This window comes from Rhizomicrobium sp. (assembly GCA_037200385.1).
Taxonomy (GTDB): Bacteria; Pseudomonadota; Alphaproteobacteria; order Micropepsales; family Micropepsaceae; genus Rhizomicrobium.
The window spans coordinates 4,522,151-4,637,493 of sequence record JBBCGL010000001.1 but is presented as its reverse complement, the minus strand read 5'-3'; the positions used below and the strand labels follow the sequence as shown (position 1 = coordinate 4,637,493).

Genomic DNA, 115,343 nt, shown 5'->3' with positions numbered 1-115,343 from the left:
ACCGCGCAGATTTACCATTCGCTCCTGCAGGGACGAATAGACACTGTCAAAAACGTAGAAGACATCTTGAAACGCACGCGCGCCAGGATTCCATCTGCGACTCTTCTTGACCACCGTCACGTCCTGCCAGCGAATGAATCTGAGGTTTCGTCCGAAGTTGTGGGCCGCAATTCCATCGTCTCCGGAGACGATAGAGGAACACATCAGAGTGCCGAATGCGCTTAGAAAAAGAAAAGCTGCGCCAAATAGGATCAGCAGAAATCCAACGAACGTGCTAGCGGAATCAATCAGAAATATGCCCATACTTAGACTGGCTAACGACATCATCGGCATCACCAGATACGTCCCTACCTTCTGAGATAAGGAATATCTGTGTCCGAACACGGCTGGGGCGTGAGGCATTGTCACTTACCTAGCTTAGAGCCACAATCACCAAATAAGCAGGTTCCCAGGATATTGAAAATCGCGCTCTGGGAACTCAGTGCCGCATCGCCCGTCAGGCCATAGCCAAGGGCCGCACTGCCGCCAGCCGCCGAGAACGGCGCTTCTAGGAACCCAGACACCGCTCCAATTGCCGCGCCGTTTCTTATGTCCTTGCCAAAATCACTCAAGCTTCCTCCTGCGAACTGATAATTTAGGAGGTCGCTCGCTGCGGCACCGCTCGCACCTCCAAAGGCGTTGACTGCCGTGAACGCCACTCCACCAGCCGCGTAACTAGCAAATCCCGACCCGGCTCCCCCCGCAGCCTCAATTGCGTATTGTACGGCCAGCGGATTGATACCTCCTATCAAGCCACCTACTACCGCACCTCCGAAACCACCGAGAACGGCTCCCTTCCATGTTCCTGTCGCATGATACCCTGCGAGTGCACCACTAATCCCCCCACCAAAGGCTCCAATCCCAGCTCCTACGACATTGTCCCAGCCCAAAAACCGTCCACTCGGATCCGTCGCGTTGAGCGGATCATTTCCGACATAAGCATAGAGAGATTGACTGCACTGCGTCGGTTCAGAGCGGGATTCGTGTCGGTTTAGGGATCAGTTCTCACGCGGATTTGCTGCCGTCGAAGTGCCGGCTCGGAGCGATTCAGCGCGTGCAATCGAGGTCTCTCACTTCCGCAGCCATGTAACTTCTTTATCCGTCCGTTTCAGCTTCTCGCGGCCCAACTCGCCATATTCTGCCGATTTGACGTACTCATCTATCGATAGCCCCGAGGAGCGCGCTGCGCGTGAGGCTTTCTGATAAGCGTCAATTGCACTCATAACTATTACAAACAAGGCGAACGCCGCTGCCCAAAATAGAGCAGCTAAAATGCCAAGGGTAACTAAAGAAGCGTGATATTCCGATCTCCTCTGCACCATTACGAGCAACGTCCCAGCCAAAAAGAGGAGATACATCGTGAAAAACTCTCTCCTGATCCTGGGTGCGTTCACAGAGAAGTAGTCTCGAAAAATTCGTCCCATCTGTTTGCCTTACAAGTCTCCGTTGTGGACCGTCGAGGTTCTATTTCTTTTGAGGGTTTGAACCGCTCGAAGTGCTGGGAAGAGCGTTCGGCAAAGCATCGGTTCCGATATTGGAGAGAACATCTATCATAAAATCAGCGGCCGATCCCGCCTTATCGAGATTTTTCAGTACGAACGCCGCAGCATTTGCGTTGACCGTTGGGTTCGTAAAAACAATAGCGCCAAAGTCGTTAGCCAAGCTCTCGACAACAGGAGCGGCAAATCTTCCCACTTTTGCGCCGCCTGCTGAAAAAACGGCACCTACACCGAAATCCTCGGCAACGGTCAGAGCATTGGAAGAAATCGTATTGCCATAACGCCCCAAGTTATTGCTTGAGGCCGAGTTAACGAACTGCGAAACGACATGTGCGCCGCCGCCGACAGCCCCGATTTCCAATAGGCCAGCACCTGTTCCTGCATATCCTCCCACCACGGCACCCTCTCCGGTGCTCGCCAGAAAGCCGGCGAGCGTGGGATGGGGTGTGCTGTAAAGGTAGTAGCCGCCACCAGCGACGCCTCCGATGGCTGCTCCCGCGATGATTGTACACGCCGGATAGCAGTGGCCGTCCGGATCGGTGAGGTTAAGGGGGTCATTATCAACATAGGCATAGAGATTCACCGCGCTGCCGGCCGGTCCCGCCGGGTCGGTCTGCAGGAACCGTCCCAGCGCCGGCGAGTACATCCGGGCGCGGTAGTAATAGAGCCCGCTCGGCTGCGATGCGCTGCCCGCGGTCTCGCCGTCATGGCGCTGCGCCGTGTAACGGAAACTGCCGGTCGTCACTGCCGCGTTCTCGCCATACGGGCTGTAGCCCGCGGCCGAGAACGCCGCTCCGGTGCCTGAGTCCAGTGCCGCAACGATCGAGCCCAGGCTGTCCGGGATCAGCGTCTGCCGCGTTCCCGCCGCCACGTTCATCTGGTTCAACGGCGCGTTCGAGCCCAGCCCATAGGCGTACCAGTTCCGCACCGCGCCCGTCGTGCCGTCATATTCCAGCACCTCGCGGTTGTCCGCGTCGGTGACATAGATGGTCTTGCCGCCCGCCAGCGTCTTGCCGCGACGCCGCCCCTGTGCGTCATAGCTGTAGCGCGCATCGAGGCCGGACGCCCAACCGCTCAACGAAGCTGCATAAGTTCACAGTTCCAAGTTCTCAATCTGCCGCACCTTTGGCTGAGGTGAAACGTTGAACCGCTCGCCGGGCGTTGATGGCTTTCGCCGAGTGTCTCGCAATAGAATTGTTATACCGTGCTTCTTCGCATAGGAACTCACTTCCATAATCAGAATCGAAATATCCGAGATATCGTCACTAAACCTCATTTTCTTTGAGGCTCCCCAAAATATGAGATAGGTAGAACTATCGCGTGAATAGAGCGGATCGAAAAACCGAACCTGAACGATTTGAGTTATACTCTTCCATGGGATGCAGTCCCACTTTGTTCCTAGCCCCAAAGCAAATATCCCCTCGGCGGAAATACATATCGGGCGAGATCCTTTATAGATCGATCTCATCGCCAAGAGACAGCCCACAAGGCCGAAACCAAAGACCAACTCAAAAAAGAACGGGTTGCCGACGACGGCCCTTTCTGCATTCAGATGCTGAAGTAAGAAGATCCCGGCTGACAGCATCAAGGCGATGGCGAGCGTAAGCCCATAGGACACCATCGTTCGCGCCCTTCGATAGCCATGAACTCGCGGACCGTTATTTGCCATACGCTAAAGCTTATTTCGCATGCGACTGGCCACCAAGTAATTTATCCAGCCCGAATCCACCAAGCAGCGAACCCGTGCCCGTTATCGTATCGATAATAGCTCCAGCACCGCCGGGGACTTCAATAGCGGCGCCAGCAAGAGCGCCTTCGCCGAACCCTGTGAATGCGGCCGTTGTGACCACACCCGCTCTTAGCGACTGTTCAAGGTCGACCTGTGAAGAATATCCTGCGCGAACGTCACCATACTGGCCAGCAATGTTGCTACTGCTGCCGCCAACAAAACTTCCCGCAGCACCAATGCCAAAAGTCGCCCAGCCAGCATATCCGGCCCTGGCGGCCGTCTGAATGAGTGAGCTCGTTCCGGGGACCGCAAATGCGCCTACAACACCCGATGCCACTTGTCCCTCGGTGCTTTGCACTCCACCGATCTTCGCACCGTAATATCCCAACCCAAATCCAACAACGGCCTTTGTGACTACTGGTACCCATATTGGAGCAGTATCGACAATCGTTTCACCTATCCAAATACACACCGGGAGTAACGGCCCGCATTTTCCACTCGGATCCGTCGCGTTGAGCGGATCATTATCAACATAAGCATAGAGATTGACCGCGCTGCCGTCCGGTCCCGCCGGGTCGGTCTGCAGGAATCGTCCCAGCGCCGGCGAGTACATCCGGGCACGGTCGTAATAGAGCCCGCTCGGCTGCGATGCGCTGCCCGCGGTCTCGCCGTCATGGCGCTGCGCCGTGTAACGGAAGCTGCCCGTCGTCACTGCCGTGTTCTCGCCATACGGGCTGTAGCCCGCGGCCGAGAACGCCGCTCCGGTGCCTGAGTCCAGTGCCGCAACGATCGAGCCCAGGCTGTCCGGGATCGGGGGCCCAAGCCATTCGAGACCCGAGGCGATCAGAACCACTTTAGATCGGGGTCTGTACGCCGACGCGCTCGGCGACCCTTATCGCCGTATTCATTTGATTGCACATAATCGCCTATCGAGAGGCTGACCGCTTTGGCTAGCAGGCTGGTGAAAACGATTTGGATTCAGCCGCGGACAACTTTGATTCACCGCGGGCTGCAAAACCGCAAGAACGATTCAAAGCAGCTCGCCGCCAGATTCGATCCCTGTTGTTCAGTACAAAGAGCATGTACTTTTCGACAGCCTGCTAGCTTTCTACCTCTTGAGTAAGTATCGACTACGCCGACTATCGCCATGAAGAATATGATTACCGAAGCTAAGAATATTTCGGCGACGATACCAAGAATCAGCAGTGACAAAATACTCGCGCCGCGACGCCCTCCCGGTCATCGCCAAGTATGCCAATGAGAAGATGTCATTCATTTGACACCCTCTCCCGCTCCGCTTTTCGAATTCTAACATAATACACAACGAAAGTCCTGCATGCTTGGACCGATCCCACAACTGTCATCACAATCAGCGGCAGGACGCTTATCAAACGCAATACCTCACCGCGCTTGCCACCGTAGAACAATGACACGATCAGCATCGCGGCACACAAAGCCACACCCACCGCAAGGAAACCCAGGGCTTCTCTCAGACATAAGCGCAGTAGGAACCGTCGCTTAGGTTCGTGAAACCAAGGGGAGACGAATTTATTCATTATTTCGCCGGTTTGGTAGAACTGTTGGAAGGCGCAAAGGCCGAAAAATTAGATATGATGTTATTAATTTGTCCGCCGAAAATAGTGCCTTGCACTGTTGATTGTATTTGTGTCGACCAAATAGTGGCTTGGATATTGTCTATGACATTTTGATCACCCAAGTTGAGCCTATAAAAATCGCATTTATCTTTGCAAGATTGAACAAATCGACTCCTTCACCCGCGCTCGCCCCGATGAATGAAAAGCCAGCGCCAAACGCCGCGGCAGACGACAACAGGATGGCGCCCAGGTGGCACCATTCCTTTTATCTTGCCCTACCGCCGATTTCCTCGACCAGGGTCAAATTCCCCGCGCACACCGTCACCAAAAACGTCCGCGCCGGGCCCGCCGCGAGGACAAAATCGCGCGCAAAAACGTGCCGCCGGAGCGCCAATTCCGGTGCGATTCGCGACCGGATTCGGGTGGCCCAATGCACAGATCGCGCTCAAATTCCGGCACCATCGATGACAAAATCTGCGTCGGAATCGCGCGCGGGAATGTGCAAAAATTGAGCAATGGCAGGTTGTGGAGATCGTTATTTTGCAGCCGTCGTGATCCTTGCCCGAACCAGTTTCACAAAGCTTTCGGCATTCGGCGGTGTGAGAAGCACTAACTTAAAACACCCACGCCGCCTGCGCAGCAGGACGTACGGACCAAACGGGCGAGACATCAGATTGAGACCGATGACAATAAACGTGCCGAAGAAAGAGACCCTCTTTATGTCCAAGATGTCGTCGAACGGACACGTCCAAAAGCGCAAACCAAACAAAAAATACTGCAGAGAGTCGTCGGCAATTCGATATTCAATTACATATTTTGCAGCAAGCTGGGTGCCGCCAAAAACGATCACAACTAAAACCAGCAACGCCACTGCGGGGACTATGATGTCCATCGCTCTATTTTTTCGGTGATGTTATCTTTGACAACCTAGCCAAACATGGCTCCCAGCGTCGCGGCGAACGCGGCGCACCCGGCTAGCGCAAAGAGCGCAACGAGCACCCAAAACAAAATCGGATGACGTTCCTGTCTGATAATTGTCGGACCGGCCAATCGCATTTCATGCCGCCTGATCGCCAGAACAGGGATCGTCAGGACGATCACAGTGATTACTAAGCCTACAAGCCACATGTTATTTGCTGTTCTTAGGTTAGTCCGATAGCGCACACGTTCTGAGGGTCATTTTTTCGGGCTCTGTGCGGCAGGAACCGACTGTTGTGCGACAGGAGGCGATTGTGGCGGCTGCCCGCTCGCATTTCCGCAAGAGAACCAGCACGTCGGGCTCGTATAACTCTTCGAAATAGTAAAATCGAACGGAAGTCCGACACCTACGCTAAATGATCCGCCAGTTGGCGGTTGAGTTAAGTTGGGCGCATTTGCCTGTCCAGTAAACGGACCAGCGCCCGTTCGAACCTGCGAGGTCTCGCCCTGAAAAGTCTGCATCGACTGCGAAAGACCAAAAGTTATCCCTGCGCTCAGGCCGATACCGGTACCTGCTTCGCCGGTCAAATAGGTTCCAAACTGATGAGTGACCGTGTCGTAATAAACGCCGGCGCCACCCCCTCCACCTAAAATGTAGTACGCCTCGCCCGAGCCGCCGAGGGACAGTACGACCAGCCCGCTAGGATCAACATTATTGAGCGGATCATTTCCAACGTAGGCATAGAGATTCACCGCGCTGCCGGCCGGTCCCGCCGGGTCGGTCTGCAGGAACCGGCCCAGCGCCGGCGAGTACATCCGGGCACGGTAGTAATAGAGCCCGCTCGGCTGCGATGCGCTGCCCGCGGTCTCGCCGTCATGGCGCTGCGCCGTGTAACGGAAGCTGCCGGTCGTCACCGCCGTGTTCTCGCCATACGGGCTGTAGCCCGCGGCCGAGAACGCCGCTCCGGTGCCTGAGTCCAGTGCCGCAACGATCGAGCCCAGGCTGTCCGGGATCAGCGTCTGCCGCGTTCCCGCCGCCACGTTCATCTGGTTCAACGGCGCGTTCGAGCCCAGCCCATAGGCGTACCAGTTCCGCACCGCGCCCGTCGTGCCGTCATATTCCAGCACCTCGCGGTTGTCCGCGTCGGTCACATAGATGGTCTTGCCGCCCGCCAGCGTCTTGCCGCGACGCCGCCCCTGTGCGTCATAGCTGTAGCGCGCGACTGCGCTCGCGCCCTGAGCGATCCCGGTCAGGCGGTTCTCGGCGTCGTAGCTGTAGGCGAAGGTGCCATCGAAGGTGATATTGCCGTTGGCGTCATAGGTCGGCAGGACGGGCCCCACGGCGACATACTGATTCAGTGCATTCGACGCATAGCCCACCGATGAAGGCGTCGCCGCCGGGTAGGCGAACCAGTTGTTGTCGGTGGAGGTCTGCCGGTTGCGCCGGCTGTTGCCATCATAGCCGTTCGTCAGCGTCACGCTGGCCGCCGTCGGCGTGGTCTGCACCGGCGCGGGGTTCCAGCTGATGTTCGATGGATTGTTGAGGGCGTTGTAGGCGATGCTCGCCGCATAGCTCGCCGAGGGACCGGAGGGCGCCACGATCGCGGCGCTGTTGTCCGCAACACCGGTCATCCGGCTCAGGCGGTCATAGCTGTACCAGGTTGCCGGATTGACCGACGTCGTCGCCGAGCATGCCGTCGCCGTCGCCGCGATCGTCTTGGTGCAGCGCCGGTTGAGCGTGTCATAGGCATAGGCAAGCATATCGTTCTTGCGCGTCTTGCCAACCAGCACATTGCCGTCGGCGTCGTAGCTGAACGTCTCGGTCGTGGCGCTGCCGCCTATCGGGGCGGGGTAGGTCGTGGTGGCGATGCGATTGAAGCCGTCATAGGCGTAGGTCACCGAATGGAGGTTGGCGTCGGTCAGGCTGGAGACAGCGCCGTCGGGCGTATAGGCCATCTGCATCAGCGGGCCGGCCTGGATCGCAGGATTGAGTACCTGGTTCTTCCGGCTCATCGCGTCATAGGTGAAAACCGTCTGCACGCCGAGCGGATTGGTGATGCTCGCGAGCCGGTCGTCGGCATCGTAATATCGGAACGAAACGTTCCCGTTGAAGTCGGTCGTGCTCTCGACGTCGAAGTTGTATCAGTGCGCGAAAAATCTGCGCGCCGGCGAGCAGGTCATCCTGTCGCTCAGCAGGCGCGCGTTTTGCTGTTGCGAATGCGGACAAGTGCATGCACGAATTTCATGCCCTCACTGTCGATGTTAGGCGCGGCCTTAGGAAGGGATGGCGGCGCCGTCAACGGCCGCATTGAGATACTTTCGTATCTCAGCAGGTCTTCAAAAAAGTAAGCGACAAGCACCTTCAGTTCGACCGCCAGGGCAAACAAGCGACCAGTGCCGATGCGGCTCTCAAAGCTCGAGCAACTGGCGTTGCGATACGGACTTTGGCGGCGCCCAAGGCTAGAAGAACCCCAACCATCAATACTTAGACAGCCTATTGCCGAAGCCCTGAGCCGGGCGCACGACGAATTTGGGACGCCCGGCACAATGGGAAGCCAAGTTCGAGACGAATTTTCGTGGCGATCCTGCTGTCAATTGTTATGCCGTTCAGCACGGCGTGATCGTTGCTTTCGATCGAATTCATGTCCCAATCCGGACATAGGACAAGCGATGGACAGAGAAAATTTGCTCAAAACCATCACGAAGACGGGCCACAACGTCGGCTTCGGCGCGTGCAGAAGGCACCGGGATTTACAGGCTTTGTCGGAATTGCTGTTGGCACTGCGGATAGTGTTCAATGTGAATGAGGCAGTGACCCCTACGTATCAAAGACCGACCACTTCGGATATTGACTTTCCATTGTACGTTCTCGTGATAAACTTGGTTCTTGTTTAGCTATCCTAAGTCTAGAGGGCGTCGTGGGCGGATGGGGTTTTTGGGAATGGCTAGCGTATACGTTTATCGCTATCGCCGCGGTCGTTCCTGCCGTCTCAATGGCATTGAAGAACGAGGCCGAGCTAAACGCACGCCTGCGCTATTTTCTTCAAAGCAAATTCTGGACGTATGTTCCCGCCACTTTTCTGGTACTTAGCGCCGCAATTGTCGTTGCAAATCAGTTGGGATGGACCGCCTCAACCCCACCAAAACCTTATACGGATCGCGTCAGACAAATCGCAGCAGGCGACAGTGCAAAGTATCTCGCTCAGATACGTGACCTAGAACAGAATTGGCTGCGGCGCGACTGAACGCGCAACCCACAGCCGCAGGAAATGCGCAACTACACGAGCTGGCGGAAAAACTGGCTGCGGCGCAATCGAACGTGACCGCCCTGACATCCGAAAATTTGCGACTGTCCGCCCAATTGCGGGTCCAGAAGCATCAGGCGCAAATGCCTCCGCGCCAAGGAAAGGGAGACGACACCCAAAACATAACGGATACTGCGGAGACCCCGTTTCCAACCGCCGGCACGAAAGACAAATTCGTCTCCGCATTGCGGGAATCGAAACCACCAAAGGAATTTCATATATACTGCTTTCCGCAGTACCCGAAAAGTTGTGAGTACGCGCGCAATCTCCTCGATGCCATCCGGCTCGCAGGTTGGCCCAATAGTGGTGTGGTGGAAAACGGGCCATATTACGCGTATTCGAGCGGTTCAGCCATCACGGCTTTTTCAATCGACTATCCTGGCGTCGCGAGCCTTCAGCAAGCCATGACATTGCTTGGAATGCCCATTCCGCCATTCAATTCGGTTATGTATGACAGCGGAATTGTCAGCCTCTACATCGGTCCTCGCCAATGACGGACAAAGCGGCCGATGAACTCTCCAGCCCCTCGGCGATGCCGTTTCGGATTCCGGCCTCCGGCGGTTCGATTGTTCCCGATGGACTGTTCGGTCTCTGGATTGCGCATAACGACTTGTGGCATACCATCGCCTGCCGACACGCATGACCCCGTAGCTCAGTAGGATAGAGCACAAATTTCCTAAATTTGGGGCCGCTGGTTCGAATCCAGCCGGGGTCACGCGTCGGAGATGATGTCGAGATAAGCTTCTATCGACATCAGATTTGGTCCTCTGCTACCAATGTTTTAGACGATGCGCGACAACGGTTTCCTGAGCGCGGGGCCGCTGGTTCGAATCCAGCCGGGATCGCGTGTCGCCGGCGTCGAGCCCTGCTTCTCTCGATAGCAAGTGGTGCGAAAGGGCGACAGGCGATGCTTTCGAATTTCATGCGCAGGATTGTGCGCAGGATTAGGAAGGTCTTTTTTCGGCCCCGCATCGCCGTGAGGCGCGTTCCGTTGACCCGGATGGGAAAAGCCTATGGCGGCTGGGAATTCATCGACCATCCGGCGCTTCACGGTGCAACCATCATCTCCGCCGGTCTCGGCGAGGACGCAAGTTTCGATGTCGAATTCGCCTCCCGGTATCGCGGGAAAAATTCTCATCGTCGATCCGACCCCGCGCGCGATCTCGCATTTCGGCGCGCTGCTGCAAAGGCTCGGGAAGAAGGCCGAAATGGCATACGCTTCGACCGGAAAAGAACCGGCCGCAGCCTATGATCTGGCTGGGCTTGGAGCCGACAATTTCGAACTCATCCCCAAGGCGCTCCGGTCGTCGGAGACGACGGTCAAGTTTTTCCGCCCCGGAACCCGGCTCATGTCAGCCACTCCATCACGAACTTCCAGGGCGGTTATTCCCAGGAAGCGCCGCACATCGAAGTTCCGACGATCACCCTTCCCGATATGCTCAAGCAGCGCCGGATCGCCCATTTGGAGCTCATCAAGCTCGACATCGAGGGCGCCGAAATCCCCGTCCTCTACAACATGCTCGAGAACGGCATATTCCCCAGCCAGATCCTGGTCGAATTCGACGAACTGCTCATGCTGACGCGGCATTCGAAAGAGGCCTGCGAGGCCTGCGATGCCGCCCTGCGCAAGAACGGATATGCCTGCGTCTATTGGAACGGCGGGTCAAATTTCGCCTATGCGCGCAAGGCGCTGCTGGACCCGGCAGGCGGCTGACCCGATCGGGCCGTCCCGCCGCGAAGGCCCCCGCTTGCCATCCGGTCGGCGTCCGGCGCCTCGCGCTACCGCCAGTCCAGCATCCAATAAGGCCGCCGCGGATCGCCCGTCAGAAGCACCACCGCCTCGCGGGAGAACCGCACCGGACCGCGCGTCACGGTGGCGACGATCGTGAAGGCATGACCGCGCGCCGCGACGCTCGCGACGCGGTGCGCGATCATCTGGTCGGCGGCTTGCGGCGTGACGCCGGGAATTGCGGCGATCACCAGGCGCGATGCGTAGCGCATGTCGAAGCTCGCCCGGTGCGAATAGACCGTCAGGCCCGGCGCGAGGCGCGCGACCAGCGCCGGAGTCATACCCGGCACCAGGGCGAGTTCGGCGACGGACTGGAACGGCCGCCCCGCGCCTTCGTCGCCGCCGCTCTTCGGCGTGCGCCAGGCGATCACGCGGTCCACCACGGCGTCGGCATCGGCGATGCCCGATATCCGGAAATAATTCCGCAGCAGCTCCGACCCAGCGGCGTTGAGATCGATCCGCCCCGCTTCGTCCTGCACCGACAGGGTCGTCGTCGTATCGCCGGTGGTGGAGCTCCGCGCGTTGCCGTCGAGCGGCGGCAGGCCTTTCGGGTCGGGATCGAACAGCGACAGCACTGCGCCCTGAACCGCCGAATCCGCCGCGCTCTGCACCACAAGCTGCGCCCACGCATTGCGCGTGACATGGGCCCGCGTCATCGACGTGGCGAGCATCGCGCCGGCGATCAGCGACAGCGCCGCGATGCCCCACAGCACCACGATCAGGGCCAGGCCGCGTTCGCCCTGCCGGCCCGTCATCGGGCGGCGCGCAGCAGCGGCTCGATCGAAGGGAACTTCTGCCGCAATTCTTCCGTCACCGCGCGCGCCGCTTCGAGATTCTCCACCACATGCGGCGTGATGAGGATCATCAGCTCGGTGCGGTCGGTGTTGTCCTGCTTGGTGCCGAACAGGCCGCCCAGCACGGGGATCGCCGAGAGGAACGGGATGCCGCTGCTGCCCTTGGTGCGGCTGTTGCTGATCAGCCCGCCCAGCGCCACGGTCTCATTGTCGTGCACCGCGACCGTGCTGGTCACCCGCCGCTGCGCGAAGGTCGGCGAGCCCAACGTGCCGGTCTGGTCTGCGGCCGGCGCGACATTGCTCACCTCCTGGATCACGTCGAGCGTCACCAGCCCGCTCTTGTTCACGCTCGGCGTCACTTTGAGGATCACGCCGGTCGCACGGTACTCGATGCTGTTGACGATCGGCGCACCGGCCGAGCTCACGCTCACCGCCTGCCCGGTCGAAACCGGCACCTGGTTGCCGACCTGCAGCGACGCCGTGCCGTTGTTCAGCACCATCACGTTCGGCGACGACACCACCTCGACCCGCGTCACCTGCGACAGCGCGCTGAGGATGACCTGAATGTTGGTGCCCTGGGTGAAGATATACGAGAAGCCTGGCAGCGCCGGCGTGATGTTCGCGCTGTTGCCGTTCGACAGCACGAACTCATGCTTGTTGCTGGGCTTGTAGAAATACTGCACGCCATATTCCAGGCCGTCGTTCAGCGTCACTTCCGCGATCACCGCCTCGAGCTGGATCTGCACCGGCGCGACGTCCATGTGATGCAGCGCGTCGGCGATCACCGCATATTGTTGCGGCGTACCGTAAATCAGCAGCGCATTGTTCGCCTTGTCGACCGTGATCGTCGCCGAGGCCGCGGACGCGTCGGGCGAGGTCGAGATGTCGGTGTCCGATGCCGCCGCATTGGCCGGCGCCGGCGTCTCCGTTCCGGCGGCCGGGGGACCGGTCGGCGCCGCCGGATCCATCGGGTTGTCGCCGAGACCGACACTGCGGTCGCTCGCCGGGCTGGGCGATTTGTATTTCGCGCCATAGATCGAGCGGTTCAGCGCATCGGCAAGATCCGCGGCACGGCTGTTCTGCACCGCATAGAAGAATAGACGGCGGTCGTATCCCCTGCCCGGCTGGTCCAGCCGCTCGACCCATTGCTGGAGCTGCGCGAGATAGCGCGGCTGCGACGAGATCGCGAGCACCGCGTTCAGCCGCTGGATCGGGACCAGCCGGACGAAATCCTTGAGCACCGCATGCTCGCCGCCGAGGATCTCGTTCATCTCCCGCGTCAGCGACATGACGTCGGTATATTTCGGCGTCAGCAGCGCGAAGGACATCTTGGAGAGCCAGTCGACGTCGAACAGGCCGATCTCCTCGACCATCGCGGCCCGCTCGGCCTCCGAGCCCTGGATCACCAGCACATTGCGCGTGCCGTCGGCATAGACCACGGCCTGGCTCGGGACCAGCGGCTCCAGCAGATGCTGCATCTGCGCCGCGCCGATATATTTCAGCGGCACGATCTGTACGCCGAAACCGGGCTCGCCGCTCGGCTGGCGCGCGGTGATGATCGCCCCGCCCTGCTTGCGCGCATCGGCCAGCGGAATGATGTTGTAGACGCTCGCCTGCTTGACCAGCGCCAGGCCGTTGAGCTGCAGCGCCTGTTCCAGCACGGCGAGTGCGTCGGCTTTCGCCACCGGACGGCTGGTCTGGATCGTCACCGTGCCCGTGACGTTCGCGCCGACCGCGTAATTGAGCCCGAGGAAATCGCCGAGCACCGCGCGCGCGACGTCGCGCACATCCGCATCGACGAAATTGAGCGTGATGCCGCCATCGTCCGCGACCCCCGACGACGACTGGTGACGATCCAGCGGGGCCAGCGAGGTCGGCGGCGGCGGCAGGACCGGGGCGACGGCCGCAGGACCGGCGGCAGGATTGGGGATCACCTTGCCGTCGGGGCTGATCAGGCGCGGCACCGGGCGCGGCACGATCTTGCCGTCCGGGCCGACATAGTCGCCGGGCCGCGGCAGCGTCTGGCCGGCCGCGCCCGCGGCCGTGCCCAGGCACAGCAGCAGGCACAGCAATGGCCGCCTCAATCTCAACGCCCCGAACATCTCGCTACCCTTCCGAAGCCATTATATCTAATTGTCCGGCTTTCCGTCCGGCCTGCCGGCCGCGTCCGGTGCCGCCGCGCGGCGCAGCGGCGGCTGCGGCAGTCCGGCCGCCGCCCGCATCTTCACCGTGAATTCGCGCCCGCCACCCCGCAATACCACAAGTCCGCTCTCGATCCGCACCAGCTGCCAGCCGTCGATCGCCTGCCCGATATGGGCGCTGATCGCCGGTCCGCCTTCGGCTCTTTTGAGCAGCGCAATCGCATTCCCGCCGCCGACCGCCACCCCGATCAGCGTCAGCGCCGGCGGTGCGTCGCCGGGCGCCCCCGCCTGGGCCGGTTCGGCGACGGGCTGGCGCGCCGGATCGAACAGGGTACGGTCGTTTGTGATCGCGAATTGATCCTCCGCAGGCGGAACGAAAGCCGTCAGCGTCACCGGCGCGACCGGGGCAAGGGCGACGGGCAGCTCCGCGACCGGCGTCACCGGCGCCACCGCCTGATAGAAGACGGCGCCGCCGAGGCCCAGGGCGGTCACCGCCAGGCCCGCAGGAAGCCAGGCCCTCATGACGCCTCCAGCCGGCGATAGCCGTGCACGGTCCACTGCACATGGACATTGCCGGGCGCTCCGGCACCGACGCCGCCATAGAGCTCCGGCCGGACATCGATGTCGTCGACGAAAAGATAGGGCGCCTGCGTCTCGAGCGCATAGGTGACCGCCTTCAGGCTGCCGAGCGGCAGCGACAGCTCGTATTGGACGACGATCTTCTCGACGCCGTCGGCTGTCGTGGACTTCAGCGTCTGGGCGCTGCGCATCTGCCCGCCATGCTGTTCGATCAGCGCCTTCACCACGCTCTGCATGCCGGCCGCGGCGAGAGCCGAATTGCTTCCGGGCAACAGCGCGCCGATCTCCGCCTCCTGCCGCCTGACCGCCTCGAAGGTCGCCTTCAGCCGTGGCCGCGACGCGATCCGGGCGCGATAGACCGCGAGGTCCTCCTGCGCCTGTGCCGTCTCGTCGTCCTGCGCGGCGAACATCTCGGCCACCGGCATCAGCACCGCGAAGCCCAGCAGCACGACGATGGCGGCGAGGATGACGAGCGCCCAACCCCGGCCTTGGTGCGGCGACGGCGCGCTCATCTCGCCCCCCTACGCAGCCGGACGGCGAGATCGAACTGATCGAGACCGGAGCCCTGTGCCTGGGTCAGCGGCGCGCGGAATTCCGCGCCGGTGAACAGCGGCGAAGCGTCGAACAGCGCGATCAGCGACGATGCGGCGTTGGAAAAACCCTGGATGCGCACTTCGCCGTCGCGATAGGCGAAGACGGTAAGCCAGCTGCCATCGGGCAGCAGCTGCGTCGTCTCCGCCAGCATGCGACTCACGCTTGGCCGCTGCTTTTCCTGCAGCAGGAGCGCAGCGCGCCGGCGGGCCGCGGCGATCTGATGCTCCAGCAGCAGCGAGCCTCGCGCCGCACTCCGCGCCTCATCGCGCTGCATGGAAAAATCGTCGAGCGCCGCCTGGTTGCGGCCATAGGCGCCGGCCGCCACCGCCAGCAGCAGCACCGCGATCAGCAGCAGCAGGCCCGGCACCAGCCGGCGGCGCAGGCGCAGCGCCAGCGAGGCGCGCGGCACCACCGGAAAATCCCCGCCATCGGGCGGCGCGGCATCGCCGATGAAGGCGATCACCGCAAGCTCGACCCCGGCTTGGCGGCAGATTTCGAGCGCCGCTTCGACGCTGCGCCGCCGCACGATCCGCCACTCGATGTCGATCCGCGCCGCGCGGCGGTCCGTCCGCAGCACGCGATAGTCGTGATAGACCTCGCCCGGCTCCAGTGGGCTCTGCCGTTCCAGCTCGATGTCCAACAGGCTCGCGAGATTGCCGCGTGCCGCCAGCGGCAGCGAGAGATTGCGCCGCAGCGCCGTCCCATCCGGCAGGCGCAGCGCGAAGGAGTCCCGCAGCAGGCGCGGCCCCGCAAGATAGGGCGCCAGCGCAGCCCGGAGGCTTGCGGCGCCGAATTGCGGGCGCGGGATGCGGGCGATCTCCGAGACGTCGTCGGCCGCGAAGCGCCGCAGCACGACGGCCTCGCTTTCCAGATCGATCGCGACGATCGCCACGCCGCTCGCCATCTGTCGGCGCAGACCGTCCGGCAACAGCGCCGCGATCTCGTCGCGCCACCACTGCCATCCGGCCCGCAGCATGCCCAGCCATTGCGCGGCGCGCGCCCCCTCCGCGCTCATGGGCGGCCCTCACAGCGTTGCGCGGCATAATCGTAGACACAGGCGGAATCCACGTCGATCCGGGGCGCCACGACGAGATCCGGCCACACGCGGCGATCGCCCTTGCGGAACGCCACCTGGAGACGCACCAGGCGCGGCAACGTCTTCGCATCGCGCCAGCTCGCACTCCAGCGCACGCCGTCGAAATAGGAGAAGCGGAGCGCCGCGACGTTGCGCAACAGCGGCGCCGACCATGCAGCGCCGTCAGGCGCCGCATGCAGCACGAGCTGCAACATCCCGCCGTCGGGTTCGCCGGCGATGGTCACGAGAACGCGCGCCGCGCTGTCGCCCGCCGCCTGCGGCACGGGCCCGATGAACGCGACGCGGCTTTCGTCGCCCTCGAAATCGAGCACGGGATGCAGCGGATCGGCAGCGTCGTAGCGCGGATAGGCCTGCTCGATCTCGCGCCGCAGGATGTCTTGCACCAGCCGCAGCTCGTCCATCCCCTCGCCATGCGCCTGCGCCCCATCCCAGGCCCGCACCCCGAATTGCAGGCCGCCGAACAGCACCAGCACCAGCAGCGACAGCAGGGTGATCGTCACCAGCAATTCGATCAGCGTGAACCCTGCCTCGCTCCGCCTCATTGGGCGCCCGCTTTCGGAATCACCCGCAGGGTGGCGAGCGTGCGGTGCTCGGTCTCGCCCGCCTCGCGCCACGACACCGTCGCCGCGATCGTCACCGCCTGCACCGGCCAGTTCGCGCCGACGACGTAAGGCTCGACCTGCACCCGCCACGAAAACCCGTCGGCGAAACGTCCGTCCGAGACGCCCGGCGCCGGCGTGCCGGCCTGCGCCTGGGTCAGCAGCGACTGCACCCGCGCCATCGCAAGCGTCTCGTCGCGCGCCCGATGGGCGCGGTCGAGATTGTCGGAGATCACCTTGAACAGCACCGCGGTCGACAGCCCGACGATCGCCAGCGCCACCAGCGCCTCGATCAGCGTAAAGCCGGCCTCGCCATCCCGTCTCATTCGACACCGACTTGGCCGGCGGGCCAGCGCACGGTGACGCGATGCTTCGCCGTGCCGCTCGATACCGTGACGATCCCGCCACTGCTGCTGCCGTCGGGATAGAACACGATCTCGTCAGGCCGCGGCCCGCGGAATGCCAGCGCGATCCCCTTGGGCAGCGCGCGCGGGGCACCGCCCGGCAACGCATAGCGTCCCGTCGCCGGGTCGAGCACGACATGCTCCTCGGCGCCGCGATCGATCGCCTGCTCGCGTGCCGCGACGAGATCCAGCGCCAGGCGTCGCGCCGCGGCCTTGCTCTCCAGGCCGGGCCGCGACGCGGGCAGCAGCGGCACCGCGATGGCCGCAAGCAATCCCATGATCGCGAGCACGACCAGCAACTCCACCAGCGTGTAGCCCGCCTGTCTCATGTCGCCAGATCGTTGATGCTGAGGATGGCAAGCAGGATCGAGGCGATCAGCCCCGCCACCACGAGGCCCATCACCACGGTGAGCACCGGAACGAGCAGCGCCAGCAGGCGGTCGACCGCATGCTTGACCTCATGCTCGTAGAGCTCCGCCTGCTTGAGCAGCATGTCCTCCAGCGTGCCCGTCTCCTCGCCCACCCGCACCAGATCGAGCATCAGCGGCGGAAAGACACCGGTCTGGCGCAGCCGCGCCGCCAGGGGATCGCCTTCCTTGAGCCGTGCCGCCGTCTCGCCCACCGCCGCGGCGATGACGGAATTGGTCAGCGTGTCGCGCGCCAGCAGAAGCGCCTGCGGCAGCGCCACCCCGCTGGTCAGCAGGGTGCCGAGCATCCGGCTGAAACGCTCCACCTGCGTTTTCAGCGCGAGGTCGCCGATCACGGGCAGTCGCAGCAGCATCCGGTCGCGCGCGCGGCGGAAGTCCGGCGCCGCCGCGGCGCGCCGCAGCAGCAGGACCAGCAGCGCCGCCGCGATCGCGATCAGCCACCAATAGGCCGAAAGGAACGCCCCGATCGCGAGCGCCACCGCCGTCGGCCAGGGCAGCGGCTTGCCCGATTGCTGGAACAGCGGCGCGAATTCCGGCAGCACATAGGTCATCACGAACACGGCAGACAGCATTCCGGTGCACAGCAGCACCAGCGGATAGATCAGCGCCGAGACCACCGCTTCGCGCACCGCATTGGCGCGCGCGAGATAGTCGCTGAGCCGCTTGAGCGTGACCTCGAGGTTGCCGCCATGCTCGCCGGCCCGCACCATCGTGACATAGGATTTCGCGAATACGCCCGTCGCCTCGAACGCCTCGGCAAGGCTCGCGCCGTCGCGCACCGAGGCCATCACCGCCTTCAGCGGCGCGCGCAGCACCCGCGTCTCCTCGAGCTCCGCCAGGATCGCCAGCGCCCGGTCGAGCGGCAGCCGCGCACCGAGCAGCGCCGCCAGCTCCTGCGTCGCGAAGGAGATCGCGGTCGCGGAAGGCTTCGGAATCCGCGCCGATGGCAGCAGCGCGCGCCAGCCTCCCGCGCCCGCCCGTGCCGCGGTCAACGGCAGATGGCCCAGGCCGCGGATCTGCGCGATGGCCTCGGCCTCCGAGGCCGCGTCCAGCGTTCCGGTCGTGAGCGTCCCCGCCGCCGTCACCGCCCTGTACCGGAAGCTCGCCATCGTCAACCCAGGCGCGTCGCGCGCAGGACTTCTTCGACGCTGGTCACGCCCTCCAGCGCCTTCTTCATGCCGTGCTGGTACATGCTGCGCATCCCGCCCTGCGCCGCCGCCCGCGCGATGGCGCCGGTGTCGGCGTGGCCGAGGATGAGCTGGCGCAGCGTGTTGTCCATCGCCAGCACCTCGACGATCGAGCTGCGACCGAAATAGCCCGTGCCGCCGCATTGTGCACAGCCACTGGCGCGGTACAGGACGTGCGGCCGTCCGTCGGCGCGGGGTGCGATCTCCATCCGCGCGGTGAACTCCGGCAGCGCGTCGTAAGGCTCGCGGCAGTGCACGCACAGCACGCGCACCAGGCGCTGCGCCACCACGCCGTTGATCGTCGAGCTCAGCAGGAAGTCCTCCACACCCATGTCGAGCAGCCGCGTGATGGCGCTGGCCGCGTCGTTGGTGTGCAGGGTCGAGAGGATGACATGGCCGGTCAGCGCCGCCTGCACCGCGACCTGCGCGGTCTCGAGGTCGCGGATCTCGCCCACCATCATCACATCGGGATCCTGGCGCAGGAAGGAACGCAGTGCATTGGCGAAGGTCAGGCCGATCTGCGGCTTGACCTGGGTCTGGTTGACGCCGCCGAGCTGGTATTCGACCGGATCCTCGATGGTGAGGATCTTGCGCTGCCGCGTGTTGAGCTCCAGCAGGCCGGTATAGAGCGTCGTCGTCTTGCCGCTGCCGGTCGGCCCGGTGACCAGGAGGATGCCGAAGGGCCGCCCCAGAAGATCGCGGATCGCCGGGATGACGTCGTCGTCGAAGCCCAGCGCCTCGAAGTCGAGCTTGAGGCTGCCGCGGTCCAGGATGCGCAGCACCACGCTTTCGCCATGGATGGTCGGCACCACCGAGACGCGGAAGTCGACGTCCTTGCCGCGCACCGCGAAGCGGATGCGGCCGTCCTGTGCCAGCCGCCGCTCGGCAATGTTGAGCGACGCCATGATCTTCAGCCGCGAGACGATGGCGGCCGACAGCCGCGCCGGCGGCGGCTCGACGTCCAGCAGCACGCCGTCGATGCGGTAGCGCACCAGCAGCTCGCCGTTCATCGGCTCGATATGGATGTCCGAGGCGCGCGCTTCGACCGCGCGCCCGATCAGGAGGTTCACCAGCCGGATCACCGGCGCTTCGCTGGCGCTGTCCTTGATGCGCTCGACGTCCTCTTCCGCCGCGGCCTCGCCGCCGGCCTGGGCGCCGTCCGCGATATGGGCGATCTCGGAACGGCCGCCACCATAGAGCCGCTCGAACGCCGCCTCGAAATCCGCGGGATAGGCGACGAACCGCAGGACCGGCTTGTCCGCCGCGAACGCCGCCGCTTCCGCCGCATAGTCGTTGAGCGGATCGACCATCGCGATCACCAGCCCTTCCTCGCGATCGGCCAGCGGCAGGACCTGAGCCTCCTTGAGGAATTTCACGCTCAGGCGGTCGTCGAGCACCGGCAGTTCGGGATAATCCTCGACCGCCGCCAGCGGCAGGTCGAGCAGCGCGCCGAACGCCTCGGCGATGTCGCGCTCCGATACCAGGCCGAGCTGCGCCAGGACGCGCTCGAAGCGCTCTCCGCTCTCGGCGCACATCCGCGTCGCACGGTCGAGCCCGCCCTGGCTGAGCTTGCCCCCTTCCAGCAGGCGGCGCGCCAGCGCTTCGCGGGCGGGATGCTCCGCCGCAAATGTCTCAAGCTGCGCGACCATGGCCTCTTCCCAACTCGACGCCCTTGTTCCGGACATTTCAAACCCGGCGCCCGTCGGGACGCCGGCTTCGACTCTATCCGAATTTCTGCGCGGCGCCGAAACGGCGCGGCGGTCAGGCGCGCTCCCAGACCGCCGTATAGAACGGCCGTCCGGCGGCGACATAGCCGCTCGCATCCTTGAGGCTGAAGCCTGCCGCGAGCAGAGCGCGCGACTGCGCCGGGAACTTTGCGGCGGGGACGGCGTGCTGCGCGTCGAAGGCGGCGCCGTCCCGGACGAACACCGCCGCGAACCGCGCCTGGCCCCCCGGGGCATAGCCCGCGATCTGCCGCGGCCGATAGCCCTCCGCGCCCAGCGCCATGCGCTGTGCCTTGTATCCGGCGGCCGTAAGACCTGCGAATACGCGCTGTGGCGCCCGGCTCTTGTCCCAGATGGCCGCGAAGCGAGGCCCGTCCACCGTCGCGCAAGCGTCGACATGGGCGACCGTCAGCCCAGCTGCGGCGTGGATGGCCATGGCGCTTTCAAATTCGCCTAGCGTCATGCCGTTTTCCACCTGCGCGGGCGCCTGGTGGCCCGATTGCCAGATCGCCGTGTGGCGTACGCCCTGCGCCGTCTGGAACGCGTTGATCCGGCGCAGGCCGAAACCGCTCGCTTGATAGGTCTGCGTCGCGGCGCGGAGGCGCTCTCCGTCCATTCCGCCGGTTGCGAACCAGGCCCCGGACGTGCTCGCGAAGGTCAGCGCGACACTGTGGCTTTGATCGCCCGACTCGTCCTGATGGATCAGCAAGGTCTGGACACGCTGCGTCGCACCCGCGCCTCGAGGTTCATAGGCCAGGGCGCCGGCGGCGGACGTCGTCGCGAGTGCCGCCGTGGCGGCTGCGGTGGCCAGGGTCGACCGGCGCGAAATCAGCATGGGATCCCCCTTTTATCGTACGAACGGGTTGAACACTTCAATTGCGTGACGGGAAGATGCCGAACAGCGCGATGCAGAAATTGGTGCCCGAATAGGGCTGCAGATTGCTATGCGCCTGCGACCCGCCCGCCGTGCCCAGCGCCGTCAGCGCCATGGAATAGCTGTCGGGCTGGTCGGAATAGATGCGGCCGGGCGGCGCGTTCTTGCCCAGCCAGCCATTGGCCGTCGGCGTCTTGGTCGCCGGATTGCCCGTGATCGCGTTGGCCTGATGGGTATGGGTCGGGATCTGGTCGATGCTCAGCGTCACGCTAGCCGCGCCGCCGGTTTGACCCAGCGTGTAATTCGTCAAGCCCGGCGCCTGCCCCCAGTTGATTGCGACGTTGTCGCGCATGTCAGGCAGCGCATAGGTCGTCACGCCGTTGCCGCCATAGGTCGTGCCCAGGATCGAGAAGAGCGCCTCGTTCTGCGAGATCGGCAGGACCGCGCCGTTGGCGAAGGCGTAGTTGATCGGCGCGAAGTTGAAGCCGAATATGTAGAGCTGACCGATATAAGGCGACGTCATGCAAGCCTCCGTACGGGAGAGAATGGTTCAGTTACGGCTCGGGAAGACGCCGACCAGCGCAACGATATAAGTGATCGCCAGGAAGGGCTGGCGGTTCTCGTGCGGCAGGTTCGAGCCGCGCACCTTGACCATCGCGGTCGACAACTCGATCGGCTGGCCGCTCTTGTTGGCGTCGTCAACCCAGTACTTCGTCCAGGGCGCCGCGAGCGCTGCCGGAACGCGGCCCGCCGGCACCGAGGTCGTCGCGGGATTGTTGGTCACCGACATCAGATGGGTGTGCAACGGCATGGTCGTCGAACTGATCGTCACCGTCTCGGCGCCGTCCAGCTCGCCGATCACGCGCGGCGTCAGGCCCGGCCCGTTGCCCTGCCCGATCGGCACGCGACTGCGCAGGTCGGGCAGCGCGAAGGTCGAGGTGCCGTTGCCGCCGTAGAAGGTGCCGAGCAGCGAGAACAGCGCGGTGTTCTGCGCGATCGCGAGAAGCTGGCCGTTGGCCTGCGCATTGTTGCGCGGCGCGAAATTGCCGCCGAACATGCGGATCTCGCCGAGATAGGGTGTACTCATCGAGGGACTCCTTCGAACGGATCCGAAATCAGTTGCGGCTCGGGAAGATACCGACCAGCGCAATGCTGAAATTGATGGTCAGCGACGGCATCATGTTGTCGTGCGGCAGCCCGCTCCCCGAGACACCGATGGTCAGCGGGTTGAGGGTGACGTTGCCCGGTCCCACCTCATAGAAATTCGCCGCCACGCCCGGCAACGGTCCGGTATTGCCGACCGCGAACAGGCTGTTCGCCTGCGCCGCGATCTCGTCGCCATATTCCTTGGCCGCCCGGACGGTGTGGGTGTGGGTCGGCATCTCGGTGGCGAGCAGCGTGACCTGTTCCTCGCCGGCAATTTCGCCTTGAACATAGCTGCTGCCGAAGCCGATCGGGACCCGGCCGCGATAGTCCGGCAGCCCGAAGGTCGACTGCCCGTTGCCGCCATAGGTCGTCCCCAGGAGCGAGAATAAGGCCGTATTCTGGGCAATCGGCAGGATCTGATTGTCGCATGTCGCCCAGCCGCGCGGCGCGAAATTGAAGCCGTACAGGCTGATCTGGCCCAGGTAATAACCACTCATCTGGATCCCCCCGCGGAATACGGTAAACGCCGGTCTCGAGGCCTGCGTGTTGCATTCGTAACAGATGTTACCACGAGGATTCGGATTTTCTCAATCGGGCGTGCCGGTTAAGCTTCCCGTTTACGCTTTTGTGGGGTAGAAAGTTGCCATCAGCCGCGGTTGTATGCAGGGGGATAGGAATGACGAACACAACTCAGGGTCCGAAGGCCGTTGGCGGTTCCGTTGACGATACGGGAGTTGAGCCCGGACGTAAGACCTGGGTCGCGCCGGAAGTCATCGTCAGCGTGATCGCGCGCGATACCGCCGCGAAGACGAGCAGCGGCTTCGGCTTTGAGACCCACTCTCCGGGTTCCTTGAACGGCAGCTAGGCGACGGAAGTTTATAGGATATCCCGTCCGGTCTCCCTGACAGGAGGCCGGACGTTTCGTTTCCGGCGGTCCGGTTTCATGACCCACGCTTTCGGCCCTTGAGCGCGATTCACGGCCTTCTGCGATTCAACGGCACATCCGTCGCCGGGCGCGATCTGCTGCGGCAGGCGAATGCCATGTCCCGCCGCGGTCCGGACCGCCGGGGCCAGTGGAGCGATGGCTCGGTCGGCCTCGGCCATCTGCTGCTGAGAATCACCCGGGAAGACGCGTTCGACGCACAGCCCGTGCAGGCCGGTCCGCTTGCGCTGGTTGCCGATCTCCGCCTCGACAATCGCGAGGCGCTGGCACCGGCGTTGGGCATCCCGCCCGCGGCGCTGGCCGAACTGCCGGACAGCGCGATCCTGCTCAAGGCCTATGACCGCTGGGGCGAGGCCTGCGTCGAGCATCTGGTCGGCGACTTTGCCTTCGCCCTATGGAATGGGGCCACGCGCGTCCTGCTGCTCGCGCGCGACCCCATGGGGCAACGCCATCTGCACTATTATCTCGCCCCGGATTTCTTTGTCTTCGCAAGCGAGCCCGCAGGCTTGCTCGCCCTGCCGGACGTTCCGCAGACGCTGGACCTGTCGACGCTCGCGCGCCGGCTGGCCATCGACCGCGCCCCCTCGCACGGCATGACGACCTTCAAGGGCGTTCTCGGCCTCGAAGGCGGCACGGTCATGCGCGTCACAGCGGCCGGCGACGTCGCCACCAGGCGCTATTGGGAGCCACATGCCGATCCCCGGCACCTGAACCGCGACGAGGCCTATTACGTCAAAGCCTATCGCGAGGTCCTGGGCGAGGCGGTCGCCTGCCGCGTGGGCCGGGCGCGCCGGCCCGCCGCGCTGCTGCTGGGCGGCGGCTTCGACAGCGGCGCCATCGCCGGCCTCGCCGGTGCCGCGCTGGCCGGTCAGGACCGGAAATTCGTCTGCGTCGCCTCCGTCGCGCCAGACGATGCGCCGGCCCGCGGGGTGCGCCGCTGGGCCCACATCCTGGGCCGCCACATGCCGCATCTCGATCTGCGCTTCGTCACGCGCGAGGGTCTGGACGTGCTGCAAAATCTCGACCGGGACTTCTTCCGGACGGGGGAGCCGGGCAGTCCCAACCGCTATGTCTCCGACGCCCTCTATGCCGCGGCCGCCTCCGCTGGCGCGCGCGTCGTGATGGACGGCCATGGCGGCGACTATACGCTCAATCCGCGCGGCGCGGGCTGGTTGGCCCGGCGCCTGTTGCGCGGAGAGCTGCGCAGCTTCCTGCGCGAGTTTCGCGCCTATCGTCGGCACAGCGGCGCATCGCTGGCGCAGGCACTCAAGAGCGAGGTCGCCGCGCAGCTCCTGCCCCTCGCCGTCCTGCGTCGCTGGCGGCGCGTCGCCGCCGGCCTGTCGCCGTTCGGACCGGCCGCACCGGTAACGCCGGCGTTCCTTGCCGCCGCCTCCGGCAGCGCGATCGAGACCGGCGAACTCGCACGCCGCGGCGAGCCGGCGCCGCAGATGGCGCGCATCCTGCGGCGGCAGCAATCGGCGCATGCCATCGGCGGCGCGCTGCTCGCCGCCGCGCATGGGCTCGAATTCACCCAGCCCTATCACGACAAGCGGGTCGTCGAGCTGGCCCTCGCGATCCCTGAGACGCTGCATGTACGGAACGGCCGCGACCGGTATCTGGCGCGCCGCGCGCTCGCCGACATCTACCCGCCGGAATTCCAGGCGCGCGGCCGTGCCAATGACGAGCTGACGCCGGATTTCGCCGCAATGGCCGAGCGCATCAAGCCGGCCCTGTTCGCCGAGATCGCCCGGCTGCAGGGCGATGAGAGCCTCGCGGGCCTGTTCGACTTCGCGAAGATGCGCCGCATGCTGGAGCGGCGCGTCACCCGCCGCAGCGACACCGCGGCGCGGCACGCCATCCGCACCCTGCTCTATGCCCGCTTCATCGAATGGCAGCGACGCGGCAATTAGCGGGCGTCCCCCGGCGGGCCATAGCCAAGCCGCCGCATCATCGGCGCATGTGCCTGTTCGAGCCGCGCCGCCTGCTCCGCCGTCAACTCGTCGCGCCAGCCGCCCACCTCGCCGCGACGGAAGAATTTCGCCCGCAAATGCGGCCGCGGCACTTCGCGAAAGCCCTTCTCGTCTTCCTGCCGGCGAAGCTGCGCGAAATCGGCGGCCGCGACAGCGCGCGCAATGTCCGCGTCGCTCGCATCGCGCCCGGCGAACGCCAGGGCGCCGCGCAGCACCGCGGCGGTATCCGCCATGAGGTCCTCGTAGCGGACCAAGTGCACCGGGATATCGGTCTGCGACAGCCAGCTTTCGACATGGCCGCTCCAGCCCGTCAGCCTCTGCCGCAGCTGGGCGTCTTCCCGACCCGGCTTGGCGCAGAACGCCGCATTGGCGTCGTTCATGAAGCTGATCGCCACATCGAGACTCGAACGGTTGTGATGCGCCAGCGATGGCGCCACGTCGCGCGGATCGCGCACGATGACGATCGCCCCCGCCGCACCGCGCGCCCCTGCCAGCAGCGGTTCGCCCTTCGCCGTCAGGGTATAGGCGTCATGGACCTTCACGAACCGCACAGGCGCCGCCGGCGCTCCGTCATCTTCGACATCCCCGCCTTGCATCATCTCTTCATAGACCAGCGGCCGTAGACAGTCCGCCTCGTCGAAGGTCAGCAGGCCGGAATCGATGAGGGTCATCTGGTCGAACAGACCGCGGGCGCTCGCGATCCCGCCGCGCTCGGGCAGGTCGTTGATGTCCACCGCGTCCTGGACCGAGAGGTTCGCGATCAGCATGCGCAGCCAGGTATTGCCGGACTTCGGATAGGAGGCGAGCCACACCGTCCGCGTCACGCCGCGGTCTCCTTCAGCCCGAGCCGCGCCCAATGCGCCTCCAGCCGCGCAATCAGCTTGGGCATCGCAGTGAAGTCCAGCGGCCGGTTGAGGAAGAATATCCCCGCCTTGGCGGCGATAAGCGCGGCGAATTGCAGGTAGTGCTGCCGTTGCTCCATGGCGACCACCAGCCGCGGGCGATAGGCGTTCATCCGCATCAGCAGCGCCGCGTCGACGACATTCGGCTGCTCGATCCCGTCCGTCTGCGGCGGCCGCGTCTCGCGCAGTGCATAGATCGCCCCCAGCGGCAGCGCCGCGCCCGCCGTCTCGGAGGGCTCGACGTAGAACTTCTCGATCCGTCCACGCACCGGAGCGCCGGCGCTCGCGCCCAGGTCGAGCTTCTCGATCGCCTGCGCCCACAACTTGAATTGCCGCCCGTCCGGCTGCACCAGCGGCGTCTGGTCCGGCCCCATCGCAATGGCGCAGACGTCGTCGGTGACCATCGCGTAGCCCCGCTGCCCCAGCGCCGCCGCGAGCGTCGACTTGCCGGCGCCGGAGGGGCCGCAGAACAGTACCGCGCGTCCGCCGACCCGTACCGCGCTGGCATGCAGCACGATCTGCTCGCGCTGATGCAGCAGGATGCCGAACACGGTGCCGATCAGGAAGATCGCGACATCCGCCGCCGCCGTACCGTTCTCGCACGCAAAGACGATCTCGCGTCCGCCGGTCAGAAGAAAGCGCGCCACGCCGGCGATACGTAGCAGGAAATGCTCGCCTGCGATCTGGAAGGTCGGCCGGACCATGCTGGCGCCCTCCAGGACATCGGGCACGGCGGCGCGGCGGATGATCACCGCGGCCGGCTCCCCGCCGGCCGGCCGCACAATGAGGCCCGGCAGGGCGATCTCGCTGACGACCGCCAGTCCGGCGACACGATAGAAATACACGTCCGCTCCACTCAATGCAGCGCGCCCACCGCCTCGAGCCGCTTGCACAGCTCGACCGCGTAATCGTGCGCCATGACCTTGCCGGCGGTTGTCGCCTCCCGCTCGCGCTGGGCGACGCAATCGCGCACTTTCGGATCCAGGCGGTCGGCCAGCCCCGCCACCAGCGAATAGCCCGCCAGCACGATCAGCCCGACCAGGACCAGAACCCCCAGATTGATCTCCAGCCGTGCCAGCGTGCCCTTGCGCATCCGTCCCGCGTCTCCCGTGCGCAATCTTCTAGCACAGGTCGGATTTCACATTCTCCTTGACGTAATCTGCAGATTGCGCCTAAGCCAGATAGGAAATCGCGGGTAGGTTGCATGCTGTCTCAGAAAGCGCGTTACGCGTTGCACGCGCTGATCGTGCTCGCCGAGCATTCGGGCGACGAGCCCATGCAGATCGCACAGGTTGCAGAAGAAGCGCGCGTCCCGCGCAAATTTCTCGAACAGATTCTCGTCGACCTCAAGAAGCGCGGCATCGTGCGCAGCCAGCGCGGCCGCGCCGGAGGCTATTTCATCGGCAAGGCGCCCAAGGACATCAGCTTCGCCGACGTCATCCGCGTGATCGACGGACCGCTGGCGCTGGCGCCCTGCGTCTCGGTCATCGCCTACCACAAATGCGAGGATTGCGTGGACGAGGCAACCTGCTCGATCCGCAAGGTCCTGCTGGCGGCGCGCGACGCGACCGCCCAGGTGCTGGAGACCCGCACCATCGCGCAAGCCGTTGTCACCGCCCGCAAGGCCGGCTGGGCTTAGCTTTCGTCAGGCGGCCTCGTCTTTCCCTGTCCCACGCGGAAATGGCCCGGATTCTTTCCCACCTGCGCCACTATAGTTGCGCTAAATCCCTATTGACTAGCTAGGCATTACGAACAATATACGCGCCACAACGGGGCGCGGGCAGCGCCCCATCAAAAGGGGCCACTTGCCATGCAGAACCGTCTTCGCGCCCTGGGCGCGCTTCTTCTTGCCGGAACCGCCGTTCTCGGCGCCACGCAGGCCGCATCGGCCGCGGCCTCGCCTTCGGCGCCGGTCGACAGCACCGAGGAACGCCTGCGCGCCCTCCAGGATCAGCTCGACAGCGTCAACGCCCAGCTCGCCGACCTCAAACGTGGCCAGAGCAAGCAATACGAGGACGTCAACCGCCAGTTCGGCGATCTGGTGATCATCAAGTTCGACAATGGCCGGCCGACCTTCGCGACCTCCGACGGCAATTTCACCCTCGCGATCCGCGCCCTGCTGCAATATGACAGCGCCTATTACGCGCAGGGTACCGTGCCCGCGGGCACCGACCTCTCCAGCGGCAACGATTTCCGCCGCGCGCGCCTCGGCATCAGCGGCACGCTGTTCAAGGACTGGTCCTACGAATTCCTCTACGACATGGGCGGCTCGGGCCTCGAAGGCTCCTCGATCGCGTCCGCCTATATCCAGTATGACGGCCTCGGCCCCGTGCACGTGAAAGCCGGCGCCTTCCCACCGCCCGAAAGCTTCGACGATTCCACCTCGGCCGCGGACCTCGTCTTCCTCGAGCGGGCCCAGCCGACCGACCTCGCGCGCGGCATCGCCGGTTCCGACGGCCGCGACGCCGCCACCGTCTTCGCCTATGACGACGACTATTTCGCCGCCGTTTCCTATACCGGCAATCTCGTCACCGACACCGCCGTGTTCGACGAGCAGCAAGCGGTGGTCGGCCGCTTCGCCTATCGCCTCCTCCACACCGCCGACGTGAACTTCGCGGTCGGCGCGGATGCGACCTATGTCCTGAAGCTCGCCGATACCGCCGCCGGTCCGAACTCGCCCACCTCCTTCCGGCTGCGCGAGCGTCCCGAGCTCAACGTCGACGACAACAACATCCGCCTGATCGACACCAACGTCATCGATGCGTCCGATGTGCTGGAATGGGGCACGGAAGCCACCGGCAACTGGCACAATTTCTATGCCCAGGGCGGCTATTTCGGCTTCAACGTCACGCGCCGCACCGGCGCGCTGGCCGATCCGAGCTTCGAGGGCTGGTATCTCCAGGGCAGCTGGATCCTCACCGGCGAGTCCAAGCCGTATATCGCGAGCCGCGGCGCCTATGGCTCGCCCAAGCCGCTCGAGCCCTTCTCCTTCTCCAAGCCCGGCATCGGTGCCTGGGAAATCGCGGCGCGCTATTCCGATCTCGACCTCGACTTCCACGCCGGCGCTCCCGGCACGGCCAAGACGGCGGACGCCATCCGCGGCGGCGATCAGAAGATCTGGACCGTGGGCATCAACTGGTATCCGAACAGCGCCCTGCGCTTCCTGCTCGACTTCCAGCACACCGATGTCGATCGCCTGAACAATGCCGGCGCGAGCATCGGCGCCAAGCTCGACGACGTTTCGTTGCGCGCCCAATTCGCGCTTTGAGCGTTTAATCTCTTAGGATGGGAGTTCCCGATATGAAACGCCTGATTTCCGCTCTTGGTGCGGCTGCCTTCTTTCTGTGCAGCACGGCCCAGGCCGCCGACTACACCCTGCTGAACGTCAGCTACGACCCGACCCGCGAGCTGTACAAGCAGATCAACGCCGCCTTCATCGCCGACTGGAAGAAGACCCATGGCGGCGACAACGTCACGATCAACCAGAGCCATGGCGGCTCCGGCGCCCAGTCGCGGGCGGTGATCGACGGCCTGGAGGCCGACGTCGTGACCCTCGCTCTCGCCTATGACATCGACGCGATCGCCCAGAAGGGCCTCGTCGCCAAGAACTGGGCCTCGCGCCTGCCGCAGGCGTCGACGCCCTACACCTCGACCATCGTGTTCCTGGTGCGCAAGGGCAATCCCTGGAAGATCAAGGACTGGCCCGACCTGGTGAAGGGTGGCGTGCAGGTCATCACGCCGAACCCGAAGACCTCCGGCGGCGCCCGCTGGTCGTTCCTCGGTGCTTGGGCCTATGCGCTCAACGCGCCGGGCGGCAATGCCGACAGGGCGAAGGCCTTCGTCGCGTCGCTTTATCACCACGTGCCCGTGCTCGACACCGGCGCGCGCGGCTCGACGACCACCTTCGTCCAGCGCGGCATCGGCGACGTGCTGCTGTCCTGGGAAAACGAAGCCCATCTCGCGCTCAAGGAGGAGGGCGGCGACCAGTTCGAGATCGTCTATCCGCCGTCCTCGATCCAGGCCGAGCCGCCCGTCTCGGTGGTCGACAAGAACGTCGACAAGCATAAGACGCGCGAGATCGCGACCGCCTATCTGAACTTCCTCTACACCAAGCAAGCCCAGGAGATCGAGGCGAGGAACTTCTACCGTCCGCGCGACCCCGGCATCTTGGCCGCGCACGCCGCCGACTTCCCGAAGATCAAGCTGTACGACTTCTCGGACACGTTCGGCGACTGGAACAAGGCGCAGACGACCTTCTTCGCCGACAAGGGCGTCTTCGACCAGATCTACAAGCCGGGCCCGTAGCGATGGCAAGTCTCGCGGCGACACTCCCCCCGCAGGCGAGATGGCGTAACCCGAGCGCGCTGCCCGGTTTCGGGCTGTCGCTCGGGTTTACGCTTTTCTACCTCTCGGCCATCGTCCTGGTCCCGCTGGCCGCGCTCATCATCCGCCCCTGGGAGATCGGCTGGAGCGGATTCTGGGAGGTCTTGAGCGACGCCCGCGTGCTGCACGCGCTCGAGCTCTCCTTCGGCGGCTCCGCCATTGCGGCGGCGATCAACACCGTGTTCGGCCTGATCGTCGCCTGGGTGCTGGTGCGCTATCGTTTCCCGGGCAAGCGCATCGTTGACGCCGTGGTCGACCTACCCTTCGCGCTGCCGACGGCCGTCGCCGGCATCGCGCTGTCCGCGCTCTATGCCCGCAATGGCTGGCTGGGCGCGCCGCTGGAGGCGCATGGCATCAAGGTCGCTTATACGCCGACCGGCGTGATCCTCGCCCTCACCTTCATCGGCTTGCCCTTCGTGGTGCGCACGATCCAGCCAATCCTCTCCGAGCTCAGCGCCGAGTCGGAGGAAGCCGCCGCCACGCTGGGCGCCACCCGCTGGCAGACCATGCGCCGCGTGATCCTGCCGATGCTGTCGCCCGCCCTGCTCACCGGCACCGCCATGGCCTTCGCCCGCGCCGTCGGCGAATACGGCTCGGTGATCTTCATCGCCGGCAACCTGCCCGGCATCTCGGAGATCGCGCCGCTGCTGATCGTCATCAAGCTCAACGAGAACGACTATGCCGGCGCCGCCGCCATCGGCGTGATCATGCTGGCCGCGTCCTTCGTCATGCTGCTGGCGCTGAACCTCCTGCAGGGCTGGGCGGCCTCGCGGCGATGAAACCGCTCTTCAGGCCCCGCCGCCCGACCCAGGACCATCCGCTGGTCCGCTGGACGCTGACGCTCGTGGCGCTCGGCTTCATAGGACTCTTCCTCGTCCTGCCGCTCGCCATCGTGTTCCGCGAAGCCTTGGGCGACGGCTGGCAATCCGCCGTCGCCGCGATCAAGGATCCCGAGGCACAGGCCGCGATCCGCCTCACCCTGATCGCCGCCGCCATCGCGGTGCCGCTCAACGCCCTGTTCGGCATCGCCGCCTCCTGGGCGGTCGCCAAGTTCGACTTCTGGGGCAAGGGCTTTCTGGTCACCTTGATCGACTTGCCCTTTTCCGTCTCGCCCGTCGTCTCGGGCCTTGTCTATGTCCTGATCTTCGGCCTGCAGGGCTGGTTCGGGCAGTGGCTCTCCGACCACGACATCCGGATCATCTTCGCCTTGCCCGGCATCGTGCTGGCCACCATCTTCGTCACCTTCCCCTTCGTGGCGCGCGAACTTATCCCGCTGATGACCGACCAGGGCCGAGACGAGGAAGAGGCGGCGGTCTCGCTCGGCGCCTCGGGCTGGGCGACCTTCCGGCGCGTGACGCTGCCCAACATCAAATGGGGCCTGCTCTACGGCGTGCTGCTGTGCAACGCGCGCGCCATGGGCGAGTTCGGCGCGGTGTCCGTCGTCTCCGGCCATATCCGCGGCCTCACCGACACCATGCCGCTGCAGATCGAGGCGCTCTACAACGACTACCAATATTCCGCGGCTTTCGCGGTCGCCGCCCTGCTGGCGCTCCTGGCGCTGGTCACGCTGACGCTGAAATCCCTTCTCGAATGGCGCTTCGCGGACGAGATCGCCGCGACCCACCATCACTGACGGAGTCCCCATGTCGCTCGTCGTCGAAAAGATCCAGAAGCGGTTCGGCAGCTTCGAAGCGCTGCGCGGCGTGAGCCTCACCGCGCCCGACGGCGCCTTCCTCGCGCTGCTCGGCCCCTCCGGCTCGGGCAAGACGACGCTGCTGCGCATCCTGGGCGGGCTGGAGCATGCCGATCTCGGCCATGTGAGCTTCGCCGGCCTCGACTGGCTCACGCTCCCCGCGCGCGAGCGCCGCGCCGGCTTCGTCTTCCAGCAATACGCGCTCTTCAAGCACATGACCGTTGCTAAGAACATCGCCTTCGGCCTCGAAGTGCGTCCCGCGAAGAACCGTCCCACCCGCGCCGAGATCAAGCGCCGCGTCGAGGAGCTCCTGGCGCTGGTGCAGCTGGAGACTCTCGGCGGCCGCTATCCCAGCCAGCTTTCCGGCGGCCAGCGCCAGCGTGTTGCGCTCGCCCGCGCCCTCGCGATCGAGCCGCGCATGCTGCTGCTCGATGAGCCCTTCGGCGCGCTCGACGCCAAGGTGCGCAAGGACCTGCGCGGCTGGCTCAAGGGCCTGCACACCCGCCTCGGCCTCACCACGGTGTTCGTGACCCACGATCAGGAGGAGGCGCTGGAGCTCGGCGACCTCGTCGCGGTGATGAACGAGGGCCGCATCGAGCAGATCGGCGCGCCCGCCGTGCTGCGCGCCGCGCCGGCGACGCCCTTCGTCGCCGAATTCCTCGAGGCGGCGGCGCCGCCGAGCCCGCCCCGCCCGCTCAACGTCGTCAAGCTCCACTGACAGCGCCGTCGCATCGTCTGTCGGGCGCACCACGTCGCGAAATCTCGCGACGGATTTGCGCGAGTTTCTCCGTAGACTGACAAATAAGTAAGCTCTGTCAGCCGATTTCCTGGCCGGAACATTAAAAAACTTTTGGCATCGGGCGCATGCCGTGCACAATCGCGGCGGGTCGAAGCCGGCGCTTGGGATGCAGAAGCGCGCCGTTCTTCGCCGGAAGGAGCGCACAACTTGCAACAAGCCAAAGGATGACCTTCATGCGTATTCTTCGAGTGACCCTCGCTTCCGCCCTGCTGTGCGGCGGCATCGCGATCGCCACGCCGGCCTTCGCCGACGATGCCAGCACGCCGGCGCAGCCGACCACCACGCCGGCCCCGGCGCCCACGCCGGCCCCGACCGACAAGGACGGCAAGCCGGCCTCGGGCGACCAGACCGCGCCATCGGGCGGCAACTCCTCGACCGGCCACTAAAGGCGGGCAAGGGGACGGCCGGCGCGACCGCGCCGGCCGTTTTCATTTCGCGATCCGCCCCGCTTCGCTTGCTTCGACGCTCCATTCGAACAGCACGTCGCGGTCGGCGCGGGTCAGCGCCTTGTCCTTGTGCGGATAGTCGAAGCTGCCGAGCAGGTCGCGGATCAGCTCCAGCCGCGCGATCTTCTTCACGTCGCTGCCCACGATCCGCCACGGCGCGGCCGGGTGGCTGGTCCGTGCGAACATCGCGTCGCGCGCCTTCGAATAGTCGTGCCATTTCTTGCTCGCCACCGCGTCGATCGGCGAGATCTTCCAGCGCTTGAGAGGATCCTTCTGCCGCGCGGCCAGCCGCTTCTTCTGCTCGCCGCGCGAGATGTCGAGATAGTATTTGCGGAAGAGGATGCCGTCGCGCGCCAGCATCTGCTCGAACGGCACCACGTCCTCGAAGAACGCCTCGACCTGCTTCTCGGTCGCGAAGCCCATCACCCGCTCGACGCCGGCGCGGTTGTACCAGGAGCGGTTGAAGACCACGAACTCCTCGGCGCTCGGCAGGTAGCGCACGAAGCGCTCGAAATACCATTGCGATTCTTCGCGGTTCGACGGCTTGCCCGGCGCGTGCACGCGGGTGTCGCGCGGGCTCATATGCTCGATCAGCCGCTTGATCGTGCCGTCCTTGCCCGCGCCGTCGCGGCCCTCGACGATGATCAGTACGCGGCTGTTCCTCTTCAGCAGATGCCGCTGCAGCTTGACGAGCTCCATCTGCAGCTTGTGCAGCTCGCGCTTGTAGTCGCGCTTGTCGATCTCTTCCTTGTCCATGGGGCGATATTGACGCATCCGGGCCGGCGCCGCCATGCCCGCGATGGTCGAGACCACCGATGGCCGCTGCCGGCTCGAAGGACAGCGCAGCAATATGTCCGCGCCCTGCCGGGCGAAGGACATATTCGTCCGTGCAGAGAAAGGTCGGTACGATGCACTGCAGTGCGGCGGCGCTACTGGAAAAAAATAATAGCGCGCAAGCGAACGTGAACTGCGCCGATCACGCAACCCCGCTATTGCGGAGGCGGGCGCGCCGCCCTATCTGCCGTCCAGTCTTCGAGGGATCCGCCATGCGTACCGCTCTTGCCGCCTTCACGCTCGCCCTGCTCGGCAGCCCGGCGCTCGCCGCGACACCCGACGAGATTCTCGCCGCCAACCGCGCCGCCAGCGGTGGCAACGCGCCGGCGGGCAAGGCGGCCGTGGTGTTGGAATTCGGCTATGTCGGCAATGGCCTGACCGGCACCGCCGCCGGCATCACCGACCTGACCGATGGCCGCTTCGAGCAGGATTTCGTCATCGGGCCGCAGAAGGGCGCCAATGGCTACGACGGCACGCATGTCTGGTCCAAGGACAATGCGGGCATCGTCACCCTGCAGGAAGGCGGTGACACCGTGCCCCTCGCGATAAACAGCGCCTATCGCAATGCCAATCTGTGGTGGCGCCCCGACCATGGCGGCGCGACCATCGCCGATGACGGCCAAAAGAGCGAGGGCGGCGCCGCCTACGATGTGCTGACCGTCACGCCGAAGGGCGGCAAGCCGTTCGACGCCTGGTTCGACGCCAGATCCCATCTGCTCTTCCGCATCGTGGAGGCGCAGGCCAATGTGACCTTTACCACCACCACGACCGGCTACCGCGCCTTCGACGGCGTGCAGGAGCCGGTCGACACGCTGGTCAGCACCGGCGGCGACGGCAAATACGACCAGCACCTGACGCTGACCAAGGTGACCTTCCTGGCCAAATCCGACCCTGCCGTCTACGTCCCGCCGGCTTCCGCCGCGGCGGACTTCGCCATCGCCGGCGGCGTCCACAAAGTGACCTTCCCATTCCAGCTCATCGCCAACCACATCCACGCCAATGTGATGGTCAACGGCAAGGGCCCCTATCTCTTCATCTTCGACACTGGCGGGGTGAACATCGTGACGCCCGACCTCGCCAAATCGCTCGGCCTCACCGTCGTCGGCCACACCGAGGGTCGCGGCGCCGGCAACGCCACGGTCGACATGAGCCTGACCCATGTCGACCGGCTCGACGTCGGCGGCGCGGTGGTGGACAACCAGCTCTTCATCGCCTTCGACCTCGACGCGATGTATCCGGCCAACGGCACGCACATGGCCGGCATGGTAGGCTACGAAGTGTTCCGCCGCTTCATCACCACGATCGACTATGGCGCCCGCACCATCACCCTCACCGATCCGAAATTCTTCGACCCGAAGGACGCCGGCACGCCGGTCCGTATCGCCTTCAACGGCAATGCCGCGATCGTCGACGGCTCCTATGACGGCATCCCGGGCAAGTTCCAGATCGACACCGGCGCGCGCAGCGCGCTGACGCTCGATGCGCCCTTCGCCGCCGCCAACCATATCGGCGCCAATGTCGCGCGCAGCGTCGACGCGGTCGACGGCTGGGGCGTCGGCGGCCCGTCACGCAGCCATGTCGTCCGCGGCGGTGTGCTGAAGATCGGCGACGCGGCGACCGTCGACCGCATCGTCGTCGGCCTGGGCACCGACACCGGCGGTGCCTTCGCCGATCCGTCGATCTCCGGCAATATCGGCGGCGGGGTGCTCAAGCGCTTCGTCGTGACCTTCGACTACGGCCATAACACGATGTACCTGAAGCCCACCGCCGCGCCGGTCGACGACCTCGACACCTATGACCGCGCCGGCGCCTGGTTCAACATCGATGGCGCGAACTACAAGGTCATCGACGTCACCAAAGGGGGCCCGGCCGACGTGGCGGGTCTGAAGGAAGGCGATGTGATCACCGCCATCGACGGCAAGTCGGTCTCGGGCCTCGTCCTGCCCGAGGTCCGCCAGCGCTTCCGCGACGATGCGCCCGGCACGGCAGTGACACTGACGGTCCTGCGCGATGGCAAGCCGACCCGTCTCGTGGTTACGTTGCGCGACCTGATCTGAACGGAGCATCATGCGGGCACCGCTGGCCGGACTTTTCGTCCTTCTCCTGTCGGCGCCCGCCTCCGCGGCGGCGCCGATCACCGTGCCGTTCGACATGATCGGCAACCAGCTTTTCGTCGCCGCCACTGTCGATGGCAAAGGCCCGTTCCGCTTTCTGCTCGACACCGGCGCGGTCGACGTCGTCGCCCAGCGGCTGACCGTACAGCTCGGCCTCGCCTTGGGCGGTGCCCTCCCCGTGCACGGCGCCGGCGACAGTGCGGTGCAGGGCGCCGTAGTGACCGTGCCGTCGGTGGATGTCGGCGGCGCCATCCTGACCGGCGAGAGGTTCTATGTGCTGTCTCTCGACCCGATCGAGGCGCTGGGCGGCGTCCATGTCGACGGCATACTGGGCTACGAATTCTTCCGCCGTTACGTCACGCGCTTCGACTTCGCGGCCCACACGATCACGCTGACCGATCCGGGCGCGTTCAAGCCCGACGGCGCCGGCACCGCGATTCCCATGACCTCCACCCACAACACGCCGGAGATCGCTGGCTCCTATGACGGCATCCCCGCGACCTTCGACATCGATACCGGCGACAATGGCGGCCTCACCCTCACCACGCCCTTCGTGACGACGCATGGCTTGAGGGACCGCCCGGGCAAGCATGTCGACGTGGTCGCCGGCTATGGCGTCGGCGGCGAGACCTATGCGCGGATCGTGCGCGGCGGCGAATTGGTGCTCGGAACCGTGCCGGCCGGCCATCCGGTGACCGACCTGTCCGCCAACGCCGGCGGCGTGTTCGGTGCCGGCGCCTTCAGCGGCAATATCGGCATCGAGGTGGTCAGGCGTTTCGCGATGACGCTCGACTACGTCCACGGCACGCTCTACTTGGAGCCGCGCGCCGACCCGGTCGGCGACCTCGACTCCTACGACCGCGCCGGCATGGCGATCATCCCCAACCCCGCCGGCTTCGAAATCTATGCCGTCACCTCCGGCGGCCCCGCCGAGGCCGCGGGCATCGTGAAGGGCGACATCATCACCGCCGTCGACGGCGTCCCCGCCACCGCCATCACCCTCTCCGCCATCCATCAACGCCAACGCAGCGACCCGCCCGGCACGGTGCTGCATCTGACGCTGGCGAGCGGCAAGAGGGTCGATGTGACGCTAAGAGATCAGATTTAACACCACACTTGTCATCCCCGGCCGAACGCCGCGAAGCGGCGTGAGGGGAAGGGGACCCCGGTGGAAGAAACCGTGACGGTGGTTGGCGCCTGGGTCCCCTTCCCTTCGCATTGCTGACGCAATGCTCAGCCGGGGATGACAACGGTGCTTTGCCCTCCCCCTTCCGCCGTCGTACAACCCGCTCAGAACCAGCCTCCAAGGACACCCCATGCCCGTCTACCGCGCGCCGCTCGACGACTACCGCTTCGTCCTCAACGACCTGCTCGAGATCGACAAGCAGCGCGACCTGCCCGGCTTCGCCGACCTTTCCCCCGATTTGGTCGAGGACATCCTGACCAACGCCGGCAAGTTCTGCGAGGAGGTGCTCCACCCCCTCAACCAATCCGGCGACGAAGAGGGCGCGCATTTCGAGAACGGCGTGGTGCGCACGCCCAAAGGCTTCAAGGAAGCCTACAAGGCCTATAGCGAGGCCGGCTGGGGCGGGCTGATGGCACCGGCCGAATATGGCGGCGCCGGCATGCCGACCACCATCACCATGGCGGTCGCCGAGATGGCGATGAGCGCCAACCAGTCCTTCGCGATGTATCCCGGCCTCACCGGCGCCGCCTATGGCGCGCTGCTCGCGACCGGCCTGCCCTGGCAGAAGGAGCATGTCGCCAAACGCATGATCAGCGGCGAATGGTGCGGCACGATGTGCCTGACCGAGCCGAACTGCGGCACCGATTTGCGCCTGATGAAGACCAGGGCGGTCGAGCAGCCCGACGGCACCTACAAGCTCACCGGCACCAAGATCTTCATCTCCGGCGGCGACCACGACCTGACCGACAACATCATCCACATGGTGATCGCCAAGATTCCGGACGAGAACGGCCAGATCCACGACGACCTCTCGACCGTCAATTTCTTCATGGTGCCGAAGTTCATCGTCGCCGAGGACGGCACGGTCGGCGCGCGCAACGGCGTCACCACCGGCGGCATCGAAAAGAAGATGGGCATCAAGGCGCAGGCGACCTGCGTGCTCAATTTCGACGAAGCGACGGCCTGGCGCCTCGGTCCCAAGCCCCTGCCCACCAAGCCCGGTGAAAAGCGCTCGGCGTCCGCCGGCATGGCCGGCATGTTCGGCATGATGAACGGCGCGCGCCTCGGCGTCGGCATCCAGGGCATCGCGATCGGCGAGATCGCCTACCAGAACGGCTACCAATACGCCCATGAGCGCCGCGTCGGCCACGCGCTGACCGGCCCGAAGGAGCCCGACAAGTCCGCCGATCTGGAGATCGTCCATCCCGACGTCAAGCGCATGCTGCTGCACAGTCGTTCCTTCGTCGAAGGCGCCCGCGCGCTCGCGATGTGGACCACTCTCAACATGGCGGTGGCACGCTCCAGCCGGCCCGACGCCGAACAGGCCGGCCTCCTCGCCGATCTGATGACGCCGGTCCTCAAGGCCTTCTGCACCGACATGGGCTTCGAGGCCGCGAATCTCGGCATGCAGGTCTATGGCGGTCACGGCTATATCCGCGACAACGGCGTCGAGCAGTTCGTGCGCGATGGCCGCATCAATCAGACCTATGAAGGCGCCAACGGCGTCCAAGCGATGGACCTGGTGGGCCGCAAGCTCGGCCGCAAGGGCGGCGCCGCGCCTTTCGCGCTGTTTGGTCAGATCAATGCCTGGCTCACCGAGAACGAAGCCGACGCCGCGATGGCGCAATACGTCAAAGCCATCAAGCGCGGCCTCGAGAATCTGCAGAACGCCACGCTATGGCTGGCGCAGAACGGCCTAGCCAACCCCAACAACGCCGGCGCGGGCGCCGCCGACTATCTTCGCATGATGGGCATCGTGGTGACCGGCTGGATGTGGGGGCGGATGGCGAAGGTCGCGCAAGCCAAGCTGGCGGGCGGCCAGGGCGACGCCGCGTTCTACAAGGCCAAGCTCACGAGCGCGAAATACTGGATGGAACGGCTCATCCCGGAATGCCCGATGCTGCTGGAGCGCATCCAGGCGGGGGCAGAGACGGTGATGGAGTTCGAGTAACGCCGAAAAGCGTCCGCACCGCAAACACCGTTGTCATCCCCGGCGAGCCGTGCGCAGCGCGGCGAGGGAAGGGGACCCAGGCGCCCACCACCGTCACAATATTTGCCGCCTGTATCCCCTTCCCGCGCACCGCCACGCGGTGCTCGCCGGGGACGACAACGGGTTTTGATTTCGACAGCGGAAATGTCCTCACCCCATCCCCCAGCGATGCGCCGCCTCCGCCCGCGCGACATGCGCCTCGCCCACTCGCGCGCCCAGCATCGAGGCCAGGGCGCCCTCCAGCCGGGGGTGCTGAAACGCGAAACCGCTCGCCAGCGCCGCCACCGGCAGCACGCGCTGGCCACCCAATAACAGTTCTTTCGCAAAATCCCCGCCGACCATCCGCAGCGGCCAGGCGGGCAGCGGCATCACGGCGGGCCGGCCCAGCGCGGCGCCCAGGGCGCGGCCGAAGTCGCGGTTGCGCACCGGCTCCGGCGCCGTCGCGTTCACCGGACCCGCGAGCCCGGGCGTCGCCACGGCGTGCGCGATCAGCCGCACCAGATCGTCGCGCGCGATCCAGCTCATCCATTGCGCCCCCGAGCCCACCGGCCCGCCCGCCCCGAATTCGAACGGCAGCAGCAGCCGCGCCAGCAAGCCGCCCTCGGTCCCCAGCACCAGCCCGATGCGCAAAGCCACCACCCGCACGCCCAGCGCGCCGATGCGCGCCGCCTCGCGCTCCACCGCGGCGCAGCTCGCATGGCTGAAGCAGTCCGCCGGCGCGGCGTCCTCGCCCAACATCTCGTCGCCGCGGAGGCCATACCAGCCCACCGCCGAGGCCGCGACGAACACCTCCGGTCGCGTCTCCAGCCGCGCGATCAGCCTGGCGAGCGCGCCTGTCATCGCCGTCCGCGACTCGATGATCGCGTGCCGCCGGCGCGCCGTCCAAAGCCCGCCGCTCACCGCCTCGCCCGCGAGGTTGACGATCGCGTCGATCCGCGTGCCGCCGTCGATCTGCTCGAGATCGGTGATCAGGCGGAAGGGCGGGCGCAGCGCTGTCGCCTTGGCCGCATCGCGCGTCAGCACGATCACGTCATGCCCCGCCGCACTCAATCCTTCCACCAGCCGCGAGCCGACGAAGCCCGTCGCTCCCGTAACCAGAATTGTGCGGTGCCGCGGCAGTGCCATCACCAGCGCGCCCGCCGGCTTGGGCGCCAGCCGCGCCACGCGTGCCGACGCGAACAGGTCGCGCATCCCGAACAGCGCCACGCCCAGCGCCGCGCCCGCCGCGAGCCAGCTCCACCATCCGTGATAGGCCGCCACGACCTCGGTGTCTGCCGCCGCCCAGCCAAGCAGCACCGGAACGAGCAGCATCAGGATCGCTCCGTAATTGAGCGCCAGCAGCGTATGCGTCACCCGCTCCGTCGCCGGCAGCTTGCGCGTCAAATCCTCCTCGACGAAATCCCACAGCGTGATGACGAGCTCGACGCCCAGCACCGCGATCGCCGCCGCCGCCACCGCGCCATGCACCTCCGCCCAACCCAGCGCCACGAACAGCGCCGCGTACAAAAGGTTGCGCACGCCATGCAGCTTGAGCTCGCGCCGCTGCGACGGCCGCCACGCCAGCCGCTCCGTCATCTCGTGATGATAAAGCGTGTCGAACGCGCCCAGCGCGATCTGCATGGCGATCAGGCTCCAGAGGAGATTGGTGATCATGGCGTTGCCTCGTTGAAAATGGCGGCCTGATGGATGATGGCGCCGAACAGCGGATGGACGATGTCGAGCGCGAACAGGAAGCGCCCTTCGCCCAGTTCGGCATGGGTGACGGTGAGATCGCCGGGCACCGCCCAGCGCGGCAGCGTCAGGCGCATACGCCCAAGCGCCAGGAAATACCCGGCGCTGCGGAATTTGAGCACGCCGTCCTCTACCGCGACGCGCAGCGCCATGCCGATACCGCGCCCGACATGCTCTTCGAGGCCGGTCGGCCCGGCGAAGCGCTTGGCGGAATGGATCACTTGGGGAAAGCCGCCGCGCCGCGCATACAGCCGCGTCCACACCTGGCCGCCGCTCGCGCGGTCCTCGGTCACGGTGACGACCGCCGGCACGCCGATATCCGCCCCCAGTGGCAGCGGCCCGCCGATCAGCCGCGCGGCTTGCGCGAACACCCGCCCCATGCGTGTGATCCTTGTACGGACCACTTCGCCGACATAGACGACGCTGTCGCCCGCGCTCAGGCGCTTGGAGAACCGCCGCCGCACCGGCGCCGGCAGCGCGTCCCAGTCGGCGCGCGGCAGCAGCGTCCGGAAGCGCAGGTCTTCGAGAACGGGCTGCGGCGCCACCACATCGAACGCGTCGTCGAGCCGGACCGACCGCAGCATGCCGCTCTCCCTTAAATGACCCGTTTTCGCATGGGCAGTAAGCTGACGATCTTCGCGCCCATGCGGATCAGCATCATCAGCGTCGGGCGGGGCACTTTGGTCATCTGGTCGTACCAGCCGGTCATCGTGCGGGTGAAATCGAGCATCGCGGCCAGCCGCTCGGCGGCGACGCGATCAAGCTTGGGGTCGGATTTGGCGTCGGCGACGCAGGCTTCCAGTGCCGCGACGGCGGGATCGAGCTCGCGCTCCTTGCGCCCCTGCGCGATCTTGGCGGCGATCGACCAGACGTCGGCATCGGCCTCGAAATGATCGCGCCGGTCGCCCAGCACCGGCACCCGCCGGATCAGCCCCCAGCCCTGCAGCTCGCGGATCGAGTTCGACACGTTGGACCGCGCCATCCCCAGCGTCTCCGCGATCGCTTCCGCAGTCAGCGGCCTGTCCGAAAGATAGAGCAGCGCATGGATCTGGCTGACCGAGCGGTTGACCCCCCACTGCCCGCCCATGTCGCCCCATTGCAGGACGAAGCGCCGGACCGCGGCAGGCAGGGCGTTCATATCGGTAATTTCTGTCATGACAGAAATATCGGATGCCGGAGGCGGAAAGTCAAGGACCGACCAGCATCTCGCGACGGTTCAAACCACCGCTGTCATCCCCGGCCGAACGCCGCGCAGCAGCGTGAGGGGAAGGGGACCCAGGTCGGAAACGCCGTCACGGCGGTTGGCACCTGGGTCCCCTTCCCCTCGCACTCGCTTTACTCGTGCTCGGCCGGGGATGACAGTGGGAGCTTCATGTTTTGCTTTGTGCCGGTTCGAGCAGGCGCATGGCGACAGCGTATGCGCGAAACGGAGCGGGAGAGGTTGTCAGTCCCCATGCCCCGCAAAGAAATCGAGCATCCCGCGCGGCGCATCCGGCGCGAACGCCATCTCGAGCCCGGCGGCGGACTCCACCGCCTTCTCCTCCGCCCGCGGGAACATCGCCGCCTCATACGCCGCGAAGGCGCTTTCGATGTCGCCGGGCCGCGCCAGGATCTCCCGCGCCAGGTCCGCGCCGTCGATCATCGCGAGGTTGACGCCCTCGCCCGCGAAGGGCGACATCAGATGCGCCGCGTCGCCCACCAGCGTGACGCCCGGCACGCGCGGCCAGCGATGCCCGACGGCCAGCACCCAGACCGGCCGCGGCTGCAGCGCGCCGTCGCTCTGCGCCAGCAGCGCGCGGAAGTCGGGATGCCAGTCGGCGAAATGCGCCCGCAGCATCTCGCGCGTGATCGTCTGCTCACACCATTCGGCCGGCACCTGCAGCGCGGCATAGATGCAGAGCTCGTTGCCGGGCTCGCGATGCCCGAGGATTCCGCGCCCGTCGGACAGCGCCATCATCATCCCGCTACCAACCAGCGCCGCCGCGACGGGATGCTTGGCGTCGGCATCGCGATAGCGCAGTTCGACCGCGCTCAGCCCCGCATAGATCGGGGCCGCGTCCGATACGAGCGACCGGACCTTCGACCACGCGCCGTCGGCGCCGACCAGCACATCCGTCTCCGCCGCGCTGCCGTCCGCGAAGGACAGGCGGAATCCGCCTTCGTCCGTCCGCGCCACGCCGGTTACCCGCGCGTTCCAGCGCACCATGCCCGGCGGCAGCGACGCCAGGAACAGGTCGCGCAACGCGCCGCGCTCGACCTCCGGCCGCGCCCCGTTGCCGGGATGGCTCAGCCGCACCGCGCCGGTCTTGTCCAGGATGCGCAGGGCGTCGCCCTGCTCCAGCACCAGCCTCTCGAAGCCCTCGGACAGGCCGGCCGCCCGCAGCGCCGCCTGCCCGGTATCCTCATGGATATCCAGCATCCCGCCTTGGTGCCGCGCGGTCGGCGAGGGATCGGCATCATAGACCACGGCGTCGACGCCGCCCCGGTGCAGCACCCGCGCCAGAGTAAGGCCACCCATCCCTGCGCCGACAATCGTGATCATGCGTGTTCCCCAAGCCAAAACCGCGCCGGCGCGAAGCCGACGCCGCCATACTGACCTTTGGCGCAGGCCTTCTGAAACAAGGGGCCCCGCCGAATTTATTTCGCGCCACTTATCCCCCCGCCTCTCCGTCGCCGCGACGGGCGAATCGCCCTCACCTCCGCGGCGCGGCGCGCCCACCGCGTCCTCGCCTTCGACACAGCACCGTCACATCTCCCGGTCATTGATCGACCTCCATCCGGACCGGAGTCCCCGCATGCGCCGCTTGCTTCTATCCGCCGCCCTGCTTCTGGCGCCGACCGCGCCCGCCGCGGCCCAGCCGGTCCTGATGATCTCGATCGACGGCCTGCGTCCGGGCGACGTGACGGATGCGGACAAGCGCGGCCTCAAGCTGCCAAATTTGCGCGCCGTCATGGCCGGCGGCGCCTGGGCGAGCGGCGTGCGCAACATGTTGCCCACCGTGACCTATCCCAACCACACGACGCTGATCACCGGAGCCGCGCCGGCCGTGCACGGTATCTCGAACAACGTCGTCTTCGATCCGCTGCAGAAGAACCTGGAGGGCTGGTACTGGTACGCCGCCGACATCAAGGTCGGCACGCTGTGGGACGCCGTGCACAAGGCGGGCGGCAAGACGGCGAGTCTGGGCTGGCCGGTCAGCGTCGGCACGCGATCCATCGACTTCGACATCCCGGAATATTGGCGGGCCTGGACGCCGGAGGACCTCAAGCTGATCCGCGCACTCTCGACCGACGGCTTGCTGGATGCGCTGGCGCGCGACAGCGGCCTGCCCGCGGCGCAATTGCCCGGCACCGAGCCGGAGAACGACGCGACCCGCGCCGCCTATACCGCCGCGCTCCTTGCGCGCGAACGCCCGCAATTCACGACGCTGCATCTCGCCGCGCTCGATCATTACGAGCACAAATTCGGCCCCGGCTCGCCCGAGGCGAATGCGATCCTGGAGGAGACCGACGCGACGGTCGGCAGCCTGGTCGCCGCCGCGCGCAAGGCCGAGCCGGATCTGGTCGTCGCGATCGTCTCCGACCACGGCTTCGCGCCGGTGCAGCATGACGTGAACCTGATCGCCGCCTTCATCGACGCCGGCCTCGTGACCCTCGACCCCGCGACGCACAAGGTCGCGGGCTGGGAGGCGTCGCCCTGGACCGCGGGCGGCTCGGCGGCCGTGGTGCTGGCGCGCCCCGACGATGCGGCGCTGAAGGCCAAGGTCGCCGCGCTGCTCGCCAGGCTCGCGGCCGATCCCGCCAACGGCATCGCCGCGGTGATCGACGCGCCGGCCATCGCCGCGCTGGGCGGCGGCACGGAGCCGAGCTTCTGGGTCGATTTCCATCCCGGCTGGGAGGCCGCGAACAGGCCGGGCGCCGCGCTACTGCTGCCCGGCAGCAACAAGGGCACGCATGGCTATTTCCCGGCCCATCCCGAGATGCGCGCGACCTTCCTGATCGACGGTCCGGGGCTCGCGAAGACAGGCGCTCTGGGCGAGATCGACATGCGCGACATCGCGCCGACCCTGGCGAAGATTCTGGGCGTCGCCCTGCCGCAGGCGACGGGCAGGCCGCTGTTCTGAGAAGCGGCACGCAAGGGGACTCAGACGTCCGAAAGACCGTTGTGCCGGATCTGGTCCAGTTCCGCCGCGCTGAACAAACCGCAGCGGCGGAGCGCGAGGAATTCCTCCGACACGCCGTTGCCGAAGATCAGCGCATCGTCGGAGGCGACGGTGACGATCACGCCGGCGTCGAACAGCTTGCGGATCGGATGCCTCCCAAGATTCTCGACCCGTCCCAGGAGCAAGTTGGAGGTCGGACAGATGTTCAGCCGGATGCCATTGTCGGCGAGAAACCGCATGACGGCCGGATCGTCCGCCGCCGCGATGCCGTGCTGCACCTCGTCGAGGTCGAGCCGTTCGACCGCGTGTTGCACGTCGCGTGCCGTGCCCCACTCGCCGACATGCGCCTTCAGCCGCAGGCCAGCGGCCTTCGCCTTGGCGTAGAGCGGTACGAAGCGCTCGATCGGCTGGACCAGCTCGTCGCCCGACAGGTCGAAGGTCTGGTAGAACCCGAGTTCCAGGAACGGCGAGAGCCAGCGGTCGAGCGCGGCGATGCTGCAATGGCGAGACATCGAAAGCTGCGGCAGCCACGCCACCTCCGGCGCGGTCGCGCGATGGCAGGCGATCTGCCGGTCTCTGATGTCGGCGGCCGACGCGAAGCCTTGCGTGATCGCCCAGACATCGATGCCCAGTTCGATACGGCGGATGCCGTCGGCCTTTGCCTGCTCCAGCGCCGCTTCCATGCTGAACAGCATGCCGTCGGCGCCCTTGAAGAGATCGCCGATATGCGCGGCGAACCACGCATGCATCGCGCCCATCGAGTCCAGCGGCACAGCGACCGGCGCGATGTCGCGTCCGGTGCGGCTGCGGATGAAGGCGCGGTTGCCGCCGCCGGCGCAGTGCATGTGCAGGTCGGCTTTAGGACATGCGCGGATCGCGGCGAGATCGCCGGCTTCGAGCGCGTCCGTGAACGCGCTCACGCCGCGACCGCCAGCTTCGCGAGCTGGCCCATCAGGTTCTTGATGCCGTTCATCCGCGATTCCGGCGACGGCCAGTCGCGCGTCACCACGACCTTCTGGTCCGGCCGCACCTTCATGGTGCCGGCATGCGCGCTGATCAGCTTCACCAGCGCCAGTGGGTTGGGGAACTGGCCGCCGCGGAAGGCGATCGTGCCGCCCTTCGGCCCCGCATCGATCTTCTCGACCAGCGCGATGCGGCAAAGCTGCTTGATCGCCACGATGTCGAGCAGGTGCTTGACCTCGTCCGGCAGCGCTCCGAAGCGGTCGATCAGCTCGGCGGCGAAGCGGTCGATGTCCTCGCGGCTCTCGATCCCCGCCAGGCGGCGATAGAGCGCCATGCGGACATTGAGGTCGGCGACATAGGTTTCCGGGATCAGCACCGCGGCGCCGATATTGATCGTCGGCGACCACTGGTCGGCGATCTCCGCCGCACCGTCACCGATGCGCATCTGCGCCACGGCATCTTCCAGCATCTCCTGGTAGAGCTCGATGCCGACCTCGCGGACATGGCCCGACTGCTCCTCGCCGAGCAGGTTGCCGGCGCCGCGGATATCCATGTCGTGGCTCGCGACCGAGAATCCGGCGCCGAGCTGGTCGAGCGACTGCAGCACTTCGAGCCGCCGCGCCGCGGTGTCGGTCAATTTCCGGTCCGCCGGCGTCGTCAGATAGGCATAGGCGCGCTGCTTGGCCCGCCCGATGCGGCCGCGCAGCTGATAGAGCTGCGACAGGCCGAACATGTCGGCGCGGTGCACGATCATCGTGTTGGCGGTCGGGATGTCGAGGCCGCTTTCGACGATATTGGTGGAGATCAGCACGTCGACCTTGCGCTCGTAGAACGCCGTCATCACCTCTTCGAGGACATGGGCGGACATCTGGCCGTGCCCGACCGCGACCTTGACCTCCGGCACCGTCGCCTTGAGGAACTCCTCCGCCTCGCGCAGGTCGGCGATGCGCGGCGCGACATAGAAGCTCTGCCCGCCGCGATAATGCTCGCGCAGCAGAGCCTCGCGGATCACCAGCGGATCGAACGGCGTCACGAAGGTGCGCACCGCGAGCCGGTCGATCGGCGGCGTGGTGATCAGCGACAGGTCGCGCACGCCGGACAGCGCCAGCTGCAAGGTGCGCGGGATCGGCGTCGCGGTCAGCGTCAGCACATGCACGTCGGCCTTCAGCGATTTGAGCTGTTCCTTGTGCGTCACGCCGAAATGCTGCTCCTCGTCGACGATGACGAGACCGAGGTTGTGGAACTGGATGGTCTTGGCGAGCAGCGCATGGGTGCCCACGACGATGTCGACCTTGCCGTCCGCCAGCTCGGCCTTGGTCTGTTTGGCCTCCTTGGCGTCGACGAAGCGCGAGAGCTGTCGCACCATGACCGGGAAGCCCTTGAAGCGCTCGAAGAAGTTGCGGAAATGCTGCCGTGCCAGCAGCGTGGTCGGCACTACGACCGCAACCTGCTGCCCGCTCATCGCGATCGCGAAGGCGGCGCGCAGCGCGACCTCGGTCTTGCCGAAGCCGACATCGCCGCACACCAGCCGGTCCATCGGCCGGCCCTTGGCGAAGTCCTCCATCGTGTCGGCGATGGCCTTCTCCTGGTCCTCGGTCTCCTGCCAGGGAAAGCGGGCGCAGAACTCGTCATAGAGCCCGGACGGCGGATCGACCGGCTCCAGCGTCTTGAGCTCGCGCGCCGCCGCGATGCGCATCAACTCGGCGGCGATCTCGCGCACCCGCTCCTTGGCGCGCGCCTTGCGCTGCTGCCAGCCGGCGCCGCCCAGCCGGTCGAGCTGGGCATTGCCTTCCTCCGCGCCATAGCGCGTCAGCAGCTCGATGTTCTCGACCGGCAGGAAGAGCTTGCCGCCGTCGTATTGCAGTTCCAGGCAATCATGCGGCGCGCCCAGCGCGTCGATGGTCTTGAGGCCCAGATAGCGCGCCACGCCATGCTCGATATGCGTGACCAGGTCGCCCGGCGCCAGGCTCGATGCTTCCTGCAGGAAGTTCTGCGCCCGCCGCGCCCGCGTCTGCGCCCGCACCATGCGGTCGCCCAGGATGTCCTGTTCGGAGAGGATCGCGAAATCCGGCGCCTCGAAGCCGCGCTCCGCGCCCAGCACCGCGATGCCGACCGCATCGCCATGCAGCTTGCGCGCATCCGGCCAGTTCGCCACCGCGCGGATCGCCGGCACGCCGTGATCCGACAGCACGCCGCCCATGCGCTCCGACGATCCGGCGCTCCACGACGCGACGACGACGCGCTTGCCGGCCTTCTGCAGCGCCGCGATGTGCTCCGCCGCCGCTTCGAAGACATTGACCTTGCCGGCCGCGCGCTCGGGCTGAAAGTCGCGTCCCTGGCGGCCGCCGGCATCGACCGACCTGGTCGACTCCGGCGCCTGGAAGGGCGACAGGTCGCGCACATTGTGCCTGGCCAGCGCGGCCGTCCACTCGGCATCGATGAGATAGAGCGTCGCGGGTTTCAGCGGCTTGTAGGGCGGCGCCTTGATGGTCTGCTTCTCGTCCGGCTTGGGCCGGCGGAACTGCTCGCGGGTCTCGAAATAGTCCTTCACCAGCTCGAGACGCGCGGTCTTGCTCTCTTCCGTTTCGTGTCCGAGCAGGATGAGGGCGCGCGGCACGAAGTCGAAGAACGTGTCGAGCCGCTCATAGAACAGCGGCAGCCAATGCTCCATGCCGGGATGCTTGCGTCCGGCACTGACGCTTTCGTAGAGCGGATCGTCGTCGTGCGCCGGGCCGAACGCTGCGACATAGCCGGCGCGGAACCGGCTGATCTCGTCCTTGCCGAGCGGCACTTCGCTGGCCGGCAGCAATTCGATCTCGCCGATCTGGTCCGACGAGAGCTGCGTCTCGGCGTCGAAGCGGCGGATCGCTTCGAGCTCTTCGCCGAAGAAGTCGAGCCGCAGGGGCTGCGCGATCCCCGGCGGCCACAGATCGACGATCCCGCCGCGCAAGGCGAAGTCGCCCGGCTCGCGCACCGTGCTGGCGCGCACATAGCCGTTGCCCGACAGGAACGCGACCATGCGCTCGCGGTCGACCGCATGCCCGGCGCGCGCGAAGAAGCTCGCCTGCGCGATCCAGTCCCTGGGCGGGACGCGCTGCAGCACGGCGTTCACCGTGGTGACCACCAGCGCGGTGCGCGGCCCGTCGTCGCGCGCCAGCGCCGCCAGCGTCGCCAGCCGCGTGCTCTCGATGTCCGGCTTGGGCGAGACGCGGTCGTAAGGCAGGCAGTCCCAGGCGGGGAAGGACAGCACGCTGAGCGCCGGCGCGAAGAACGTCGCCGCCTCGACCACCGCGGCGGCATGCACGTCGTCCGACGCGACGAACACGACCACGCTCTGCATCCGCTGTGCCGCCTCGACGGCCAGCCACGCATCGTATCCCGATGGCGCGCCGGTGACGGCGAACCGCCCCGGCTGTTTGGCGATGTAGTCTACACGTTCCATTTGGGCTCTTTGCGGCTGCAGACGGCTTTCAGCCGGCCGAACAGCGGCGTGTCGAATTCCGGCGGAGGCTCGATATGACCGCGCAGCCAGGCATAGACTTCCTGGTCGGGCGCGATCAGCAACGCCTCGAACTGATCGAGTTCGGCTTCGGACATGCCGGCCAGCTCCTCGGCCGCGAAGACGCCGAAGATCAGGTCGACCTCCTTGAAGCCCCGGCGCTGAGCCCGGAACAAAAGCCGTTTGCGGCGGGCCCCGAAAGACCCACCGTTTTCCGCATCCGTCATGGGGCCGATATAGCATGCGTTCCGTTGAGAACAACCGCCCGCGACCATATTGTTTTCCGCACCATGCGCCCCGCGATTCTCTTTCCCCTCTTCGCCGAAATCCGCACCCTTGGCGGGGTCGGGCCCAAGCTGGAAAAGCTCATCTCGGGCCTCGCGGGGCCGCGCCTGGTCGATCTGGTCTTCTTTCCGCCGGTCGGCCTGATCGACCGCTCCTATCGTCCGAAACTCGCGCAGGCGGAACTGGGCCGCATCGCCACCGTTGCCGTGAACGTCCTGAGCCACCAGCCGGCCCGCGACCGGCGCCAGCCCTATCGCGTGATCTGCTCCGACGATACCTCGCTGCTCGAACTCACCTTCTTCCATGCCCATGCCGACTATCTGAACAAGCAGCTGCCGGTGGGCAGCCGCCGCATCGTCAGCGGCAAGATCGAGCGCTTCCGCGACACGTTGCAGATGACGCATCCCGACCATATCGTCGCGCCCGAGGACGAAGGCGGCCTGCCGCTGCACGAGCCGGTCTATGCGCTGACCGAAGGCCTGACGCTCAAGCCGCTCACCAAGGCGATCCGCGGCGCCATCGAGAAAGTTCCGGCGCTGCCCGAGTGGGACGACCCCGCCTTCCTCAAGCAGCGTGGATGGCGCCCGTTCCATGACAGCCTCGCAGCCCTGCACGCGCCGCAAGGCCAAGCCGAACTCGGTCTCGAGACGCCGGCCCGCCTGCGCCTCGCCTATGACGAGTTGCTGGCCAACCAGCTCGCGCTTCTCCTGATCCGCCGCCAGATGCGCCAGGCGAAGAAGGGCCGTGCGCTGCAAGGCGATGGCCGGCTGAAGGCCAGAGCCATCGCCGCCCTGCCCTTCGCGCTCACCGAGCCTCAGCTCGCGGCGCTGGCCGAGATCGAGGCCGATATCGCCGCGCCCACCCGCATGCTGCGCCTGCTGCAAGGCGACGTCGGTGCCGGCAAGACCATCGTCGCCTTCCTGGCGCTGCTCAATGCCGTCGAGGCAGGGGCGCAGGGCGCGTTGATGGCACCGACGGAGCTTCTCGCGCGCCAGCACATGGCGTCGCTCGAACCCTATGCCAAGGCGACCGGCGTACGCCTCGGCCTTCTCACCGGCCGCGAGCGTTCGAGCCGCGAGACGACGCTGGCCGCGCTCGCAAGAGGCGAGATCGACATCCTGGTGGGCACGCATGCGCTGTTCTCGGAGGACGTTGCCTTCGCCGATCTCGGCCTCGCGGTGATCGACGAGCAGCACCGCTTCGGCGTGCACCAGCGCATGCTGTTGCAGGGCAAGGGGGGCCGGCCGGCCGACGTGCTGGTGATGACCGCGACGCCCATTCCACGGACCTTGGCGTTGACCGCCTATGGCGACATGGACGTCTCGCGTCTGACCGGCCGCCCGCCCGGACGCAAACCTGTCGAGACCAGGACGATCTCCGCCGAACGTCTCGACGAGGTGATCGAGCATCTGCGCAAGGCCACCGCGAATGGCGCACGCGCCTATTGGGTGTGCCCGCTGGTCGAGGAGTCCGAGAAGCTGGATCTTGCCGCCGCCGAAGAGCGTGCCGCGATGCTCAAGCGTGTGCTCGGCACGAAGATCGGCCTTGTGCACGGCAAGATGAAAGGCGTCGAGCGCGACGCGGCGATGGCGAAGTTCAAGGCTGGGGAGACCTCGATCCTCGTCGCTACGACCGTGATCGAGGTCGGCGTAGATGTGCCCGAGGCGACCATCATGGTCGTGGAGCATGCCGAGCGTTTCGGGCTCGCCCAGCTCCATCAATTGCGCGGCCGGGTCGGGCGCGGTGCCGGCCGTTCGAGCTGTCTGCTGATCTATCACGGTCCGCTGGGCGAAACGGCCAAGGCGCGCCTCAAGACGATGCGCGAGACCGATGACGGCTTCGTGATCGCGGAGGAGGATTTGCGCCTGCGCGGCGCCGGCGAACTGCTCGGCACGCGCCAGAGCGGGATGCCGGAATTCCGCCTGGCCGATCTTACGGTGCACGCCGACCTGCTCGCCGTGGCACGGGACGATGCGCAGCTCGTCCTGGCCCGCGACCCCGATCTGCAGAGCGAGCGCGGCCAGCACCTGCGCACCCTGCTCTATCTGTTCGGCCGCGACGAGGCGGTCCGCTACCTGCGCGCCGGCTAGAACCGGTATTTGAGCCCCAAGCCGACCGCCAGGCCGTCGTCGTCGTGATCGCTGTAAACGCCCCACGCACCGGAGCGATGATAAAGTCGGATCACGCCGTCCCAGGACGATGTCCGCGACAACGCCACCGCATATTCCATGCCGATATAATTCAGGAACCTCACCCGCGCGGCCGGATAGACGACGGAGTGATAGCCTATGGACGTGTGGGGCGGATCGAACGCATAGGACGGACCGTCATAGACCGAAAAGCGCGTGCCCTTGATCCCAAACGGCGCGTTGGCCTGGAAGCCGAGGCCGAGTGCGACACTCGTGTTGCGATGGCCGAACCAGTACTGCGTGACTTGCGCTTCCGCCGCGAGCGAGATGCCTGCGCCCAGATAGGTGAGCCGGGCGTCGCCCGCGACCCCCAGCATCGCGCCGGTCGCCTCGAACCGGCCCGAGGTGAATACCGCACCGAAGAACTTGGTGGTCGAAGGCCCGAAATAGACCGTGACGGACCACGGCTTATAGGGCGCGGCGGCGGCCGCCGCCGGCCAGGAGACCGCCAGCACAAGGAACAGCAACCGGCGCGCAAACGCGCCGTCACGGCGAACCTGAACCATAGAGATGACCACCCTGCGGTGCAGGGAAACTATAGCACGGTGCCGGCGGCGGTTGCAGGTTCCGCAACGGTATCGTGTAGGATTCGGCCATGACAGATTTTGTTCCCGCTTTGCAAAGCGCCCTCCAGGGGGCCCTTCCCGGCGCGCGCCTCCAAGCAATGACGCGGCTCTCGGGCGGCGCGAGCCAGGAGACCTGGTCGTTCGACGCCGTGACGGACGCCGGCACGATTCCGCTGATCCTCCGCCGCACGCCGGGCGGCGCGCCGCGCGTCGCGAGCGAAACATCGACCGCCGTTCCACTGGAGACCGAAGCCGTCGCCATCGAAGCCTCGCGCGCTGCCGGCGTGCGCGCGCCGCGCGTGCGCTATGTCCTTCGGGAGCAGGACGCCATCGGCCAGGGCTATGTGATGGACCGTCTTTCCGGCGAGACCATCGCGCGCAAGATACTCCGCGACAAGGAATTCGACGCGGTGCGCGGCGACCTCGCGCGGCAATGCGGCGAAGTGCTGGCGCGCATCCATGCCGTAGAGCTGACGCCGGCGCTGCGCGCTGCACTCCCTGCGGTCGACGGCCCGACACAGCTGCGTCGCTACCGCGATACCTACGATCTTTATGACTATCCCCATCCCGTCTTCGAGATGGCGTTCAAATGGCTGGAGCCGCGCATGGCCGGCGCCCAGCGCCAGACGCTGGTGCATGGCGATTTCCGGCACGGAAACCTGTTGATCTCACCCCAGGGCGTGGAAGCGGCGCTCGACTGGGAACTGACGCATATCGGCGACCCGCTGGAAGATATCGGATGGATCTGCACCAACTCCTGGCGTTTCGGCGTTCAGGAGAAAGTCGTGGGCGGCTTCGGCGATCTCGCCGATCTTCTTGCAGGCTACGAAGCCGCGGGCGGCGGACATGTCAGCGAGGAAGACGCGCGCACCTGGATCGTCTACGGCTCGCTCAAATGGGGCGTGATGTGCATGAGCATGTACCAGGGCTTCGTGCGCGACCGCTCGGTGGAGCGTGCCGCCATCGGCCGGCGCTCTTCGGAGAACGAGATCGACCTGGTCAACCTGATCATCCGGGGAAAGCTCTGAGCATGATGGATCAACCTTCCATCCTCGAACTCGTCACGGCGGTGCGCGACTTCCTGGAGCAGCGTGCCATGCCCGAACTGAAGGGCCACACGGCTTTCCATGCCCGCGTCGCCGCCAATGCGCTCGGCATCGTGGCTCGGGAATTGGAATATGGCGGCGGCGCCGGCGAGGCGGAGCGCGCCCGCCTTGTCGGACTGCTCGGCCATGACGGCCGGCTGGAGGCGCTGAACCGCGAATTGTGCGCCGCGATCCGGGAAGGGCGCCTCGACCTCGAAACGCCGGGCCTCGCCGACCATCTTGCGCTCACGACCCGCGACAAGGTCGCGATCGATCAGCCCGGCTATGGCGGGTTGAGACGCTATCTGGCCGATTGAACGATCGGCGCTTCCGCCTCCCGCATGGGCAGCCCAAGCCGGGTCAGCGTCACGGCCAGGACGACCAGGGCTTCGGCCCAGGCCGCGCCCGCGCCGATCCAGCCCGGCGCCTGCCGCTGCGGATAGAATAGAAACAACACGCTGTCGGCCTTCAACGCCGCCAGGATGTATGGCACCAGCACGTATAGCGCGAACAAGACGGTCAGCGCCGCCACGTCGCCGCGTCGCCGGGTCGATGCGGTTTGCAGCAGGACGAACAAGGCAACGTCGCGCGTGACAAAGCCCATGGCGGCAACGATCAGCGGCTGCCCTTCCCGCGCCGCCAGGGGATCGCGCAACAACCAGAGCGACAGCGCCGCCGCGACCGCGAAGGTCGCGCCATAGCTCATCATCCAGGCTTGCGCACCCGCAAGCAGGCCGCCGATCCTGCCGCCGCGCAACTGCGCCAGCATCCACCGGTAGTGCACGCGGTCCTTCGGTTCGAGAAGCACCATAAGATAGGTCAAGATGCCGAAGGCCGTTCCCGCCAGCAGCAGCCGAAGCCCCACGGCGTCCCATGCGGTCATTTTGGGCGACAGCCATGCGTCGAAGCCGGCGACGTAGACGCCCATGAACAGCAGGAACGCCAACCAAACCAGCGGCCCGTTGCGCAGCTTGAGCTCTCGCCGCATCTCGCGATAGCAACCCGCCAGAGTCCAGGCCGAGAAGATGGCGAGCGAAACCAGCAGGAAGACGCGCGCATCAACGGCCGTGCCCCACCAGGGAATGGTATCGATGACGGCCACGTGTTCGAGGACGGACGTGACGGGATCCGCCACCTCCCACACGCGGAACACAGCCAATGCCGCCGCGAGGCCTGCCAGCTGGTAAACGAACATCCCGAACCGGGAATGGTTGTGCCGCCGCGCGACCGCAACCAGGCTTGCCAGAAGCGCCGCCGCCTGGGCGATGACGCCGATGCCGATGAAATAGCAGAGCTCGATCACCGCCGTCACCGCGCCATGGCGCTCCAAGACAGCGGCGAGGACGAAAACAAGACAGATCACGCCGCCGAACCAATTGTAGACCGTGGCGCCGAACAGCTTGCCCCACATCATCATGCCCGCGCCGAGCGACGACAGGCGCTGGCCGTCCCAGGTCCGGTCGCGAATCTCCCCCACGACGGCCAGTGCCGCGCTCCGCGTACCCCAGACCACGACGATGACGTAATAGAGCACGAGTGCGACCTCCGACGGAGCCCATTCTCCACCCGTCAAGGCCGCGGCAAAGAAAAGCAACGCAAGCAGGACGACCATCAGCGCGACGCGGCGCGTCGTCATTTCAAGCCAGAGATTGCGCGTAAATTCGGGATTCATGCACCCACCCGCGCGAAATAGGCATCTTCCAACGCCTTGCCGGTCTCGGCGAAGCTCGCCACGTCGAAGCCGGCACCGATCAGATCCCGCAGCAGCTTCGCTCGCGCTCCAGCATTGCGTGTAAAGATGAAGACGGCCCTGGTCTGGTCGGCCTCGACGACGTCCGCACCCTTGGCGGCGAGAAAATCCCGCAAGTCGGCGCGCGCCGTCGCCAGCTCGATCAGGTAGCGGGGCCGGGCGTCGTCGCGCACCTTGATCGCCTTGCCGCCAGCGATCCGTCCGTTCTCGATGATGATCATCTCCGAGCAATAATCCTCCAGCTCGGCAAGGATGTGGGACGAGACGACCAGCGTCATGCCCCGATCGCGCAACGCGATCAAAAGCGTCGACAAGTCGCGCCGCGCTTGCGGATCGAGGCCTGCGGCCGGCTCGTCCAGCAGCAGCACTTTGGGTTCATGCACGATGGCTTGGCCGATCGCGAGGCGCTGGCGCAGGCCACGCGACAGCTCTCCCGCCCGGGACTCGAGCCGGTCCAGCAAGCCGACCCGGCCGGCGGCCGTCTGCACCGCCGCGGACGTCAGCGCCGACGCGATGCCGTGCGAACGCGCGGCATAGGTCAGGCAGCGGCGGACGGTCAGATCGTCATAGAGACCGTAGAAATCCGGCAGATAGCCGAGCTTGGCGTGGATTTCGCGGGGGCTCTCGACCGTATCGAGGCCGTCGATTCGCACCCGTCCCGAATAGGGGTCGTCGAGCGCGGCCAGGCAACGCAGCAAGGTCGTCTTGCCGGCTCCGTTTGGCCCGACCAAGGCCGTGATGGTTTGCTCCGAAACGGTGAGCGACACACCCTTCAGGGCCCGCGTGGCGGGATACTCATAGACAAGGTCTTCGACTTCGATCATCTGCCGGGATTGGGACGCGACGCAGCTATCATATCGGCCTCCGATGTGACGGAATAGCGGCATGACTCGAAAGAACAGCGTCGCACGGCTGGGGCTGGGGACCGTCCAGTTCGGGCAAGCTTACGGCGTTTCCAACGCGCGCGGCCGGGTGCCGCCGGGAGAGGTGGCGGCGATCCTCACCCGCGCGGCAGCAGCGGGCATGCGGACGCTGGACACGGCGGCAGGATATGGCGCGGCCGAGGCCGTGTTGGGCGACTTGGCAGCGTTGACCGCGCCGTTCCGTATCGTCACCAAGACGATCGGCCTTGCGAATGGCCTCGACGGCGTCGTCGCCCGTGCCCGCCGGTCCGCCACGACGTTGAAACGGCGGCCTGTCGATTTCCTGCTGGTGCATTCGGCGCGCGACCTGCTGGGCGATGATGGCGATGGCCTGTGGCGCGCTCTTCTGGATTTGCGCGAGGAGGGGCTGTTCGGGAGGATCGGGATTTCCGCCTATGCCGCCGACGACCCGGCGGCACTGGCACGCCGCTTTCGGCCCGACGCCATGCAAATACCGCTAAGCCTGCTCGACCAGCGGCTCGTGCAGACCGGCGCACTGGCCGAGATCAAGGATTTGGGCGTCGACGTCCACGCCCGTTCGCTGTTCCTGCAGGGGCTGTTGTTTCTTCCCGAGGACAAGCTTCCGCCCAGGCTGCGCCCGGCCGCGCCGCATCTGCATCGACTGCGAGAGACGATGCGGGAAGCCGGAACGACTCCGCTGGCCGCGGCCTTGGCGTTCGTGCTCGATCGGCCGGAGGTCGATATCGCCATTGTCGGCGTCACCACGCCTGCCGAGCTCGATGAAATCCTCGAGGCCGCCGCGGCACCCGCGCCGCAACTGGACTGGCCGGCATGCGCGCTCGCCGACGACGTCGTGCTGACGCCGTCGGCTTGGTAAGGCTAGAGGCTTCTCAACTCGCGCAGCACATCGGCCACGCGCGCCACGTCGGATCGCTCCATCGCAGGAAACATCGGAAGCGTGAGGATTTCGCGGTATGTCGCTTCGGCCACGGGACACAAGCCCGGTTCATAGCCCCGCGCACGATAGAAGCTGTGGAGGTAGACCGGTGCGTAATGCACGTTCGCGCCGATGCCGCGCGACCGCAAATGCGCAAACGCCTTCGCCCGGTCGATCGGCAATTTCGTCAAATCCAGGCGCACGACGTAAAGGTGATAGGCATGCTTTCGGTCCGAGTGGACGCCTAGTGGCCCGACATGATCCAGGTCCGCCAGCATCTCGGCGTACCATCCCGCAACGGCGCGGCGCCGCGCGACCCATTGCGGCAAGCGGCTCAGCTGCGCCAAGCCCAAGGCGCATTGCACGTCGGGCAGCCGGTAGTTGTAGCCCAGCTCGACCATGTCATAGGCGAAGGTCCCCTCGCTCTCGCGCTTGCGATGATCGCTGTCGATCCCATGGTTGCGGAAGCGGCGCATATGAGCGGCCAACGACGGATCGTCCGTCAGCGTCATGCCGCCTTCGCAGGTGGTCAGGTGCTTGACGGGATGGAAGGAAAAACAGCTTACGTCTGCGAGCGTCCCGACTGGGCGCCCCTTGTAGGTCGCGCCGGGCGCATGACAGGCATCGGCAACCAGCGCGATGTTCCTGCCTTTCGTCAGCGTCCGCAAGGCGTCGTAGTCCGCCGGCTGTCCGCCATAGTCGACCGCAACGATGGCTTTGGTCCGGGGCGTGATGAGCGCGGCCACACGTGCAGGATCGATCAGAAGCGTGTCGGCTTCCACGTCGCAGAAGACGGGCGTGGCGCCTTCGTAGACGGCAGCATTGGCCGATGCGGCAAAGGTGATCGCCGGCACGATGACCTCGTCGCCCGGACCAACCTTGAGCGCGCGCATCGCGGCATGCAGGGCGGCCGTGCCGCTGTTCACGGCGACGCCTTCGGCGGCGCCGCAGAAGCCCGCGAATGCCCTTTCGAATTGCCCGACTCGCGGACCGGTCGTCAGCCAGTCCGACGCAAGGGCTTCGACGACGGCCTTTATGTCGGCATCGCCGATCTCCTGCCGCCCGTAGGGCAGGAAATTCCGTGCCTGAACCGGAGCGTCGCGATCAGGCATAGGCCATCTGCAGAAGGGTCTGGAGACCGCGGGCGTCGAGCGCTTCGGGATTGGTATCGCTCGAATAGGAGAAGCCTTCAGGCACCGGTACGGCGCCCCGCGCCAGATAGGCCTCGCGCGCGGCCGTGGCGAAGCTCGCCAGGATGACATAGCGGTCGTTCATGTCGACAGTCCAGTGCGCGTCGTCCGCCGGGATCATCGTCTCGTGCAGCTTTTCGCCCGGACGGATGCCGACGATATGCTGCGCCAGCTTCGGGCTGATCAAGGTCGCGAGATCGGTGATCGTGGTCGAGGCGATCTTCGGCACATAGATTTCACCGCCGCGCATCAGTTCCATGCTGGAGAGCACGAAATTCACACCCTGCGTCAGGGTGATCCAGAAGCGCGTCATGCGCGGGTCGGTGATCGGCAGGCTGTCAGCCCCGTCCGCCATGAGCTTGCGGAAGAACGGCACGACCGAGCCGCGCGATCCGAACACATTGCCGTAGCGCACGACGGAGAACTTGGTGCCGTCATGGCCCGACAGGTTGTTGGCGGCGACGAATATCTTGTCCGAGGCGAGCTTCGACGCGCCATAGAGGTTGACGGGATTGGCGGCCTTGTCGGTGGAGAGCGCGATGACCTTCTTCACATTGCGGCGGAGCGCGGCATAGACGATATTCTCCGCCCCGAATACGTTGGTTCGAATGCACTCGAAGGGATTGTATTCCGCGGCCGGAACCTGCTTCAGCGCAGCGGCGTGGATGATGTAGTCGACGTCGCGAAGGGCCAGATCGAGGCGGTCGCGGTCGCGGACATCGCCGATGAAGTAGCGGATGAACGGGTATTGCGTCATGGGGAATTCGAGCTGCATGTCGGACTGCTTGAGCTCGTCGCGGGAATAGATGATGACGCGGCGCGGCTTGTAGCGGGCGACGACGGTCTTGAGGAAATGCTTGCCGAAAGAGCCTGTCCCGCCGGTCACCAGGATCGACTTGTCGTTGAGATCGAGCCAAGGTTGGCTGAAGTCCCGGAACGAGGCGGGCGGCAAGGCAGGTGTCGCGGGCTCATCCGGCAGCGGAGCCGGGATGCGCGCCAGGGCGACGGCGGGTTTGCTCATGGCAAGGGGTCCTTTCGACCGTGCCAGTCTTCTCCGAACGTCCTTAACAACTGGTTCCAGGACCATTCGAATTGTTGTCATTCAGTCCGGGAGACAACTGTGATAGCGGTTGGTCCCGAGATTCCTGCGGTTAGCAAAAGGTAAATCATGCGCATTGCGATGATCGGCACGGGCTATGTCGGCCTCGTCTCCGGGGCCTGCCTCTCCGAATTCGGCCACGACGTCGTCTGCGTCGACAAGATCGCCGAGAAGATCGCGGCGCTGCGCCGCGGGGTAATTCCGATCTTCGAGCCCGGGCTCGATCAGGTTGTCGACACCAACGTCAAAGCGGGGCGGCTGACCTTCGAGACCGATATCGCGGCGGCGACGCGCGGCGCGGATGCGGTATTCATCGCCGTCGGCACGCCGAGCCGGCGCGGCGATGGCGACGCGGACTTGCAATATGTCTATGCCGCGGCCGAGGAGATCGGTGCCGCGCTGGACGGCTATACGGTCGTCGTGACGAAATCCACGGTTCCGGTCGGAACGAGCCGGAGGGTCGAGGAGATCATCCGCCGCGCGAATCCGGGGGCGGCGTTCGACATGGCATCGAACCCCGAATTCCTTCGCGAAGGATCGGCGATCGAGGATTTCCGGCGGCCCGATCGTGTCGTCGTCGGCTGTGACACCGACCGCGCCCGGCAGGTCATGCGGGAAATCTACCGTCCGCTCTACCTGCACGAGACGCCGATCGTCTTCACCAGCCGCGAGAGCTCCGAGCTGATCAAATACGCCGCCAACGCCTTCCTCGCCACCAAGATCACCTTCATCAACGAAATGGCGAGCCTGTGCGAAAAGGTCGGCGCCGATGTCCAGGACGTGGCGCGCGGCATCGGTCTCGACGGCCGCATCGGCGGCAAATTCCTGCATGCCGGCCCCGGCTTCGGCGGTTCCTGCTTCCCGAAGGACACGCTCGCCCTGCGCAAGACCGCGCAGGACGCCGGTGCACCGACCCGGCTGGTCGAAGCGGTCGTCGCGGTGAACGATGCGCGCAAGATCGCGATGGCCGAGAAGATCGAGGAGGCTTTCGGCGGCGTGGCGGGCAAGACCATCGCGATCCTCGGCCTGACCTTCAAACCCAACACCGACGACATGCGCGACGCACCCAGCCTGGTGATCGTGCCGCACCTCCAGGAGAAGGGCGCGATCATCCGCGCGTTCGATCCGCAGGGCGCCAAGGAGACCCGCAAGCTGCTCAACATCGAGCTCTGCAAGGACTCCTATGACGCGCTGGAGGGCGCGGACGGCGTCGCGATCCTGACGGAGTGGAACGAATTCCGCGCCCTGGACATCGCGCGCGTGAAGGCGCTTCTGAAGCAGCCTTTGATGGTCGATCTGCGCAACATCTACAACCCGCAGCAGATGGCGGCGGCGGGTTTCACCTATGTGAGCGTCGGGCGCGCGACGGTCCGGCCCCAGGCTGCAGCGCCCCCCGCCGGCTAAGCCGCTCCGCCTTCGGGCGAAAGGAAGCCGCGCTCACGCAGATAGGCGACGATGTTCGCCGCATGGGTCGCCGCGTCGGCATTCACGGTTTCGATCCGCAATTCGGGATCCTCCGGCACTTCATAGGGGCTGCTGATGCCCGTGAAGTTCTTGATCTCGCCGGCCTGGGCCTTCAGGTAAAGTCCTTTCGGATCGCGCTGCATGCAGACCTCGATCGGCGTGTCGACGAAAACCTCGATGAACTCGCCGCCGCCGACCAGTTCGCGCGCCATCCGCCGCTCCGAACGGAAGGGCGAGATGAACGAGACCAGGACGATCAGGCCGGCATCGACGAACAACCTCGCCGCCTCGCCGACGCGGCGGATGTTCTCCACGCGGTCCGCATCGGTGAAGCCGAGGTCGCGATTGAGGCCATGACGGACATTGTCGCCGTCCAGCAGGTAGGTGTGGCGCCCTTCGGCATAGAGCGCGCGCTCCACGAGATTTGCGATCGTCGACTTGCCGGAGCCTGAGAGGCCCGTGAACCACAGGACCGCCGGCTTCTGGTTCTTCTGCGCGCCGCGCGACCGCTTGTCGACGTCGAGCGCCTGCCAGTGGACATTGGTCGCGCGCCTGAGGCCGAAATCGACCATGCCCGCGCCGACCGTCGCGTTGGTGAAGCGATCGATCAGGATGAAGCCGCCCATGTCGCGGTTCTCGCGGTAGGGATCGACGGCGATCGGCTGCGAGGTCGAGAAGTTTCCATACCCGACTTCGTTGAGCTGCAGCGTCTTGGCGGCGTGCTGGTCCAGCGTGTTGACGTCGATCTTATGCTTGAGCGCCGTGATCTGGACCGGCACGGTCGAGGTGGCGAGCTTGAGGAGATATTGCCGTCCCGGCAGCAATTCGTCCTCGGCCATCCACAGCAGGTGCGCGGCGAATTGATCGGTCACGTCGGGCCGCGAGGTCGGCGCGGTCAGTACGTCGCCGCGCGAAACGTCCACCTCGTCCGACAGCATCAGCGTCACGGCGGCGCCGGCCGCCGCCTCCGCAAGGTCGCCGTCCATCGTCACGATGCGTCGCACGGTGCTGGTGCGGCCGGATTTCGCGACGGCCACAGCATCGCCGACCTTGATCAGTCCACTTGCGATCGTGCCGGAAAAGCCTCGGAAATCGAGGTTTGGACGGTTCACCCACTGCACCGGAAACCGGAACGGACGCTCAGCCAGCGCCGTGTCGACGTCGACCGTCTCCAGATGCTCGAGCAGCGCCGGACCCGTGTACCACGGCGTGCTGTCGCTCCTGGCAATGACGTTGTCGCCGAAGCGCGCCGAGATCGGAATCGCCGCGACGGTGAGGAATCCGAGCCTCTCGGAGAATGTCGAGAACTCGTGCACGATGGCGTCGAACGTGGCCTGCGAGAAGCCGACCAGATCGATCTTGTTGACCGCCAGCACGACGTGACGGATGCCCAGCAGCGACGCGATATAGGCGTGGCGCCGCGTCTGCACCAGCACGCCCTTGCGCGCATCGATCAAGATGACCGCCAGCTCGGAGTTCGATGCGCCGGTCGCCATGTTGCGGGTATACTGTTCGTGTCCCGGCGTGTCGGCGACGATGAACTTCCGCTTGTCGGTCGCGAAGAAGCGGTAGGCGACGTCGATGGTGATGCCCTGTTCGCGCTCGGCCTCCAGCCCGTCGACCAGCAGCGCAAAGTCGATATCGTCGCCGGTGGTGCCGTGCTTCTTCGAATCCTTTTCGAGCGTCGCCAGATGGTCCTCGAACAGCAGCTTGGAATCGTAAAGCAGACGGCCGATCAGCGTGGACTTGCCGTCGTCGACGCTGCCGCAGGTCAGGAAGCGCAGGAGCGATTTCTTCTCCTGCGCCGCGAGGAACGCGTGCAGGTCTGTGGGCGCGTTCATCAGAAGTAGCCCTCTTTCTTCTTCTTCTCCATCGACGACTTCTCGTCGGCGTCGATCAGGCGGCCCTGGCGCTCCGAGGTGCGCGCAGTGAACATCTCGCTGACGATGCCTTCGAGGCTGTCGGCATCGGAGTCGATGGCCCCGGTCAGCGGATAGCAGCCCAGGGTGCGAAACCGCACCAGACGGTCTTCGATCGCCTCGCCCGGCTTCAACTTCATCCGGTCGTCGTCGACCATGATGAGCGTGCCGTCACGCTCCACGACCGGGCGCGTCTTGGCGAAGTAGAGCGGCACGATCGGGATGTTCTCGGCCAGGATGTATTGCCAGATGTCGAGCTCGGTCCAGTTCGACAGCGGAAAGACGCGGATGCTCTCGCCCTTGTTGATGCGCGTGTTGTAGACGCGCCAGAGCTCCGGCCGCTGGTTCTTCGGATCCCAGGCGTGATTGGCGCTGCGGAACGAGAAGACGCGTTCCTTGGCCCGCGATTTCTCTTCATCGCGGCGCGCGCCGCCGAAAGCGGCATCGAAGCCGTATTGGTCGAGCGCCTGCTTCAATCCTTCGGTCTTCATCACCTGCGTGTGCAGTGCGGAGCCGGAAGCGAACGGATTGATGCCGCGCTTCACGCCGTCTTCGTTGACATGGACCAGCAGTTTGAGACCGAGACGCTGCACGGTCTCGTCGCGAAACTTGATCATCTCGCGGAATTTCCATGTCGTGTCGACATGGAGGAGCGGAAAGGGCGGCTTGGCGGGGAAAAACGCCTTCATCGCCAGATGCAGCATCACCGACGAATCCTTGCCGATGGAATAGAGCATCACCGGATTGGCGAACTCGGCGGCCACTTCGCGGATGATGTGGATGCTCTCGGCTTCCAGGCGCCGCAGGTGAGAAATAACAGGCAATTCGGTGGACAAAATTGCGGACCCCAAGAAGATACTGTGAAATAGGCCGGGCCGCGGCGCGTTGCAAGGGAGCTAGTTGAGGAGCTTGGTCTGCAAGGGCTGCGGCGGCGGGGCAAAGGTCACGGCGAAACGAACACGGCCCAGCGGCCGTTCATCGCCGGTGGTGATGTTCACCCGCCAGTCGCCCGCCCTGGGCTTGGATTTGACCGAATAGGCCCGGTAGCCGGCATCGCGCCCGCCATGGATCGGAAAGACCACACGGGACTGCGGAAGCCATTTGCGCGTCGCGGGATCGAACCATTCCCAATGGTGCACGATGACGGTCGCCAGCCGGCCCGGCGCGAAAACCGCGGCGTAGAGATAGAGCTTGTCGCCGGGTGCGAGATGCAACATCGGCGGCTGTCCCCAGAACGTGGTCCAGGGCTGCGTCTCCTCCACCACCTGATAGGCGTTTCCGACCTTTTTGACGGAGTGGTAAATGCCGGCTTCGCTCAAGGCGAGCGGCAGCGGCGGAAGTATCTTCAGGAAATAGAAGGCGTTCACCGCGGCGAAAATCGCCAGCACGCCGCCGAAAACATAGATCCGAACCTGGCGGAACCGCTCGCGTCCCAGCCAGGTGAGCACGTCGGCGTAGAACCAGAAGACGATCAACGCTACGACGCCGCTGCCGAGAAAGGGAACCGGCCCCATCATCGCGATCAGCACCGGCACGACCAGGATGGCGTAGGACAGGATGGCGAAGAAATAGAGCACCAGCGAAAGCGTGAAGCGCGTTGTGTATTTCCGGAAAAATTCGTTGCCGACGAAGATTCCCGCGAGCACCAGCAGATAGGGCCACGACGCCCACAGCGAGGCGCTTCGCAGGTAGAAGACGCAGAACGCACTCAGCAGGCAACCGAGCGCAAACTGCGTCACGGCGGTCAGGATGGTGCGCGTACGCTCCGACGGCTGCCTTTCCGGGGGGCGCGATTCGAGCCGGTGCGAGATCGCGATGGCGATCGCGGCGACCGCCAGATAGCCGACGAACACCAGATGCGTCGTCGCGTGATCGATCCGGCCGAAGGAATAGGAGTCGAAGGCATAGCCGCCCACCATCGACGCCACCGAGAGATGGCGCTCATACTGGTGCGCGAACGCCATCACGCTCTTGATGGGCCGGGTCGGAAGATAGGCCAGGCGCCGCGCCGCGCGATCCGTCTTCAGCTCGAACGTTATGTCCGCCGCAAACGGCGTTTCGGCCAGAGCGGCTCTATAGCGCGGGATCTGGAAGATGCCGTCGGAGAACTTCGCGAAGAAGTCCATGACGTCCTTGGCCGGCAGGCCGCGGCAATCGAGCTGGATGACGACTTTCTTGCCTTCCGATTCCGGGAATTCCTCGGCCAGTTGCCCGTCCAGGACGGCATCGACACTGGCATATAAGCGGGTCTGAAGTTGCCGAAGCCCCTCCGTCACGGCGCCTTTCCACGGTCCCTGCTCCACAAGGACCATGCGCCATTCGTCTGGTGCTTTTCCGGGCGCGGCGAAGTCGGCGATCGTGCTGTTCTCACTCATGGCCCATCGCGCTCAGGCGTTGAAGCGGCGCTCCCAGGCGAGCGCCGAGCGGACGATCTCCGCGATGTCGTCGTGCTTGGGCGTCCAGCCGAGCGTGGTCTTGATGCGCGAAGGGTCGGCAATCAGCGTCGGCGGATCGCCGGCGCGGCGCGGGCCTTCCCGGACCGGCAAAGCCCGCCCCAGCACGCCCTCCATCGCGGCAATGACCTGACGCACGCTCAGGCCGCGGCCGTAGCCGCAATTGTATGAGGTGGACAGCGAGCCGCCGCGAAGGGCGTCGAGCGCGAGCAGATGCGCATTCGCGAGGTCGGTGACGTGGATATAGTCGCGCACCCCGGTGCCGTCCGGCGTGGGGTAGTCCGTCCCGAAGATGTCGAGATGCGGAATACGGCCCAACGCGACCAGCGAGGCGCGTTTTATGAGATGCGTCGGAATCCGGGAGACTTGCCCGGTCCGGCCTTGCGGGTCGGCACCGCAGACGTTGAAATAGCGCAACACGATATGGCGCAGATCGGTGGCGCGGGAGACGTCCTCCAGCATCCACTCGGTCATCAGCTTGGAACGGGCATAGGGACTGATCGGCGCCTTGCGCGCGCCCTCGGCCAGAGGCTGCGGCGCGTCCTCGGCATAGACCGTCGCCGTGGACGAGAAGATGAACTGCTTTACGCCGCCTTCGACGCAGGCTTCGAGCAGGGCCCGCGAAGTGACGACATTGTTGTCGTAATAGCGCAGCGGCTCGGCCACCGACTCGGGCACGACGATGGAGCCGGCAAAATGGATGACGGCGTCGATGCCGTGCTTCGCGATCAGCTCGCGCACCAGCATCTGGTCCGACGCCTCACCCTCGACGAAGACGGCCTTCTCGCCGACATGGCCGCGCAGGCCGGTCGACAGATTGTCGAGCACGACGACGTCGTCGCCGCGATCCAGCAGGGCGAAGACGGTATGGCTGCCGATATAGCCGGCCCCGCCGGTGACCAGGATCGTCACGAGTTCGCCGCCGTCTTGGCCGCCGTCTGCTCGGGCGCCCGTCCATAGGCGTCGTCATACCGCATGATGTCATCCTCGCCGAGATAGGAGCCGGACTGCACTTCGATCAAGCGCAGCGGCACCTTGCCCGGATTTTCCAGCCGGTGCTTGGCACCCAGCGGAATGAAAGTCGACTGGTTCTCTTGGAGCAGGAAGACCTTCTCGTCGCACGTGACCTGCGCCGTGCCCTGGACCACGATCCAGTGCTCGGCCCGCTTGGTGTGGCTCTGAAGGGAAAGCCGCCCGCCGGGCTTCACGATGATCTGCTTCACCTGGTAGCGGTCGCCCTCGTCGATGCCCTGATAGCTGCCCCAGGGACGGAACACGACCTTGTGCTCGGTGAGCTCGGGGCGTTCGGCGAGCTTCATCTGGTCGACGATCGCCTTCACGTCCTGCGCGCGATGCTTGTCGGCGACCAGCACCGCGTCCTCGGTCACGACGACGACGAGGTCCTTCACCCCGACCAGCGCGGTCAGGCCCTTCTCGTTCCGGACGAAAGAATCCTTCGAGTCGTGGATCAGGACGTCGCCCTGGATGACGTTGCCGTTCGCGTCGCGGGTGCGCAGCGCCCAGAGCGACGACCAGGCACCGACATCGCTCCAGCCCATGTCGCAGGGAACCACAGCCGCACGATCCGTCCTTTCCATGACCGCGTAGTCGATGGAGATGTTCTTCGCCGCCGCGAAAGCATCGGCGGCGAGACGCACGAAATCGAGATCGTGTGCCGCGCCGGCGAGGGCGGCCTTGCAGGCCTCGACCACGCCCGGCTCGAAGCGCGCCAGCTCGTCCAGCAGGACGTCGGCGCGGAATACGAACATGCCGCTGTTCCAGAGATAGTCGCCGGATGCGAGATAGGCCTGCGCCGTCTCGCGATCCGGCTTTTCGGCGAAGCGTTTCACAGCATCGACGCCATGCGCCTCGGCCAGCGGTGCGCCGCGCTGGATGTAGCCGTAGCCCGTCTCCGGCGCATCAGGCGCGATGCCGAAGGTCACGATGCGCCCGGCCTGCGCGGCCACGACGGCGCGCGCGACGGCAATTCGGAACGCATCCTCGTCGGTCACGACATGGTCGGAAGCGAGCAGCAATATCACGCCGGCCGGATCCTCCGCCGCGACGAGAAGCGCTGCCACCGCTGCGGCCGGCGCGGTGTTGCGCCCGAAGGGCTCTAGCACGATGGCCTTCGGCGTCACGTCGATCGCCTGCATCTGGTCGGCGACGAGGAAGCGATGGCCTTCGCTGCACAGCAGGAGCGGCGGCTCGGCGCCCGGCACCGCGGCGCGCAGAACCGTGTCCTGGATCATCGTACGCGCACCGTTCAAGGCGAGAAGCTGCTTGGGCAGGGCCGCGCGCGACAACGGCCATAGCCGCGTCCCGCTGCCGCCGGAGAGGATGACCGGATAGATGTGCGTCGCCATCGCGTCAGGCGCCCTGTGCCCCGATGATCGCCACCGAACAGACATTGGACGCCGGCGCGCCACCGAGATTGTGCGTCATACCGATCCTCGGATCCTTGAGCTGGCGGGCGCCGGCGCGGCCCTGGAGCTGCAGGTACATCTCATAGAGCATGCGCAGGCCGCTGGCGCCGATGGGATGACCGAAGCATTTGAGGCCACCGTCGATCTGGCACGGCACCTGGCCGTCGGCGTCGTAGAAACCGTTCAGCACGTCCTTCCAGCCTTCGCCTTCCCGGCTGATATGCAAGTCTTCCATCGTCACGAGTTCGGTGACGGAGAAGCAATCGTGCACTTCCATCATCGATATCTCGTCGCGCGGGTCACGGATCCCGGCCTCGTCATAGGCGCGCTTGGCGGCGATGCGCGCGGTGTGGAAATAGCTGCCGTCCCAGGAATTGTGCTGGCTCTCCAGCCCGTTCGAGAGCGAGAGCTGCAGCGCCTTCACGGTCACGACGTTCTTCTTGCCCATCGCGCGCGCGATCTCCGGCGTGGTCACGATGGCGCAGGCCGCGCCGTCCGACACGCCACAGCAATCGAACAGACCCAACGGCTCGGCGATCATCGGGGCGTTGAGGCATTGCTCCTCGGTGATCGGCTTCTGGAGATGGGCCTTGGGATTCTTGGCGCCGTTGGCATGGCTCTTGACCGAGACATGTGCGATGGCGCGCTTGAGATCTTCCTTCGAGACGCCGTGCTTGGCGCGATAGGCGGAGGCGAGCTGGGCGAAATTGCCCGGCGCCGAGCCATTGGCAGCCCAGAGCGGCGCCAGCGTCGCGCCCTCGCGCTGCGGCAAGCCGCCATAGCCGGTGTCCTTCAACTTCTCCACGCCCAGCGCCAGCGCGATGTCGCAGGCGCCGGCCGCCACGGCATAGACCGCGCCGCGGAAGGCTTCGGAGCCGCTGGCGCAGAAATTCTCGACCCGGGTGACGGGGATGTTGGGCAGGCGCAGGGCAATGGAGAGCGGGGTGCCGCCCTTGCCGACATGCTGCTCCTCGATGGCGGTGCCGAACCAGGCAGCCTGAATCTGGCTGGTCTCGACGCCGGCATCCTGGAGCGCCTCGAGATAGGCCTCGACCATCAGCTCCTCGGCGCCCGACTCCCAGCGCTCGCCGAATTTGGAGCAGCCCATGCCCAGAATGGCGACCTTGTCCTTGATGCCGCTAGCCATACCTGCGTCGTCCCTTCAGGTTGCAACCCACCACATATAGCGGGCCGCTCGCCGCCTCCAATACATCGTATTGTTTTGGCTTGGCGCGCGACAGAGATCTCCCTGCCCGCGACAAGCCGACCGAGGCCCTGCGCCGGCGCAGTATAACCCCGCCGGCGCGCTGTTGGATAAGTCAAATTCCGGGGATCACAAAGTGAAGGTCAGCGCCGCTTCGATCGAGGCCTGGAAGCCGCGGTCCGGCCGCGGCTGGTCGTCCTGCAGCCGGCCGGCCAGTTCGATCCGCATGCCGCGCAGCGGAAAGGCGACCCGCGCCTCTCCCATGTTGATGTGGACGGGCGCGGCCGTGACCGCATTGCCGAGCGTGTTGTCGGGATCGGACACCGCGGCGTGATGGAAGGTCAGCTGATAGGACCAGCCGTCGGAGTCCCGCCAGGCGCCCTGCAAGGTCAGGAGCGTCGAATCGCTGTCGAGGCTGAAGCCGAGGGTGCGACCGCGATAGCGCATGCCGTCCACATAACCCGCATTGTTGTAAGCGGCGCCGTGGAGCACGTCCCCGAAGCTGAAAATGTCGATGGTCGGCACGCTGTCGGTGTATTCGGCGGTCAGGCGCAGGGGATTGCCGCGCAGCGGCAGCCACAGGCTGGCGCCGAACAGATGGCTCGTGACGGAATGGCTGATCGGATCGGAATCCTCGTTCATCGCTTGGGTATAGACTTCGAACGGCACGCCGCCGAGGATCGTGCTGTATTTGACGTCGATCAGGCCCTCGTCATTGGTATGGTTGGCGTGGCCGCTGTCATTGGCGAACTCGAAATAGTATTTCAACGGCACGCAGGGATGGCCGCTGCCGCACAGTTCCTGTGTGCGCGCGAGGCCGATCTCGAGGCCCGGCAGCGGATTGAAGGTGAAGCGCAGGCCATCATAGACCGTGTTGTTCGCGGCACGGCTGTCGTCGAGCAACCCCACCAGGAATTCCAGCTGCCAAGGTCCGATCCAGGAAAGCCATGGCGTCTCGAACGCATCGGTGTCGCCGCGCGCGATGCCGATCTGCGGCATCGGCCGCGCATTGTTGGAGAGCGACAGCGCCGAAATCCAGCCCGGTCCCCACCAATGCGTGACGTAGCCGCCATAGATCACCGCGCCGCCGATCTTTTGCGCGACATAGCTGCCGTCCGGCACGAAGGCCACGCGGCCGGTGTGGTCGTGCAGTTCGGCACCCGCCGACAGGCGTACCGCCGTGTCCGGCGTCATATATTCGAGAGAAAGCTGGCCCTGTGCCGTCTCGCGCCCGAGACCATCGAAGCCCCGGACCACGCTGGGCGTGCTGGCCGCGTCGGCGGTGAGAGTCGCGCGCAGGTCCCCGGTCCGCGTTTGGAACTCGGCCACGCTCATCACGCGGTCGGCGGCAGCCCGCACATAGGCCGGTTGGCCCGCGAGCGCATCGGGCTTGCGCAGGCGCGCGGCGATGCTCGCCCAGGGCAGCGGCCAGTGGGTGGTGATGCCGTCGATGGCGCCGGCCGCGGCGAGGATTTCGATGTCCGAGCGCAGCTGTGCGTCACCGACCTCCGCCCAAGGGGACGCCGAAGCAGGCTCCGCCAGGCACAGCGCCGCGGCCAGGGACGCCTGCGCAAGCCAGCCCGCTTTGTTCATTATCGCCCCTCACGTTGCGCCCGGTTTCGCGTCAGATAGCCGAAGATCGTGACGCAAATACGCTTTACGCAGAACGATTGAGCGGGCGGTTCGTTGCGGGGTGTTATCGCTTTTGTCGGGATCAGGCGGCCTGCCGAGGTCGCGGCCGCCGCAGGTCGGCCGCGAGGCCCTCGCCCATCAGGTCGATGAAGTTTTCGCAGTAGAAGCGGTCGACCTGGCGGTCCGTGCAGCCCGTCAGGGATTCGCCGAAGCGCTTCAACGGATTGCGGCCGCCTTCGACATGCGGGAAGTCGGATGAGAACAGGCAGACCTCGTCGCCGGAATTGCGGATGATCCAGCCGGTGTCCTCATGTGGATAAGGCGTGACGCGGACTTGGCGCGTCACGAACTCGCTCGGCTTCATCGAAAGCTTCCGAAGGCGCTCCTCGTTCTTGGCGAAGGCCAGCGCCGCGGAATCCATGTTGCGCATCCAGCCGGGCACCCACGAGGCGCCCAGCTCGATGGCGCCGAATTTTAGCTTCGGGAAACGATCCAGCACGCCGTCGAAGATCATCGCCGCCAGCGTGAGCTCGACCGAATGCGGGATCGGCATGTAGCTGACCGAGGTGAAATTCTCCTCGCCGCCATGGAAATCCTTCACTCGCGGCAGGCCGTTCTCGAAATAGTCGGGCTTAAGCTTCTCTTCGCCGCCGACGTGGAAGACGATGGGCAGGCCCGCTTCCTGCGCCATCGCCCAGATCGGATCGTGCGCGACATGGCTCGGCGAATGGCCGTGCGGCGGCTTGGAGGGAACGAGCAGCGCCTTGCAGCCGAGGTCGATCGCGTCGCGCGCGCAAGCCTTCGCCAGAGCGAAATCGACCAGCGGGACATAGCCGGTGCCGAGGAAGCGGCGGTCGACGGCGCAGAAATCGACCATCATCCGGTTGTGGGCCTGCGCGGCGGCATAGGCGAGATCGACGGGACCGCTCTCGTCGAGCCCGAAATTGCCGAGACACCAGGTGGTGAAGATGAGCTGGCTCGCGAAGCCGAGATTGTCCAGCGTGCGCGGACGATCCGCGCGCCGGAAGGAGCCATGCGCCTCGTAATTCTTGCGCAGCAGGACGTTGGTATCGGCGCCGGCGCGAAAATCGGCATCGTCGTGCTGGGCGTGCGCTTTCTTCACCCAGCCGGCATCGCGCGGATTCTTCTGCAGCTTGGGCAGGGCGTCATAGGCGGCGCGGTATTTGGGGTCGAAATAGGCATCGAGGCTGTCCGGCAGCTCCATCAGATGCGAGTCGGCGTCGTGGACGATGCGGTTTTCGACATAGGGCATGGCGCTCTCCCGGATATTTTCGGTCGAAGATGCACCGGTATCCGCTGGCGGAAAAGCCCCAGGGCGTGATTCGATTCAACCGCATCGGATCACGCCCTGGATTCTTTGATTGTCGCGCAATTTTACGGAAAACCGGCGTCCACTTTTCCGAATTGCGCTCCGTCAGACGGGCACCGCCTTCCAGAAATAGCGGACGAACCCGCGCTTAGGGTCGAAATCCTTGATCCGGAAGGCCATCCGGACCTTGGCGCCGGTGTCGATCTGGCCCTGCTCCACATCGGTGATGTCGGCCATCAGCCGCCCGCCTTCCGCGAAGGTGATCATGCCGTAATGGCTCGGCGGATCCATCGAGTAAGTCAGGAAGTCGGCCGACCAGGACAGCACCGAGCCCTGCTGTTCGGAGAAGCCGTGATCGTCCTGGCTGTCGACCGCCTTGCAGTTCGGGTTGACGCAGATGCGGCTCTTGGGAAATTGCGCCGTGCCGCAGACCCGGCATTTGCCGCCCGAGAGGCTCAGCAGCATGTCGCTCTTGCGATAGAGCACGGTGAGGGCGGTGCGCTTGTCGACCTCCGCGCGCATGCCTTTCTCGAGTTCGATCAGGCCGTTGAAGCCGAGGAACTTCATGTAGTTGGTTTCTTCCTTGCGGCGCGCCAGGCTGCCGCCGACGCCGCCACGCGCCGGAAGATCGGCGATGCGCGGCGTGACTTCGAAGAGGAGCGCATCGGCGCCCTGGGCGAACTGCACGACGAGAATTTTCTCGCCGGGCTTCGCGGTCTCCAGCACATGCGCGAGCATCAGCAAGGCATGCGCGGCGCCCGTGTCCCCGACCGTCGCGGCGAGATTGTCGCGCACCTTGGAGGGATCGATGCCGCATTGCCGGGCCAGGGCCTGGTCGAGCTTGGCGAAGGGGCATGGCAGGATCAGATGCGCGACATCGCCGGGCGCGCGCCCGAGCTTCTCGAGCAGCCCTTTGACGACGGCCGGAACGATCTTGCTGTAGCCCTCGTCGCGGATCCAGCGCTCCTCCCAGCCATAGTCGAAATCCTCGCCTTCACCGCGGAAGCGGTCGACGAAATCAAGAGTCAGCGTATGTGCGCCGAGGAATTCGGCGATGACGCCGTCGCGTCCCAAGGTGAACGCGGCGGCCGCGTCGCCATAGGCCAGCTCCTGCGCCGAGGCAGCGCGGGTCTTGCGCTTGTCGGCGGCGACCAGCAGCGGCGACGACAGCCGTCCGCCCTGCACCGCATCCAGCGCCGCGATCAGCGCTGTGGTGCCGGCGCGCTGCGACGCGGCGATGTCGACCGAGGCGATCTCTTCGCGCAGGTTGAGCGCGGCCGCCACGATTCCGGCATTCTGGCGCTCGGCAAAAGGCAGGGTGGTCGAGGCGAAATAGATCGCATCGACATGCGCACGGTCCTTTGCGGGATCGCCGGCCGGCAGGCAATCGCGCCCGGCCTCGAAGGCCATGGTCACGGCGTCCTCGTCCCAATTGGCCATGGCGCGCTCGCCCTTGGCGCCGCCGACGAGGTTCGGGGCGAACCAGGCATTGGCGGCGGCGACGGCTTTGCGCTGCAGGCGCCGGCGCGGGATATAAGCGCCGTAGGCGGTGATTCCCGACATATCGTCCCCGTTCGTTTCTTAGTCCTTCACCGGCACGCACGCAGCGCCCCTGGCGCGCAGCACGGCACAGAGGCCCGGATCGGCCGGGCCGGTGCGCAGGCGGTAATAGCGGCCTTTGCCGGGGAGATCGACCGCCACGATCTGCGGCGTCAGGCCGGCCAAAGCTTCGCCCGTGGCGCGCGCGATGCGGCTCCAGGCGATGGCGGCGTCGGCCTGGCTGCGCCAAGCGCCGAGCTGGACGATCTGTCTGGCGCCCGCCGGGCCGCCGTCGCTGATTGCCGGCTTGAGATCGACGGTCGCGCCGGGGCGCCGGTGCGGCGGCGGCTTCAATTGGATCGTTTCCGGCGGCTTGAGCTGGATCGGTGCGTCGTCGGGCCGCATGCCTCGCGGCGGCCTGAGGTGGATGGGGGCATCGCCGTCCGGCGCCGGCGCGGCGTCTGCCGGACCGTCGGGCGGCGGTTTCAAGACCACGGGTGCGTCGGCGGCGGAATGGTCCGCCACCGGCTTGGATGGGATCGCCGGCGCGGCCGCCAGCGCGGCCAGGCGCTGGCGCGCCAGCGCGAATTGCGGATTGGCGGCGAGCGCGGCGCGATAATAGGTGCGGGCCGCCGCGCCATCGCCGGCCGCCTCCGCCATCTGTCCGAGACCGTAATCGGGATATTCGGGGTGCGGATTGCCGGCCGCGATCGACGCCTGGTAGTCGGCGCGCGCCTCGGCAAGCTTGCCCAGCCGGCGCCAGGCATTGCCGCGATTGTTGAGCGCGGCGGCAAAGTGCGGATCGAGCCCGATCGCGGCGGTATAGTCACCCGCCGCGTCCTCGGTGCGGCCCAACTCGTCCAATGCAACGCCGCGATTATACAGCGCGCGGGCCTGCTCGGGATGCGGCAGGTCGTGACCGTTGATCGCGACGGTGAAATCGACGAGCGCCGCGTCATGCTCGCCGAGCATCTCATGCGCCAGTCCGCGATCCATCAACACGCGTGCGCGATCGGTCGCCGTCAGAGCGGGATCCTCGAGCGCCTGGGTCGCGCGTGCGACCGCGCTGGAGGCGTTGCCGCCGCGCAATGCGGCGGCGACCGCGTCCGCCTCCGGCGGACTGGCGCTCGCGGGCGCAAGGATCGCGAGCATTGCCGAAATCGCCAAGAGGGTCCGGGTGTGCCGGTGCATGCCTGTCTTCATCGCTAGATGCGATGATAGCGCCGGAACCAGTCGACGAAACGGGAAATCCCCTCGCCCAGCGAAATCTCCGGTGCAAAACCGAAATCGCGGGCGGCGCGGGAGATATCGGCATAGGTCTCGCGGACGTCGCCAGGCGGGCCGTCCTGGAAGTCGAGGCGGGCCGGGCGGTTCGTGCACCGCTCGATATGGCCGATCAGGTCCAGCACGCTTTCGGGGTGGCTGTTGCCGAGATTGTAGACGCGATGCGGCGCCGCATCCTGCGGCGGCTCGAACGCGGTCTCGATCAGACGCACCAGCGCGGCGACGATGTCGTCCACATAGGTGAAGTCGCGCAACAGCTTGCCCGCGCCGAACACCGGGATGCTGCGGTCCCTGAGGATCGCGTCGGTAAACGACCAATACGCCATGTCTGGCCGGCCCCAGGGGCCGTAGACCGTGAAGAAGCGAAGCCCGGTCTGCCGCAGGCCGTAGAGTTCCGCGTAGGAATGGGAGAGCAGCTCGCAAGACCGCTTGGTCGCGCCATAGAACGAGACCGGCCGGTCGGCGCGCGCGTCCTCGCGGAACGGCGCCACGGTATCGTTGCCATAGACCGAGCTCGACGACGCGTAGACGAGATGGCCCAGACCGTCGTGATGGCGCGCGAATTCGATGATGTTGGCATGGCCCACGAGGTTGGAGTGCGTATAGGCGGCTGGATTGGTCACCGCGTAGCGCACGCCCGCCTGCGCCGCGAGATGCAGGATCGCGTCGTATCGCTCGCCTTGCGTCGCGGCCTCCAGCGTGCCGGGCACGGCCATGTCGCCCTTCACGAACCGATAGTTGGACCTGTCGCCGATTTCGCCGAGCCGCGCATGCTTGAGGGCGGGATCGTAATAGGCGTTGATCTCGTCGATCGCGGTGACCGCATGGCCCCGCGCCAGCAACGCCAGTGTCGCGTGAAACCCGATGAAGCCGGCCCCGCCCGTCAGCAAAATCCGCATCGCCAGTCCCAGGTTCCCAGCCGCGCCCAAGTGGACGCTACCCCGTTCTCTATGCCAATAAAGTCCGCTTATAAACCCGGTGTCCCATGGCCGCTCTCAAGCCCGTCCGCAAAGCTGTTTTCCCGGTCGCCGGCATGGGGACGCGATTCCTTCCCGCCACCAAGGCGGTGCCCAAGGAAATGCTGACCGTGGTCGACAAGCCGGTCGTCCAATATGCGGTGGAGGAGGCCAAGGAAGCGGGCATCGAGCAGTTCATCTTCGTCACGGGCCGCGGCAAGCACATCATCGAGGACCATTTCGATCACGCCTATGAGCTCGAATCGCTGCTCTCGGCGCGCGAGAAGACCAAGGAGCTCGACAGCCTGCTCGAAGGCCTGCCGGCCAGCGGTTCGGTCTGGTTCACCCGGCAGCAGAAGCCGCTCGGGCTCGGCCATGCCGTGTGGTGTGCGCGGCACATGGTCGGCGACGAGCCCTTTGCCGTGCTGCTGCCCGACGACCTGATGGCCGGAAAGCGCGGCGCGCTGGCGCAGATGATCGACGTCTACAACCAGGTCGGCGGCGGCGTCGTGGTCGCGGCGGAGGAAAAGCCGAAGGAAGAACTGCACCGCTATGGCGTGTTCGCGATCGGCGCGACCAAGGGCAATGCGGTCGAGGTCACGGGCATGGTGGAGAAGCCCAAGCCCGCAGCCGCGCCATCGCGGCTTACCGCCATCGGGCGCTATATCATCCAGCCCGAGATTTTCGCCGAACTCGACCGCAAGGAAAAAGGCGCCGGCGGCGAGATCCAGCTCACCGACTCGCTGGCGCGCCTCATCGGGCGCGTGCCGTTCCACGCCGTGATCACCGACTGCCAGCGCTACGACTGCGGCGACAAGGCCGGCTTCCTGCAGGCCAATATCGCGATGGGCCTGCAGCGTGAGGACATTGGGCCCGGCCTCAGGGAATGGCTCAAGCAGAGGTCGCTCTAGCGGCAGCGAGGCGCGGCGGCACGATCCTGCCCAGCGCGATCAGGATGCCGAGGACGACAGGCGGCATGGCAAGCGCCGCCGCCAGTGCGGCGTACAACATGTCATCGTCCGTCAACGCCCGCAGGCCGTAGTGAATGGCCATGCTGTACAGCACCACCGCAAGCGCGGCAGCGACGGTTTCGAACAGCAGACGCCGCTCGATGCGCGCGATGTCCAGGCTGACGCCCAGGTACAGCAGGTTGTACAGGATCGAAAGCATGCTGAAGGCGATGACGGTGTACTCCACGCTTCTCGTGCCGTAGAGGACCAGCGCGAGCAGCGGCAGGCAGACGAGGTTGAAGGCGGTCTCCAGGACCAGCGCGAGGCGCTGACGCCCCTGCATTTCGAACACCCGGTCGAGCCAGAAGGTGAGAGACATCGCAAAGGCGGCAAGCGCCAGCCAGGCGCCGTAGCGGCCGGCCTCGCGCCAGGCCGCGCCGAACACGAAGGCGAATATTCCCGGCATGTCGAACGCCGTGAGGATGAAGAGCGGACCCGCCAGCAGCACGAGGGCCAGCAGCACGCGGCGCACGAGCCCATGCACCACGGGATCGTGGAGCTTGCCCGCAGCCCGGCGGTAGAACGCCTGGCTGAGCGAGGTGATGACCACCGTGATGGGCAGGTAGATCGTGCGCTGCGCCAGCGCAAAGGCGCCGGTCGCCGCGGGACCTGCCAAGAGCGCCAGGAGCAGGATCGGTCCGCGCTGGGTGATCTGCGCGATGAAGCTGAATGGCGCGGTGTAGAGCGGAAACCGGCGATAGCGACGCGCCACCGCCGCGAGCCGCCGCCGCGAAATCGCCTGCCGCAAGCGGCCCAGGCCCTCGCGGCGCAGCGCGGGCAGCACGACGAAGGTCGAGACGACGGTCCCCAATAGCGAGGCCGCGGCCAGATAGAACGCCTGACTGCCCCAGGCGAAGCCGGCGGCGATCTGCAGCCCGACCATCACCACCGCCTGGACGACAAGCAGGACGGTCACGGCGGCGAACATATGCGAGCGCAGGAACCAGCTTCTCAGGACCTGCTGCACGCCCAGCGCGGCGATCGACAGCGGCACCAGCATCGCAAGCTCGAACGGAATCCGCACCCCGCGCACGCCGCCGAGCACGCGCCAAGCGACGATGGTGACGGGAACCGTCAGCAGCGAAAGAAGGCCGACCGCCGCGAACGACAGGACCGCCACATTCGCGGCGGCCCGGTCGGTCCTGGGCAGCATGATCGCAGTCTCGTAACGCAGGCTCGCGACGGCCGCGGCGAAGTTCGCCAGGGATTGCAGCACGGCATAAACGCCGAAATCGGCGGGCGCATAGAGACGCGTCAGCAGGGGCGCCGTCGCGGCAAGGACGAACTGCGAGAAGCCGGAACCACCGACCAGAAGCAGCGTGTTGGTAAAGAACGAGGTGCTGCGCGAGAGCGATTTCGGAAAAGGCATGGGTCCGGTCGGGCCGCCGCAATGTTGGCTAGTGTTGGCACGCGCCGGGTGGGCACGCAACACGCGCGTCATGCCGGCGACATCGCGAGATTGCGTTTGCCGGGACCGTGTGCTGAGTTTTGCGGGCGCGACAACCGGCATTGACGGGGCGGCCCGGCGTCTGTAGTGGCGGCGGCAGGCAAGCGAACAGTCCGGACACCTCAAAATGCGCGTCATGATGCTCAACAGCGACGCGCCCCGTTTCCTGGAATCATTCTATCGGACCGTCCCCGAGCGGCAGCAGGCCTCCTATGCCGCACAGGTCGCGGCCCGCGCCGACAGTCTGGTCGGGATGGCGGATTTCTATTCGCGGAACTTTCACGCCCTGGGGCATGAGGCGCGGGAAGTCTATGTGAACAATCCCTGGATGCTCGGCGCCTGGGCGCGCGAGCACGGGATGAACGTCGCGCCCGTCGTCCCGCAAGCCGGCGGCGCCGCGCGGTCGGCGATCGGCGCGCGGGTCCGCCGCGCCTTGCAGCCCTATCGCTCCTGGCTGCTGCCGGTCGCACGGCAAATCGGGCTGAGTGCACGGCTGGCACAGCCGGCGCGCGAGATCCTGCGCGCGCAGATCGAGGATTTCGCGCCCGACATCCTGCTTGTGCAAAACATCGTTCTGGTGGACAGCGATTTGCTGCGCAGCCTGCGCAAGCCCGGACGCGTGATCATCGGCCAGCACGGCGTGGCGCCGCCGACCGGCATCGACTATGGCGTCTATGATTTCGCGATAACGCTGCTGCCCTATGTCGCCGACCATTTCCGCGCCGCGGGACTGCCGGCCGAGCTCGTGCACCTGGCATTCGAGCCCAGCGTGCTGGAAAGGCTGCCGCCGCCCGCCGAAAAGGATATCGAGCTGACCTTCGTCGGGGGCATCGAGGCGCAGTACAACGACCGGATCCGGATGCTCGAGGCCATCTGCGAACGTTATCCCGTGCAGCTCTATCTTTCGGGCACCGCCGGCCTGCCGGCCTCGTCGCCGATCAACAAGCGGCAGCGCGGCGAGGTGTGGGGCGCCGACATGTATCGTGTCCTGCAACGCTCCCAGCTCACGCTCAATTCGCATATCGATGCGGTCCGCGAATTCGCCGGAAACATGCGGCTCTATGAGGCGACGGGCGTCGGCGCCTGCCTGCTCACCGACGCGAAGAGCAATCTCGACACGTTGTTCGCGCCGGGACGCGAGGTGGCGACCTATACCTCGGTCGAGGACTGCCTGGCGCAGATCGGCCGCTTGCTGGAAAACGACGGTGCACGCCAGGACATCGCGCTCCAAGGGCAGAGGCGCACGCTGGCGTCGCACACCTATCGCCAACGCGTGGAGCAGATCCTGAGTTATGTTGGACGTCATGGCCGCTAGCGACGCCGCGCCCCGATGAAGATTCTCATCGCCAATATGGCGCAATCGCGCGGTGGCGCGGCGCGCGCCATGCAGCGGATCGCGGGCGCGTTGCGCGATGCGGGGGCGCAGGTGCAGCTTGCCGCCATGGAGGTGCAGGACGACGGCGCCCTGCGCGTGCCGAGCCTGCCGTCGCGCGTCGAGGGCGCCCTGGACCGTCTCCCCGTGCTCGGATACCGCAACGGTCCAGCCCTGTTCCGCTCGCTGAATTTCTCGCCCGGGTGGCGCAAGGGCGATGCCGCGCCGTTCCTGAACACGCTGGACGCCGACGTGATCAACCTGCACTGGGTCAATTACGGGCTGCTCAGCCCCGAAGGTGTCGCCTCGCTCGGGGCGCCCGTCGTGTGGACGATGCACGACATGTGGCCGTTCACCGGCGGATGTCACTATGCCGGCGACTGCACCCGCTATCGCAGCGGTTGCGGCACCTGCCCCGTATTGCGGAGTGACCGCCCGGACGACCTGTCGTCGAGGCTGTGGCGCCGCAAGGCTGAAGCCTGGCGCGACAAGCGCTATTCGATCGTTTCGCCGAGCAACTGGCTGGCGGATTGCGCGCGGGCCGAGGGCGGCCTGTTCTCGCGCATGCCGATCTCCGTGATCGCCAACCCCATCGACATCGCCCGGTTCGCACCGGGCGACCGCGCCGCGGCACGCCGGAAGTTCGGCTTGCCGGCCGACGCGCCGATCATCCTTTTCGGCGGATACCATGCGGTGCAGAATCGCCTCAAAGGCTTTGCGCATCTGCAAGCCGCCTTGCGGCTGACGCAGCGCAAGGCGGCGGGACCGACGCCGCATCTGGTCATATTCGGTTCCGGAGAAGAGGCACGGCCGCTTGTCGGGCTGGACATGCCTGTGCACCTCCTCGGCCTTCTCCATTCGGAGGCCGATATCGCCGACGCCTACCGCGCCGCAGACGTCTTCGTCCTGCCGTCGTCGCAGGACAACCTGCCCAATACGATCGCCGAGTCGTTGAGCTGCGGCACGCCGGTCTGCGCCTTCCGCATCGGCGGCGTCCCGGACATGGTGCGCGAGGGCGTGACCGGCTTCCTGGCGGAGCCGTTCGATGCCGCCGATCTTGCCCGGGCGATCGGCGCCTGCATCGAGGCCAGCCGCTCCGGCCCGGCATTCCGGGACGCCGCGAGGCATAGCGCGGAGGCCTTGTTCGACGCCAGCAAGATCGCCCAGGCCTATCTGGCGGTATTTCGCGCGGCGATCTCACGGCAGAGCACGCCCGGCAAGGCATAAGGGCGGAGCGCAACCATCCAGACGAGCAGGGGTGCGCTCACGAGCCGGGGTGCGGCATGACCTCGGGAGGCGCCAGTGCGGCGGGCGCCGCCGATATGTCGGGCCGCTGCGCCGCCCGACGGGCAGCCCAAAGCGCCGCCGCAGCGCCGAGCGCGAAAAAAAACAGCTTCGCGCTCGCCAGCGCGAAGCTGAGCTGGAGACGGAACAACTGGCTTACGAGAAGGCCGAGGATCGCCGCCGCCTCAAGCGAAATGGGCTTCCGGAACGCATCGACGATCAGATGCCAGACCAGGGGCAGGACGAACCAGGCGAACAGGGTCAAGCCGACGAGCCCGCCCGTCATCAGAAGTTCAAGCTCGAGGTTGTGGGGATAGTTGCTGCCGGCGTCGATCCCATCGTTCATGTAGGAGTAAGAGCCCGGTCCATAGCCGAGAAAAGGGGATTCCTTGATCAGTCCGATCGCCTGATCGAATATGTCCCAGCGTTCCTTGACGGACGACGCGCCGGCCTGATGCGGTCCCATGATGCGGTAGAGACCGCCCGCCATGGTCAGCTTCAGCCTGGTCGGTGCCGCCGCGATAAAGAGAACGACACCGGCAGGTATGCCGACCGCCGCAATCGCGATCGCACGACTGATCGAGCGCAGGCCGTTTTGATAGGCATACATCACCAGGTAGATCCCGAGCACGAGAGCCACCGATACCATGACGCCGCGCGTGCCGGTGCTGATCATGAAGGGCACCATGACGAACGCCATCACGAGAAGAACAACGACCTTGAGCGGCATGCGCATTTCCCTGTCGAACAGCAGGATCGCAAAGCTCAAAATCATGCCCGCTTCCGGGAGGGTCGAAAGGCCCACCGAATTGAGCGCATCTCCGGTCGATCCCGACGTCATGCCCAAACGCCCGATGGTTTTCGCACTCGTCACCAGGGACATGTAACAAATCGCCATCCCGAACGCCGTACTCCAATAGGCCTGCGGCACGAAATTCGGAGTGGTCGCGAACGTCCTGGCGAAGAGATAGGACGACAACCCCAAACCATAGAGACTCAGCAAATAGAACGTCGTCAGGTCCATCTGCGGCGACCACAGGCCAAAGAGCGTGGTCTGGGCGAACCAGAGAACCAGAGCGACTTCGCTGGGTGCCAAACTGACCCCGCTGGGCGGCTTGAGGACGAACATCGCGGCACAGGCGAGCACCGCGACGATCGAAATGGCCGTGCCCAGCGGACCCAGTATCGCGCCGACGCCGAAGCCGCAAAACAGCAGACCGGCGAAGACTCCGGGGCGGCGCCAGATGTTGAAAGCGCTGTATGCGAAATACGCAACGGCCAAGACGATCAGAAGCGCCTTCACGCAAACAGGCCCGCAAAGCGCGTCCTCAGCGAGCGCACGGTCTGGCTCACGCGACCCTCGAAGCGCATCACGGGCAGGATCCAGGCGAGCATGGTGCCGAGGAACAAGCCGGCGGCGACCCCGATCGCCAACAGCAGGCCGGGCCGCGGAAAGGCCGGGCGGCCCGGCGGAAAGGGCGGGCTGATGATCACGGCGCCCACCGATTGGTGGAGGTCGCTCATCGCAATCTGCTTGGTCGCGCTCGCAAGCAAGTCCACCAGAGAGTCGCGAACGACCTGTTCCTGGACCGTCGGCAAGACCTTGATGATGTAGTTCGCGAGACGGCGCGCATCCGATGCGGTGATGGCGCTGAGATGCGCCTCGGTCGCGGCGTGGACGTCCAAAAGCAGCTTGGGACAGGCTTCGGCATAGGTCGAGGTACAGCTTATCGTCGCGATATCGGGATTGTCGGTGCTGAGCGAGATGACGACGGTGTGATTGAGTGCGACCTGGACGTCCTGGACGCTCGCCCGCACGGGTGGCGACAGATTGAACAGTCCGTAGAGGGTCCGCCGCAGCGGGCCTGCGCCCGTCTTGTAAAGGCCCGTTCGCACGTCGACGCTCGGCCCCATCAGCCAGAGCATGTCGTCAGGCTTGCCCATCAGGGTCTCGGCAACCGCGGGCGACTGCACGAGCTGGACGAAAGACTTGAACTGCGACGAGCCGCCGAAACTGCCGAGCCCCAGCGCCGCGAACGACGAACGGGCCGATGTCAGCGCGCCGAGCGGATTCGGCGAGCCGAATTGCTGCGCCGGAGCCGCCATCACCAACATTTCGCTGGCATATTGCGGCTTGCTGAAGCGTCCCACGGCGATCGCGCCCAGCAGCGCCAGGACGATGGTGAACAGCACGATGGGCCAGCGGCGCACCGCGGCGCTCACCAGCCCCGACAGGATGCGCGCGAAGTCGTAGACGGGTTGCAACAGGCTCTTGTCGACGTCGCTCACGGCTGCTCCCAACCGCAACGCGGCTCAGGACCGCGACGGCGCATCGAAAAAGTCCTTGACGGCGGCAACGACATCCTTGGCATCCTCGACAGACATGTGATCGCCGATGGGCAGGCTCAGCACCTCGCCGTCCAGCCGGTTGGCGACCAGAGCCTCGTTCTGCTGACCCAGATATGCATAAGCCGCAAGTTTGGGCAACGCGATAGGATAGTGGATTCCCGTTTCGACGCCGCGTTCGGCCAGGAATTCCTTGAGCGCGTCGCGGCGCTTCGTCCGCACAACGAACAAATGATAGACATGACGGCCCCAATTGCGGTGGGCCGGCAGGACCAGGTCCCCGAGATCGGCGAGCCCGGCGCGATACTGGGCCGCGACCGCCTCGCGGCGGGCGATCCATGCGGGCAAATGCTTGAGCTTGGCGGAAAGAATCGCAGCCTGCAGACCGTCCAGGCGCGAATTGCGCCCTTCGAATTCATGATCGTATTTGGCGATCCGGCCGTGATTGGCGATCATCCGCATGCGTTTTGCGAGTGCCGGATCGTTGGTGGTCATCGCGCCGGCATCGCCATAGGCGCCGAGATTCTTGCCCGGATAGAAGCTGAATGTCCCCACATCGCCGATCGCACCGACCGGCTGTCCCATGACGTCGGCGCCATGCGCCTGGGCACAGTCCTCGATCACCTTCAGGCCGAACTCCCGCGCCACGGCCAGGACGGCATCCATGCGGCAGGGTTGACCGTAGATATGCACGACGATCGCCGCCTTCGTGCGCTCCGTCACCTTGGCGCGCAGGCTCTCGAGCGAGATCGTATAATCGTCAGGATCGCAGTCGCAGAACACGACGCGATGACCCGCGCGCGTCACGGCTTCCGAGGTCGCGATGAAGCTGTTGGCCTGAACGATGATCTCCGAGCCGGGCGGAAGCGCCAGCGCCTCGATCGCGATTTCGATGGCATCCGTGCCGTTGCCGCATCCGATGCAGAATTCCGCCCCCTGGAAAGCAGCGAACGCGGCCTCGAAGCGGGCCGCATAGGGACCGGAGATGAACGCGGCATCGCGGACGACGTCCGCGATGGCCTTGTCGATCTCCGGCTTGATCTCTTCGTATTGCTTCTGCAAATCGAGGAATTTGAGAACCATGCTCAGGGCTTTCCGCCGACCGCGGCGAGTCCGGCCGGCGTCCGCCCGAGCTTGCCGAAGCGCTGGCGCGCCGGCAGCTGCACTTCGGCGTTCGATTCGATGGATTCGTAGATCGCTGTGATCAGCTCCAGGCTGCGCCGGCCTTCCGCGCCGTCGACCAGGATGCTGCGGTTGTTGGCGATGCAGTCGACGACATGTTCGTAATAGGCCTGATGGCCGAAGCCGTAGACGTTCGGCGGATTGACTGAGTATTTCGTCAGCATATCCGTGTCCTCGGGCTGCTTCTCGGCGAAATTCCACACCTTCATCTCGTTGACCGCGAAGCCGCCGATCTCGACCGTCCCGGATTCGCCGAGGATGGAAATCGAGCCTTCGAGGTCCTTCGGCCGCGCCGCCGTCGTGGCCTCGATCAGGCCGAGCGCCCCGCTCTTGAACTTGATCGTCGCGACGGCGGTGTCTTCCGTCTCGACCTTCGCCAGCGCCGTGATGCCCTTCGCAAAGACGCTCTGGACGTCGCCCATCATCCATTCGAGCAGGTCGATATGATGACTGGCCTGGTTGGTCAGCACGCCGCCGTCCATCGCCCAGGTGCCGCGCCACGCATCGTGGTCGTAATAGTCCTGCCGCCGGCACCAGCGCACGCGGACGGTGCCGAGGAATATCTTGCCGAAGCGTCCTTCATCGAGCGCCTCGCGCAGCTTGGTCACCGGAACGTTGAAGCGGTTCTGCTTGACCACGAAGAGCCGGACATTGCGGGCCGCGCATTCCGCGATCATCGCGTCGGCGTCGTCCAGCGTCAGCGCCATCGGCTTTTCGACGACGATATGCTTGCCGTAGGGCGCGAGCGCCAGGACGTGCCCGGCGTGCGCGCCGCTCGGCGTGAGCACCGATACGACGTCGAGCTCGGCGCTGCGCATCATCTCGTGGAGATCGGAGAAATACGGAACGCCGAACTGTTCGCCGACCTTCCTGGCGCGATCGAGATCGAGATCGCAAACCGCAGCCAGCCTGGCGCCCGCGATCTGGCCGTGCCCAAGGAGATCGGCGTGACGCTTGGCAATGCGGCCGCATCCCAGCAGCCCGAACTTCAGCATCTTGACCTCGACCTTATCGCCCCTGCCGCCATGGGCATTTCGGCAGGCTATAGCCGTCTGTCTATAACCGGACGGCACACCTTTATCAATCTCGTAAGCAATTGATCCAAATGAACTTATGGACATTGCCCGGGCAACCGCCGATAGTCCGGCCGATATCCGGGCGGGAACACGAACGTGGCAGAAGGTCGTAGAGTTGCACTGATCACCGGCGCGACGGGGCAGGACGGAGCGCTTCTGGCGGAATTGCTGCTCGCCAAGGGCTATACGGTGCATGGAACCAAACGGCGCTCGTCGTCCTTCAACACCGACCGGATCGACCATCTTTACCAAGATCCTCACGAGGAGGGCGTCCGGCTGTTCCTGCACTATGCCGACATGACGGATCCGACCAACCTGATCCGCCTGATGCAGGAAATCCGTCCGACCGAGGTCTACAATCTTGCGGCGCAGAGCCATGTCGGGGTCAGTTTCGAAACGCCGGAATATACCGCCAACGCCGACGCCGTCGGCACGCTCCGCCTGCTGGAGGCCATACGCATCCTCGGCCTGAAGGACGAGACGCGGTTCTACCAGGCCTCGACCTCGGAATTGTACGGCAAGGTCCGCGAGACGCCGCAGACCGAGACCACGCCGTTCCACCCGCGCAGCCCTTATGCCGTCGCCAAGCTCTACGCCTATTGGATCACGGTGAATTACCGGGAGGCTTATGGCTTCCATGCCTCGAACGGCATTCTGTTCAATCACGAAGGCCCGACGCGCGGCGAGACGTTCGTCACCCGCAAGATCAGCCGCGCGGTGGCCGCGATCCATCTGGGATATCAGGAGAAGCTCTATCTGGGCTCGCTCGATTCGCAGCGCGATTGGGGGCTGGCGCGCGACTATGTCGACGGGATGTGGCGCATGCTGCAGCAGGACACGCCCGACGACTATGTGCTCGCGACCGGCGAGACGCACAGCGTGCGCGAATTCGTCGAAGCGGCCTTCCGCGAGATCGGCCGGCAGATCGTGTGGTCGAACAACGGCGTCGACGAGAAGGGCCGGGACGCCGCGAGCGGTGAATTGCTGGTCGAGGTCGACCCGCGCTATTTCCGGCCGGCGGAAGTCGATCTCCTGCTCGGCAATCCCGCCAAGGCGATGGCGAAGCTGGGCTGGCGGCCGACGACGAAATTTGGCGATCTCGTGAAGGAAATGGTACAGGCCGACATCAAGCTGCTGCCCATCGAGCGGCAGCGCCGGCAACGACACGACGATTAGGTGCCGCATGACCGAATTCTCCCTTCGCGGCAAACGCATCTGGGTTGCCGGGCATAACGGCATGGTCGGCTCGGCCATCGTCCGGCGCCTCGCATCGGAAGGCTGCGAAATCGTGACCGCTGCCCGCCCGGAGGTCGATCTGCGACGCCAGAGCGAGGCCGAGGACTGGCTCTCGGCCCACAAGCCCGACGCGATCTTCCTGGCTGCGGCCCTGGTAGGCGGCATCCACGCGAACAACACGCGGCCCGCCGAATTCCTCCACGACAATCTCGCAATCGAGGTGAACGTCATCGAGGCCGCACGGCGCGTGCGCACGCCCAAGCTCATGCTGCTGGGGTCTTCGTGCATCTATCCGCGGCTCGCGCCGCAGCCCATCCCGGAAGACGCCCTGCTGACCGGCCCGCTCGAGCCGACCAATGAATGGTACGCCATCGCGAAGATCGCCGGCATCAAGCTCTGCGCGGCGTATCGCAGGCAGTATGGTTGCGACTTCGTCTCGGTCATGCCGACCAATCTCTACGGGCCGGGCGACAATTTCGATCCGGAAGGAAGCCACGTCGTGCCGGGCCTGATGCGCCGGATGCACGACGCCAAGAACCGCGGCCTGCCGGAGATCGTGGTCTGGGGCACCGGCACGCCGCGGCGCGAATTGTTGCACGTGGACGACATGGCCGACGCCTGCGTGCACCTCATGCGGCACTATTCGGACGAACGGCATATCAACATCGGAACGGGCGAAGACGTATCGATCCGCGAACTCGCGGAAACCGTCAAAGCCGTCGTCGGCTATGAGGGTGCGCTGGCGTTCGACGCCTCACGCCCGGATGGCACTCCGCGCAAATTGCTGGACGTCAGCCGGCTGACGGAGCAAGGCTGGCGCGCGCACATTCCGCTCGCGGATGGGCTGCGGAGCACCTATGGCTGGTTCCGCGATCACTATGCGCAGGCCAGGCTCGGCACCACCGCCTAATTGCTGTTCCGATTCAGGACCGCCAGCGACGCTGCGCTGATGGCGAGCTGACTCACGATCTGCGCCGCATCCTTCACGAATTGCGACCAGCTGAAGGGCGCGATATCGCGCGGAATCACGATCGTAGAGCCGGGCGGGATATTGCTGCCGCCGCCGAAGGACAGCCAGTCGCTTCCGATCGGCGTCGCGCTGCCGTCCGGTAGCACGATGAAAATGCGCGAATCGTCGGCCTGCTGGGTTTCGCCGCCGGCCAGCCGGATGTAGTCCGAATAGCGCAGCCCCGCGCGGTACTGGAAGGAGCCGGTATTGAGAACTTCGCCGGAAACGGTGACGTCGGACGGACGCTTGGGAATGTACAGCGTGTCGCCCGGCTGCAGCACGAAATCGAGTTCCGGCCGCGTCGCAAGTACCGTCGGATCGGCGGTGATGACGATGCGGCCAAGCGCCGGCGTGTCGCGCAGATTGCGCGCCAGGGTGCTCAGATACTGGCTCGTCGCGGTCTGGCCGGGCTCACCTTCGCCCTGTTTGGCGAGCAGGGTCGGAATCTGGCTTTCGAGCTGGCGCGCGGTGCGCTCATAGCCTTCCTTTTCGGCGAGCGCCGCATTCTTCCGCGTGAAGATCGCGCCGTAGGGATAGGCCACTTCGGACACGCCGCCCGCACGCTGGAGAAGCGAGGACAGGCGTTCGTCACGCGTGATGTCGAACACGCCCGGGAACCGGACTTCGCCCGCGACCGAGACCGTGCCCTCGTCGCGGTCGGTGTAGACCGAGCGCAGGCGGATGACATCCATCGGACGGATCGACGCAAGCGCCATCTGCCCGTCGGCCTGGGCGAAGTTCTGGCGCGTCGTATGGGTCGCGCCCGTCCGCTGATCCACCAAGGTCGAGGTGACTTCGATGCTGGAAAGATCGGCACGCTGCTGCGGACCGCCCGCCGCCTGGACCATGTCGTCGATGGACGTGCCGCTGCCGGCGAGATAGGGCCCGGGCTCGCGCACTTCGTTCATGACCCAGACGAGGTTGTCGACCGCCAGCCGCTGCAGCGCATCCGGCGTCACGCCGACGAGGCCGGCGACCTCATCGACGATGTCGTCATCGGAACGCTGCGTGGCCGGCGCATTGTTGATGCCGTTGCTGGCGCCCAAGGCTTGGGCGCTCGCCAACGCGGCCGCTTCGGTATTGTCGGCCTGCCCGGCACTGCGGAACCGCAGATCGTCGCCAAAGCCACCCTCCTGGCGCCGGCGCAGACCGCCCGCGGCGACCGCCGGGTTCGATGCCGCCAAGGCCGCTGCCGCCGAAGACAGCGCGGACGGCGCCGCGCCCGACTCCGATGGGAGGGTCAGATCATCCGCCTGGCCGGCGACATCGCGCGTGCCGGGCTTCTTGGCATCCTTGACCCCCGGCGGCTCATAAGCGGAATTCACGTCCTTGGTGACAAGGCTGGCCAGGGCGGACATCTGGCGCCGGCTGAGAATGAAGACCGTATCGTCATCCTGAAGCGGCAGGTCGACGGCATGACGGATCACGGCCGTGAGCGACACCGGGATCAAGGTGATCGAATTGGTCACCGGATCGCGGCGCCGCACCAACGCGAGCGGTGTATACGCAAACGGCGTCAAATCGCGCGCCGAGCGAAAGGCGGCGCCGATGGTCGGAATGGTCGACAAGGGCCGCACGCCGGGCGCGACGATTTCACCGCGCATCCAGACCCGGCCCGACATTCCGCCGCGGGTCTCGCTGACGACAAGCACTTCGCCGTCGCGCACAAGGCCGTTCCTCGTCGTCGGATCGAGCGACAGGGTTCCGTCGCGGCGCACATCGATCTTGGAAAGCGTATAGGCCGCGGCGATGGCCGGTCCGCCGGCAAGACGAAGCAGCTCGGAAACCCGCATTCCGATGACGCCCGGCGGAAGTTCGTAGATGGCGGGCCGCGCCACCGACCCGGACACGGCGGCGGTCGGGCCGAGCGGAGGGATGTAGATCCTGTCGCCGTCGCGCAGCGAGCCGAGGCTGCCGGAACGGCCCTCCGCAACGATGGAATAGAGATCGATCGTCCGCGTCGTCCCGGCGCTGATCACCTTCACGTTCCGCAAGCTGCCCGTCTTCTTGACGCCGCCCGACAGCAGGATCGCATCGAGCGGACTTGCCAGCGCACTCAGCGTGCGCACGCCCGGCGCACGGACTTCGCCGGCCACCAGGATCGAGAGCTGATGGATATTGCCGATCGTGACGAAGACCTGGGTAGAAAGATAAGCGCGCCCGACCTGCGACTCGACATCGGCACGGAAATCGCCGAAGCGCCGGCCGGCCGCCAGAATGGGCGCGAGCCTGGGCAAGGTTACACGGCCGTCACGATCCACGCGCACGCGATAGCTGGAGTTCTCCTGTCCGCGGAGCGAAATCACGAGTTCGTCGTCCCGTCCCAGCACATAGCCGTCGGGAATGGCGCCGGATTGGGTGATCGACACGGCGGACGGAACGCCCAGCGCGTCATAGCCGAATTGCTGGAGCGTATCGCTGGCGCGGCGCGAATATGCCTCTTCGAGATGCGATGACGGCGCGCTGCCGGCCGGCAGCGCCGCAGGGGTGAAGGTCTGGACGCTCGGCCTGGCGGTCGGATCGAGGTCCGGAACCTCGTCCGTGTTCCCGCCGCCCTGACGCTCCTGCAACATGCGCAAAGCATCGGCGGCGCTGGGAAGCGATTGCGCCTCGGCGCCGGGAAGCGCCGGCAGCACAAGCAGCGCCAGCAATCCCAAGGCTCCCGCGCCGAAAGCAAACTGTCGCGCGAACCGGCGAGCGACACACATTAGCCGGTCCCAAGACAAAGGCTTCATCGCCGCCCGCATTCCAATTCGATTATGCCGCATGGTTCTTACTGGGCGGGGCGCAAACGCGCAAGGCCCAATTCTTCAATCAAAATAACCGCTTGCGCCAAAGCGCGGATTTCCTTTTGGCAATCCTCCGGTCGTCGCGGCCGCAAATCTGCGAACCAGCGAACCGGAGCGGTCAAATGTGAGGCGAGCGCCGGGCCATGCCGATAGCATGGCGTTATCTCCTTGATAGCGCGGGCAAATCGCATCAACTGCCTTGTCAGATTTTTGCTCAGCGGCCATACAATGCGGCTGGGCTAGAGAAATTCAAGGCAGTGAAGCAGAGCACCGCGCGTCGGATACGGATGCGAAGCCGTGCGCGCCCAAAGCTGCGCGGCCGGGTCAGTGCGGCAGTCCTGGTGTTCTGTGCCGGCAGCTGCGGTGCGGCGTCCGCCGAAGACCTCACCTACACGCCGCGCGACACCTATGGCGAGCTCGGCATCCTGGACATGCCGAGCGCGCGCATGGCACCGGACGGGCAGATCGCCGCGACGATCGGGCTGCTCGACACAAGCCAGCGATACAATATCGCGTTCCAGATACTGCCCTGGCTCGAAGGCTCGTTCCGCTATAGCCGCGTCGGTCACATCTTCAACACGCCGGCGCTCTACGACCGCAGCTTCGGCCTGAAATTGCGCCTGTCGCGCGAGGACGAAATCTGGCCTGAAATCTCCCTCGGCATCCGCGATCTGCTCGGCACGGGCGTCTATGGCGCCGAATATCTCGTCGCCACAAAGCGGATCAGCGACTTCGACGTCAGCGCCGGCCTCGGCTGGGGACGCCTCGCCTCGGTCGATACGTTCCCCAATCCGTTCGGGCTGATCTCGGATTCGTTCAAGACGCGATCGTCGCCGCTCGCCACCGGCGGCACCGTCAATTTCGGGCAGTTCTTCCACGGCCCGGCCATGGGCCTGTTCGGCGGCGTCATCTGGCATTCTCCGATCGACAATCTCGACCTGCTCGCGGAGTACAGCAGCGACGCCTATGTCAACGAAGTGAATGGCGGCTTCAAGGTGCGCATGCCGGTCAATGTCGGTCTCGCATACCGTCTCTACGACATCGCCTCGATTTCGGCCGGCTGGTATTATGGTTCGACCTATGGCGTCACGGCCAGCTTCAGCGTCGATCCGACGATCCCTTTGTCGCCGCAACGCTTCGGGCCGGACATTCCGGCGCCGGTCATCCGCCCGGTGGAGCAGCAGATGGCCGCGCTGTCGCAGCTGATCATGCGCAACCGTCCGCAGCAGGTCGCCCTTCCGGCGCATGCCTGGGTGCAGTTGCCGCGACCCGCACAGGACGCCGACGCCCTGGTCATCGAGTCGGCGCTGATGGCGGAGACGACCGGCGTGCACGCCGTCGACGTCATGGGCCGTACGCTGGTGGTCGATGCGCATTTCAGCCAGCGCGTCGCGAGCAGGCAGTGCGACCGCTACGCCGGCATCGTGGCGGGCCTGGCACCGCACCTCGAAACGATCGCGCTATCCGACCTCGACGATCCCTCGGGCCGGATCGCGTTCTGCAAGATCGCCCATACGGGCGTCCAGGTCGCCGAAAACGATACGCAGCCGACAGCGACCGACGCCGCGCCGCCGCCCACCGATCCCGCCGCGACCGCGCGGAAGATCCGCGAAGACGTCACGGCACAGTCGCTCGAGGTCGAGGCTCTCTCGGTCGAGCCGGCGATGGTCTGGCTGTATTTCACGAACACGCACTACAATACGGACACCGAGGCTGTGGGCCGGGTGGCGCGTGTCCTGATGGCGGACGCGCCGCCCGGCGTCGAAGTCTTCCACATCATAACCGTCAGAAACGGCGTGGAGCTGCGCGACTTCGAGATCGCGCGCAGTGCGCTGGAACGCGCCACCCTGGCTTCCGGATCGTCGCGCGAACTCGGCGACGCCGTCTCCACGAGCCTGTCGCCGCTGAGCAATCCGGTTCTGGAGCAAGCCCAGGACGGGACCTATCCACGCTTCCATTGGAGTTTCGGTCCCGGCTTGCGCGAAGGGTTCTTCGATCCGGACCAGCCGATCCAGATCCAGGTCCTCGGTTCGGTCAACGCCAGCGTCGACATCACGCCGAAGCTGACGCTGGAGACCCGGCTCGAGGGCAATATCTACAACAATTACGACACGAGCCGGAATTCCAACAGCTTGCTGCCGCATGTGCGCAGCGACCTGAACCTCTATTTCCGGGACGGCATCAACGGCATCGCGAATCTCGATGCACTGTACCGCACCAGGCTGACGCGCGACGTCTATTTCGAGGCCAAGGCGGGCTACCTCGAGGACATGTTCGCGGGCGGCGGAGCGCAGATCCTGTGGCGTCCGGAAGGCGAGCGGGTCGCGTTCAGCCTCGACGCCTATGAGGTGTGGCAGCGCGATTTCAACCGGCTGTTCGGGCTGCAGGACTATCACGTGCTGACGGGGCACGCGTCGATGTACTACGAATCGCCGTGGTACGGCCTGAACTTCGCGGTGCATGCCGGACGCTATCTCGCCGGCGATTACGGGGCCACGATCGAAGTCACGCGACGCTTCGAAACGGGTGTCGAGATCGGCGCCTTCGCGACCTTCACCAATGTGCCGTTCTCGAAGTTCGGCGAAGGCAGCTTCGACAAGGGCATTCTCGTCCACATCCCATTGGAATGGGCCCTGCCCTTCTTCAGCCAGTCGACCTACGATCTGCGCCTGCGCTCGCTGATCCGCGACGGCGGCCAGCGGCTCGACGACGACGATTCGCTGTATCAGGAGACGCGCCCGCAAAGTTACGGCGTGGTGCTGGAGCATATCGATGACATCGTCGCACCTTAAGCGCCTCTATCGCTTCGCCGCGGGCTGCGCCTGCGCCGGCCTGCTGGCGGGATGCAGCTCGGAAGGAAGCGACTGGTTTTCCATGCTGAAGGCCGCGCGCGAGGCGTGGGACGCGCGCGATGCGCCGGTCAGCCTCGAGCAGGCGGCCGCGATCCCCTATGCCACGATGGGCATCCGCATCAATGGCGGGCGAGAGCAGGTTCTCCTCCTGGCCACCGACACCAATGGCGAGCGCCTGTGGGCGTCCGGCGCACATGTCGCGATCACCACACGCAACGGCCGGATCGTCCGGACGGCCGGCTTCGGGACAGACCTGACGGGCTATCAGGCCGCCGCCGGCGATCCGTCGGGCTGGACCCGGCCGCACAGCTTCACCTGGAACGCCGATTTCGCAGATCGCGGCATCTATTCCGTTCCGGTGGTCTGCCGGATGGTGCCGGCCGGTCCCGACCCGATCACAATTCTCGGCAAGCAGCTCGATACCATCCGGGTGGATGAGAGCTGCCGGGCCGAGCGGCTGGACTGGAGCTTTGCCAATTCCTACTGGGTGAGCGCCGCGACCGGCCGGGTCTGGCGGTCGATCCAGAACGTCCACCCCAATGGGCTGACGCTGGAGATCGAACTGCTACGGCCGCCGCTCAGTGAAGGCTGAGCCGTCTGCGGTAAAATCGCATGATACCGTCATACCGTCATGCTCGACGGCGATTGTTCCGCGAACAGCCGCTTCCCCGACCAAAACCAAAAAGCGCTGACCCGCGAAGGTCAACGCTTTTCGTAGATTCGAAAGAAACGGTCTCGCTTAGAGGCGAGTCGTCGTGCTCGATCCGCCCGAATGGCCATTGCCATTGCCCGACGCGACGAGGCCAACGCCCAGCGCGACGAAGCCGACGCCGGCAACCCAAACCCACAGCGGAGCGCGCAGCGCGGCTTCACGTACGCCAGCGGCTTTGCCAGGAGCAAGCGCAGCCTGATCCGCCGCGAACGCTGCCGTACCCGACGAGACCAACAGAGCCGCCGCGATAACGGCCGCACCAAATTTCCGCACCATGAAAATCCTCCTGACCAAACTAGAGTTCACTTAACGCGACGAGCCAAGTTTTGTCAACCAAATGGCCCATTTATCTGTTGCTTGGCGGCAACAATATAGGCGCCAATGGGGAAGAAAAGCCCTGCATTCGCTATCGGGAACGCGTGGTGCAAGGAGAGGTTTCCTGCGCTGGTGAGCCCAGATGGGATCGAACCATCGACCCTCTGATTAAAAGTCAGATGCTCTGCCGCTGAGCTATGGGCCCGTCCAGCGCGGGCGCGGACCATATGTGGGGGTTGGGTCAGGGTCAATCGAGGTTTTCGTCGGTTTTTGGCGTCGAATCGCGGGGATAGGCGGCGATCACCCGCGCGGCGACCTCGGCCGCCCGGCCGGCGGCGATCCCCGCCCGCAGCTCGGCCATCACGTCCTGGTAATATTGGACGTTGTGCCAGCTCAGCAGCATCGAGGCCATGATCTCCTGGGATTTGACGAGGTGGTGGAGATAGGCGCGGCTGAACTGGCGGCAGGCGGGACAGCCGCACCCGGGATCGAGCGGCCCCGAATCGTCGGCGAAGCGGGCATTGCGCAGATTCGCCGTGCCGCCGCGGGTGAAGGCCTGGCCGTTGCGGCCCGAGCGGGTCGGAAGAACGCAATCGAACATGTCGACCCCGCGCAGCACCGCGCCCACCAGATCGTCGGGCTTGCCGACCCCCATGAGATAGCGCGGCCGGTCCGGCGGCAGATGGGGTTCCGTCGCCTCGATGGTCTCGAACATCGCGGCCTGCGATTCGCCCACCGCGAGCCCGCCGATGGCGTAACCATCGAAGCCGATATCGCGCAATGCCTGCGCCGAGCGGACGCGCAGGTCGGCGAAGACGCCGCCCTGCACGATGCCGAAACAGGCGTGTCCCGGCTGCTCGCCGAACGCCGTCTTCGAGCGCGCCGCCCAGCGCATCGAAAGCGCCAGCGATGCCTCGATGTCGCCGCGGGTGGCGGGATAGGCGGGACACTCGTCCAGCACCATCTGGATGTCGGAGCCCAACAGGCGCTGGATTTCCATCGCGCGCTCGGGCGAAAGGAACTGCTCCGAGCCGTCGATATGCGAGCGGAACGTGACGCCGGCTTCGGTGATCTTCCGCAGCTTGGCCAGCGACATCACCTGGAAGCCGCCGGAATCGGTGAGGATGGGGCGCTCCCAATCCATGAACGCATGCAGACCGCCGAGGCGTGCGACGCGCTCGGCGCCCGGCCGCAGCATCAGGTGATAGGTGTTGCCGAGCAGGATGTCGGCGCCCGCCGCGCGCACCGATTGCGGCATCATCGCCTTCACCGTGCCGGCGGTGCCGACCGGCATGAAGGCGGGCGTGCGGATGTCGCCGCGCGGCGTGCGGATGAGGCCGGTGCGGGCCTTGCCGTCGCGGGCGGAAATCTCGAAGGCGAAGCTGCTCATCGCGTGATGCTTGTCACGACGTCAGGCCGCAGATCTTCGCGTGCCCGGCGGCGCGTTTCACGAAGGGGATCATTGCACCGGTCTCGTCGAATGGCGGCGGCAGCGGTCCGCGATAGCCGGCATTGCGCAGCACCTGTTGGGCGGTCGGCTGGCCCTTTTCCGCAGCGCGCACAACCCATTCCTTTGCTTTCGCCGGATCGGTCTGCCTGTACAAACCGGCCAGGTTCATCATCGCATTGGTATGGCCGAGCGCTGCCGCCTGCAGCCAGAGCGATTCAGCCTCGGCGATATCGCGTTCGACATCCGATCCGGCATAAAGCAATCCCGCCAGATTGTTCATTGCGCGGGGATTGCCTTCCAGCACAGCAAGGCAAAGCCAGTGGATTGCCTGCTGCGTGTTCTGTGCCACGCCGGAGCCGTGATAATATTTGTAGCCCAGCGCGTTCATCCCTTCGCCATCGCCCTGCGCGGCGGATTTCTCATAGAGACGAAAAGCCGCCACGTCGTCGGCCGCGACGCCCTGGCCGCGAGCGTACATGTAGCCGAGATTGACTTCGGCTTCCGCGTCGCCGGTATCGGCGGCGGCACGCAGCAAGCGGTACGCCGTGGGAATATCACCCCGGTTGTAGGCGTCCATGCCGTTGAGCGCTGCCAATGACTGTGCGGTGGCGGCTGAGGCGAGCAGCGCGGCAAACGCAATCAATCCGAGAGGTATCCTGTGCGTTCTCATGAGGCGACTTGTATCGCGGGACGAAATAAAAGGCACGCGTCGCCATAGGAATAGAAGCGATAGCGCTCGCGGATCGCCTCGGCATAGGCCGCTTTCATGACATCGCCGCCGCAGAAGGCGCTGACCAGCATGAACAGCGTCGAGCGCGGCAGGTGGAAATTGGTGAGCAGCACATCCACCGCCCGGAAGCGGTAGCCGGGCAGGATGAAGATATCGGTCTCGCCTTCGAACGGCGCAACCGTATCGTCGTCCCGCGCGGCGCTTTCCAGGGTGCGCAGCGAGGTGGTGCCGACCGCGACGGTGCGGCCGCCACGCGCGCGCGCGACATTGAGATGCTGCGCCGTCCGCGCCGAGACGCTCGCCCATTCGGCATGCATGCGGTGGGCGGCGGTGTCTTCGGCGCTCACCGGCAGGAAGGTGCCGGCACCGACATGAAGCGTGACCATCTCGCGCCCGATGCCCTGCGCATGCAGCGCGTCGAACAGATCGGACGTGAAGTGCAGGCCGGCGGTCGGCGCGGCGACCGAACCGTCCTGCGCGGCATAGACGGTCTGGTAGTCCGCGAGGTCGCGATCGTCCGGCTTGCGCTTGCCGGCGATATAGGGCGGCAGCGGAATCTCGCCCTCGATTGCGATGGCAGCGTCGAGCGCGGCGCCCGACGTCTCGAACGCGACTTCGATCTCGCCACCCTCGCCCTTGCGGCACACACGGGCGGCCAGCGACGCGCCGAGCAGGAGGCTATCGCCCGCCTCGAGCTTGCGCGCGGGTCGCGCGAAGGCGAGGAACCGGTCCGGAGCGAGGCGCTTGTGGAGCATCACTTCGATCTTCGGCGCGGTGGCGCCGCGACCGCTGCGAACGCCGCGCAGGCGCGCGGATATCACCTTCGTGTCGTTGAGGACCAGCGTATCGCCCGCCGCAAGGAGCGCCGGCAGATCGCGGACGCGACGATGCGCCAACGCCCCGTCCGGCCCGACGACCAGCAGTCGCGCGCTGTCGCGCGGCGCAGCCGGCCGCAACGCGATCAGATCTTCGGGCAGGTCGAAGTCGAATTGGTCCACGCGCATCGCTCTCCATCGGCGATGCCGCAGGCCGGCGCAAGGGCGAATTGCGCCCAAGGGCCGGAGCGCTATGATCGGGCATGTTCAGCGCGACCTTTGCCGAGCCGACCGAGATCGCCGCCGAGGCGGCGCTGCGGACGGCTTTCCAAACCGACCGCCTTTACCTCGCCGCCGGCGGACGCCTGCACTTCAGCGGCGCGATCACGCTGGGACCGGACGTCGTGTTCCAGGGAACCTGCCGGCTCGACGGACCGCTGAACGTCGAGCAGGGTTGCCAGTTGACCGACGTGACGCTCGGCGCCGGCTGCAATGTCCGGGCGCATTCCGTTCTCGCGCGGCTGGCGGCGGGACGGAACAACATCTTCGGTCCATTCTGCTTCATCCGCGACGATTGCGTGGCGGGCGACGATTGCATCCTCGGCGCGCATCTCGAAGCGGCGCGGTCGCGCTTCGGCTCGGGGGTGAAGATCTCGCATCGCGCATTCATTGGCGATGCGGTGCTGGGGGACGAGACGATCGTCGGCGCGGGCGTCGTGTTCTGCAATTACGACGCCGGCAGGCGCTTGGCCACGACGGTGGGCGCACGCGTGGTCGTGGGCTCCGGCGCGCTGATCGTGCCGCCCTTGACCATCGGCGACGGCGCGATGATCGCGGCAGGCTCCGTGGTGACCAAGGACGTCGCGCCGGGCGCGCGGCTGATCCAGAAGCGCGGATAGAACAAGTTGCGATCCGTCTTACGCAAATGTCATCCCGGCCGAGCGGAGCGAGAGCCGGGATCCATCGAGACGCTTGCGCAATGGGTCCCGGCTCAGCGCGATGCTGACGCATCGCTTGGCCGGGATGACAGTCGTGATTCAAACCAATCACAACAGACTCTAAACGACGATGCGCACGACCTTGAAGGCCTCGGCATAGCCGCAGCCGTTCTGGCTGCCGCGGAATTTCGCCAGCGCCATGCAGGCCTCGATCGAGCGCGATGGCGCTTCGTCGATCTGCGAGGCATAGGCGGACAGCGCCGCGCGCTTCTTGTCCATATAGGCGGTGGTGTCGACGAAGTATTCGGGCACGAAGGACGCTTCGATCCCCGGCACGTTCCAATGCGTCTCGGACAGGGTCTCGTAGCACAGCACGGTCCGCGGGAAGGCGGGGCCGACAGGCCGGCAGGCGACGACGCAGGCGTCGAAGATCGCGCGATGGTCGATGTGACGGTCGGGAAACGGCATCAACACGGTATCGGGCGCGTGGCGGCGGACGAAGCCGTGGATCGCGCCGTTCAGCTCGGCGACCGGCGTCTCATGCACCTTGGTCGCGGGGATGCGGAGGAATTCGCTGTGCGCCACGCCCATGACCTGGAACGCGGCATTGGCCTCGCGGAGCGTCGTCTCGAACACTTCGGGCTTGTAGACCGGCGGCAGGTGGCCGCTCACCACCAGGATCGCAACCTCGGCGCCCTCCGCCGCGAAGCGGGCGATGGTGCCGCCGGCGCCCAGCGTCTCGTCGTCGGGATGCGGCGCGATAACCACGATCTTGCGGGGGCTCACAGCGCGATGGTCCTCGGTTCGGGCAGCGGCACGATCATCTCGACCGGGCGACCGAAGCGGCCACCCAGCTTGGCGGAGATATCATCGGCGAAATTCCACGCGAACACCACGACGGCGTCGAGCGGCTCGGCAAAGAGCTGCGCCGTCGGCCGGATCGGGATGCCCGTCACCGGCAGGAAGCGCCCCACCTTCAGGGCATTGTCGTCGACCACGTAGCGGACATCCGCCGCGCCGATGCCGGCCATCTTCATCAGCAGAGTCGCCTTGGTCGGCGCGCCATAGCCGGCGATCGCCAGGCCCTTGGCCGCCCTTTCGCGCAGCAGCGCCGCGAAGCCGGCCATCTTGCGCAGGATGCTTCCCTGCCAGTCCCGCAGGAAGGCCGTGTCGTTCACTTCAGACTGCCGCTCGGCATCGAGGAAGGCCCGTGCCGCGGCGGAGACCCTGCCCGCGCCGGTCTTGCGGCAGAGCGTGCGCAGGGTGCCGCCCTGCGCGGCGTTGACGCTGAACTCCTCGATGTCGAAGCCGAGCTTCGTCAGGTGGCGCGCCAGCGGCGCGGCGTGATGGTAGTCGAGATGCTCGTGATAGATCGTGTCGAAATAGCCCAGCCGCAGCACCTCGCGGAAATAGCCGATCTCGAAGCAGAACACCCCGCCGTCCTTCAGGAGGGCGTGGATATCGGCGAAGACGGCACCGAGGTCGTCGACATGGGCGAGCACGTTGTGGCTGGTGACGTAGTCCGCGGCGCCGTATTTCGCCGCGATCTGCGCCACCGCATCGGCGTCGAAAAAGACGTTGAGGGTATCGACGCCGTTCTCGTTGGCGATCTTGGCCGGCAGGCTGGCCGGATCGACGCCGCAGACGCGCGCGCCGCGCCGCTGGAACGCCTTGAGCGCCGTCCCGTCATTGGAGCCGATGTCGACGACTAGGCCGTCCGGCGGCACGAGGTCCTTGCCATAGGCCCAGGCGGCGTAGTCGTCGAGATGCTTCACGAAGCTGGGACCGATGCCCGAGAGATAGGTGTAGTTCGTCGCATAGAGCAGATGCGGCGCCACCGCACAGCCGAGCTGGAAATGGCCGCAGGCGGCGCAGCGATTCAGGGTAAGCGGATAGCTCGCCGCGGCGCGGGCGGCGGCCGCATCCTCGAGCAGGTTGTTGCCCAGCGCGACATTCCCGAAATCGACGATCTCGCCCAGCTCCGCGCCGCCGCACAGGCGGCAGGCGGCGATGGTCCGGAAATCGGCCATCAGGAATATCTCGCCAGCATGTCCTGGATGTTGTCTTCGTCGATGAAGCGCTCGCGGACCGTGTCGGCCTCATAGGTTTCCTGATCGCGCGGATTCTTGCTCGAGACGATCAGCGTGGTCTTCACCGGGAAATACGTCGCGTGCAGTTCATTGGGCGGGGTGAAGATGTTGTCGCCTTCCTTGACGCGGAGATATTTGATCTCGCCGGTGTCGACGTCCTTGAAGAAATAATCGATCTGGCCTTCCAGCACGTACATCAGGTGCCAGTCGCTGTGGTGAAAGTGGTTCGAGCGCACCGAACCCGGCGTGCAGGTGATGATCGAGACGTTGCTCACCGGCTCGTCGACGATGGAAAGGATCCCGCCGCGCTTGTCGGCGTCGCGCTGGACATTGGGAACCAGCGTGGATTTTCGGGGCAGCGTCATCGTCTCATCCGTCATGGGCGTGAGACGTATGCTCTAGCGCAAGCCTCGCGCGCCGCCAAGAGCGCAAAAAAATCGCGGTTTCACGGGGATTTGCCGAAAGCGGCGACGGCGCTGGCGAGGGCCCATAATTTCCCCGTTACCGCCGCCATCCGGCGGTTCCGCTCCCCCTGCTCTGCGAGCCACTCGCGGCGGGGCCGCCGGAGCATGGTCTCGAAGCTGTTCGCCTCCTCGACCGTTTCGGCGCCCGCCGCCGTGACGATCCGACGCTCGCCCGGGCGGCCGTAGAAGAACGGCGAAAAGGTCGCCGTCTCGCCACCGTCGTGGACGACGGTAACCGTGTTCGCATAGGCGGGGGCCACGCCGTAATCGAGGGTGAAGCTTACCGTTCCGCCCTCGCCCGCGGCATGGACGCGCTCCCGGTCGCGCGCCCCGGGATGGTCGACGCCGGTCACCGCGATCGCCGCCTCGCCGAGCCCCAGATCGGCCAGCAGGGATACCGGGTAGCAGCCGATATCGTAGGTCGAGGAGGCCGCCATGCCGTCCTCGAGCCGGAAGGTCCCCGCGGGCATCCTGTCGATGACGAAGGTCAGCGCGAGCGCGCGGATGCGGTCGCGGTTGCGGCCCCAATGGTCGAGCAGGCGGGCGTAGAGCACAGCATGGCGATACATCATCGCCTCGGCGAGAACGGCGCCCTGCGCGTCGGCCAGGGCGGCGATCTCCTCGGCTTCGTCCGGAAAGAGGAAGGCGGGCTTTTCGACGAAAAGATCGAAGCCGCGCGCGAGGATCGCCTTCGATTGCGCATAATGGGCGGCGGGCGGCGAGGCTATGAAGAACACCGTCTCGCGCGGAAGAGCGTCGAGCGCCTCGTCCAGCTCGGCAAAGACGCGCATGCCCGGCTCGGCGAAGGTCTTCGAGACGACGCCGGCGATCACTTGCCCGCTGGCCTGCAGCGCCGGGAGCAGCTTGGTCCGGGCATGGGCGCCCATGCCGACGAGGCAGAAGGCGCCGAAGGGGCGGTCTTGCGACATCGGCTCAGGCCTCCCGCAGCGAGAGACGGCGATAGATGAGATAGAAGGCCGGGGTCGCCAGGGCCATCGCCAGCGGAACCGCATAGAGCGCCGCGAAGCCCGCGGCACGAAGCGCCAGTGCCAGCGCGATCACCACCGCGACATTCAGGACCTGCGGCCACAGATAATGGAAACCGCCGAAGCGGGCCTGAAGCTTCTGGTAGAGATGCAGATAGTTGCGGCTGAGCAGGTCTTCCTTGTTCCGCACCCGCGTGACGAACACATAGAACGCGTCGAACAGGGGCAGCGCCATCGGCACCGCGGCATAGATCTGCGCCGTGCTGCGCTCGCGGACGTAATAGGCCGCCATCAGGGTCAGCAGGCAGGCGAAGGCGAAGCAGCCCGAATCTCCGAAATAGAGCGTCTTCGGCCGCGCGTTCACGGCGGCGAAGGGCAGGACAAAGGCGAGCGTGGCGACGGCGGCGCCGGCGAAGACGTCGGGCGGTCCGGCGAACAGCACGATCGCCGCGGTGAGGACCGGCAGTACGGCGAGGTTGAGATCGGCACCGTCGCAGAAATTGATCACATTTGTCAGCACGACGTTCGTCAGTCCGCCGAGCACGCAAAGCCCGAGGTTGAGCGGATCCGCCACGCCCAGAACGATGGCGGCCAGCGCGAGGCCCGAGGCGAATTGCACGAAGAACCGCAGCCTGGCGTTCAGCTCGAAGGCATCGTCTATCCAGTAGAGCGCCGTCGTGGCGGCGATGACGGCGTAACACAGCGCGATGTCGCGCGGCGCGCCCTGCCAGAGGCCGGCCCCCAGCAGAACGAGCGCCAGGACGCCGCCATATCCGGTCGGGGTTGCGCCGTCGGGGCGCAGCGCCCGCCAGAGGCTGCGATAGGCCAGAGCACCCAGCAGGGAGAGCAGCGCGAGGCCGCCGGCAAAAATCCAGGATGTCATCCGCAAGAGCGCCCCGAAACGAATCGCCGGCCGCGAACCTAGGACAGCGCCGCCCGTTCGGGCGTGCCGGGAAGATACTCCGGCACGGAGATTTTGAGGAGGCGCAGCGCCCGTTCGGCGTCGCAATTGCCCGCGGCATGCCGCAGCTCCTGCACCTGCTGGCGGATGATGCGCAGGTCGGTCGCGCGCGGTTGGAATTTCAGCACCGACTTCGTCCGCGTCGGCACGACCGACTCGTCGCTGTGGACGACTTCCTCGTAGAGCTTCTCGCCGGGACGCAGGCCGACGACTTCGATCTTGATGTCGACATCGGGGCGCTGGCCGGAGAGCTGGATCATCTGTCGCGCCAGGTCCATGATCTTCACGGGCTGTCCCATCTCCAGCACGTAGATGACGCCGCGCTCTTCCTCCGAGCCGATGCCGTGCGCACCGGCCTGCAGGACCAGCGACACCGCTTCGGGAATCGTCATGAAATAGCGCGTGATGTCGGTGTGGGTGACCGTCACGGGCCCGCCCGCCTCGATCTGGCGGCGGAACAGCGGAACGACGGAGCCGGCGGAGCCCAGCACATTGCCGAAGCGCACGGTGATGAAGCGCGTGGCGTGAGCGCGGGCGTCGGCCTGGTCGAGGCCCTGGCAATAGGCCTCCGCCAGACGCTTGGTGGCGCCCATGACGTTGCTCGGATTGACCGCCTTGTCGGTCGAAATCGTGACCATGGTCGCGACGCCGAATTTGAGGCAAGCCTCGGCGACATTGACCGTGCCGATCACATTGGTCTTCACCGCCTCGATCGGATGATGTTCGAGCAGCGGCACGTGCTTGAGCGCGGCGGCATGGAACACGACGTCGGGCCGCACCCTTTCCATCCAGCGCGCGACGAGATCGCCGTCGCGGACGTCGAGCAGCGCAGCCTCGCGCGGAACGTCGTCATAGACCTCACTAAGCTCCTGATCGATCGAGTAAAGATTGAACTCGCAGGAATCGGCAACCACCAACTTGGCCGGTCCCAGCTTGGCGATCTGGCGCGACAACTCGCCGCCGATGCTGCCGCCCGCGCCGGTGATCAGGACGACCTTGCCCTGGACCATGGCGGCGATGGCGCTGGTATCGGAGACGATCTCCGGACGGCCGAGAAGGTCGGCGAGCTCGATGGGCTGGACCGTCGTCGCATCGCGGAACGCGCCGTGCGGCGGCAGGCGGCCCACCTTGAGGCCGATGGGACTGGAGAGCGCGAGAAGATCCTCGAAGTCGCGGCGCGTCGCGTTGTCGCGCGCCAGGATCAGCGTCTCCGGCCGGATGCCGCGCTCGCGCAGCTGGAACAGCGCATCGGCGAGATGGGCGATATCGTCCAGAACCTGAACGCCATGGAGATAGCTGCCGTGCAGGCTTCGCTGGTCGGTCACCACGCCGACGATGCGGTAGCGCGATCCCGGATTGCGGCTCGACTCGCGGATGAAAGCCTCCATCCGCTCGACGTCGCCGGTGATCAGGGCCGGGATGGAATCGTCCGACCACGCTCCGCCACGATGCCAGTTCAGATTGCGCGCCTCACTGAAAGCGCGGGCGAGGAGCCTGGGTGCCGTGAGAAAGCCAACCGTGGCGAGCCACAGCATCAGCATCGTCACGCCGGCCCGCGCAATCGAATGCGGCATGTTCCAGCTGGCGACGAACAATTCGAGGGCGGCGAATCCCGCCGCGGTCAGGGTCGCGGCGCGTATGAGGACGAGGAGATCCTGGAAGCTCACATAGCGCCAGATCATCCGGTATGTCCGGGTATAGGCTGCGGCAATGCCCGCGACACAACCATAGGCCAGCAAGGGCTTGGCGATATCGATGGACAGGGCACCCGGAAGGAACTCGCGGTGGAAGAGCGGAATCATGGATATGGTCGCGAAGGCCGCCACAGACAGCCCCATATCCGCCGTAAGACGCCACAACCGCGTGAAGACCGCGCGGACTTGCACTGACCTGCGCAATAAAATTCCCCTACCGTGCTTCTGCATTCATCGCACGTGAAATACCCAACCGAACCAACAAAGTGAACGCGATATTCGTGACACCACGTTACAAGCTGCCCGCCGGGGTAACAACGCTTGGCATGCGAAGCGCAAAATGATCTATCGACCTACTCCGGCGATACCTCAACGCGGAAGATTACCTAGTCGTTCCATTGCTTTGCGGTGTTCCCGGCTGGTCCGTCGGAGCCGTTGAAGGATTGACACACCGAGCATGAAAATCAGCGTGATCACAGTCTGCTGGAATTCCAGCGCGACCATCGGCGACACGATTGCCTCTTTTCTTGCACAGCGGCACGCCGACAAGGAACTCCTCGTCGTCGACGGCCAGTCGACCGATGATACGGTTAACATCGCCCGCGCTTACAACGCCCCGTCGATCCGCATCATCTCCGAGCGCGACAAGGGGCCTTTCGACGCGATGAACAAGGGGCTTCGGCTCTACAGCGGCGAGGCGGTCGGCGTGCTCAATTCCGACGACACGTTCCATGACGACCTGGCATTGACGCGCATCGCGGCGGGATTGGCCGATGCCGACATCGTCTATGGCGACCTGGACTTCGTGAGCGACCACCGGACCAAGACCGTCATGCGCGAATGGCGGGCCGGCGAATTCCGCCGCGGCCTGTTCCGGACGGGCTGGATGCCGCCGCATCCCACCTTCTATGCGCGGCGCGCGGTCCTGGACCGCGTCGGCGAATTCGACATCTCCTATCGCGCGACCGCCGACTACGACCTGATGCTGCGGGCGATGGAGCTGAACGATTTCCGCATCCGCTACATCCCGCAGATCCTGGCCGACTTCCAGCTGGGCGGCATCAGCACGCGCAACTGGCGCGCGACGATCGACGGCAACCTCGAATGCCTGCGCGCCAGGCGCATCCATCTGGGCGCGCCGCCGGTGGACGCGGCGCTGTTCCTGCGGCCCTTGCGCAAGCTGTTCGAGCTGCGGCGGCTGCGCGGCTACTACAAGGGCTAGGCGCCGACGGAGGCGAGCACGGCGTCGCTGATCGTCTTCTGCGTCTCGGCCGACAGATAGGGGTGCATCGGCAGGCTGACGACCGTGTTGCTGATCGCCTCCGTGGCGGGGATCGGCGCGGACGGATAATGCGCATAGCCCTTCTGGCGCGACAGCGGGATCGGATAGTAGACGGCGGTCGGGATGCCCAAGGCTTTCAGGTCGGCCTGGAGCTTGTCGCGATCGGGCACCTGGATCGTGTATTGCGCCCAGGTCGATTGCGCGCCGGCGATGACATGCGGCACGCGGATGCGGTTCGATTTCGACAGCGCCGCGTTGTAGCGCTGCGCCGCGGCTTCGCGGGCTTCGATCTCGTCGGCGAAGATCTTCATCTTCTCGAGAAGGATGGCGGCCTGGATCGTGTCCAGGCGCGAGTTCACGCCGATGCGGACATTCTCGTAGCGATGGCTGCCCTGGCCGTGGATGCGGATCGAGCGCAGCAACTCGGCCAGCGCGTCGTCGTCGGTGAAGGCGGCGCCGCCGTCGCCGTAGCAGCCGAGCGGCTTGGCGGGAAAGAAGCTCGTCGTCGCCGCGTGACCGATGGCGCCGGTGCGCTTGCCTTCGAGCACGCCGCCGAAGCCCTGCGCCGTGTCGCACAGCATCTTGAGGCCCGCGCCCGCGACGATGGGCGCCAGCACGCGATAATCGGCGGGCTGGCCGAACAGGTCGACGGGGATGACGGCCTTGGGCGTCAGCTTGCCGTCGCGCCGCACCAACGCGATGGCGGATTCGAGACTCGCGGGATCCATGTTGTAGGTGTCGGGCAGCACATCGACGAAGACCGGCGAGGCACCGACCAGCGCGACCACCTCGGCAGTCGCCGCAAAGGTGAAGGCCGGCACGAACACCGCGTCGCCGGGACCGATATCCCAGGCCCGCAGGACGATCAGGATCGCGTCGGTGCCGTTGGCGCAGGCGATGCAATGCCTCACGCCGGCGAATTCGGCGAGCTCGCGCTCGAGTTCGGCGACCTGCGGACCCATCACCCATTGGCCGCCTTCCACCGCCGCCAGGATCGCCTTGTTGAGCGGTTCGCCCAGGCGCGCGCGCTGGGCCTGGAGATCGATGAAGGGAATGTCGGCGGCCACGGCGAACTCCAGCGCAAGCGGTATCGGGACGCCGTTTTGTAGGCGCGGCCTCCCGCCGAGCGCGACACAAGATATGTTGCGGATTGCGTCAGCACCGCCGCGCCGGTTGCCGCACTACAGCGTGTCGTCGAGGCGGCGATGCGGCGCGGGTGCGGACATGCCGGCCGACATCGCGTCGCCGGAATGACGGCGGCGAGGGGCGGGAACCTCGCCATCGTCGCGCGATGGCGCGGGGATGGCGTCGCCGTCGGAGACAAGCGCGCTCCGCTCGCGCCATGGCGTGCGCACCGGCGGCGGCGCGGCCGATGCCGTCTGCAGCTCCGTGCCCGGACAGGCGAGCGTCGAAGCCGCGGCCCAATGCCAGCCGCCGAACGTGTCGGCAAGGCTCGCCTGCCCATCCGCGGCGGCGAAGGCATCTTCGGCCTGGCCGCAGAACGCGTCGGCGTCGCGGATCGAACGCAGCGAGGCGCCGTTGGCGAGCTCGGTCTTGTAGGTGTGATAGGCGGCCTCGCTCGTGCGATGGACGAAGAAGGATTTGAGCACCGCGTCGGACCGGATCAGTTCCGGCTGGTGCGCCAGCACGAAATCGTTGTAGCGGCGAACGTCATGGCAACTGAAGGCTGCGACCATCAACTCCTGTTGCAGTGCGGCGACCTTGAGCGCCGCAGTGTCGATCGCGGAGGCGCAGCCGCCCGCCCAGGCGCCCGTGATCGCAGCCTGCGCCGCAAGCAGACCCGCGGCCGTTCTCGTCATCGGTTTCTTCATCGCCCAGCCCTTGTCGTTCGCCCGTTCAGTTTCCCCTTGCCAACGTCCGCGCCCCGCGCACGCAGCGTCCCGATGCCGGGTCCGGCGCTTCCAGATGCGCGGTGACCTCGCCGGCGCCGCCGCGGCAGCCGACCCAGCGGAAATTGTGCTCGACGCCGCGCTCGCCCAGGCTGTCATCGGCGAACAGCGCGCCGAATCCGTTGGCGGAGACGCTGCCCGGCACGCTCGCGGCGCCGTCGCAGGCCGTCAGCCGGTCCGTCCCATGCAGCAGGCAATAGGCGAACTGAACGGTGTAGCCACAGTGGTTGCGGAAGCCCCAATAGGCGCCGTCGCTGTCGATCTTGAGGCAGTTGGACGCGATCGCTTCGTCCGTGGGCGGAGCGTCTGCCGGCAGGGCGTCGGCGGCGTCGCCGGCCGGGCCGTCGATCAGGTGGACGGTCGACGGCCTGACGGGCACGGTCTCGAGGCCGCTTGCCGCCGCCGGCGTCGCGGGGCCGGTCAGCGCGGATTGCGAAGGGGCGTGCGTGCGACGCGGCTTGGCCATCGGCATAGGACGCGGACCGGCCGGCTCGGCGGCTTCGAGCGCGCAGCTGGTGCGCGGCGGCGCCGTTCCGTCGGAAACGCCCAGGCGGCGGGCATAGGCGGCGACCGCGGCCTTGCGCTCCTCGGCGCTGAAGACATGACCGGCCGGATACCAGGCGGCGCAGGCCTGTTCGCCCGAAGCGCTTTTGAGCGTGATCGCGAGACCGTCGGAGACCCGGCTGAGCCATTCGGAATGACCGTCGGCGTAGTCCGCCTCGATCCCGTTCGCGGCCGGCCGGAACACGCCGCGCACCTGCGGCGGCCGACCGGCGTCGGAGATGGAGCCCAGCCCGTTCCCGAGGGCGATGAAAGCCGCCTTCTGCACCGTGCCGTCCGGGCCGGTGATGGTGCGAACGAAGCCGCCTTCGCCGGAGGTGAAGGCGACGGTCGAACCATCCAGCGCGGCGAGCGTCCTGCCGGCAAACGAGTCGAAGAACTGCGCCGGCACCGCGGCCGTTGCGACGGGTGCTGCCGCGACCGGCGCCGCTGCGGCGGCGTCCGGCGCGCGCTTGCCGTCGACGAACAGCGCCGCGAAGCTGCTGCCGTCCTTGCGGGTGACGGTACCCTGCCCGTTCGGCTGGTCGTTGTGCCATGGGCCGTCATATTTCTGGCCGTCGGCCCAGACCTGTACGCCATGGCCCTCGGCCTTGCCGTTCAACCATTCGCCGTCATAGCGGTCGCCATTGGCCCAGACGACCGAGCCGTGCCCGTTGAGCGCGCCGTCCTTCCACTCGCCGTCGAAGCGATTGCCCTTCGCGTCGCGCAGCACGCCCGCGCCGCTCGGCGCGCCGTCGACCGTCAGGCCGGAATAGTGCGCCCCGTCGCTCCAGGCGATCTCCGCCTTGCCGTCCACCGCGACGCCATCCGCGAATTGCGCCGAGAGGCTCAGCGAAATGTCGTTCTTGCCGAAATAAGTTGCGGTGCCGCGGCCATCCGCCAGACCGCGGCGGCAGGGCCCGTCCCAGGTGGCGCGCCCCGCCGGGAAGGCCGGCGTGTCGAACACGGCGCAATCGGTGCCGCGGTCGTAGAGGCGATGCAGATCGCTCGTATCGGCATCGGCGCGTGCGGCCTGCGCGCACGCCATTGCCGAGATCAGCGCCGTCACCAGCGCAAACGCACTGCCCCTTCGCATGGCTCGCCAGCCGCCGGCGAAGCGGCGGCCCCCTGTTCGATTGTCTTGAACAAAACCCCTTGCCGCAGCGCGCGCAATCGCATGCGGCTCGTTTTGCAAACGAAGCTTTACCGCAGCCATTCGACTTGTCGAGAGCGAAAGCGATCGTCGTTGGGAGTTCCTGCGAGGAACTTTCAGCGGCATCCGGCGACATGCGGAAAGCCCGGTTTATAAGGCCCATATCGCCCGGAACCAAGATGAACGCGGGAACCTTTACTTCGTCTCTATACGGATGAACGTCATCATTGGCGCTTTCGGAGTCTCCGCAAGCCTCCCTCAGCGCTCATGCCGGGCTCCGCTTCCGCTTTGCGCGGCGCGCGCGAGGAACCTTTCTAAGCGTCCGCCTCGACGCGCATCTTGAGGATCTTGTCGGGAGCACCGCTGATCTGGCCGTTGTTGTGCTCGCCGCCCTTCTTGATCGAATCGATATGCTCCATGCCCTCGACCACCTCGCCCCAGATGGAATACTGCCGGTCGAGCCAGGGCGCGTCGCCGAAGCAGACGAAGAACTGGCTGTTGGCGCTGTTCGGATTGTTGGTCCGCGCCGCGCTGACGGTGCCGCGCTTGTGCTTCTCGTTCGAGAATTCCGCCTTGAGGTCCGGCAGGTCCGAGCCGCCGGAGCCGGTGCCGGTGGGATCGCCGGTCTGCGCCATGAAGTCGGGGATCACGCGATGGAAGACGACGCCGTCATAGAAGCCCTTGCGGGTCAGCTCCTTGATGCGGGCGACGTGGCCGGGCGCGAGGTCGGGCCGCAGCGCGATCACGACCGGGCCGGTCTTCAAATCCATGATGATCGTATTTTCCTTGTCGCGGGCCATTTTAGGAACGTTCCTTGCTGCGTTTCACGAGTTGTTCGGCAACGTAAGGCGAGGTGAAAGGTTTCACGTCGCCGCCCAGGACGGCGATCTCCTTCACCAGCTTGGAGGCGATGGCCTGCATGCGCGGATCGGCCATCAGGACCACGGTCTCGATGTCCATGTTGAGGCGCTGGTTCATCGCCGCCATCTGGAATTCGTATTCGAAGTCCGACACGGCGCGCAGGCCGCGGATGATCATGTTCGCGCCGATGCTGCGCGCGAATTCGACGAGCAGGATGTCGGACACCGGCAGGACCTCGACCGTGGCGCGGCCCGGCGGCAGCTTTTCGACCTCGTAGCGCATCATGGCGATGCGCTCGTCGAGCGAGAACAGCGGCGACTTCGAGGCATTGGTGGCGACGCCGATCACAAGATGATCGACCAGCTTCACCGCGCGCTTGACGATGTCGAGATGGCCGAGCGTCAGGGGATCGAAAGTCCCCGGATAAAGCCCGATCAGCGGCTTGCTGCCGCCGCGGCTGCTGTCCTCGACCGTCATGCTACTCGCTCCCCTCGCCGGAGACGTCCTCGATGCGCTCGACCGAGACGACGCGTTCCTGGCCATCGACGCGGAAGACGGTCACGCCGCCCGAGCCGCGGCCCTGCACGCTGATCGTAGCGACCGGAACGCGGATCGTCTGCCCCTGATTGGAGATCAGCATCAGATCGTCGCTCTCCTCCACCGGGAAGCCGGCGACGATGGCGGCGTTCTTCTTGGTCATGTCCATCGCGACGATGCCCGAGCCGCCGCGGCCGGTGACGCGGTATTCGTAGGACGACGAGCGCTTGCCGAAGCCGCTTTCCGATACGGCAAGGATGAACTGCTCCGCCGCGCCGAGCTGGGCGTAGCGCTCTGGCGAGAGCGCGACCTCTTCCTTCGCATCCTCGGCGTCGTCGGCATTGTCCTCTATCGGCGCCTCGGCCTCCTCGCCCAAGGCGGCGCGGCGGGCGGCGCGCGACTGCTTAAGGTAGGCACGGGCCTCCGCGGTCGTCGCGTCGGAATGGTGGAGCAGCGACAGGCTCACGACCTCGTCCCCCGTTGCGAGCTTGACGCCGCGCACGCCGGTGGAATCGCGGCCCTTGAAGACGCGCACGTCGGAGAGCTGGAAGCGGATGCACTTGCCCAGCCTGGTGGTGAGCAGGACGTCGTCCTGGTCGGTGCAGGTCTGCACGCCCACGATGCCGTCGCCCGGCTCCAGCTTCATCGCGATCTTGCCGTTGCGGTTGATGCTCACGAAATCGGAGAGCTGGTTGCGCCGGACGTCGCCCGATTTTGTGGCGAAGACGATGTTGAGCTTCTCCCACTGCGCCTCGTCCTCGGGCAGCGAGACGATCGTGGTGATCCGTTCGCCCTCGGCGAGCGGCAGCAGGTTCACCATCGCCTTGCCCCGGCCCTGGATGCGGGCTTCGGGCAGGCGCCACACTTTCAGCTTGTAGGCCATGCCGGTCGAGGAGAAGAACACCAGCCAGGCATGGCTGTTGGCGACGAACAGCGAAGTGACGAAATCCTCCTCGCGCGTCGACATCCCCGAGCGGCCCTTGCCGCCGCGGCCCTGCACGCGATACTCGTCGAGCGGGGTGCGCTTGATGTAGCCGGCGTGGGTGACGGTGACCGCGACATCCTCGCGCTCGATCAGCGCCTCGTCTTCGACTTCGACGTCGGCATCGACCAGCTCGGTCTTGCGCGGGGTGGCGAATTCGTCGCGGATCGCGCCCAGTTCGTTGCGGACGATCTCCAGCACCCTGGGACGCGAGCGCAGGATGTCGAGATAGTCGGCGATGGCGTCGGCCAGCTTGCGGACCTCGTCGCCCAGTTCGTCGCGGCCGAGCGCGGTCAGGCGCTGCAGGCGGATGTCGAGGATGGCGCGCGCCTGCTCCTCCGAGAGGCGGATCGTGCCGTCCTCCCGGATTTTGTGGCGCGGATCGGCGATCAGCGCGATCAGCGGTTCGACGTCCTTGGCCGGCCAGTCGCGGGCCATCAACTGTTCGCGCGCCGTGGCAGCGTCGGCGGCGGCGCGGATCAGGGCGATGACCTCGTCGATATTGGCCACCGCGATGGCGAGACCGACCAAGGTATGGCCGCGGTCGCGGGCCTTGCCGAGCTGGAAGCGCGTGCGCCGGGTGACGACCTCCTCGCGGAAGGCGGTGAAGGCGCCGATCATGGCCTTGAGGTTCATCAATTCCGGGCGGCCGGAATTGAGCGCCAGCATGTTCACGCCGAAGGTCGTCTGCAGTTCGGAGAAGCGGTAGAGCTGGTTCAGCACGACCTCGGACGAGGAATCGCGCTTGAGCTCGATCACGACGCGCATGCCGTGGCGGTCGCTTTCGTCGCGGATGTCGGAGACGCCCTCGACCCGCTTGTCGCGCACCAGCTCGCCGATCTTCTCCTGCAGCCGCGCCTTGTTCACCTGATAGGGCAGCTCGGTGACGATGATCGCCTCGCGGTCCTTGCGGATCTCCTCGACATGGCAGCGCGCCCGCATCAGCAGCGAGCCGCGGCCGCGCGCCAGGGCGGCACGGGCGTTCTGCTTGCCGATCAGCAGCGCGCCGGTCGGGAAATCCGGCCCGGGCACGATCTCGGTGAGGTCTTCGAGGCTGATCGAGGGATCGTTCATGTAGGCGAGGCAGGCGTCGATCACCTCGCCCAGATTGTGCGGCGGGATGTTGGTCGCCATGCCGACCGCGATGCCGCCGGCGCCGTTGACCAGCAGGTTGGGAAACCGCGCGGGAAGGACGACGGGCTCCTTCTCGCTGGAATCGTAATTATCCTTCCACTCGACCGTGTCCTGGTCGATGTCCTCGGTGAGCTGATGCGCGATCTTGGAGCGCCGCACCTCGGTGTAGCGCATCTGCGCCGGGGGGTCGCCGTCGACCGAACCGAAATTGCCCTGGCCGTCGATCAGCGGCACGCGCAGCGAGAATTCCTGCGCCATGCGCACCAGCGCATCGTAGATCGAGGCGTCGCCATGCGGATGGTATTTGCCCATCACGTCGCCGACGATCAGCGCCGATTTGCGGTAGGGCTTGTTCCAGTCGCGGCCGTTCTCGTGCATCGAATAGAGGATACGGCGGTGCACGGGCTTCAGGCCGTCGCGCACGTCGGGCAGCGCCCGCTGCACGATCACGCTCATCGCATAGTCGAGATAGGACTTCTTCAGCTCGTCTTCGATGGCGATCGGGCTGATGCTGCTGCCGCCCGGCGCCGAACCGCTTGGCGGTGGTGTGTCGCTCAAAATCACGTCCCTGATGCGAGGGCCCGGAAGGGCCGAAATCCAAGGCGCTTAAGTAGCATTCCGGGGTTCGATTCGCCTAGGAAAAACGCCCGGGCACGCCCTTGCTTTCACCCGCGAAATCGGGGCTTTAGGGACCCTCGAACCGCTTGGGACCGGCATGGCCAACAAAGCAGACCCGACATCGGCCCGCGCCGGCGGCCGCGCCTTCCTGTCGCTCATCCGGACCTTGGCCGCGTTTGCCGGGCGAAGGGGCCTGCTGGCGATCGGCTATATCGCGGCCGGGGCGCTGTTCGAGGGCGTCGGGATCATCCTCATCGTCCCGCTTCTGGCCGTCGTGATGGGCGGCGGCGGCGGCCACGGCATGCTGCATGACGCGATGGCCCGCATCTTCGCGGTGTTCGGCATCACGACCCCGTTCGGCCGCCTGGCGCTGATGCTGTCGGCATTCGCGCTGATCATGGTGATTCGCGGGATCGTGATCGCGCTGCGCGACATCACGACGATGAACCTGCAGGCCGAATTCATCGGCCATCTGCGCGGCGAGATCGCGGCCGCCCTCGCCAATGCGGGCTGGGACCAGATCCTGCGCCTTCGGCATGCCAGGATCATCAACATCCTGAGCAACGACATCACGCGCATCGCCACGATGTCGCAATTCCTTCTCCAGGCGGGCATCTCCATCGTCCTGCTGATCGCGCAATGCGTCCTGGCGTTCGTGCTGTCGCCCGGCCTGGCCCTGTTCGCCTTCGGGCTGCTGGCGATCACCGCCATCGCGATGGTCCCCGCGCTGCGGCGGGCCCGCCTGCTGGGGCGTCATGTCAGCGGCGCCAATCTGGCGCTGATCGATACCGCGTCGCAGTTCCTCAACGGACTCAAGCTAGCGGTCAGCCAGGATCTGCAAGGCGGCTTCGTCGTGGAATTCCGCGAGACGATCCGCAGCCTGATCCACCGCCAGACCGGCTATTTCCGGCAGGCGACGCTGCAGCGCATCGCCCTCACCACATTGTCGGCCATCGTCGGCGCCGTGGTGGTGCTTTTGGGCTATGGCGTATTCGGCCTGGCGGCGCCGGTTCTGATCGCGTTCCTTCTGGTCATCGCGCGCATGAGCGGACCGGTGGCGCAGATCCAGCAGGGCTTCCAGCAGCTGGCGCACGGCCTGCCGGCTTATGAATCCATCACCGAGCTGCTTGCCGAGCTGCATAGCGTGACGCTGCCGCGCGGCGCGGCGCGGGAGATCCCCGCCGGCCCCATCGTGCTGGAAGACGTGAGCTTCCAGCATGCACAGACCGACGGGACGCAATCGCACGGCGTGCGGCGTGCGAGCCTGACATTGCCGCCCGGCAGCTTCATCGGCATCGCGGGGGCCTCCGGATCGGGCAA

Annotated in this window: 105 protein-coding genes, 2 tRNA genes and 1 pseudogene (2 of these 108 running past the window's edge); 32 read left to right on the top strand and 76 right to left on the bottom strand. The window is 65.9% G+C overall.

The window, feature by feature from the left end; all coding sequences use genetic code 11:
* The 10 genes and pseudogenes from WDM91_22315 to WDM91_22270 all read right to left on the bottom strand — a co-directional run.
* Positions 1–336, bottom strand: partial view of a hypothetical protein gene (locus WDM91_22315; protein ID MEI9997346.1) — the 5' portion only. Its footprint begins 195 nt before the window's first position; 336 of the gene's 531 nt are visible here — the first part of the coding sequence; its start codon is at positions 334–336; its stop codon lies off the left edge, out of view.
* A gap of 68 nt (positions 337–404) precedes the next feature.
* Positions 405–611 carry a hypothetical protein gene (locus WDM91_22310; GenBank protein MEI9997345.1) on the bottom strand — a complete coding sequence of 69 codons (207 nt, stop codon included), beginning with the start codon at positions 609–611 and terminating at the stop codon, positions 405–407.
* A 498-nt stretch (positions 612–1,109) separates the two neighbouring features.
* Entirely contained in the window at positions 1,110–1,397 is a 288-nt protein-coding gene (locus WDM91_22305) for a hypothetical protein (GenBank protein MEI9997344.1), read from the bottom strand.
* A 106-nt stretch (positions 1,398–1,503) separates the two neighbouring features.
* On the bottom strand, positions 1,504–2,616 hold the full coding sequence (locus WDM91_22300; GenBank protein MEI9997343.1) for an RHS repeat-associated core domain-containing protein: 1,113 nt from the start codon (positions 2,614–2,616) through the stop codon (positions 1,504–1,506).
* A gap of 15 nt (positions 2,617–2,631) precedes the next feature.
* Complete coding sequence (locus WDM91_22295; protein ID MEI9997342.1) at positions 2,632–3,159, bottom strand: hypothetical protein; 528 nt, start codon at positions 3,157–3,159, stop codon at positions 2,632–2,634.
* Between the two features lie 58 nt (positions 3,160–3,217).
* Entirely contained in the window at positions 3,218–4,120 is a 903-nt protein-coding gene (locus WDM91_22290; GenBank protein ID MEI9997341.1) for an RHS repeat-associated core domain-containing protein, read from the bottom strand.
* A gap of 1,277 nt (positions 4,121–5,397) precedes the next feature.
* Positions 5,398–5,754: a hypothetical protein gene (locus WDM91_22285; GenBank protein MEI9997340.1), complete on the bottom strand. Its 357-nt coding sequence runs from the start codon at positions 5,752–5,754 to the stop codon at positions 5,398–5,400.
* Positions 5,755–6,038: 284 nt separating this feature from the next.
* Positions 6,039–7,412 carry an RHS repeat-associated core domain-containing protein gene (locus WDM91_22280; GenBank protein ID MEI9997339.1) on the bottom strand — a complete coding sequence of 458 codons (1,374 nt, stop codon included), beginning with the start codon at positions 7,410–7,412 and terminating at the stop codon, positions 6,039–6,041.
* A gap of 369 nt (positions 7,413–7,781) precedes the next feature.
* Positions 7,782–7,853, bottom strand: a pseudogene (locus tag WDM91_22275) (hypothetical protein).
* 421 nt (positions 7,854–8,274) lie between these two features.
* Positions 8,275–8,424 (bottom strand): hypothetical protein, encoded by a 150-nt coding sequence (locus WDM91_22270; protein MEI9997338.1) that lies wholly within the window; start codon positions 8,422–8,424, stop codon positions 8,275–8,277.
* 274 nt (positions 8,425–8,698) lie between these two features.
* Between WDM91_22270 and WDM91_22265 the strand changes: the two genes are divergently transcribed.
* The 3 genes from WDM91_22265 to WDM91_22255 all read left to right on the top strand — a co-directional run bounded on the left by WDM91_22265 (position 8,699) and on the right by WDM91_22255 (position 9,800).
* Positions 8,699–9,025 carry a hypothetical protein gene (locus WDM91_22265; GenBank protein MEI9997337.1) on the top strand — a complete coding sequence of 109 codons (327 nt, stop codon included), beginning with the start codon at positions 8,699–8,701 and terminating at the stop codon, positions 9,023–9,025.
* Positions 9,007–9,579: a hypothetical protein gene (locus tag WDM91_22260; protein ID MEI9997336.1), complete on the top strand. Its 573-nt coding sequence runs from the start codon at positions 9,007–9,009 to the stop codon at positions 9,577–9,579. The genes WDM91_22265 and WDM91_22260 overlap by 19 nt, the downstream gene beginning before the upstream one ends.
* A 147-nt stretch (positions 9,580–9,726) precedes the next feature.
* Positions 9,727–9,800 (top strand) — tRNA-Arg (locus tag WDM91_22255).
* Positions 9,801–9,866: 66 nt separating this feature from the next.
* Here WDM91_22255 and WDM91_22250 read toward each other — a convergent pair.
* Positions 9,867–10,223, bottom strand: a complete 357-nt coding sequence (locus WDM91_22250) for a hypothetical protein (GenBank protein MEI9997335.1) — start codon at positions 10,221–10,223, stop codon at positions 9,867–9,869.
* Positions 10,224–10,448: 225 nt separating this feature from the next.
* Between WDM91_22250 and WDM91_22245 the strand changes: the two genes are divergently transcribed.
* Complete coding sequence (locus tag WDM91_22245; GenBank protein ID MEI9997334.1) at positions 10,449–10,799, top strand: FkbM family methyltransferase; 351 nt, start codon at positions 10,449–10,451, stop codon at positions 10,797–10,799.
* A gap of 65 nt (positions 10,800–10,864) precedes the next feature.
* Here WDM91_22245 and WDM91_22240 read toward each other — a convergent pair whose 3' ends face one another.
* From WDM91_22240 to WDM91_22175, 14 genes are all read right to left on the bottom strand, one after another.
* The gene (locus WDM91_22240) at positions 10,865–11,629 is read right to left on the bottom strand and encodes a hypothetical protein (GenBank protein MEI9997333.1); all 765 of its coding nucleotides are present in this window, start codon (positions 11,627–11,629) and stop codon (positions 10,865–10,867) included.
* Entirely contained in the window at positions 11,626–13,752 is a 2,127-nt protein-coding gene (gene gspD, locus WDM91_22235; protein ID MEI9997332.1) for a type II secretion system secretin GspD, read from the bottom strand. Before gspD ends, WDM91_22240 begins: the two co-directional genes overlap by 4 nt.
* A 45-nt stretch (positions 13,753–13,797) precedes the next feature.
* Positions 13,798–14,331 carry a hypothetical protein gene (locus WDM91_22230; GenBank protein ID MEI9997331.1) on the bottom strand — a complete coding sequence of 178 codons (534 nt, stop codon included), beginning with the start codon at positions 14,329–14,331 and terminating at the stop codon, positions 13,798–13,800.
* On the bottom strand, positions 14,328–14,900 hold the full coding sequence (gspM, locus tag WDM91_22225) for a type II secretion system protein GspM (GenBank protein MEI9997330.1): 573 nt from the start codon (positions 14,898–14,900) through the stop codon (positions 14,328–14,330). Before gspM ends, WDM91_22230 begins: the two co-directional genes overlap by 4 nt.
* Complete coding sequence (locus WDM91_22220) at positions 14,897–15,997, bottom strand: PilN domain-containing protein (protein MEI9997329.1); 1,101 nt, start codon at positions 15,995–15,997, stop codon at positions 14,897–14,899. Before WDM91_22220 ends, gspM begins: the two co-directional genes overlap by 4 nt.
* Positions 15,994–16,620, bottom strand: coding sequence for a prepilin-type N-terminal cleavage/methylation domain-containing protein (locus WDM91_22215; GenBank protein ID MEI9997328.1), 627 nt, complete (start codon positions 16,618–16,620; stop codon positions 15,994–15,996). The genes WDM91_22220 and WDM91_22215 overlap by 4 nt, the downstream gene beginning before the upstream one ends.
* Positions 16,617–17,003, bottom strand: a complete 387-nt coding sequence (locus WDM91_22210; GenBank protein MEI9997327.1) for a type II secretion system protein — start codon at positions 17,001–17,003, stop codon at positions 16,617–16,619. Before WDM91_22210 ends, WDM91_22215 begins: the two co-directional genes overlap by 4 nt.
* Complete coding sequence (locus WDM91_22205) at positions 17,000–17,410, bottom strand: GspH/FimT family pseudopilin (GenBank protein ID MEI9997326.1); 411 nt, start codon at positions 17,408–17,410, stop codon at positions 17,000–17,002. Before WDM91_22205 ends, WDM91_22210 begins: the two co-directional genes overlap by 4 nt.
* A complete protein-coding gene (locus WDM91_22200; GenBank protein MEI9997325.1) occupies positions 17,407–18,618 on the bottom strand; it encodes a type II secretion system F family protein in 1,212 nt (403 codons plus the stop codon). The genes WDM91_22205 and WDM91_22200 overlap by 4 nt, the downstream gene beginning before the upstream one ends.
* A gap of 2 nt (positions 18,619–18,620) precedes the next feature.
* A complete protein-coding gene (gene gspE, locus WDM91_22195) occupies positions 18,621–20,345 on the bottom strand; it encodes a type II secretion system ATPase GspE (GenBank protein MEI9997324.1) in 1,725 nt (574 codons plus the stop codon).
* A 112-nt stretch (positions 20,346–20,457) separates the two neighbouring features.
* Positions 20,458–21,255: a hypothetical protein gene (locus WDM91_22190; GenBank protein MEI9997323.1), complete on the bottom strand. Its 798-nt coding sequence runs from the start codon at positions 21,253–21,255 to the stop codon at positions 20,458–20,460.
* A gap of 37 nt (positions 21,256–21,292) precedes the next feature.
* Positions 21,293–21,817: a tail fiber protein gene (locus WDM91_22185; protein MEI9997322.1), complete on the bottom strand. Its 525-nt coding sequence runs from the start codon at positions 21,815–21,817 to the stop codon at positions 21,293–21,295.
* Positions 21,818–21,844: 27 nt separating this feature from the next.
* Positions 21,845–22,381 (bottom strand): tail fiber protein, encoded by a 537-nt coding sequence (locus WDM91_22180; GenBank protein MEI9997321.1) that lies wholly within the window; start codon positions 22,379–22,381, stop codon positions 21,845–21,847.
* Positions 22,382–22,409: 28 nt separating this feature from the next.
* On the bottom strand, positions 22,410–22,937 hold the full coding sequence (locus WDM91_22175; GenBank protein MEI9997320.1) for a tail fiber protein: 528 nt from the start codon (positions 22,935–22,937) through the stop codon (positions 22,410–22,412).
* Positions 22,938–23,116: 179 nt separating this feature from the next.
* On the opposite strand from WDM91_22175, the gene WDM91_22170 reads away from it, so the two are divergent.
* Together WDM91_22170 and WDM91_22165 are read left to right on the top strand one after the other, a co-directional pair.
* Positions 23,117–23,305 carry a hypothetical protein gene (locus tag WDM91_22170; protein ID MEI9997319.1) on the top strand — a complete coding sequence of 63 codons (189 nt, stop codon included), beginning with the start codon at positions 23,117–23,119 and terminating at the stop codon, positions 23,303–23,305.
* A gap of 176 nt (positions 23,306–23,481) precedes the next feature.
* A complete protein-coding gene (locus tag WDM91_22165; protein ID MEI9997318.1) occupies positions 23,482–25,293 on the top strand; it encodes an asparagine synthase-related protein in 1,812 nt (603 codons plus the stop codon).
* Here the strand turns inward: WDM91_22165 and WDM91_22160 are convergent.
* From WDM91_22160 to WDM91_22150, 3 genes are read right to left on the bottom strand one after another with little or no spacing between them, the layout of a single operon-like run.
* Positions 25,290–26,177 (bottom strand): sulfotransferase domain-containing protein, encoded by an 888-nt coding sequence (locus tag WDM91_22160; protein ID MEI9997317.1) that lies wholly within the window; start codon positions 26,175–26,177, stop codon positions 25,290–25,292. The genes WDM91_22165 and WDM91_22160 overlap by 4 nt on opposite strands.
* On the bottom strand, positions 26,174–27,100 hold the full coding sequence (locus WDM91_22155) for an AAA family ATPase (protein ID MEI9997316.1): 927 nt from the start codon (positions 27,098–27,100) through the stop codon (positions 26,174–26,176). The genes WDM91_22160 and WDM91_22155 overlap by 4 nt, the downstream gene beginning before the upstream one ends.
* 11 nt (positions 27,101–27,111) lie before the next feature.
* On the bottom strand, positions 27,112–27,372 hold the full coding sequence (locus WDM91_22150) for a hypothetical protein (GenBank protein ID MEI9997315.1): 261 nt from the start codon (positions 27,370–27,372) through the stop codon (positions 27,112–27,114).
* Between the two features lie 87 nt (positions 27,373–27,459).
* Here WDM91_22150 and WDM91_22145 point away from each other — a divergent pair, with 87 nt between their 5' ends.
* From WDM91_22145 to WDM91_22115, 7 genes are all read left to right on the top strand, one after another.
* A complete protein-coding gene (locus WDM91_22145) occupies positions 27,460–27,894 on the top strand; it encodes an Rrf2 family transcriptional regulator (protein MEI9997314.1) in 435 nt (144 codons plus the stop codon).
* Between the two features lie 171 nt (positions 27,895–28,065).
* Positions 28,066–29,523, top strand: coding sequence for a porin (locus tag WDM91_22140; protein MEI9997313.1), 1,458 nt, complete (start codon positions 28,066–28,068; stop codon positions 29,521–29,523).
* A gap of 32 nt (positions 29,524–29,555) precedes the next feature.
* Complete coding sequence (locus WDM91_22135) at positions 29,556–30,560, top strand: sulfate ABC transporter substrate-binding protein (GenBank protein ID MEI9997312.1); 1,005 nt, start codon at positions 29,556–29,558, stop codon at positions 30,558–30,560.
* Between the two features lie 2 nt (positions 30,561–30,562).
* Complete coding sequence (cysT, locus tag WDM91_22130) at positions 30,563–31,417, top strand: sulfate ABC transporter permease subunit CysT (protein ID MEI9997311.1); 855 nt, start codon at positions 30,563–30,565, stop codon at positions 31,415–31,417.
* Positions 31,414–32,271 carry a sulfate ABC transporter permease subunit CysW gene (gene cysW, locus WDM91_22125; GenBank protein MEI9997310.1) on the top strand — a complete coding sequence of 286 codons (858 nt, stop codon included), beginning with the start codon at positions 31,414–31,416 and terminating at the stop codon, positions 32,269–32,271. The genes cysT and cysW overlap by 4 nt, the downstream gene beginning before the upstream one ends.
* A gap of 10 nt (positions 32,272–32,281) precedes the next feature.
* Positions 32,282–33,049: a sulfate ABC transporter ATP-binding protein gene (gene cysA, locus WDM91_22120; GenBank protein MEI9997309.1), complete on the top strand. Its 768-nt coding sequence runs from the start codon at positions 32,282–32,284 to the stop codon at positions 33,047–33,049.
* 254 nt (positions 33,050–33,303) lie between these two features.
* On the top strand, positions 33,304–33,516 hold the full coding sequence (locus tag WDM91_22115; protein MEI9997308.1) for a hypothetical protein: 213 nt from the start codon (positions 33,304–33,306) through the stop codon (positions 33,514–33,516).
* A 42-nt stretch (positions 33,517–33,558) separates the two neighbouring features.
* On the opposite strand, the gene ppk2 is transcribed toward WDM91_22115, so the two are convergent.
* Entirely contained in the window at positions 33,559–34,455 is an 897-nt protein-coding gene (gene ppk2 / locus WDM91_22110; protein MEI9997307.1) for a polyphosphate kinase 2, read from the bottom strand.
* Positions 34,456–34,622: 167 nt separating this feature from the next.
* Between ppk2 and WDM91_22105 the strand changes: the two genes are divergently transcribed.
* The 3 genes from WDM91_22105 (at position 34,623) to WDM91_22095 (ending at position 39,661) form a co-directional block, all read left to right on the top strand.
* Complete coding sequence (locus tag WDM91_22105) at positions 34,623–36,467, top strand: aspartyl protease family protein (protein ID MEI9997306.1); 1,845 nt, start codon at positions 34,623–34,625, stop codon at positions 36,465–36,467.
* A 10-nt stretch (positions 36,468–36,477) separates the two neighbouring features.
* Entirely contained in the window at positions 36,478–37,632 is a 1,155-nt protein-coding gene (locus tag WDM91_22100) for an aspartyl protease family protein (GenBank protein ID MEI9997305.1), read from the top strand.
* Between the two features lie 208 nt (positions 37,633–37,840).
* The gene (locus WDM91_22095) at positions 37,841–39,661 is read left to right on the top strand and encodes an acyl-CoA dehydrogenase C-terminal domain-containing protein (GenBank protein ID MEI9997304.1); all 1,821 of its coding nucleotides are present in this window, start codon (positions 37,841–37,843) and stop codon (positions 39,659–39,661) included.
* A gap of 189 nt (positions 39,662–39,850) precedes the next feature.
* Here the strand turns inward: WDM91_22095 and WDM91_22090 are convergent, their stop codons facing one another.
* From WDM91_22090 to WDM91_22075, 4 genes are all read right to left on the bottom strand, one after another.
* Positions 39,851–41,353: a TIGR01777 family oxidoreductase gene (locus WDM91_22090; GenBank protein ID MEI9997303.1), complete on the bottom strand. Its 1,503-nt coding sequence runs from the start codon at positions 41,351–41,353 to the stop codon at positions 39,851–39,853.
* Positions 41,350–42,015, bottom strand: coding sequence for a DUF4166 domain-containing protein (locus tag WDM91_22085; protein MEI9997302.1), 666 nt, complete (start codon positions 42,013–42,015; stop codon positions 41,350–41,352). The genes WDM91_22090 and WDM91_22085 overlap by 4 nt, the downstream gene beginning before the upstream one ends.
* An 11-nt stretch (positions 42,016–42,026) precedes the next feature.
* Complete coding sequence (locus WDM91_22080) at positions 42,027–42,569, bottom strand: MarR family transcriptional regulator (protein MEI9997301.1); 543 nt, start codon at positions 42,567–42,569, stop codon at positions 42,027–42,029.
* 306 nt (positions 42,570–42,875) lie between these two features.
* Positions 42,876–43,973, bottom strand: coding sequence for an NAD(P)/FAD-dependent oxidoreductase (locus tag WDM91_22075; protein ID MEI9997300.1), 1,098 nt, complete (start codon positions 43,971–43,973; stop codon positions 42,876–42,878).
* A gap of 253 nt (positions 43,974–44,226) precedes the next feature.
* Between WDM91_22075 and WDM91_22070 the strand changes: the two genes are divergently transcribed.
* Positions 44,227–45,555 (top strand): ectonucleotide pyrophosphatase/phosphodiesterase, encoded by a 1,329-nt coding sequence (locus WDM91_22070; protein MEI9997299.1) that lies wholly within the window; start codon positions 44,227–44,229, stop codon positions 45,553–45,555.
* 20 nt (positions 45,556–45,575) lie between these two features.
* On the opposite strand, the gene WDM91_22065 is transcribed toward WDM91_22070, so the two are convergent.
* From WDM91_22065 to WDM91_22055, 3 genes are read right to left on the bottom strand one after another with little or no spacing between them, the layout of a single operon-like run.
* Positions 45,576–46,514, bottom strand: a complete 939-nt coding sequence (locus tag WDM91_22065; protein ID MEI9997298.1) for a hypothetical protein — start codon at positions 46,512–46,514, stop codon at positions 45,576–45,578.
* The gene (gene mfd, locus WDM91_22060; GenBank protein MEI9997297.1) at positions 46,511–49,999 is read right to left on the bottom strand and encodes a transcription-repair coupling factor; all 3,489 of its coding nucleotides are present in this window, start codon (positions 49,997–49,999) and stop codon (positions 46,511–46,513) included. Before mfd ends, WDM91_22065 begins: the two co-directional genes overlap by 4 nt.
* Positions 49,987–50,283 carry a succinate dehydrogenase assembly factor 2 gene (locus WDM91_22055; GenBank protein MEI9997296.1) on the bottom strand — a complete coding sequence of 99 codons (297 nt, stop codon included), beginning with the start codon at positions 50,281–50,283 and terminating at the stop codon, positions 49,987–49,989. Before WDM91_22055 ends, mfd begins: the two co-directional genes overlap by 13 nt.
* 63 nt (positions 50,284–50,346) lie before the next feature.
* Here WDM91_22055 and recG point away from each other — a divergent pair, with 63 nt between their 5' ends.
* Complete coding sequence (gene recG / locus WDM91_22050) at positions 50,347–52,431, top strand: ATP-dependent DNA helicase RecG (GenBank protein ID MEI9997295.1); 2,085 nt, start codon at positions 50,347–50,349, stop codon at positions 52,429–52,431.
* Here the strand turns inward: recG and WDM91_22045 are convergent.
* The gene (locus tag WDM91_22045) at positions 52,428–53,036 is read right to left on the bottom strand and encodes a hypothetical protein (protein MEI9997294.1); all 609 of its coding nucleotides are present in this window, start codon (positions 53,034–53,036) and stop codon (positions 52,428–52,430) included. The genes recG and WDM91_22045 overlap by 4 nt on opposite strands.
* Positions 53,037–53,125: 89 nt before the next feature.
* On the opposite strand from WDM91_22045, the gene WDM91_22040 reads away from it, so the two are divergent.
* Positions 53,126–54,124 carry a phosphotransferase family protein gene (locus WDM91_22040; protein ID MEI9997293.1) on the top strand — a complete coding sequence of 333 codons (999 nt, stop codon included), beginning with the start codon at positions 53,126–53,128 and terminating at the stop codon, positions 54,122–54,124.
* Between the two features lie 2 nt (positions 54,125–54,126).
* The gene (locus tag WDM91_22035) at positions 54,127–54,498 is read left to right on the top strand and encodes a DUF6285 domain-containing protein (protein MEI9997292.1); all 372 of its coding nucleotides are present in this window, start codon (positions 54,127–54,129) and stop codon (positions 54,496–54,498) included.
* On the opposite strand, the gene WDM91_22030 is transcribed toward WDM91_22035, so the two are convergent.
* Both WDM91_22030 and WDM91_22025 read right to left on the bottom strand, forming a co-directional pair.
* Positions 54,483–55,853 (bottom strand): hypothetical protein, encoded by a 1,371-nt coding sequence (locus WDM91_22030; GenBank protein MEI9997291.1) that lies wholly within the window; start codon positions 55,851–55,853, stop codon positions 54,483–54,485. The two genes, WDM91_22035 and WDM91_22030, sit on opposite strands and share 16 nt — an antisense overlap.
* Positions 55,850–56,755 carry an ABC transporter ATP-binding protein gene (locus tag WDM91_22025; protein MEI9997290.1) on the bottom strand — a complete coding sequence of 302 codons (906 nt, stop codon included), beginning with the start codon at positions 56,753–56,755 and terminating at the stop codon, positions 55,850–55,852. Before WDM91_22025 ends, WDM91_22030 begins: the two co-directional genes overlap by 4 nt.
* 61 nt (positions 56,756–56,816) lie before the next feature.
* Here WDM91_22025 and WDM91_22020 point away from each other — a divergent pair, with 61 nt between their 5' ends.
* On the top strand, positions 56,817–57,692 hold the full coding sequence (locus tag WDM91_22020) for an aldo/keto reductase (GenBank protein ID MEI9997289.1): 876 nt from the start codon (positions 56,817–56,819) through the stop codon (positions 57,690–57,692).
* Positions 57,693–57,694: 2 nt separating this feature from the next.
* Here the strand turns inward: WDM91_22020 and pseC are convergent, their stop codons facing one another.
* Positions 57,695–58,864, bottom strand: a complete 1,170-nt coding sequence (pseC, locus tag WDM91_22015) for a UDP-4-amino-4,6-dideoxy-N-acetyl-beta-L-altrosamine transaminase (protein ID MEI9997288.1) — start codon at positions 58,862–58,864, stop codon at positions 57,695–57,697.
* Entirely contained in the window at positions 58,857–59,963 is a 1,107-nt protein-coding gene (gene pseB / locus WDM91_22010) for a UDP-N-acetylglucosamine 4,6-dehydratase (inverting) (protein MEI9997287.1), read from the bottom strand. Before pseB ends, pseC begins: the two co-directional genes overlap by 8 nt.
* Positions 59,964–60,110: 147 nt before the next feature.
* Between pseB and WDM91_22005 the strand changes: the two genes are divergently transcribed.
* Positions 60,111–61,445 (top strand): UDP-glucose/GDP-mannose dehydrogenase family protein, encoded by a 1,335-nt coding sequence (locus WDM91_22005; GenBank protein MEI9997286.1) that lies wholly within the window; start codon positions 60,111–60,113, stop codon positions 61,443–61,445.
* On the opposite strand, the gene cysN is transcribed toward WDM91_22005, so the two are convergent.
* The 11 genes from cysN to WDM91_21950 all read right to left on the bottom strand — a co-directional run bounded on the left by cysN (position 61,442) and on the right by WDM91_21950 (position 76,191).
* Positions 61,442–63,346, bottom strand: a complete 1,905-nt coding sequence (cysN, locus tag WDM91_22000) for a sulfate adenylyltransferase subunit CysN (protein ID MEI9997285.1) — start codon at positions 63,344–63,346, stop codon at positions 61,442–61,444. The two genes, WDM91_22005 and cysN, sit on opposite strands and share 4 nt — an antisense overlap.
* Entirely contained in the window at positions 63,346–64,260 is a 915-nt protein-coding gene (cysD, locus tag WDM91_21995; protein ID MEI9997284.1) for a sulfate adenylyltransferase subunit CysD, read from the bottom strand. Before cysD ends, cysN begins: the two co-directional genes overlap by 1 nt.
* 60 nt (positions 64,261–64,320) lie before the next feature.
* On the bottom strand, positions 64,321–65,799 hold the full coding sequence (locus WDM91_21990; protein MEI9997283.1) for a DUF2914 domain-containing protein: 1,479 nt from the start codon (positions 65,797–65,799) through the stop codon (positions 64,321–64,323).
* A gap of 12 nt (positions 65,800–65,811) precedes the next feature.
* Complete coding sequence (gene galE / locus WDM91_21985; protein MEI9997282.1) at positions 65,812–66,789, bottom strand: UDP-glucose 4-epimerase GalE; 978 nt, start codon at positions 66,787–66,789, stop codon at positions 65,812–65,814.
* A complete protein-coding gene (locus WDM91_21980; GenBank protein ID MEI9997281.1) occupies positions 66,786–68,243 on the bottom strand; it encodes a mannose-1-phosphate guanylyltransferase/mannose-6-phosphate isomerase in 1,458 nt (485 codons plus the stop codon). Before WDM91_21980 ends, galE begins: the two co-directional genes overlap by 4 nt.
* Positions 68,244–68,247: 4 nt before the next feature.
* Positions 68,248–69,450, bottom strand: a complete 1,203-nt coding sequence (locus WDM91_21975; protein ID MEI9997280.1) for an acetyl-CoA acetyltransferase — start codon at positions 69,448–69,450, stop codon at positions 68,248–68,250.
* Between the two features lie 186 nt (positions 69,451–69,636).
* Positions 69,637–71,100: a capsule assembly Wzi family protein gene (locus WDM91_21970; GenBank protein ID MEI9997279.1), complete on the bottom strand. Its 1,464-nt coding sequence runs from the start codon at positions 71,098–71,100 to the stop codon at positions 69,637–69,639.
* A 121-nt stretch (positions 71,101–71,221) separates the two neighbouring features.
* Positions 71,222–72,412 (bottom strand): amidohydrolase family protein, encoded by a 1,191-nt coding sequence (locus tag WDM91_21965; protein MEI9997278.1) that lies wholly within the window; start codon positions 72,410–72,412, stop codon positions 71,222–71,224.
* A gap of 162 nt (positions 72,413–72,574) precedes the next feature.
* Complete coding sequence (locus WDM91_21960; GenBank protein MEI9997277.1) at positions 72,575–74,032, bottom strand: OB-fold domain-containing protein; 1,458 nt, start codon at positions 74,030–74,032, stop codon at positions 72,575–72,577.
* Positions 74,033–74,050: 18 nt separating this feature from the next.
* Positions 74,051–75,160, bottom strand: coding sequence for a tetratricopeptide repeat protein (locus WDM91_21955; protein ID MEI9997276.1), 1,110 nt, complete (start codon positions 75,158–75,160; stop codon positions 74,051–74,053).
* A 53-nt stretch (positions 75,161–75,213) separates the two neighbouring features.
* Positions 75,214–76,191, bottom strand: a complete 978-nt coding sequence (locus WDM91_21950) for an NAD-dependent epimerase/dehydratase family protein (protein ID MEI9997275.1) — start codon at positions 76,189–76,191, stop codon at positions 75,214–75,216.
* A gap of 86 nt (positions 76,192–76,277) precedes the next feature.
* Between WDM91_21950 and WDM91_21945 the strand changes: the two genes are divergently transcribed.
* A complete protein-coding gene (locus WDM91_21945) occupies positions 76,278–77,159 on the top strand; it encodes a UTP--glucose-1-phosphate uridylyltransferase (GenBank protein ID MEI9997274.1) in 882 nt (293 codons plus the stop codon).
* Here WDM91_21945 and WDM91_21940 read toward each other — a convergent pair.
* A complete protein-coding gene (locus WDM91_21940) occupies positions 77,140–78,627 on the bottom strand; it encodes an oligosaccharide flippase family protein (GenBank protein ID MEI9997273.1) in 1,488 nt (495 codons plus the stop codon). The genes WDM91_21945 and WDM91_21940 overlap by 20 nt on opposite strands.
* A 205-nt stretch (positions 78,628–78,832) precedes the next feature.
* On the opposite strand from WDM91_21940, the gene WDM91_21935 reads away from it, so the two are divergent.
* Positions 78,833–80,020, top strand: a complete 1,188-nt coding sequence (locus WDM91_21935) for a glycosyltransferase (GenBank protein MEI9997272.1) — start codon at positions 78,833–78,835, stop codon at positions 80,018–80,020.
* A gap of 15 nt (positions 80,021–80,035) precedes the next feature.
* A complete protein-coding gene (locus WDM91_21930) occupies positions 80,036–81,304 on the top strand; it encodes a glycosyltransferase family 4 protein (GenBank protein ID MEI9997271.1) in 1,269 nt (422 codons plus the stop codon).
* Between the two features lie 37 nt (positions 81,305–81,341).
* Here WDM91_21930 and WDM91_21925 read toward each other — a convergent pair whose 3' ends face one another.
* The 4 genes from WDM91_21925 to WDM91_21910 are packed head-to-tail and all read right to left on the bottom strand — an operon-like array spanning position 81,342 to position 85,884.
* On the bottom strand, positions 81,342–82,664 hold the full coding sequence (locus WDM91_21925) for an O-antigen ligase family protein (protein MEI9997270.1): 1,323 nt from the start codon (positions 82,662–82,664) through the stop codon (positions 81,342–81,344).
* Positions 82,661–83,650 (bottom strand): Wzz/FepE/Etk N-terminal domain-containing protein, encoded by a 990-nt coding sequence (locus WDM91_21920; GenBank protein ID MEI9997269.1) that lies wholly within the window; start codon positions 83,648–83,650, stop codon positions 82,661–82,663. The genes WDM91_21925 and WDM91_21920 overlap by 4 nt, the downstream gene beginning before the upstream one ends.
* Positions 83,651–83,674: 24 nt before the next feature.
* Complete coding sequence (locus WDM91_21915) at positions 83,675–84,790, bottom strand: DegT/DnrJ/EryC1/StrS family aminotransferase (protein ID MEI9997268.1); 1,116 nt, start codon at positions 84,788–84,790, stop codon at positions 83,675–83,677.
* 2 nt (positions 84,791–84,792) lie between these two features.
* Complete coding sequence (locus WDM91_21910; protein MEI9997267.1) at positions 84,793–85,884, bottom strand: Gfo/Idh/MocA family oxidoreductase; 1,092 nt, start codon at positions 85,882–85,884, stop codon at positions 84,793–84,795.
* 177 nt (positions 85,885–86,061) lie between these two features.
* Here WDM91_21910 and gmd point away from each other — a divergent pair, with 177 nt between their 5' ends.
* Positions 86,062–87,141 (top strand): GDP-mannose 4,6-dehydratase, encoded by a 1,080-nt coding sequence (gene gmd, locus WDM91_21905; GenBank protein ID MEI9997266.1) that lies wholly within the window; start codon positions 86,062–86,064, stop codon positions 87,139–87,141.
* A gap of 7 nt (positions 87,142–87,148) precedes the next feature.
* Positions 87,149–88,111, top strand: a complete 963-nt coding sequence (locus WDM91_21900) for a GDP-L-fucose synthase (GenBank protein MEI9997265.1) — start codon at positions 87,149–87,151, stop codon at positions 88,109–88,111.
* Here the strand turns inward: WDM91_21900 and WDM91_21895 are convergent.
* Both WDM91_21895 and WDM91_21890 read right to left on the bottom strand, forming a co-directional pair.
* Entirely contained in the window at positions 88,108–90,861 is a 2,754-nt protein-coding gene (locus WDM91_21895) for an SLBB domain-containing protein (protein MEI9997264.1), read from the bottom strand. The two genes, WDM91_21900 and WDM91_21895, sit on opposite strands and share 4 nt — an antisense overlap.
* Positions 90,862–91,020: 159 nt before the next feature.
* Positions 91,021–91,224 carry a hypothetical protein gene (locus tag WDM91_21890; GenBank protein MEI9997263.1) on the bottom strand — a complete coding sequence of 68 codons (204 nt, stop codon included), beginning with the start codon at positions 91,222–91,224 and terminating at the stop codon, positions 91,021–91,023.
* A gap of 62 nt (positions 91,225–91,286) precedes the next feature.
* Between WDM91_21890 and WDM91_21885 the strand changes: the two genes are divergently transcribed.
* Positions 91,287–93,791: a YjbH domain-containing protein gene (locus tag WDM91_21885; protein ID MEI9997262.1), complete on the top strand. Its 2,505-nt coding sequence runs from the start codon at positions 91,287–91,289 to the stop codon at positions 93,789–93,791.
* On the top strand, positions 93,772–94,443 hold the full coding sequence (locus WDM91_21880; protein MEI9997261.1) for a YjbF family lipoprotein: 672 nt from the start codon (positions 93,772–93,774) through the stop codon (positions 94,441–94,443). Before WDM91_21885 ends, WDM91_21880 begins: the two co-directional genes overlap by 20 nt.
* Before the next feature lie 147 nt (positions 94,444–94,590).
* Here the strand turns inward: WDM91_21880 and WDM91_21875 are convergent, their stop codons facing one another.
* The 5 genes from WDM91_21875 to queA form a co-directional block, all read right to left on the bottom strand.
* Complete coding sequence (locus WDM91_21875) at positions 94,591–94,839, bottom strand: hypothetical protein (GenBank protein ID MEI9997260.1); 249 nt, start codon at positions 94,837–94,839, stop codon at positions 94,591–94,593.
* 169 nt (positions 94,840–95,008) lie between these two features.
* Positions 95,009–95,083: transfer RNA gene (locus WDM91_21870), tRNA-Lys, on the bottom strand.
* A 42-nt stretch (positions 95,084–95,125) separates the two neighbouring features.
* The gene (tgt, locus tag WDM91_21865) at positions 95,126–96,268 is read right to left on the bottom strand and encodes a tRNA guanosine(34) transglycosylase Tgt (protein MEI9997259.1); all 1,143 of its coding nucleotides are present in this window, start codon (positions 96,266–96,268) and stop codon (positions 95,126–95,128) included.
* Between the two features lie 13 nt (positions 96,269–96,281).
* Complete coding sequence (locus WDM91_21860) at positions 96,282–96,971, bottom strand: tetratricopeptide repeat protein (GenBank protein ID MEI9997258.1); 690 nt, start codon at positions 96,969–96,971, stop codon at positions 96,282–96,284.
* A 23-nt stretch (positions 96,972–96,994) separates the two neighbouring features.
* A complete protein-coding gene (queA, locus tag WDM91_21855) occupies positions 96,995–98,056 on the bottom strand; it encodes a tRNA preQ1(34) S-adenosylmethionine ribosyltransferase-isomerase QueA (protein MEI9997257.1) in 1,062 nt (353 codons plus the stop codon).
* An 80-nt stretch (positions 98,057–98,136) separates the two neighbouring features.
* Between queA and WDM91_21850 the strand changes: the two genes are divergently transcribed.
* Positions 98,137–98,772 (top strand): DapH/DapD/GlmU-related protein, encoded by a 636-nt coding sequence (locus tag WDM91_21850; protein MEI9997256.1) that lies wholly within the window; start codon positions 98,137–98,139, stop codon positions 98,770–98,772.
* A gap of 159 nt (positions 98,773–98,931) precedes the next feature.
* On the opposite strand, the gene WDM91_21845 is transcribed toward WDM91_21850, so the two are convergent.
* The 6 genes from WDM91_21845 to WDM91_21820 form a co-directional block, all read right to left on the bottom strand.
* Complete coding sequence (locus tag WDM91_21845) at positions 98,932–99,597, bottom strand: PIG-L deacetylase family protein (GenBank protein ID MEI9997255.1); 666 nt, start codon at positions 99,595–99,597, stop codon at positions 98,932–98,934.
* Positions 99,594–100,841 (bottom strand): class I SAM-dependent methyltransferase, encoded by a 1,248-nt coding sequence (locus WDM91_21840; protein ID MEI9997254.1) that lies wholly within the window; start codon positions 100,839–100,841, stop codon positions 99,594–99,596. The genes WDM91_21845 and WDM91_21840 overlap by 4 nt, the downstream gene beginning before the upstream one ends.
* Positions 100,841–101,266, bottom strand: coding sequence for a cupin domain-containing protein (locus tag WDM91_21835; protein ID MEI9997253.1), 426 nt, complete (start codon positions 101,264–101,266; stop codon positions 100,841–100,843). Before WDM91_21835 ends, WDM91_21840 begins: the two co-directional genes overlap by 1 nt.
* A gap of 80 nt (positions 101,267–101,346) precedes the next feature.
* Positions 101,347–102,294, bottom strand: a complete 948-nt coding sequence (locus WDM91_21830) for a Gfo/Idh/MocA family oxidoreductase (protein MEI9997252.1) — start codon at positions 102,292–102,294, stop codon at positions 101,347–101,349.
* 4 nt (positions 102,295–102,298) lie between these two features.
* Positions 102,299–103,234 (bottom strand): hypothetical protein, encoded by a 936-nt coding sequence (locus WDM91_21825; protein MEI9997251.1) that lies wholly within the window; start codon positions 103,232–103,234, stop codon positions 102,299–102,301.
* A gap of 38 nt (positions 103,235–103,272) precedes the next feature.
* Positions 103,273–105,114, bottom strand: coding sequence for a nucleoside-diphosphate sugar epimerase/dehydratase (locus WDM91_21820; GenBank protein MEI9997250.1), 1,842 nt, complete (start codon positions 105,112–105,114; stop codon positions 103,273–103,275).
* A 349-nt stretch (positions 105,115–105,463) separates the two neighbouring features.
* On the opposite strand from WDM91_21820, the gene WDM91_21815 reads away from it, so the two are divergent.
* Entirely contained in the window at positions 105,464–106,228 is a 765-nt protein-coding gene (locus tag WDM91_21815; GenBank protein MEI9997249.1) for a glycosyltransferase family 2 protein, read from the top strand.
* Here the strand turns inward: WDM91_21815 and WDM91_21810 are convergent.
* The 6 genes from WDM91_21810 to gyrA form a co-directional block, all read right to left on the bottom strand.
* Entirely contained in the window at positions 106,225–107,355 is a 1,131-nt protein-coding gene (locus WDM91_21810; GenBank protein MEI9997248.1) for a DegT/DnrJ/EryC1/StrS aminotransferase family protein, read from the bottom strand. The two genes, WDM91_21815 and WDM91_21810, sit on opposite strands and share 4 nt — an antisense overlap.
* Positions 107,356–107,469: 114 nt before the next feature.
* Entirely contained in the window at positions 107,470–108,108 is a 639-nt protein-coding gene (locus tag WDM91_21805; protein ID MEI9997247.1) for a hypothetical protein, read from the bottom strand.
* Between the two features lie 37 nt (positions 108,109–108,145).
* Complete coding sequence (locus tag WDM91_21800) at positions 108,146–109,834, bottom strand: hypothetical protein (protein ID MEI9997246.1); 1,689 nt, start codon at positions 109,832–109,834, stop codon at positions 108,146–108,148.
* A 371-nt stretch (positions 109,835–110,205) separates the two neighbouring features.
* Positions 110,206–110,691 (bottom strand): peptidylprolyl isomerase, encoded by a 486-nt coding sequence (locus WDM91_21795; GenBank protein ID MEI9997245.1) that lies wholly within the window; start codon positions 110,689–110,691, stop codon positions 110,206–110,208.
* A 1-nt stretch (position 110,692) separates the two neighbouring features.
* Complete coding sequence (gene coaD, locus WDM91_21790) at positions 110,693–111,229, bottom strand: pantetheine-phosphate adenylyltransferase (protein ID MEI9997244.1); 537 nt, start codon at positions 111,227–111,229, stop codon at positions 110,693–110,695.
* A gap of 1 nt (position 111,230) precedes the next feature.
* A complete protein-coding gene (gyrA, locus tag WDM91_21785) occupies positions 111,231–113,963 on the bottom strand; it encodes a DNA gyrase subunit A (protein MEI9997243.1) in 2,733 nt (910 codons plus the stop codon).
* Between the two features lie 157 nt (positions 113,964–114,120).
* Between gyrA and WDM91_21780 the strand changes: the two genes are divergently transcribed.
* Positions 114,121–115,343, top strand: partial view of an ABC transporter ATP-binding protein gene (locus WDM91_21780; protein ID MEI9997242.1) — the 5' portion only. Its footprint extends 553 nt past the window's final position; 1,223 of the gene's 1,776 nt are visible here — the first part of the coding sequence; it begins with the start codon at positions 114,121–114,123; its stop codon lies off the right edge, out of view.

Excerpts from the sequence above, each read along its gene's own strand:
- WDM91_22305 (MEI9997344.1), bottom strand. The coding sequence starts at position 1,397 with ATGTATCTCCTCTTTTTGGCTGGGACGTTGCTCGTAATGGTGCAGAGG.
- WDM91_22295 (MEI9997342.1), bottom strand. The coding sequence starts at position 3,159 with ATGGTGTCCTATGGGCTTACGCTCGCCATCGCCTTGATGCTGTCAGCC.
- WDM91_22285 (MEI9997340.1), bottom strand. The coding sequence starts at position 5,754 with ATGGACATCATAGTCCCCGCAGTGGCGTTGCTGGTTTTAGTTGTGATC.
- WDM91_22280 (MEI9997339.1), bottom strand. The coding sequence starts at position 7,412 with ATGACCGGTGTTGCGGACAACAGCGCCGCGATCGTGGCGCCCTCCGGT.
- WDM91_22270 (MEI9997338.1), bottom strand. The coding sequence starts at position 8,424 with ATGAATTCGATCGAAAGCAACGATCACGCCGTGCTGAACGGCATAACA.
- WDM91_22250 (MEI9997335.1), bottom strand. The coding sequence starts at position 10,223 with ATGAGAATTTTTCCCGCGATACCGGGAGGCGAATTCGACATCGAAACT.
- WDM91_22240 (MEI9997333.1), bottom strand. The coding sequence starts at position 11,629 with ATGACGGGCCGGCAGGGCGAACGCGGCCTGGCCCTGATCGTGGTGCTG.
- WDM91_22230 (MEI9997331.1), bottom strand. The coding sequence starts at position 14,331 with ATGAGGGCCTGGCTTCCTGCGGGCCTGGCGGTGACCGCCCTGGGCCTC.
- gspM (MEI9997330.1), bottom strand. The coding sequence starts at position 14,900 with ATGAGCGCGCCGTCGCCGCACCAAGGCCGGGGTTGGGCGCTCGTCATC.
- WDM91_22220 (MEI9997329.1), bottom strand. The coding sequence starts at position 15,997 with ATGAGCGCGGAGGGGGCGCGCGCCGCGCAATGGCTGGGCATGCTGCGG.
- WDM91_22215 (MEI9997328.1), bottom strand. The coding sequence starts at position 16,620 with ATGAGGCGGAGCGAGGCAGGGTTCACGCTGATCGAATTGCTGGTGACG.
- WDM91_22210 (MEI9997327.1), bottom strand. The coding sequence starts at position 17,003 with ATGAGACGGGATGGCGAGGCCGGCTTTACGCTGATCGAGGCGCTGGTG.
- WDM91_22205 (MEI9997326.1), bottom strand. The coding sequence starts at position 17,410 with ATGAGACAGGCGGGCTACACGCTGGTGGAGTTGCTGGTCGTGCTCGCG.
- WDM91_22200 (MEI9997325.1), bottom strand. The coding sequence starts at position 18,618 with ATGGCGAGCTTCCGGTACAGGGCGGTGACGGCGGCGGGGACGCTCACG.
- gspE (MEI9997324.1), bottom strand. The coding sequence starts at position 20,345 with ATGGTCGCGCAGCTTGAGACATTTGCGGCGGAGCATCCCGCCCGCGAA.
- WDM91_22190 (MEI9997323.1), bottom strand. The coding sequence starts at position 21,255 with ATGCTGATTTCGCGCCGGTCGACCCTGGCCACCGCAGCCGCCACGGCG.
- WDM91_22185 (MEI9997322.1), bottom strand. The coding sequence starts at position 21,817 with ATGACGTCGCCTTATATCGGTCAGCTCTACATATTCGGCTTCAACTTC.
- WDM91_22180 (MEI9997321.1), bottom strand. The coding sequence starts at position 22,381 with ATGAGTACACCCTATCTCGGCGAGATCCGCATGTTCGGCGGCAATTTC.
- WDM91_22175 (MEI9997320.1), bottom strand. The coding sequence starts at position 22,937 with ATGAGTGGTTATTACCTGGGCCAGATCAGCCTGTACGGCTTCAATTTC.
- WDM91_22170 (MEI9997319.1), top strand. The coding sequence starts at position 23,117 with ATGACGAACACAACTCAGGGTCCGAAGGCCGTTGGCGGTTCCGTTGAC.
- WDM91_22165 (MEI9997318.1), top strand. The coding sequence starts at position 23,482 with ATGTCCCGCCGCGGTCCGGACCGCCGGGGCCAGTGGAGCGATGGCTCG.
- WDM91_22145 (MEI9997314.1), top strand. The coding sequence starts at position 27,460 with ATGCTGTCTCAGAAAGCGCGTTACGCGTTGCACGCGCTGATCGTGCTC.
- WDM91_22140 (MEI9997313.1), top strand. The coding sequence starts at position 28,066 with ATGCAGAACCGTCTTCGCGCCCTGGGCGCGCTTCTTCTTGCCGGAACC.
- WDM91_22135 (MEI9997312.1), top strand. The coding sequence starts at position 29,556 with ATGAAACGCCTGATTTCCGCTCTTGGTGCGGCTGCCTTCTTTCTGTGC.
- cysT (MEI9997311.1), top strand. The coding sequence starts at position 30,563 with ATGGCAAGTCTCGCGGCGACACTCCCCCCGCAGGCGAGATGGCGTAAC.
- cysW (MEI9997310.1), top strand. The coding sequence starts at position 31,414 with ATGAAACCGCTCTTCAGGCCCCGCCGCCCGACCCAGGACCATCCGCTG.
- cysA (MEI9997309.1), top strand. The coding sequence starts at position 32,282 with ATGTCGCTCGTCGTCGAAAAGATCCAGAAGCGGTTCGGCAGCTTCGAA.
- WDM91_22115 (MEI9997308.1), top strand. The coding sequence starts at position 33,304 with ATGCGTATTCTTCGAGTGACCCTCGCTTCCGCCCTGCTGTGCGGCGGC.
- ppk2 (MEI9997307.1), bottom strand. The coding sequence starts at position 34,455 with ATGTCCTTCGCCCGGCAGGGCGCGGACATATTGCTGCGCTGTCCTTCG.
- WDM91_22105 (MEI9997306.1), top strand. The coding sequence starts at position 34,623 with ATGCGTACCGCTCTTGCCGCCTTCACGCTCGCCCTGCTCGGCAGCCCG.
- WDM91_22100 (MEI9997305.1), top strand. The coding sequence starts at position 36,478 with ATGCGGGCACCGCTGGCCGGACTTTTCGTCCTTCTCCTGTCGGCGCCC.
- WDM91_22095 (MEI9997304.1), top strand. The coding sequence starts at position 37,841 with ATGCCCGTCTACCGCGCGCCGCTCGACGACTACCGCTTCGTCCTCAAC.
- WDM91_22090 (MEI9997303.1), bottom strand. The coding sequence starts at position 41,353 with ATGATCACCAATCTCCTCTGGAGCCTGATCGCCATGCAGATCGCGCTG.
- WDM91_22085 (MEI9997302.1), bottom strand. The coding sequence starts at position 42,015 with ATGCTGCGGTCGGTCCGGCTCGACGACGCGTTCGATGTGGTGGCGCCG.
- WDM91_22080 (MEI9997301.1), bottom strand. The coding sequence starts at position 42,569 with ATGAACGCCCTGCCTGCCGCGGTCCGGCGCTTCGTCCTGCAATGGGGC.
- WDM91_22075 (MEI9997300.1), bottom strand. The coding sequence starts at position 43,973 with ATGATCACGATTGTCGGCGCAGGGATGGGTGGCCTTACTCTGGCGCGG.
- WDM91_22070 (MEI9997299.1), top strand. The coding sequence starts at position 44,227 with ATGCGCCGCTTGCTTCTATCCGCCGCCCTGCTTCTGGCGCCGACCGCG.
- mfd (MEI9997297.1), bottom strand. The coding sequence starts at position 49,999 with ATGGAACGTGTAGACTACATCGCCAAACAGCCGGGGCGGTTCGCCGTC.
- WDM91_22055 (MEI9997296.1), bottom strand. The coding sequence starts at position 50,283 with ATGACGGATGCGGAAAACGGTGGGTCTTTCGGGGCCCGCCGCAAACGG.
- recG (MEI9997295.1), top strand. The coding sequence starts at position 50,347 with ATGCGCCCCGCGATTCTCTTTCCCCTCTTCGCCGAAATCCGCACCCTT.
- WDM91_22045 (MEI9997294.1), bottom strand. The coding sequence starts at position 53,036 with ATGGTTCAGGTTCGCCGTGACGGCGCGTTTGCGCGCCGGTTGCTGTTC.
- WDM91_22040 (MEI9997293.1), top strand. The coding sequence starts at position 53,126 with ATGACAGATTTTGTTCCCGCTTTGCAAAGCGCCCTCCAGGGGGCCCTT.
- WDM91_22035 (MEI9997292.1), top strand. The coding sequence starts at position 54,127 with ATGATGGATCAACCTTCCATCCTCGAACTCGTCACGGCGGTGCGCGAC.
- WDM91_22030 (MEI9997291.1), bottom strand. The coding sequence starts at position 55,853 with ATGAATCCCGAATTTACGCGCAATCTCTGGCTTGAAATGACGACGCGC.
- WDM91_22025 (MEI9997290.1), bottom strand. The coding sequence starts at position 56,755 with ATGATCGAAGTCGAAGACCTTGTCTATGAGTATCCCGCCACGCGGGCC.
- WDM91_22020 (MEI9997289.1), top strand. The coding sequence starts at position 56,817 with ATGACTCGAAAGAACAGCGTCGCACGGCTGGGGCTGGGGACCGTCCAG.
- pseC (MEI9997288.1), bottom strand. The coding sequence starts at position 58,864 with ATGCCTGATCGCGACGCTCCGGTTCAGGCACGGAATTTCCTGCCCTAC.
- pseB (MEI9997287.1), bottom strand. The coding sequence starts at position 59,963 with ATGAGCAAACCCGCCGTCGCCCTGGCGCGCATCCCGGCTCCGCTGCCG.
- WDM91_22005 (MEI9997286.1), top strand. The coding sequence starts at position 60,111 with ATGCGCATTGCGATGATCGGCACGGGCTATGTCGGCCTCGTCTCCGGG.
- cysN (MEI9997285.1), bottom strand. The coding sequence starts at position 63,346 with ATGAACGCGCCCACAGACCTGCACGCGTTCCTCGCGGCGCAGGAGAAG.
- WDM91_21990 (MEI9997283.1), bottom strand. The coding sequence starts at position 65,799 with ATGAGTGAGAACAGCACGATCGCCGACTTCGCCGCGCCCGGAAAAGCA.
- WDM91_21980 (MEI9997281.1), bottom strand. The coding sequence starts at position 68,243 with ATGGCGACGCACATCTATCCGGTCATCCTCTCCGGCGGCAGCGGGACG.
- WDM91_21975 (MEI9997280.1), bottom strand. The coding sequence starts at position 69,450 with ATGGCTAGCGGCATCAAGGACAAGGTCGCCATTCTGGGCATGGGCTGC.
- WDM91_21970 (MEI9997279.1), bottom strand. The coding sequence starts at position 71,100 with ATGAACAAAGCGGGCTGGCTTGCGCAGGCGTCCCTGGCCGCGGCGCTG.
- WDM91_21965 (MEI9997278.1), bottom strand. The coding sequence starts at position 72,412 with ATGCCCTATGTCGAAAACCGCATCGTCCACGACGCCGACTCGCATCTG.
- WDM91_21960 (MEI9997277.1), bottom strand. The coding sequence starts at position 74,032 with ATGTCGGGAATCACCGCCTACGGCGCTTATATCCCGCGCCGGCGCCTG.
- WDM91_21955 (MEI9997276.1), bottom strand. The coding sequence starts at position 75,160 with ATGCTCGCGATCCTTGCGCCCGCGAGCGCCAGTCCGCCGGAGGCGGAC.
- WDM91_21950 (MEI9997275.1), bottom strand. The coding sequence starts at position 76,191 with ATGCGGATTTTGCTGACGGGCGGGGCCGGCTTCATCGGGTTTCACGCG.
- WDM91_21945 (MEI9997274.1), top strand. The coding sequence starts at position 76,278 with ATGGCCGCTCTCAAGCCCGTCCGCAAAGCTGTTTTCCCGGTCGCCGGC.
- WDM91_21940 (MEI9997273.1), bottom strand. The coding sequence starts at position 78,627 with ATGCCTTTTCCGAAATCGCTCTCGCGCAGCACCTCGTTCTTTACCAAC.
- WDM91_21935 (MEI9997272.1), top strand. The coding sequence starts at position 78,833 with ATGCGCGTCATGATGCTCAACAGCGACGCGCCCCGTTTCCTGGAATCA.
- WDM91_21930 (MEI9997271.1), top strand. The coding sequence starts at position 80,036 with ATGAAGATTCTCATCGCCAATATGGCGCAATCGCGCGGTGGCGCGGCG.
- WDM91_21915 (MEI9997268.1), bottom strand. The coding sequence starts at position 84,790 with ATGGTTCTCAAATTCCTCGATTTGCAGAAGCAATACGAAGAGATCAAG.
- WDM91_21910 (MEI9997267.1), bottom strand. The coding sequence starts at position 85,884 with ATGCTGAAGTTCGGGCTGCTGGGATGCGGCCGCATTGCCAAGCGTCAC.
- WDM91_21900 (MEI9997265.1), top strand. The coding sequence starts at position 87,149 with ATGACCGAATTCTCCCTTCGCGGCAAACGCATCTGGGTTGCCGGGCAT.
- WDM91_21890 (MEI9997263.1), bottom strand. The coding sequence starts at position 91,224 with ATGGCCGCTGAGCAAAAATCTGACAAGGCAGTTGATGCGATTTGCCCG.
- WDM91_21885 (MEI9997262.1), top strand. The coding sequence starts at position 91,287 with ATGCGAAGCCGTGCGCGCCCAAAGCTGCGCGGCCGGGTCAGTGCGGCA.
- WDM91_21880 (MEI9997261.1), top strand. The coding sequence starts at position 93,772 with ATGACATCGTCGCACCTTAAGCGCCTCTATCGCTTCGCCGCGGGCTGC.
- WDM91_21875 (MEI9997260.1), bottom strand. The coding sequence starts at position 94,839 with ATGGTGCGGAAATTTGGTGCGGCCGTTATCGCGGCGGCTCTGTTGGTC.
- tgt (MEI9997259.1), bottom strand. The coding sequence starts at position 96,268 with ATGAGCAGCTTCGCCTTCGAGATTTCCGCCCGCGACGGCAAGGCCCGC.
- WDM91_21850 (MEI9997256.1), top strand. The coding sequence starts at position 98,137 with ATGTTCAGCGCGACCTTTGCCGAGCCGACCGAGATCGCCGCCGAGGCG.
- WDM91_21840 (MEI9997254.1), bottom strand. The coding sequence starts at position 100,841 with ATGGCCGATTTCCGGACCATCGCCGCCTGCCGCCTGTGCGGCGGCGCG.
- WDM91_21835 (MEI9997253.1), bottom strand. The coding sequence starts at position 101,266 with ATGACGCTGCCCCGAAAATCCACGCTGGTTCCCAATGTCCAGCGCGAC.
- WDM91_21830 (MEI9997252.1), bottom strand. The coding sequence starts at position 102,294 with ATGTCGCAAGACCGCCCCTTCGGCGCCTTCTGCCTCGTCGGCATGGGC.
- WDM91_21825 (MEI9997251.1), bottom strand. The coding sequence starts at position 103,234 with ATGACATCCTGGATTTTTGCCGGCGGCCTCGCGCTGCTCTCCCTGCTG.
- WDM91_21820 (MEI9997250.1), bottom strand. The coding sequence starts at position 105,114 with ATGATTCCGCTCTTCCACCGCGAGTTCCTTCCGGGTGCCCTGTCCATC.
- WDM91_21815 (MEI9997249.1), top strand. The coding sequence starts at position 105,464 with ATGAAAATCAGCGTGATCACAGTCTGCTGGAATTCCAGCGCGACCATC.
- WDM91_21805 (MEI9997247.1), bottom strand. The coding sequence starts at position 108,108 with ATGACGAGAACGGCCGCGGGTCTGCTTGCGGCGCAGGCTGCGATCACG.
- WDM91_21800 (MEI9997246.1), bottom strand. The coding sequence starts at position 109,834 with ATGCGAAGGGGCAGTGCGTTTGCGCTGGTGACGGCGCTGATCTCGGCA.
- WDM91_21795 (MEI9997245.1), bottom strand. The coding sequence starts at position 110,691 with ATGGCCCGCGACAAGGAAAATACGATCATCATGGATTTGAAGACCGGC.
- coaD (MEI9997244.1), bottom strand. The coding sequence starts at position 111,229 with ATGACGGTCGAGGACAGCAGCCGCGGCGGCAGCAAGCCGCTGATCGGG.